Raw genomic sequence first — 115343 nt, 5'->3', positions numbered from 1 at the left:
GAGCGGCTGAACGCCGAGGGTGGCGGCGCCTGGGTGCTGGCCCGGGTCGACGTGCAGGAAAACCCCCGAATCGCCCAGATGTTCCGGGTGCAGGGCATTCCCATGGTCTACGCGGTCGTCGGTGGTCAGCCGGTCGACGCCTTCTCCGGAGTGGTGCCCGAGCCGCAGTTGCGGCAGTGGATCCAGGCCGTGCTCAAGGCCGGCGGCGTGACAGTCGCCGAGCCGGAGGACCCGCGCCTCGACGAGGCCGACGACGCGTTGATGAGCGGCGATCTGGACGCCGCCGAGCAGGCGTACCGCAAGATCCTCGCCGACGCCCCGGCGGACGCCGCCGCCACTGCGGGACTGGCCCAGGTCGGGGTGGCCCGGCGGGTGGCCGGCGCCGACCCGTCCGCCGCGCTGGCCGCCGCCGAGAGCGCCCCCGACGATGTCGCCGCCCAACTGCTGGCCGCCGATATCGAGGTGCTCAGCGGCCTGGCCGAGCAGGCGTACGCGCGGCTCGTCGCCCTGGTCCGGCGCACCGCCGGTGAGGATCGTGAGACGGCCCGCCAGCACCTGGTCTCGCTCTTCTCGATCGCCGGCCCGGACGATCCGGCGGTCGCCTCGGCGCGTCGGGCCCTCGCCAGCGCCCTGTTCTGAGTTCGTAGCACGCCAGCGCGGGCCGGCGTTCCGGCCGGCCCGCCCGACCACCGAGGACGGGAGCTCATGATGCGCCGGATCGCCGTCCTCGACGCGCCGACAAATCTCGGTCTACGGCCGCCGACGCCCACGTCGGTCCCGGGTTGCGCCAAGGCGCCCGGGGCGCTGCGCGACCACGACCTGCTGGCCCGGCTCCGGGCCCGCGACGCCGGCTGCGTCACCCCCGCCCGGTACGACCCGGGCGACTGGCGGCCCGGCGACGGGGTGTGTCACGCCCGCGAGATCGCCGACTACTCGCTGGCCCTCGCCGAACGCATCGGCTCGATCATCGACCGGGGCGAGTTCCCGGTGGTGCTGGGCGGCGACTGCTCCGTGCTGCTCGGCTCGGCCCTGGCCATGCACCGCCTCGGTGAGGCCGTCGGTGGGCGGATCGGGCTGGTCTTCGTCGACGGGCACTCCGACTTCCGGCACCCCGGCAACGCTTCCTACGTCGGTGCCGCCGCCGGTGAGGACCTGGCCCTGGTCACTGGGCGGGGGCAGGCGGACCTGGCCGCGCTGGAAGGTCGTCGGCCCTACTTCCGCGACATCGACGTGGTGGTGCTCGGCATCCGCGCCCAGGACGAGTACCGGCTCGACCTCCAGGCCGCCGGGATCACCACCCGACCGGTGCCGGCACTGCGGGCCGAAGGCGCCGCCCGGACGGCCCAGTGGGCGCACGAGCAGCTCGCCGACTGCGCGGGCTACTGGGTGCACATCGACGTGGACGTGCTCGACCCGGCGGTGATGCCCGCCGTGGACGCCCCCGACCCGGGTGGGATCGCCTTCGCCGAACTGGAGATCCTGCTCGCCGGCCTGGTCGACACCCCGCACTGCCTCGGCGTGGAGCTGACCGTCTTCGACCCGGACTACGACCCGGACGGCTCGTACGCGGCCGAGATCGTCAACACCGTCGTCGCCGGTCTGGCGCCGGTGACCGCCCCGGAAGCTGTGCCGCCCCGACTGCTGTCGGCCCGGCCGACGCCCAGCCCTCGGCGCACCAGCGACCAGGTGGAGCGGGTTGGCGGCATGGAGCGGCGGGACGGTGCCGAGCGGCTTGGCGGCGTGGCGCGGCTGGATGATGCCAAGCGGCTTGATGGCGTGGCGCGGCTGGATGGTGACGGACGGTCCGGTGCAGCGGGGCGGCTGGACGGTGCTGCGCGGCTGGACGGGCTTGACGCCGTGGATCTTGCCGGCGGCGATGGCCCCGGTGGGGGACTGGCTGATGCCGACCGCGACGGCGCTGTCGATTCGGCGCAACCTGGCCTGCTCGGGCACCCGAAGGCCGAGCCGTCGGGAGTAGTGCCGGCGATGATCCCGGCTGCGGTCGAGCGCGAGCCGGTCGGCCCGCCCGCATCGGCGGGTCCGGGCCTGCTCCGGCGACCCGCTCAGCCCGCCGAGGACGCTCCGCGTCCGAGCTCAGCTACCGAGAACAGCGCAGATCTGCACAAAGCCGATACTGCTTGACCCGAACGCGGGTCGTGGGCGGATGATCGACTCGGGTTTCTTGAAGTTGGGGCATCCGGCCGCGCCGGATAGCGCGCTTTCCTGAAACCCGAGTGGATCAAGGCTGGCGGGCCCGCCCGAAGGCGCGGTGTCCGGGCGCTTCGCCGCCCCGGGGCTTGGTCGGCTCTGCGTCGCGCCCGCAGGCGTGGTCGGCCTTGCGTCGCGCCCCGGGGCTTGGTCGGCTCTGCGCCGCGCCCGCAGGCGTGGTCGGCCTTGCGTCGCGCCCCGGGGCGTGGCGGTCCGGGTCAGCTGGTGGGCAGGGCGCGGAGGAAGCGCTCGGCGATCGGGACGGCCGAAGCGGTGCTGGCCCCGCCCTTCTCCACGAAGACGGCGAACGCCACGTCACCCCGCCAGCCGACGAACCAGGCGTGGGTGTGGGCCGGGTTGTCGTCGTACTCGGCGGTGCCGGTCTTGCCGTACACCTCGCCCGGCACATCCTTGAGCGCGCTGCCGGTGCCGGTGGTGACCACCTCGCGCATCATCGTGCGCAGCGCCGCGACGGACTCTGGCTTGAGTTGCTCACCCGCCGGAGCCAGCTTGGCCGGCGCCGGGTCGATCAGCAGCTTCGGCTGCTCGAAGTGGCCGCGGGCGACGGCGGCGGTGGCGCCGGCCATGGCCAGCGGGCTGACCAACGTGGTGCCCTGCCCGAACGACGCCGCGGCCTGCTCGGCCTGGCTGCCGCCCGTGGAGACCTTGCCGGTGAAGGCGTCCGTGCCGAGGTCCCACTGACCCTCCAGGCCCAGCGTGCGGCCGGCGGCGGCCAGCCCGTCGCCGCCGAGCTTCGGCGCCAGCGCGGCGAACGCCGTGTTGCAGGACTTGGCGAAGTCGGTGCGGAACGGCACCGAGCCCAGCTCGAAGTTGTCGGAGTTCTTGAAGGACCGACCGTCAACGGTGAAGGTCTTCGGGCAGGCCACCGCCCCGTCCAGGGTGACCGCGCCCCGGTCCAGCAGGCCCAGCGTGCTGACCATCTTGAACGTGGAACCCGGCGGCACCTGGGCGTTGAAGGCCAGGTTCTCCCCGGCCGGGCCGGGGCCGTTCGCCGCGGCGAGCACGGCACCGTCGCTGACCCGGAGCGCCACCAGGGCGGAGCGGCGTGCTTCGCCGCGCAGTGCCCCGTCGGCAGCGTTCTGGACGGCGACGTCCAACGTGGTCTTCAGCGCCTGCCCGGGCTGCGGCTCCCGGCGGAACAGTTCGGTGCCGGTGGGTTCGAGTTTGCCGCCCTCAGCCGGACGCTCGACCACCACTGTCAGCCCGGGGCCGCCGCGCAGTCGTTCGTCGTAGCGGCCCTGCAGCCCGCCGTGCCCCACCAGGTCGCCGACGACGTACCGGTCGGGGTGCGCGGCGATGTCGTCGGCCTGCGCCGGGTCGACGGTGCCGAGCAGCGCGCGGGCGAACTCGCGGGTGGGCGCCAGGTCGATCTTGTCGGAGATGAACTTGGTGCCGGGCAGGTCGTAGATCCGGGGCTTGATCTGCCGGTACGCCTCCTCGCGAAGCGACACCACCTCGACGAAGGCACCCGGCTCCGCCTCGGCCACCCGGTTGGGCAGGTCGGTCAGGTCGACGCCGGGGACCAGCGCCGGACGGATGGCCTTGAATGCCGCGTCGAGGTCCTTGACGAGCTTCTTGATGTCGGCGACCCCGTTGGGCTGCACACCCACCCGGACCACCGGGCGCGGGGTCACGAGCGGCTGCCCGGCGTTGTCCAGCACGGCGGCGCGGGCACCGGTGTCGCGGCGCAGCGCCAACCGGTCACCCTTGGCGAGCCGCTCGTGCACCACGGTCGGCTCCCAGATCACCTGCCACTGGTCGTCACCGCCGTGGGCGAGCCGCACCTCCCGGTCGTACGCCCAGCGGGTCTGGCCGGGCAGGGTCCACTCCACCTGCACCGTCGTGGTGGCGATGTCCTTCGTGATCTTCGGTTCGCCGCGTCGCGTCAGGGTGGGCGGGGTGGCCGCCAGCTCGCCGGAGAGGTCCTTGATCTCGCGAGCCACGTCGGCCGACGGCAGTTTCGAGCCCAGCGGGTCGATCATGCCGACCGACTGGAGGTCGCCGCTGCGCCAGCCCGCGAGGAAGGCGTCAACGGTGCGCTGCGGCCCGTCGTCACCCGAGCAACCGACCAGGACGCCCGCCGCGAGCAGCGCCGTGCTGACCGCAGTGGCCAGGCGGCGAGCGTGGTTCGGCCGGTGGGGCCGGGGGTACGACAAGGTCATGAAGCTGGTCCTTCCGATCTCGGACTGCCCTCGCACGGTAGTACGTGAACGACGTCCCCAACGTCCCCCAGGTGTTCGGCCGCGCTCAAAGATGGGCCGCACCCGTGTGATGAACATCGCGTGGCGGGGTATCCCGCAGCCGGCCAACCTCGGACCCGCAACGGGTGAAAGGACAAAGTCCCGATCCGGACGTCTGGCCAGTGGTCCGCCGACGAAGGCGCAGAACGGCAGGGCCTAGGCTGGGCGGCAGAGTGACCCACAACGCGGTGGGTCGAGGGGAGTGGCACCGATGGACCGGCGTCCGGCGATCAAACCGGAACCCGACCTCCGGCAGGATGACTCCGGCCGGGACGATGACAGCTTCGATTCGGCGACCGACGGGGACGGCTACGGCCGGCTCGACACGGGCGTCACCGGGCTGACCGGGTCGAGCATCGACACCATCTACGATCTGGGCCTGCCGACCGAGGCGTTGGCCGACGACGTGGAGGACGCGGAGCTCGACGAACCCGTTCCCAACGCGGAGCGCCTGGTGGCCCAGGCCGTCGCGCTCGCGGGGGACGATCACGACGCGGCGACACTTGTCGGCCGTTTCTGGCGGTTCGCCCCGGACGAGGAGCTGGTCGGCTTCACGGCGGAGGAAATGCTCGACGCGGCCCGGGCGCACCGGGACCTCGCCCAGCAACGGGTGCCCGGCGAGTTGAAGCTGCGGATCCACGAACCGCACGCGGACCAGCACCACACGGTCGTCGAGATCGTCACGGACGACATGCCGTTCCTGGTCGACTCGGTGACGGCGCTGCTCAACTCGTACCACCTCGACGTGCACCTGCTGGTGCACCCGCTGGTGGTGGTGCGGCGCGAGCCGCTCGGCCGGCTCACCGAGGTCTCCGCCGATGTGGAGCCGGACGACGCGATCGCCGGTGACATCATCGAGAGCTGGATGCGGATCGAGATCGACCCGGTCCGGGACGCGGCCGAGCGGGACCGGTTGCGCCGCGAGTTGCAGCGGGTGCTCACCGACGTGCGGGAGGCGGTGGAGGACTGGCCGAAGATGCGTCAGCGGGCCCTCGCGCTCGCCGACGAGCTGGCCTCGGCCCGTACCTCCGACAACCGCCCACCGGTGCCGGAGAAGGACATCACCGACTCGGTGGAGCTGCTGCGGTGGCTCGCCCACGACCACTTCACCTTCCTCGGCTACCGCGAGTACCGGCTGGTGGACGCCGACGGCGGCGATACCGACAGCAAGGCGTTGGAGGCGGTGCTCGGCACCGGTCTGGGCATCCTGCGCTCCGATTCGCCGGAGGCGCGGTCGCTGTCCTCGATGACGCCCGAGGCGCACGAGAAGGTGCTGGAAAAGCGCCTGCTCATCATCACCAAGGCCAACTCCCGGGCCACCGTGCACCGCTCGGCGTACCTGGACTACATCGGCTTCAAGATCTTCAACTCCGCCGGTGACGTGATCGGTGAGCGGCGTTTCCTGGGCCTGTTCTCGACCGCCGCCTACCGGACCAGCGTCCGTGAGCTGCCGGTGGTGCGCCGCAAGGTGGCCGAGGTGCTGGACCGCTCCGGCCTGAGCCAGCGCAGCCACTCGGGCAAGGATCTGATCCAGATCCTGGAGACGTACCCGCGCGACGAGCTGTTCCAGATCAAGACCGACGATCTGTACCACGCGGTGATCGGCGTGCTGCGGATGGCCGGTCGCCGGCAGCTGCGGGTGTTCCTGCGTCGCGACGCGTACGGGAGGTTCATCTCCTGCCTGATCTACCTGCCCCGGGACCGGTTCACCACCCAGAACCGGCTGCGCATGCAGGACATCCTGCTGCGCGAGCTGAACGGTGTCGGGGTGGACTACACCACCCGGGTCACCGAGTCGATGCTGGCGCGGGTGCACTTCATCGTCCGTACCGACCCGACGCGGCCGCCCGGCGACATCGACGCCGACCTGCTGGCCGAGGAGTTGGCCGACGCCACCCGACTGTGGGACGACGACTACCGGTTGGTGCTGGAGCGCAAGCTCGGCGACGAACAGGCCAAGCACCTGTTCACCCGGTACGCCGACGCGTTCCCCGAGGGCTACAAGGACGGGCACACGCCGTACGAGGCGATGAAGGACCTGGCGAAGCTGGAGCTGTTGGAGGAGCCCGGCCAGCTGGAGATGCACCTGTTCCGCAAGCAGTTGGCGCCCCGGCCGGGCACCCGGGTGCCGGGTGCCGACCTGGCCGAGGCGATGGACGTCCGGTTCAAGGTCTACCGGTACGGCGAGCCGATGATGCTCTCCGCCGTGCTCCCGGTGCTGCACTCGCTCGGTGTGCGGGTGGTCGACGAGCACCCGTACGAGGTGGACCGGATCGACGGTCGCGTCTACCTGTACGACTTCGGGCTCATGCTGCCCGAGGGGCATCAGGAACTGGCCGAGGTGCGCCCGCACGTGGAGAACGCCTTCGCAGCGGCCTGGCGCGGCGAGGCCGAGGTGGACCGGTTCAACGAGCTGGTGCTGCGCGGCGGGCTGACCTGGCGGCAGGTGGTGGTGCTACGGGCGTACGCGAAGTACCTGCGGCAGGCCGGCACGGTCTTCTCGCAGGACTACATGGAGCAGACCTTCATCGCGTACCCGAAGCTCGCCGCGTTGCTGGTGGAGCTCTTCGAGACCCGGTTCGCGCCGGGGGAGCAGACCACCGAGCAGCGCCGGCAGCGCAGCGGTGAGCTGGTGGAGACGATCCGGGGCGCGCTGGACGACGTGGCGAGCCTCGACCAGGATCGGATCCTGCGCTCGTACCTGACGCTGATCGAGGCGACCCTGCGGACCAGCTTCTACCAGAAGCGCGCCGACGGGCGGCCGAAGGCGTACGTGGCGTTCAAGCTCGACCCGCAGGCCATTCCGGACCTGCCCGCGCCGCGACCGAAGTTCGAGATCTTCGTCTACTCGCCGCGGTTCGAGGGTGTGCACCTGCGGTTCGGGCCGGTGGCCCGGGGCGGGTTGCGCTGGTCCGACCGTCGGGAGGACTTCCGGACCGAGGTGCTGGGCCTGGTCAAGGCGCAGATGGTGAAGAACACGGTGATCGTGCCGGTGGGCGCCAAGGGCGGCTTCGTGTTGAAGCAGAAGCCGGGTGACCGGGACGAGGCGGTCGCCTGCTACCAGGAGTTCGTCGGCGCGATGCTGGACGTCACCGACAACATCGTCAGCGGGCAGATCGTGCCGCCCGAGGACGTGGTCCGGCACGACGAGGACGACCCGTACCTGGTGGTGGCGGCCGACAAGGGCACCGCCACGTTCTCGGACATCGCCAACGAGATCTCCAAGAACCACAACTTCTGGATGGGCGACGCGTTCGCGTCCGGTGGTTCCGCCGGCTACGACCACAAGAAGATGGGCATCACCGCCCGGGGCGCCTGGGAGTCGGTCAAGCGGCACTTCCGGGAGCTGGGCCTGGACACTCAGACCCAGGACTTCACAGTGGTCGGCGTCGGCGACATGTCCGGTGACGTGTTCGGCAACGGGATGCTGCTCTCCGAGCACATCCGGCTGGTGGCCGCCTTCGACCACCGGCACATCTTCCTCGACCCGGCCCCGGACGCCGCCACCTCGTACGCGGAGCGTCGGCGGCTGTTCGACCTGCCCCGGTCGTCCTGGGAGGACTACAACACGGAGCTGATCTCGGAGGGTGGTGGCATCTTCCCGCGTACCGCGAAGTCCATCCCGATCACGCCGCAGGTCCGGGCGGTGATCGGCCTGGACGACGACGTCACGCAGATGTCGCCGCAGGACCTGATGAAGGCGATCCTCACCGCCCCGGTGGACCTGTTCTGGAACGGCGGCATCGGCACCTACGTCAAGGCCTCCAGCCAGACCAACGCCGAGGTGGGCGACAAGTCCAACGACGCGATCCGGGTGGACGGGCGCAACCTGCGCTGCCGGGTGGCGGGCGAGGGCGGCAACCTGGGCTGGACCCAGCTCGGCCGGATCGAGTACGCGTTGACCGGTGGCCGGATCTACACGGACTTCATCGACAACGCGGCCGGGGTGGACACCTCCGACCATGAGGTGAACATCAAGATCCTGCTCAACACGGCGGTGGCCGACGGCGAGCTGACCACTGCCGAGCGGGACGAGCTGCTGGCCGGGATGACCGACGAGGTTGCCGAGCTGGTGCTGCGGGACAACTACGACCAGGCGCGGGCGATCAACAACGCCCAGGCCCAGGCCGCCTCGCTGCTCCCGGTGCACCGTCGGATGATCAACGAGTTGGAGCGGTCGGGCGGGTTGGACCGGGCCCTGGAGGCGCTGCCGCCGGACGAGGAACTGGCGGTCCGCAGCGAGTCCGGGCTGACCGCGCCGGAGTTCGCGGTGCTGCTCGCGTACGTGAAGATCGTTTTGGAGCGGGAGATCCTCACCGAGGGTCTGGCCGACGAGGAGTGGACGACCGACGTCCTGGTCAACTACTTCCCGACGCCGATGCGCGAGCGGTTCGCCGACCGGATGGGCCGGCACCGGCTGCGCCGGGACATCGTCACCACAGTGCTGGTCAACGAGGCGATCAACCGGGGTGGCATCTCGTTCATCTTCCGGGTGGTCGAGGAGACGGCGGCCAGCGCGGCGGATGTGATCCGGGCGTACGTGGTGGTCAGCGAGGTGTTCGGCCTGCGCGACCTGTGGGACGCGGTCGAGGCGCTGGACAACAAGGTGGCGCCGGAGCTGCAGACCAGCGTCTACCTGGACACCCGCCGGCTGCTCGACCGGGCGGTACGGTGGCTGGTCTCCAACCGGCGCTCGCCGATCGACGTGCCGGCCGAGATCGCCCGACTGCGGGACGGGGTCACCCGGCTGCTGCCCGGGCTGGAGGAGCTGTTCTACGGCAACGAGCGCCAGGGCATCGCCGCCCACATGGACTCGATGACCGAGCGTGGGCTGCCCCGCGAACTGGCGGAGCGGGCGACCCGGCTGATGTACAGCTTCGGCCTGATGGACGTGGTGGAGACCGCGAACGCCAGCGGGCGGGACGTCAGCGAGGTGGCCTCGGTCTACTTCGTGCTGTCCGACCTGTTCCGGGTGGACTCGCTGCTGTCGAAGATCTCCCTGCTGCCGCGGGAGGACCGCTGGCAGACGCTGGCCCGGATGGCGCTGCGGTACGACCTGTACGCCGCGTTGGCCGCGCTCACCGCGGAGGTGCTCGACTCCACCCCGGGTGACCTGCCGCCGCACGAGCGGGTGCAGCAGTGGGAGCAGTCGAACGCCACGTCCATCCACCGGGCCCGACGGGCGATGGGAGAGTTCGACGAGTCGCGGGCGGATCTCGCCGCGCTGTCGGTGCTGCTGCGTCAGATCCGCACCCTGGTGCGGACCTCCGCCGCCGCCTGAGTCAGGTACGCCGGACGCGGTCCGGCCGGTCGGGAACCCCCGACCGGCCGGACCGCGTTTCGCTTCGTCGTTGGTCACGCCGCCAGGGTGGCGAAGACGACGATGTTGTCGGGGTAGCTCTTCGCGGCCTGGTCGAACTGGCCGCCGCAGGTGACCACCCGCAGGCCGGGCCGGTCGCTCGGTCCGTACACCAGCTCGGTGGGGAAGGCCGTCTTCGGGTACGACGTCACCGAGTCGACAGTGAAGCTGGCCGGAACGCCGTCGGCGCGGCGCACGGTGATGGTGTCGCCGGGGGTGAGAGCGCCGAGGTCGAAGAAGACGGCCGGGCCGAGCACCGCCGAGTCCACGTGCCCGACGATGACAGCGTTACCCGTCTCGCCCGGGCTCGCGCCCGGCTCGTACCACCCGGCCTGGTCGGCCTTGTCCAACGGCGGAACCTGGACGGTGCCGTCCGGGTTGGTGCCCAACGACATGATCGTCGCGTCGACACCGATCCGGGGGATCTCGATGCTGGTCGGCGCCGACCGGGCCAGCCCTGCCGGCGCGTCCCCGATCGGCTGCCCGTCGACCGGCGGGGCGTCGTCGGCGGTGCTCGCCGGCCCGGTGGTCTGCGGGGCGGCCTGGGCCAACGGCTGCGGCGGTCGGGGGGCGGGTGTGTCCTTCAGACTGGCGCCGATCATGCCGGCGCCGATCATGGCCATGGTGACGACGACGGCCGTGCCGGCGGCACGCCACGGTTTCCCGCGACGGCCGCCGGCCGGTGTCGTCGTCACGTCAGACGAGCGAACCATCGGTCCGCCGACGACGCATCAGCACGATCCCGCCCAGCGCGGCAGCGCCGAGCAGGCCCGCCCCACCAGTGGCCAGACCCCGGTCGGTGCCGGTGCTGACGCCGCCGTCACCGCCGTCGACACCGCCGTGCGGCAGCACGACCAGCTCGCCCTCGCCGCAGGAGCCCTTGAGCTCGTAGCGACCCGGCTTGGCGTCCTTGTCGACAGTGGCTTCGCCGTAGTAGACGAACTCGCGCTCCTTCTTCCAGTCACGCTCGTCCGAGCCGCGCTCGTCCTTGCCGTAACCGCCGCGCTCGTCCGAGCCGTACTCGGAGCCGTGCTCGTCCTTGGACTCCCAGCCCTTGTCCGAGCCGTACTCGGAGCCGTGCTCGTCCTTGGACTCCCAGCCCTTGTCCGAGCCGTACTCGGAGCCGTGCTCGTCCTTGGACTCCCAGCCCTTGTCCGAGCCGTACTCGGAGCCGTGCTCGTCCTTGGACTCCCAGCCCTTGTCCGAGCCGTACTCGGAGCCGTGCTCGTCCTTGGACTCCCAGCCCTTGTCCGAGCCGTATTCCGAGCCGTGCTCGTCCTTCGACTCCCAGTCCTTCTTGTCACGGCTGTCTTCGGCGTCCTGGCCGTGCTCCTCGCCCTTCCAGTCCTTGCCGTTCTCGTCGCCGTAGGCGTCGGCGGCAGCGCCGGCACCCTGGCCGCCCTTGTCGTCCTTGCCCTTGTCGTCCTTGCCGTGCTCGTCCTTGCCGTTCTCGTCCTTGCCCTCGTGGTCCTTGCCCTTGTCGTCCTTGCCGTGTTCGTCCTTGCCGTTCTCGTCCTTGCCCTCGTGGTCCTTGCCGTTCTCGTCCTTGCCGTGTTCGTCCTTGCCCTTGTCGTGGTCGGAGGAGTTCTCCCCCTCGCGCCAGTCGCGGTCCTCACCCCGGTCCTCACGCGCCGGCTTGAGCTTGACCTTGCCGGTGACCTTGGACCACACGTACGCGTGCTCCTGGCGATCCGGGCAGATCTCGAGGAGCTTGACCTCGTCGCCGGCCTTCACGACGTGCGGCTTGGCGTAGACCTTGCCATCGTCGTGGCCGTCGGCGAACGCGATCCCCGGTGCGAACACCAGGAGCGACGCGCCGCCGAGCGCGGCGCCCGCAACGACCTTCCCGAGCATCTTCTTAGCCATGACCTGCGTCACTCCATCCCTGTTGTCCTGAGCCCGGCGACAACCGAGCTAAGACCGACGTTAGACGGTTTCATGACTTATGAAGTGAAAGATTCGCGTTTTGACCTTTGTTCCGGTAAGAGGCGAAGGGGTGGTACGCGGCTTTCGGCGCGCTGAGTGTGGCGTCAGGCGGGCCGTGACCCGGTAGGCGCGCTCGCGGCGTTCGGAGCACGTCGTGCTCGCCCCGCCCAGTCATCCGGTACCGGCGGCTGCGGCCGCACCGTGCCGCTAAGGCGCGGTCGGGGGGTATCGTCCGGAACGGCTCCGGCGACGCATCGAGCCATTGCCATGGAAGCGCTCCCATGCAAGAATCGGCGAACGCGGTTCAGAGAGCCACACCGTGCAGGCAGGCAGTCGAGGGCACCCGTTTATCGGGCGACATGCCGCCGCCGATCGACCGGCCGCATCGGGTCGGGCACCACCACCATCGCCCGTCCGGGTCGGGCGCCCCCGAAGAATCCCGTTGGCGCCGACGGTCGTCCGTGCAGGACGCCCATCGGGCCGTCCCGCCGGGCCGTACCTGGGCCCGGTCTCGCCCAAGGAGATCAGTGGCATGAATGTGTGGAGAAGGCTAACCGGCCCACGCCGGGCCCTCGCGCTCGCCGGCGCGGGTGCCCTGGTCGCCGGTGGGCTCGTAACGATTCCGGTCACCGCGGCGCAGGCCGCGACGCAGTGCGATATCGCGTACACGAGCAACGACTGGCAGGGCGGCTTCACCGCGAACATCACCATCAAGAACGTCGGTGACCCGCTGAACGGCTGGACGCTGGGCTGGACCTTCCCCAACTCCAGCCAGCGGGTGCAGCAGGGCTGGTCGGCCACGTTCACCCAGTCCGGCAGCCAGGTCACCGCCCGGAGCCTGTCCTACAACGGCACCCTGGCCACCGGCGCGTCGACGAGCATCGGCTTCAACGGCGCGTGGAGCGGCAGCAACCCGAAGCCGACCTCGTTCACCCTGAACGGCGTGGTCTGCAACGGTGGCACCACCCCGCCGACCACGCCCCCGCCGACCGACCCGCCGCCCACTGACCCGCCGCCGACCGACCCGCCGCCCACCACCAACCCGCCACCCGGCACCAAGGTCGACAACCCCTACGTCGGGGTGCGCGGTTACGTGAACCCGGAGTGGAAGGCCAAGGCGGACGCCGAGCCCGGCGGAAGCCGGGTCTCCAACAACCCCACCGCCGTCTGGCTGGACCGGATCGCCGCGATCAACGGCACGCCGGACAGCAGCTCCAACGGTGCCTTCGGGGTGAAGGACCACCTGGACGAGGCGCTGCGCCAGGGCGCCGGCTACATCCAGTTCGTGATCTACAACCTGCCCGGCCGGGACTGCTCCGCGCTCGCCTCCAACGGTGAGCTGGGCCCGGACGAGCTGCCCAAGTACAAGGCCCAGTACATCGACCCGATCGCCGCGATCCAGGGCGACTCGAAGTACAGCAGCCTGCGGATCATCAACATCATCGAGATCGACTCGCTGCCGAACCTGGTGACCAACACCTCCGGCCAGCCTGGCGGCACGGTCATGTGTGACACGGTCAAGGCCAACGGTGCCTACGTCAACGGTGTCGGCTACGCCCTCGCCAAGCTGGGCTCGATCGGCAACGTTTACAACTACATCGACGCCGGTCACCACGGCTGGCTCGGCTGGGACTCCAACTTCGGCCCGAGCGCCGAGATCCTGAAGACCGCCGCGGTCGCCTCCGGCAGCACGGTCAACAACGTGCACGGGTTCATCACGAACACCGCGAACTACTCGGCGCTGCAGGAGCCGTACTTCAAGGTCACCGACAACGTGAACGGCCAGACGGTGCGGCAGTCCAAGTGGGTCGACTGGAACTTCTACGTCGACGAGCTGTCGTTCGCCCAGGCGTTCCGGACCAAGCTGGTCTCGCTGGGCTTCAACTCGAACATCGGCATGCTGATCGACACCTCCCGCAACGGATGGGGTGGCTCCGCGCGGCCCACCGGACCGGGTGCCATGACGAGCGTCGACACCTACGTCAACGGTGGCCGGGTCGACCGACGCCTGCACCTCGGCAACTGGTGCAACCAGGCCGGTGCCGGTCTTGGTGAGCGGCCGCGGGCCAACCCGGCGACGGGGATCGACGCCTACGTCTGGGTGAAGCCGCCGGGTGAGTCGGACGGCTCCAGCAAGGAGATCCCGAACAACGAGGGCAAGGGCTTCGACCGGATGTGCGACCCGACGTACGGCGGCAACGCCCGCAACGGCAACAACCCGTCCGGGGCGCTGGGCGACGCGCCGATCTCCGGTGCGTGGTTCTCCGCCCAGTTCCAGGAGCTCATGCGCAACGCCTACCCGGCGCTCTGATCGGGTAGCTCACGCACCAACCCGCTGCCAGTGGTTGGTGAGGCACTGTTGGCAGCAGGTTCCCCCCGGGTCCCCGGCCCGACCGTCACAGGTCGGGTCGGGGACCCCCCTCGCCCCGGTCAGGGCACCGTGCGTTCGATCGCCGCCCGACCCTGCTCAGCCAGGTCACGGCGGGCCCTGTCCAGGTTCTCCGGCGTCAGGTCCTGGCCGCGGGCCATCACCAGGTCCTCCGGCTCCCACTGCTGTTCGCCGCCGGTGCGGATGTTGTCCCCGCCAGCGCCGGTGCCCGTCCCGGTCGCCCCGGTGCCGGCAGCGTACGGATCGCCGATCAGATCGTCGGTGTCCGGTGCCAGATCGTCTGGTCGGTTGCGGGGTTCGGCGAAGCTCGGCGTGTCCCGGTCGGGGCCACCTCCGGTCCGCAGTTGCGGCACGGTGGCGTCATCATCCACCGCCGAGGCCACCTCGGGGCTGTCCTCCAACGGCGGTTGGCGATCGCGATCGGTCATCGTGCTGCCTCCTGTGTCCGACACGGTGCCTGATTTCCTCACGTACCCCTTCGTGTCGGGCTCATGCCGGGCGGCCCGGCCGTCAGGCGCCGGGCTGGTGCTCAGTGGGGGCGGCGGGTCAGGCCCCGGGCTGGTGCTCGTTGGGGGTCGGCGGCTCCGCCGGGCGCAACCACTGCCAGAGCAGCATGAGCAGGCCGAAGACGAGCATCGCCAGCCCGGCCCACAGGTTGATCCGGACGCCCTCTGCCTTGTCGATCTCGGCCCGGCTGTCGAAGATGCCGATCAGCGTCACGATGATCCCGTACGCGACGAAGAGACCACCGATCACCCGGCGGATGTCGAACAGCCGGGCCGCGGCGGAGCGCCGCTGCTCCTCCTGCGTCTCGTCGATCAGCGGGTCCTGTGCCGGCTGGCCGTCGTTGCTCATCTGCCGACCCCTTTCCTCAGAAGACCGGGATGTAGAAGAGGGCGGCCAGCGCGACCGCGATCAGACCGAGCAGCACCGGGGAGCGGTACCAGACGGCGTCCCCGGCGAGCACGTCGCCCTTCAGGTCGACGCCGCCCATGCCGTACACCAGCCCGCGCAGTTCCTCGTCGCGCTTGGGCGAGGTGAGCGGGGTGATGATCGCCGCGACCACCACCGCGGTGACGAACGCCAGACCGGCGCCCCAGAAGCTCTCCTCCAGGTCGGAGTTGAAATCGACCACACCGCCCTTGTAGAGCAGGTAGAGGCTCAGCGACACCAGGGTGCCCAGCAGCAGTGACCAGAAGCCGGCCAGGGCGGTCATCCGCTTCCAGAACATGCCGATGATGAAGGTGGCGAACAGCGGCGCGTTGAAGACGGAGAAGAGCGCCTGGATGTAGTTCATGATGTTGCTGAACCCGGCCGCGATGAACGCGGTGCCGATCCCGATCACCACGGCGGCGACCGTCGCCCACCGGCCGACCCGCAGGTAGTACTCGTCCGAGCGGTCCCGGCGGATGTACGCCTGCCAGATGTCGTAGGTGAAGACGGTGTTGAAGCCGCTCACGTTGGCCGCCATGCCCGCCATGAACGAGGCGAGCAGGCCGGTGACCGCCACCCCGAGCACGCCGTTGGGGAGCAGGTCGCGCATCAGCAGCGGGATGGCGTTGTTGTACTGCAGGTCGCCGCTCTCCGCGCCGAGGCCCTTCACGGTGACCAGGGCCACCAGGCCGGGGATGACCGTGACCAGGGGAATGAACAGCTTCGGGTACGCGGCGATGATCGGCGTACGCCGGGCGGCGCTCATGTTCTTCGCCGACAGGGCACGCTGCACCTCGGCGAAGTTCGTCGTCCAGTAGCCGAACGAGAGCACGAAGCCGAGGCCGAAGACGATGCCGATCCAGTGCGCGCCGAGCGGGTTGGCCGTGCTGCCGGTGTCCTGCCACGCGTGCAGGCCCGCCTCTCCGAGTTTGGTGTCGGCGACCGCGTCCATGAGGCCGTTCCACCCGCCGACCTTGACCAGGCCGATCACCGTGACCGGAATGAGGCCGGCGAGGATGACGAAGAACTGGAGCACCTCGTTGTAGATCGCCCCGGACAGGCCGCCGATGGTGATGTACGCCAGGACGATCGCCGCCCCGACCACGATCGCCGTCCAGAGCGGCCAGCCGAGCAGCGCCTGCATGACGAGGGCCAACGCGTAGAGGTTCACGCCGGCGATCAGCACCTGGGCGACGGCGAAGCTGAGCGCGTTGAGCAGGTGGGTGGGGCGGTTGAATCGCAGCCGCAGGTATTCCGGGACGCTGCGGACCTTGGAGCCGTAGTAGAAGGGCATCATCACGATGCCCAGGAAGACCATCGCCGGGACCGCGCCGATCCAGTAGTAGTGGACCGTCATCACGCCGTACTGGGCCCCGTTCGCGGCCATTCCGATGATCTCCAACGCGCCCAGGTTCGCCGAGACGAAGGCGAGACCGGTCACCCAGGCCGGCAGGGAGCGGCCGGAGAGGAAGAAGTCGACGCTGGTCCGGATGGCCCGTCGGGCGGCGAAGCCGACCCCGAGGACGGTGACGAAGTACAGCGCCAGAATCAGGTAGTCCAGGCCGTTCATGTTGAGCCGGAGACCGTCGCCGTCCATCCCGCCACCCCTCGTCCCGACGTCCGCGCTGGTTGCCGCGCGCCCTATTACCCCGCCTGCGCGGTTTCACGCCTGGAGGTGGGAACCGTCCTGTTCCACCCCGGTCGGGCGGTCTGGGGGCGCCCGGACGCCGACCAGCGCGCGCAAGAGGGCGCCCCGGCCGTCAGGGCCGGGGCGCCGCCTGTTTGCGGGGTGGGTCAGCGACCGAGGACGCGGTCCAGGAAGTCCCGGTAGTTGCGGACCGCCATGCGCAGCTGCTCGGTGTCGGCCGAGCCGGCGTCCTGCCACCCGCCCAGCGTGGTCTTCTGCGCGGCCAGTGCCGAGGAGAGGGCCTGGATGGCCTCCTCCACCAGCGACTGCGCCTCGCCGGCAGCCGCCTTCGGGTCGTCGACGAAACGCAGCTGCACGTCCCGCCAACGGTCCCGGAAGCTCTGCGCGGTGTCCGGTTCGAGGAGCGTGGCCGGCCCGGCCGCGACAGTCGACCCGGCGGGTCGGGATGTTCCGGCGGCCGCCAGCGTGGGGCTGGTGTCGTCGCCGGGGACCGGTTCGCCGTCCGCGTCCGGGTCGACCATCTCCGGTGTGGCGCTGCCGTAGCCGGCCGCGCCCGCCGCGGCGGCCTCCCGATCGCCGGTCAGATCGCCGCGTCGCTCGGGGTCGCCGTTCGTGCTCCCCGGCGGGACGACGGTCCGCGCTGACGTGTCCGCGTCGGCGCGGTCGTCGAAGTCGCTGCGGTTGTCGACGTCGGTGCTCTCGACGTCAGTGCTGTCGACGTCGACGTCCGAGTCGCGGCGGTGCAGCTCGGCGGTCGGGTCGGCGCGCAGACCCTCCCGCTCGCCATCCTCGGCGCCGTCGCCCGGCTGGGCGGTCCGCTCGGCCCGGGGGTCCGGCTGGTCCTGCGGGCGCGGGCTGGCCAGCGCGGAGGCGGCCACCGCGTCGGCGACAGTGGTGGCGCCGAACGTGGTCGGCAGCGGCCCCGGCTCGTGGAAACCGCCCTCGTCGGTGGAGCGGTCGTCGCGTCCGTGGCGTGGGTCGGAGTCGTCGGTCAGCTCGTCGTCGGCCGGGTCGTACGCGCCATCCCGGTCGGTGTCGTCGGCCCGGTCGGTGTCGTCGGTCCGGTCGTGGACGGTGCTTTGGTCGTCGAAGGTGCCCCGGTCGTCGAGGGCGTCCTCAGGGACGTCGGAGCGGCCGGACCGGTCGCCGGCCGGGGGTACCGGCACGGGCGCGGACCGCACGGCCTCCGGGTGGTCGTTGCTCACCTGCTGCTCTTCCTGGCGCATCGGTGGCCTCCTCAGCGGCTCGTGGTGTCGTGGTCCGGGTGGTGGCGCTGCTCGGGCGTCTGCTGGCCGACCGGCTCCTCGCCCAGCAGGTCGGCGAAGAGTGCGCGGTAGTGCACAACCGCCTGCCGCAGCTCCTCGGTGTTGGCCTCGCCCCGGGAGTTGCGCAGGTGGATCTCGTGCGCGTCCCGGTAGTTGGTGAGGGTGCGGGCGTGCTCGACGGAGAGGTGGGCGATCTGGTCGGAGAAGTCACCGGTCGGGTAGCCCTGCTCTTCGATGAGCCGCGTGACCAGTTCGTCCGCGTCGCCCACGGTCTCGCCGGGGGAGTCGATGAAGCGGACCTGAAGTTCCTCCCAGGCGGCGGCGTACCGGGCCCGGGACTCCGGGGTGAGTGGGGTGAGCGTGAGCTCGGCATGCCGGCGTTCCCGGTCGCGCAGTTCGCGCTCGGCGGCGGACCGGCTGTCCTGCTCCGCCACCACCCGGTCGTACTCCGGGCCGAACCGGTTGCGGAGCGCGCGACGGTTGGTGAGCGAGCGGGCGGCCACGGCCAGCACCGCGACGATCACCAGCACGACGAGCACGATGACGACTATCTGCGTGGACGACATGGGCTCCTCCTTCGTCATCTGGTATTCCCTCCGAGCAGTGATCGCCAATCCCGATCCGAGACACTTTCCTGACGAGGCTCCAACTGCCCCACCTGCCAGAATCTGACTCGTTCCAGAAAAGTGGGATTCGGACCACGCCCGCGCACATCCCGGAGCGTCGATGTCGGCGCGACAGGCGGTAGTGCAACAGCTCTCGATTACGTATCCTGCCCAAGGCGCCCGCGCCGGTGCCCGACGAACGGCCGGGCGCGCAGCCGGCCGGAGCGTTGCCCGGCGGTGCCGGCGCCCCTCCTGCCACCCTGTACGGGCGAGGTCTGATGAAAACCCGCGACTGGCCGATCCGCTCGAAGCTGACCGCGTTGGTCGTCGCGCCGGTGACCGCGCTCCTGGCGTTGTGGATCTTCGCGACCTCCCTGACCTTCGGTCCCGCCCTGAACCTGCTCTCCGCCCGCACCCTCCTGTACGACCTGGGTCGCCCCGGCGAGGCGGTGGTCACCGAGCTGCAACGGGAACGCCGGCTCTCGGTGGTGCAGCTCGCCGGCGACGCCGAGCTGCCCGCCCTCGCCGAGCAGCGCGGGCGCACCGACCGGGCGGTCGCCGAGCTGCGCCGCCGGGTGGACGGCGAACCCCTGCGCGACGCCGCTGACCACCTGCTGGAAACCCGGATCGACCAGCTCATCACCGCCCTGGCAGCGCTGCCCAGCGGGCGGACGTTCATCGACGACCGCAAGGTGGACCGGGCCGGCGCGCTCAACCTGTACAGCGGCATGGTCTCCGCGGCCTTTCAGGCGTTCGCCGGCATGGCGACCCTGACCGACCCGGGAATCAACCGGCAGGCCCTGGCGCTCACCGCGCTGGGCCGCTCCCGGGAGCTGCTCGGCCAGAGCGACGCGCTGCTGGCCGGCGCGCTGACCGCCGGACGGTTCGCCGAGGGGGAGCACACCCAGCTCGTCCAGGCCATCGGCAATCAACGGTGGCTCACCGAGAGCGCCGTGGCCGACCTGCCCGAGAGCAGCCGGGTCGCGTACCAACGACTGACCGAGGGCGAGGCGTTCACCCGGCTGCGCGCCATGCAGGACGCGCTGGTCGTACCCAGCCGGTCCGGCCGACCGGCGGTCGACGCGGCGGCCTGGCAGGCCAGCCAGGACGCGGTGCAGCAGCAGCTGCGGGACTTCGAGCTGTCCGAGGCGGACGCCCTCACCGACCGTTCGGTGCCGATGGCGGTCCGCATCCTGGTGCGGCTGGCCGCCGCCGGGGTGCTCGGGCTCGTCGCCGTGGTCGTCTCGGTGCTGGTGGCGCTGCGGGTCGGCCGCACCCTGGTCCGGCGGCTCAGCGGCGTCCGCACCGCCGCGCTGGAGCTGGCCGAGCACCGGCTGCCCGACGTGGTGACCCGGCTGCGCCGTGGCGAGCAGGTCGACGTCGCCCGGGAGGCACCACCGCTGGAGTACGGCCACGACGAGATCGGCGAGGTCGGGCGCGCCTTCACCGAGGTGCAGCGCACCGCCGTGCAGGCCGCTGTGGACGAGGTCACCCTGCGGCGCGGGCTCAACGAGGTCTTCCTCAACATCGCCCGACGCAGCCAGAGCCTGGTGCACCGTCAGCTGCACCTGCTGGACCGGATGGAGCGGCGCAGCGAGGACCCGGACGAGCTGGCCGAGTTGTTCCAGGTCGACCACCTGGCCACCCGGCTCCGCCGGCACGCCGAGGACCTGGTCATCCTCGCCGGCTCCGCCCCCGGCCGCGGTTGGCGCAACCCGGTCGCGATGGTCGACCTGATCCGTGGCGCGATCTCCGAGGTCGAGGCGTACGAACGGGTGGACATCACCAACGTGCAACCGGCCGGCGTGCTGGGGCGGGCCGTCGGCGATGTCATCCACCTCCTCGCCGAGCTGGTCGAGAACGCCACCGCCTTCTCCCCGCCGGACACCCGGGTCACCGTCACCGGGGCGCAGGTGGCCAACGGGTACGCCCTGGAGATCACCGACCAGGGGCTGGGCATGTCCGACACGGCGCTGGAGACCGCCAACACCCGGCTGGCCAGCTCGCCGGAGTTCGACCCGGCGCAGAGCGCCCGACTCGGCCTGTTCGTGGTGGCCCGGCTGGCGGCCCGGCACGGCGTACGGGTGCGGTTGCGGCCGTCGGGGGAGGGTGGCGTGACCGCCGTGGTGCTGCTCCCCGGCGACCTGGTCACCACCGAACCGCCGGCCGGCCCCGACCCGGCCACGCTCGGCGCCGCGTCGGCCGACCCGGGCCGGCGACTGGTGCGGACGGCACGCCGGGGCGCGGTGACCCGACCCCGTACCCGCCCACCGACGGCCCCGACCGGCAGCACGGCCCCGCCGGCCCCGCCCACCGGCGCGCCGACCTCGGTCACCGCGCCGGCCAGCACGCCCGACGAGGGGCCGGCGACCTCCGACGAGCCGGACGACGAGCTGGACGGGCTGCCCCGCCGGGTGCGCCGCCGGACCCCCGCCGCCCAACCCCGGTCGACAGTCGGCGACACGCCGTCACCCCGCTCGCCCGAGGAGGTCCGCCAGGTGATGGCGGCGCTGCAGGCCGGCACGGCGCGCGGCCGTGCCACCGCCGTCACCCCGACGGCACCGCCGTCAACGGGCCCGACGACGCCGACCGGCAGCGCGGTCCCGACGGCACCCACCGACCCGCCGACGAGCCCCGAACCACCGACCGCGACTGAGAGGGACGCCTAGTGCGGCATTCGACGAAGCAGAGCGCCGGCCTCGACTGGTTGCTCGACGAACTGGTGCAACGGGTACCGGCCGCCCGGGAGGCGGTGGTGCTCTCCGCCGACGGCCTGCTGCTCGGCTGCTCGGCCGAGTTGGAACGCTCCGACGCCGAGCACCTCTGTGCGCTCGCCGCCGGGTTCTCCAGCCTGGCCCGCGGCGCCAGCCGGCACGTGGACGGCGGCCCGGTGCGACAGACGGTGGTGGAGATGGAGGCCGCGTACCTCTTCGTCACCACCGCCGGGCAGGGCGCCTGCCTGGCCGTGGTGAGCGACGCCGACGCGGACATCGGGCTGGTCGCGTACGAGATGGCGATGCTGGTGATCCGGGTGGGGGAGAGCCTCGCCGCACCGGCCCGATCGGCAGCGGACGCCGGAGATGCGGACTGAGCCGCCCGGGCCGCAGCACGAGTGGCTGGACGGTGACGCCGGCCCGGTGATGCGCCCGTACACGCTCACCCGGGGCCGGGTACGCTCCGCCGTCGACAATTTCAACCTGGTCGCGTTCGTGGTGGCGGCGGACGTCGACCCGGCGGGTCATGCGCACCTGCTGCCCGAGCATCGACGGCTCGTCGCGTTGGCCAGCCGGCCGGTGTCGGTGGCCGAACTGGCGGCCGAGTTGGACCTCGCTGTCGGCGTGGTCCGGGTACTGCTCGGTGATCTCCTCGCCGAGGGCCTGGTCGCGGTGCACGAGCCGCCGAAAGCCGGCATCCTTCCCGACGACGACATCCTCAAGGCGGTGGTCAGTGGACTCCGTGCGCTGTGACCAGGTGGGCACCAGCACCACCATCCCGCTGGCACTGAAGATCCTCATCGCGGGAGGCTTCGGGGCCGGCAAGACGACCTTGGTGAGTGCCCTGAGCGAGGTCCGTCCGTTGCAGACCGAGGAGGTGCTGACCGGGGCCGGGATCGGCACCGACGACATCTCCGGCGTGGAGGGCAAGTCCACCACCACGGTGGCGATGGACTTCGGCCGGATCACCATCAACGACGACCTGCAGGTCTACCTGTTCGGCACGCCGGGTCAGGACCGGTTCTGGTTCCTCTGGGACGAGCTGGCCTTCGGCGCGCTCGGCGCGGTGGTGCTCGCCGACACCCGGCGACTGGCAGACTGCTTCCCCTCCATCGACTACTTCGAGCAGCGCGGCATCCCGTTCGTGGTGGGCGTGAACTGTTTCGACGGCTCCCGCCGGTTCAACCTGGAGACCGTACGCCGAGCGCTCGACCTGGACCCGGAGGTGCCGATGGTGCTCTGCGACGCCCGGGACCGGCAGTCCGGGAAGATGGTGTTGATCTCTCTGGTGGAGCACGTGGCCCGGCAGCGCGGTGAGCCAGTGCCGGCCGCCTGAGAACCGGGCCGGAAAGCGGGTTAACGGGCGGGCAACGCGGGCACGCTCTGGTTGGATCAACGGAGGATGCCGGCGGAGGAGTGGTACGTGAGCGGTCAGGGTGAGGTCGTCCACATCGGCTGTTACACCGCGCAGAGCGGTGGACGGGGCAGCGGCATCGTCGCCGCACGTCGCGACCCGACGACCGGGGCGCTGACCCCGCTCGGCACGGTGGCGGTCACCCCGTCCCCGTCCTTCCTGGCACGGCACCCCACCCAGCCGGTGCTCTACGCGGTCAACGAGCTGACCGACGGGGAGGTCAGCGCCTGGCAGGTCGGTGCGGACGGCGCGCTGGACCCGCTCGGCAGCCGGTCGACCGGCGGGGCCGAGCCCTGCCACCTGGCGGTGCTGCCCGGCGGCGATCACCTGCTGGCGGCCAACTACGGCAGCGGCAGCATCGCGGTCTTCCCACTCGACCCGCGGGGCGTGCCCGGCGACCGCACCGACCTGGTGGTGCACGAGGGGCACGGCCCCGACCCGGAGCGCCAGGACCACGCCCACGCCCACATGGTCTCGCCGGGACCGGGCCGGGGGCCGATCCTCGCCGTGGATCTCGGCACCGACTCCGTCTACCGGTACGACCTGGACGCGGCGACCGGACGACTGGTGCCGCGTGCGCCGCGGATGCGGACCGCGCCCGGAACCGGTCCCCGGCACCTGGCCCGGCACCCGGACGGACGGCGCTGCTACCTCGTCGGTGAGCTGGACGCCTCGGTCACCGCGTACGAGCTGACCGACGACGGCGCGTTGCACCAACGCGGGCGGGTCGAGGCGAGCGAGCGGGCCGGCCACGTCCAGCCGTCGGAGGTCGCTGTCACCCCGGACGGCCGTTTCCTCCACGTCGCCAACCGTGGGGCGGGGACCGTGGCGGTCTTCACCCTGGCCGGGGAGTTGCCCGAGCTGGTGGCCGAAGTGGACACCGGTGGCGAGTGGCCCCGGCACTTCGCCCTGATCGGGGAGCACCTCTACGTCGCCGACGAGCGGGCGGACATGGTGCGGGTGTTCCGGCGCGACGCCGAAACCGGCGTCCCGGAGGCGGTCGGCGAGCCGGTTCCGGTGCCGAGTCCGACGTGCGTTTTGCCCTGAACGATGGTTTAGAGACGTGAGCGCCGCACTCGTTTGGCAACGCCACGAGGCTGCTACGTCACTCTGTGTTGCAAAAGAGAGGTCAACTGTTTCTCCTGCGTAACTTTAGTCCGAACGGATGTGGCAGAGACGGCACCTAGTACGCAAGATGGTCACCGTGTCAGCAGGCCGCCATCGCATGCGTTCGAAACTCCACCTAGCCGCCGCCGCCGCAACGGTCGGGGTGCTCGTCGTCACGACGGGCGCGTGGTTCGGCTATCGGGAGTTGATCCAGCCCAGCTGCTCGGGGGAGATCCGGCTCGCCGTGGCGGTCGCCTCCGAACTCGCGCCAGCGGTGGACGCGGCGGCGTCCCAGTGGGTGAAGGACGGCGCGGCGGTAGGCCCGACCTGCATTCGGGTCGACGTTTCCGCGTCCGACCCGGTCGACGTCGCGGCCGTGGTGGCGGCCAAACACGGCGCGGTGCTCGCCGGCGTGGGGCAGGCCAGCGGCACCGCCGTCAGCCCCGACGTCTGGGTGCCCGACTCCTCGACCTGGCTGCTGCGGTTGAAGAAGGACGCGACGGCGTTCGCTCCGACCAACGGCGCGTCCATCGCGCGCAGCCCGATCGTCGTCGCGATGCCCGAGCCGATCGCCACCCGGCTCGGCTGGCCGGACAAGAAGTTCAACTGGACCGACCTGCTCAAGCAGGTCAACAGCAGCACGCCGCTGCGGACCGGGATCGTCGAGCCGACCCGCGACGCGGCGGGCCTGTCCGGACTGCTCTCGCTGACCGCCGCCGCCAGCGCGGCCGGCGGCGACGCCCAGCGCAACACCGTCGGCGCGCTGCGCGCACTGGCCACCGGCCGCTCCTCGCTCCGCAACGACCTGCTGGCCCGTTTCCCCACTGCCAACGACTCCACGTCCATCGCCAGTGGTCTCGGTGCGGCGGCGCTGTCCGAAGAAGACGTGATCGCGTACAACAGCAAGAAGCCGCCGGTGCCGCTCGCCGCGCTCTACATGGAGCCGGCGCCGATGCCGCTGGACTACCCGTACGCGGTGCTGCCCGGCATCGAACCGAGCAAGGCGTCGGCGGCCAAGGTGCTGTTCGAACTGCTCACCAGCCCGACCTTCCGTAACCGGCTCGCCGCGCAGTCGCTGCGTGCGCCGGACGGCAACTGGGGCGAGGGTTTCAAGGCGCCGCAGGGTGCGCCGAGCCCGTCCGGCGGCGCGCCCACCGCACCGGCGAACGGCGGCACCGCGGCGGGTGGCCTGGACCCGGCCGCCATCCAGCGGGTCGTCTCCAGCTGGTCGATCGCCACCCAGTCTGGTCGGATGCTCGCCGTCATCGACGTCTCCGGCTCGATGAAGGAGCCGGTGCCCTCCGCCAACAACCGCAGCCGGGAGGAGGTCACTGTCGACGCGGCCCGTCGTGGCCTCAGCCTCTTCGACGACTCCTGGTCGATCGGTCTGTGGACCTTCTCCACCCAGCTCGTCGGCAACCGGGACTACCGGGAGCTGGTCCCGATCGGCCCGCTCTCCGGCCAGCGCGGCCAGTTGGAGGGCGCGCTCGCGACCATCAAGCCCTCCAGCGGCGACACCGGCCTCTACGACACGATGTTTGCCGCGTACCAGGCGGTCCAGGAAAACTGGCAGCCCGGCCGGGTCAACTCGATCGTGCTGTTCACCGACGGCAAGAACGAGGACGACAACGGTCTCAACCAGCAGCAGCTGCTCGGCAAGCTCAAGCAGGCCGCCGACCCGGAGCGGCCGGTCCAGGTCATCATGATCGGTATCGGTGAGGGCGTCAGCAAGGCGGAGCTGGAGTCGATCACCAAGGTGACCGGTGGCGACGTCTTCGTCACGAAGGATCCGAGCGAGATCGGCAGCATCTTCCTCAGCGCCATCGCGCGGCGCCCGCCAGCACCGCGCTGATCCGACGCTCAGCGGTCGGGGAGCCTGCCACACCCGTCGATCCGGTGTGGCAGGCCCCTTTTCGGCCCGCCAGTTGTTGAAGAAAAGTGACGGCAATACGTCGGAAGCAATCGGCAGTCATAGTTGTCAGGGCAGGATGTCGACTGTTCCGGCATGGTCGGTCCGCCTCCGGTCCGACCCGTTGGCCGGGGCCATCCTGTACAGAGTGGGAGGGCCGGTGAGCGTGGCGACACTGTTGACCCCCGCCACGTCGGCGGAGCCCGATGGTCAACGCACCGGGCTGCTGGCACGAGCCGACGAACGGTCCTACGTCCGGGTGCTGGTGGTGCTGGACACCACCATCCTCATCATCGCGTTGCTGATCGGGTACGTCACCCGTTTCGGTGAGGGCGAGCCGACCGGCTCGGAGATCCCGTACGTGCTGGTCGCCCCCGGGTTGGTGCTGGCCTGGCTGATCTCGCTCAAGGCCCTCGGCTGCTACGACGACCGGGTGATCGGCTACGGGGCGGACGAGTACCGGCGGGTCAGCTCCGCCAGCCTGCGCCTGGCCGGGGCGATCGCCATCATCGGCTACATCGCCGACGTCGGAGTCTCCCGGGGCTTCCTGGGCATCTCCTTCGCGGTGGGCACGGTCGGGCTGGAGGTGGCCCGGTTCGCCGCCCGCAAGCGGCTGCACCGGGCCCGCTCGCTCGGCGCCGGCTGGTCCCGGAAGGTGCTGGTGGTCGGCGACACCGCCCACGTGTTGGAGTTGGTCCACACGTTGCGTCGCGAGCCGTACGCCGGTTACCAGGTGGTGGGCGCCTGCATCCCGGACGCGCTGCTCGCGCCGGTGGCGCAGCGGCTGGGTGACGTGCCGGTGGTGGGGTCGTTCCGGGGCATCCCGGAGGCCGCCACCGCGATCGGCGCGGACACTGTCGCGGTGACCGCCTCGGGTGAGCTGACCGCGACCCGGCTGCGTCGCCTCGGCTGGCAGTTGGAGGGGACCGGCGTCGACCTGGTCGTGGCACCCGCGCTGACCGACGTCGCCGGCCCGCGGATCCACACCCGCCCGGTCGCCGGACTGCCGCTGATCCACGTCGAGGCGCCCGAGTTCCGCGGCGTTCGCAAACTGGTGAAGGGTTTCGTCGACAGGTCCGTCTCGTCGCTGGCGCTGGCGGTGCTGCTGCCGCTCATCGCGTTCATCGCCCTGGCCATCAAACTGGACAGCCGGGGTCCGGTGCTGTTCCGGCAGGTCCGGGTTGGCCGGGGCGGGCAGGAGTTCGGCGTGTTCAAGTTCCGCACCATGGTGGTGAACGCGGACGCGCTGCTCGCCGAGTTGGCCGCCCGCAACGAGACCGACGGCCTGATGTTCAAGATGCGCCACGACCCCCGGGTGACCCGCGTCGGCCGGCTGCTGCGCAAATGGTCACTGGACGAGCTGCCGCAACTGGTCAACGTGCTGCTGGGGCAGATGAGCCTGGTCGGGCCGCGCCCGCCGCTGCCCTCGGAGGTGGCCCGCTACGACGGTGACGTGGCCCGGCGGCTGCTGGTCAAGCCCGGCATGACCGGCCTGTGGCAGGTCAGTGGCCGCTCCGACCTGAGCTGGGAGGACGGCATCCGGCTCGACCTCTACTACGTGGAGAACTGGTCCCTCACCGCCGACCTCACCATCCTCTGGAAGACCTTCGGCGCGGTGCTGAACGGCCGCGGAGCGTACTGACCACAGGTCACGGCTGCGGGCCGGTCCAGTCCAGGCAGACGACCACCGCGTCGTCGACCAGGTCACCGGCCACGAACGCGCGCAGATCACCGATCAGCGACCGGACCGCGTCCAGCGGTGCCATCGGCCCGGTCCGCCGTAGGAACCGGTCCAGTGCCGTCTCGCCGTAGCGCATGTGCTGACCGGTGGCCTCCACCACCCCGTCGCTGACCACGAAGACCCGGTCGCCGAGTTCCAGGGGGAACTTCTGCTCGTGGTAGTCGGTCGCCTCGAACATGCCCAGCGGAAACTGCGCCTCCAGCGGCTGCTCGCTGACCTCGCCGCCGCGGAGCAGGACCAGTCGGGGCGACCCGGCGTCCACCACTGTCATCATCCCGGAGCGCAGGTCCAGCTCCATCAGCAACGCCGACAGGTGCTGCTCGCCCCGGTACAGGTCGTAGATGGCCTGATCGGCGAGGGCGGCCTGGTCGGCCAGGCTCAGCCCGGCCCGTCGCGCGTTGCGCAGCGCGTGGGTGGCCAGGGAGGTGAGCAGGGAGGCGGCCACGCCCTCACCGGTGCCGTTGATGGTGGACAACCAGAGCCGCTCCCCGTCGTCAGACCAGTCGAAGCCGTCGCCGCGCACGGCGTACGCCGGCTCCAACTGCCCGGCCAGGCTGAACGAGGGACGGATCCGGCTGCGGCCGGGAAGCAGCTCCCACTGCATCTCGGCGGCCAGGGTGAGGCGTTGGGTGCGCCGAGCCGCCCGGTAGACGTCGGTGCCGGCGGAGACCGCCGCCACCTCGTGCGCGAGCGCGGTGGCGACCTCGGCCAGCGCGTTGACGACCTCCTGGTCGTCCGGCACGGGCGACAGGCGCAGCACCCCTCGGCGCTCGCCACGCATGGTGACCGGCATCCAGGCGACGCCGTCGGTCAGTAGCGGCGACTGGTGGTCGAAGGCGCGCCAGGCGGGGTGCCCGGGGCTCGTGATCGAGTCACCGTCGGTGAGTGGCAGCAACTCCGCGAGCCGGTAGTCGACCTGGTACAGCTCAACGTCGGTGATCCCGTACGACCCGGCGAGCACGTCCCCGATTCCACCGACGAGCCGGTCAGCTGGTGTCTCGTTCAGGGCACGTCGTGCCCGATCGACCGGTTTGCTCATCGTCACTCCCTCGCTGAAAGCTCGACCACCAGTGGGTTCGGAGTACTCTCGGGCCACCATGGCCGAACTGAACCGTCCGACGGACCCCGAGACGAGTATGGCTGCCGCGCTGGACGCGGCGGCCGCTGCCCTGCTCGGGATCTGGGAATCTGCCCGGGAGGGGACCGCCAGCCGGGTCTCCGGTGCCCAACTACGGGCAGTGATGGTGGTGGAGCAGGCCGACGGGATCAACCTGCGTCGGCTCGCCACCCGACTCGACATGCTGCTCAGCTCCGCCAGCCGCCTCTGCGACCGGCTGGTCGCCGCCGGCATGCTGGAGCGCGAGCCGGGCCGCTTCGACCGGCGGGAGATCTCGCTGCACCTCACCCCGGAGGCCCGCCGGCTCCTCGCCGAGCTACGGGCCAACCGCCGGGCCCAACTCGACGCCGTGCTGACCGGGATGAGCCGGGAGGGCCGCGACGCGCTGCTGCGCGGAATGCGGGAGTTCGACGAGACCGCGCGCCGCCAGCAGGAGCAGCGGCCGGCGACGCCCGGGGAGCCGCCGGGCCCGGGGGACTGGCCGGACGGCCCGGACCAGCCCGGTGGGCGGTCGGGGGACTGGTCGGTCGATTCGGCGCGGCAGACCCGTGGGTTGTGGGCGGGCGCCGCTGGCGGTCCGGATCCGACGGCCGGCAGCACCCGGGAGTGGCCGGCCGGCGACCCGCCGGTGGCACGTACCGCCTGACCAGGCCGGTCGGTCGCCGTCGGTCAGGCCGGCGTCGACGCGCCCACGGCCAGCATCGCGATGTCGTCGTGGGCCTGCCCGTCCAGCCAGTCGTCGACCTCCCGCAGCACCCGGTCGATCAGCGCGGCCGGTGGCTGCCCGGCCGCCGCCACGAGCGCGGCCCGCAGCCGGGCCTCACCGAACATCGCCGTGTCGCGCGGTCCGCGCGCCTCGGTCACCCCATCGGTGTACGCGAGCAACACGTCGCCCGGATCGAGGTGCACCCTCGCCTCGGCGAACCGGGCGGCGGTCAGCGCCCCCACCGGCATGCCACCGACCGGGACGGTGGTGACAGTGCCGTCGGCGGTGACCAGCAGTGGCGCCGGGTGCCCTCCGCCGGCGATCCGGATGTCCAGTCCGGTGGGCCCGCGGTCCAGGGAACCGAGCAGCACTGTGGTGAACTGGCTGCGACGCGCGGCGTCCGGCGCGTCGAACAGCGCCTGGTTGAGCAGGCGGATCAGCTCCAGGGGGCGTCGCTCGACGAGCCGCAGCGTCTGCAACGACTGGCGGACCCGGCCGGTCAGCACGGCGGCGCCCACGCCCTTGCCGCACACGTCGCCGAGCGCGAACAGGGCGCCCTCGGGGTGCGGGAACACCTCGTAGAAGTCCCCGCCGATGCGCAGGGTGTCGCCAGCTGCCCGGTAGCCGCCGGCCATCGTCACGCCGGGCACGGCGGGCAGCTCGGGCGGGAGCAGACTGCTCTGCAGCACCTGGGCCAGGTGGGCCTGCTCACTGTGCAGGTCGGCGGTGGCCAGCGCGGCACCCGCGCGGGCGGCGAACTCCCGGGCCAGCTCCACGTCGCGTGGTTCGAAACCGGCCCGCCCGGGCCGACGGATGAGCAGCAGGGCGCCGGTCGACTCGCTGGCGTTCAGCAGGGGGCTGGCCAGCACCGCCCCCGGGGGGCCGAACCCGGGCGGCAGCAGGTCGGCCAGGTCGGTGAGCGGGGCGTCCGGCCAGCGGCCCGGCTCGGCGCGGTCGCCGGCCAGCGCCTCGGCGAGACCGGGCACGGCGCTGGCCAGCGCGGGACCGGCCAGCCCGGTGACCGGGGCCGGATCACCGTCGGCGTACCGGATCCACCTGGCGTGTGGCTCGGCTGGCGCTGTCGGTCGGGGCAGTGCCACGGCGACGTCGGCCAGGTAGGGGACGGCGAGTGTGGTGGCGAACAGGAGGACCTGGTCCCGGTGCAGGGCCAGCGCCAGCCGGCTGCCGGCCCGGGCGAGGAACGCGGTGCGGGAGCGTTCGGCGAGCAGGGCGTCGGCGCGGGCGTGCTCCTCGGTGACGTCGCGGACATACCACGCCCACCGGGAGCCGGCGAGTTGGCGCCGGACGCCACGCAGTCGCCGGCCGTGGTGGTCGGCGTCGAAGCGGTCGGCGCCGGTGACGACCGCCCGGGCCAGGGCCGCCACCGGGCAGTCGGCCAGCCCGGTGCCGGCCTCGATCTCCGGGAGCAGCTCGGCCGCCATGGCGTTGACCAGGGTGACCAGGCCGGTCCGGTCCGTCGTCAGCACGGCCTCGGCGAGCCCGTCGAGCAGCTCGCGGGCCAACCGGTCGTCGGCCGGCAGCGGGGTGCCGCCGGGTTGCCGGGTCGTGGTCACCGCCGGACGCCAGCTCGCGTCTGGCGACGTGTGCGCATGCTGCTTCTCGACTCCTCACCGGGGATCGTTGCCTGAGTGCAAGGGTACCGATCCGTGCCGACGGGGGCGCGGGGGCGGCGATCAGCCGGAGCGGGCCAGCCAGCCGGCGGGCTGGGCGATGATCCGGCGGGCCACCGAGCCGGCGGCCCCCACCGCTGCGGCTTCCGCACCGAGCGTCGACGGCCGGACCGTTACCGGCGACCAGGCGGCGGTGAGCACCCGGGCGTCGATCTCGGCGAGGACCGGGGGGCACAACCAGGGTGCGAGCGCGGCGTAACCGCCACCGAGCACCACGGTGTCCAGGTCGAGCAGGTTGACGACGCCGGCCACCGCGACGCCGAGCGCCGTTCCGGCCTCGTGCAGCGCCCGCAGCGCGTCGCCGTCACCGGCCTCGGCCAACTCGGCCAACCGGGCGGTCGCGGTGTCCGCGGGAAGCTCCGCCCGGGCCAGCCCGGCGGCGGACACGATCGCCTCCTGGCCGGCGTACTGCTCCAGGCAGCCCTGCCCGCCGCAGCGGCACGGACGGCCCTCGGGGTGGACCGGGAGGTGCCCGATCTCACCGCTCCACCCGCGTACGCCGCGGAACAGCGCGCCGTCCAGCACGATGCCGGCGCCGATGCCCACCTCCCCGGAGATGTGCAGGAAGCTGGACGGGCCGGGTGGTTGCGAGTGCAGCTCGCCGAGCGCGGCGAGGTTGGCCTCGTTGTCCACCGTCAACGCGGGGACCCCGGGCACCTGCTCGACCAGCGGAGGGTGCTCGGCGAGCAGCGCGGGCACCGGCACGTCGGACCATCCGAGGTTCGGCGCGAGCCGGACCAGCCCGTCGTCGTCCACCAGGCCGGGCACCGCGAGCGCGGCCCCGACCAGGGTGAGGCCCTGGTGGGCGGCGTCGTCGCGGGCTGCCCCGGCCATCTCGACCAGATGGGCCAGGGCGTCGGCGGGGGCCACCGGACGCAGGTCGGCCCGGTGCACGGTGCGGTGCCGCACCTGGCCGGTGAGGTCCACCACGCAGACCGCCAGGTAGTCGACGTTGACCTCCAGGCCGAGCCCGGCCGGCCCCTGTTCGGCCAGGACCAGCCCGCGCGCCGGCCGGCCGGCGCCCGAGCGGGGCGCGGGGTCGGACTCACTGACCAGCCGACCGCCGAGCAGGTCCTCGACGACAGCGGAGACGGTGGCTCTGGTCAGGCCTGTGGCGGTCGCCAGGTCGGCTCGGGAGGGGGGTCGGTCGGCCGCGGCGATCCGACCGAGGACCAGGGCGAGGTTGAGCTCGCGCAGACTGCCCTGACGGACTGCGCCGGCCGGGGCGTGGGTGAGGCTCACCCCTTGACAGTGCCATAGGGTGGGCAAATAATTCAATCGCTGAACAAATACCTGACACCACCACCCCGGAGGTCGCTCATGGCACCCCGTCCCACCCCCGCCGACAAGTTCTCCTTCGGGCTCTGGACCGTGGGCTGGCAGGCCCGCGACCCGTTCGGTGACGCCACCCGCCCCGAGCTGGACGCGGTCGAGGCCGTGCACCGGCTCGCCGAGCTGGGCGCGTACGGCATCACCTTCCACGACGACGACCTGATCCCGTTCGGCGCCGACGCGGCTTCCCGTGACCAGCACATCGCCCGGTTCCGCAAGGCCCTCGACGAGACCGGCCTGGTGGTGCCGATGGTCACCACCAACCTCTTCACCCACCCGATCTTCAAGGACGGCGGCTTCACCAGCAACGACCGCGACGTCCGCCGCTTCGCGCTGCGCAAGGTGCTGCGCCAGGTCGACCTGGCCGCCGAGCTGGGTGCGGGCACCTTCGTCATGTGGGGTGGCCGCGAGGGCTCCGAGTACGACCTCGCCAAGGACGTCCAGGCCGCCCTGGACCGCTACCGCGAGGCCGTCAACCTGCTCACCCAGTACGTCATCGACAAGGGCTACAACCTGCGGTTCGCGCTGGAGCCCAAGCCCAACGAGCCGCGCGGCGACATCCTGCTGCCCACCATCGGGCACGCGCTCGGCTTCATCTCCCAGTTGGAGCACCCGGAGATGGTCGGCCTCAACCCGGAGGTCGGGCACGAGCAGATGGCCGGGCTCAACTACGCCCACGGCATCGCCCAGGCGCTCTGGCAGGGCAAGCTGTTCCACCTGGACCTGAACGGCCAGCGCGGCATCAAGTACGACCAGGACCTGGTCTTCGGCCACGGTGACCTGATGAACGCGTTCGCCCTGGTGGACCTCCTGGAGAACGGTGGCCCGAACGGTGGGCCGACCTACGACGGTCCCCGGCACTTCGACTACAAGCCGTCGCGTACCGAGGACATGGACGGGGTGTGGGCGTCCGCGGCGGCCAACATGAGCACGTACCTGCTGCTCAAGGAGCGCGCGGCGGCGTTCCGTGCCGACCCCGAGGTGATCGAGGCGCTCGCCGCCAGCAAGGTCGGCGAGCTGAGCACGCCGACGCTCGGCGACGGCGAGGGCTACGAGGAGTTCCTGGCCGACCGGTCCGCGTTCGAGGATGTCGACGTGGACGCTGTCGCCGCCCGGGGCTTCGCCTTCGTCCGGCTCAACCAGCTCGCCGTCGAGCACCTGCTCGGCGCCCGCTGAGGCCCCGCCATGCCGTTGGTCGCAGGCGTTGACTCGTCCACCCAGTCCTGCAAGGTGGTGATCCGGGACGCGGAGACCGGTGCCCTGCTCCGGCAGGGCCGGGCACCGCACCCGGACGGCACGGAGGTCGACCCGGAAGCCTGGTGGCAGGCGCTGCGCAGCGCCGCCGACCAGGCCGGCGGGTTCGCCGACGTGGCGGCGATCTCCGTCGCCGGCCAGCAGCACGGCATGGTGTGTCTCGACGAGGACGGCCGGGTGGTCCGCCCGGCGCTGCTGTGGAACGACACCCGATCCGCCGACGCCGCCGCCGATCTCATCGAGGAGGCCGGCGGCGGCGCGGCCGGGCGCCGGTTCTGGGCCGAGGCGACCGGCAGCGTTCCGGTGGCCAGCTTCACCCTGACCAAACTGCGGTGGTTGGCCAGGCACGAGCCGGAGCTGGCGGCCCGGGTGGCCGCCGTCTGCCTGCCGCACGACTGGTTGACCTGGCGGCTGGCCGGCGCACCGGGGTTGGGCGCGCTGCGTACCGACCGGGGCGACGCCAGCGGCACCAGCTACTGGTCGCCGGCCACCGATGACTACCGACTGGACCTGCTGGAGCAGGGCTTCGGTCGGCGGTTGGTGGTGCCCGAGGTGCTCGGTCCGGCGGAGTCGGCGGGAAAGCTCGCCGACGACCTGGGCGGGTCGGGTGGGGCGCTGCTCGGCGCGGGCACCGGGGACAACGCCGCTGCCGCGCTCGGCGTCGGTGCCGGGCCGGGTGACGTGATCGTCTCGATCGGCACCTCCGGCACCGTGTTCAGCGTCGCGGACGTGCCGGCGGGCGACGAGAGCGGCGCGGTGGCGGGCTTCGCCGACGCGTCAGGTCGTTTCCTGCCGCTGGTCGCCACGCTCAACGCCGCTCGGGTGCTGGACGCCGCCGCCGCGATGCTCGGCGTCAACCTCGACGAGCTGGCCCAGCTGGCGCTCTCCGCCCCCGCCGGGGCGGACGGGCTGGTCATGGTGCCGTACCTGGAAGGTGAGCGGACGCCGAACCGGCCGCTCGCCACCGGCGCGGTGCACGGCCTGACCCTGCGCACCTCGACCCCGGCGCACCTGGCGCGGGCCGCCGTGGAGGGCATGCTCTGCGCGCTCGCCGACGGCCTGGACGCGTTGACCGCGCAGGGTGCCGTCGCCCGCCGGGTCATCCTGATCGGCGGCGGAGCCCGGTCGGCCGCGGTCCGTCAGATCGCCCCGCAGGTCTTCGGCTGCCCGGTCGTCGTCCCGCCGGCCGGCGAGTACGTCGCCGACGGGGCCGCCCGACAGGCCGCCTGGGTCGCCCTGGGCGGTGCCGCGCCGCCGACCTGGGCGGTCGAGGGCACCGAGGAGTACGCGGCAGCGGCCGTTCCCGCCGTCCGCGACCAGTACGCCGCGGCCCGCGGGTTGGTGCTCGACCGACGCTGAGCGTCGCGATCTGTGCGGGTGGCCGCCGGTCGACGGTGACCGGCGGCCACCCGCGTGACGCGCGCCCGCACGGAGTCTGGTTGGCTGCCGGTCATGACGGTGACCAGTGGCGGGCCCGGCCTGCGCGCGCACGGTCGGGGCGGTGGGCCGGCGCACCGCTTGTACAGCGTCGTGGTGTTCGTGCTGCTCGCCTCGCTGGACAACGTGGCGATCGGGCTGGTCCCCCCGCTGTACGGCCCGATCTCCGACGCGTTCGACGTGTCCGGGCGGCTGCTCGGCGTGGTCACCGCGGTCAGCTTCCTGGTCAGCTCGGTCGCGGCCGTCGGCTGGGCGTACGTCGGGGACCGCACCAACCGCAAGCCGCTGCTCATGGTGGGCACGTTGCTCTGGGCGGCGGGCACCGGCGGTAGCGCGCTCGCCGGCGGTTACCTGACGTTCCTGTCCGCGCAGCTGGTCGCGGCGGTCGGCCTCGGCGCGGTCGGCTCGGTGGGCTTCTCCGTGGTCACCGACCTGATCTCGCCGACCCGGCGCGGGTTGGTGATGAGCTTCTGGGGCCTCTCCCAGGGCATCGGCACCCTCGCCGGCACGCTCGTCGGCGGGCTGCTCGGGGCGGCCGACTGGCGGCGGCCGTTCCTGCTGTTGACCGGCGTCGGCCTGGTCGCCACCCTCGCCTACTTCTTCACGTACGACATCCGACGGGGCCAGAGCGAGCCGGAACTGGCCGGCAGGCTCGACGCCGGTGCCGAGTACGACTACCGGATCAGCCGCGCCGACCTGCCGCGCATCCTGGCCCGGCGGACCAACCGGTGGCTGATCCTGCAGGGGCTGACCGCGCAGGCCGCGTTCGGCTCGTTGGTCTGGCTGCCGGTGCTCTTCGCCGAACGGGCCGAGGCCCAGGGCTACTCGACGTCCACGGCGGTGGTGGTGGGCAGCGTGTTCGCCACCCTGTTCCAGCTCGGCGGGGTGCTGTCCATCGTGGGTGGGTTGATCGGCGACGCGGTGCAGCGGCGGACACCGCGGGGGCGCGCACTCGTCGCCTCGGTCGGCATCCTCGCCGCGCTGCCGTTCTACCTGGTGTTGTTCTTCGTCCCGGTGACCATCGACGTGCCGGACGGCGCGAGCGGCGGCGCGGTGGTCGGCGCGGTGCTGGCCAGTGTGTTCACCGAGCCGTCGGTCGGGCTGAGCCTGCTCACCGCGATCGTGGCGCTCGCGTTGACCTCGGCCAACTCGCCGAACTGGTTCGCGTTGATCGCCGACGTCAACCCGCCGGAGCACCGGGGCACTGTCTACAGCCTGGGCAACCTCGTCAACGGTGTCGGTCGCGCGGCCGGCAACGGGCTGGTCGGGGTGGCCTTCCAGGCGCTGCGAACGGCATTCCCGCCACCGTTGAACTTCGCCGTCGGGTTGGCCGCGTTCCAGCTTTTCTTCATCCCGACCGGTGTCATGTACTGGCTCGCCTCGCGGACCTCACCGGCGGACATCGACAACGTGCACGACCTGCTCCACAACCGAGCCGACCGCCTCTGACACCCCCGAGCGCCCCGCCCCGCGCGCCTGACTCCGCGCTCCGCCCCGCGCACCTGACCCCGCGCGCCAACCTCGCGCGCGCGGCCCCGCGCGCCAACCTGAAGATCGCGTTACTTCCTGGTTTTAGTCGCCTCCTGGCGGACGGAGGCCACTAGATCGTGGAGGTAGCGCGATCTTGAGGTTGGCGAGGTGCAGGCGGGCGTGAATCGTTTACGACATCAGCTCCAAAGCGGGCCGTCGCGCACCGAGCGGCCCGCCCGCACCGCGCGGCCCGCCCGCACCGACCGGCCCGCCCGCACCGCGTGGCCGGGGCGGGCCGGTCGGCGCGAGATCAGCCGCGCAGCCAGACGGTCACGTCGGTCGGGACCGCGCCGTCGTCGTCCAGCGCCGCGCTGGCGACGAGCACCTCGGCGCCGGCCGGCACCGGTACCGGGGCGGCACCGAAGTTGGTCAGCACGGTCAGCTCACCGTTGCGGAAGCTCAGCACCTCGTCGCCGGAGGACAACCACTCCAGGGTGCCGCGGCCCAGCCCGTGGGCACGGCGCAACCGCAGCGCCGTGCGGTACAGCTCGTACGTCGAGCCGGGCACGTCGCGCTGGCGGTCCAGCGCGTACTCCGCCCAGAGCGCGGGCTGCGGCAACCAGCTGGCGTCGGTCGGCCCGAAGCCGTACGACGGGGCGTCGGCCTCCCACGGGATCGGCACCCGGCAGCCGTCCCGGCCGCGCTGGGTGTGCCCGCTGCGCGCCCAGGTCGGGTCCTGCCGGGCCTCGTCGGGCATCGTGGTGTGTTCGGGCAGCCCCAGCTCCTCGCCCTGGTAGAGGTACGCCGAGCCGGGCAGCGCGAGCATCAGCACGGTGGCCGCCCGGGCCCGGCGCAGACCGAGTGCGGCGTCGGGTTGCGGGTCACCGATACCGATGCCGTTGGGGCGTACGGTGCCGACCGGCAGGCCGAGCCGGGAGGCGTGCCGCACCACGTCGTGGTTGGACAGCACCCAGGTGGTCGGCGCGCCGACCGAGTCGGTCGCCTCGAGCGAGCGGGTGATCACCGCGTACTGGGCCGGTGCGGTCCACGCCGCGAGCAGGTATTCGAAGTTGAACGCCTGGTGCATCTCGTCCGGGCGGACGTAGCGGGCCAACCGCTCGGCCGGTTCCACCCAGGCCTCGGCGACCAGCACCCGCTCGCCGGGGTAGCTGTCCAGAACCTGCCGCCACTGCCGGTAGATCTCGTGCACACCGTCCTGGTCCCACATCGGCGGGCGGGGCTTGTCGATCTCGTTGCCGGAGAGGATCTCCTGGGGCTCCTGCCAGTCGGCCAGGTCGGCCTGCTTGATGAGGCCGTGCGCCACGTCGACGCGGAAGCCGTCCACCCCGCGGTCCAGCCAGAACCGCAGCACGTCGAGGAACTCCGCGTGCACCTCCGGGTTGTCCCAGTTGAGGTCCGGCTGCCCGGTGTCGAACAGGTGCAGGTACCACTGGCCGGGCTGCCCGTCAGCGTCGACAGTGCGGGTCCAGGCCGGACCACCGAAGACGCTCTGCCAGTCGTTCGGCGGCTGGTCGCCGTCCGGGCCTCGGCCGTCCCGGAAGATGTACCGGGACCGTTCCGGGCTGCCGGGCGCGGCCGGCAGCGCGGCCTGGAACCAGCGATGCGCCGACGAGGTGTGGTTCGGCACCAGGTCGACGATCACCCGCAGGTTGCGGGAACGGGCCTCGGCGATCAGCTTGTCCGCGTCGGCGAGGGTGCCGAACAGCGGGTCGATGTCGCGGTAGTCGGCCACGTCGTAGCCGGCGTCGGCCTGCGGCGACGGGTAGAAGGGAGAGAGCCACACCGCATCCACGCCCAGCTCGACCAGGTGGTCGAGGCGGGCGGTGATGCCGGGCAGGTCACCGATCCCGTCCCCGTCCGAGTCGGCGAACGAGCGGGGGTAGATCTGGTAGATGGCGGCCTCGGTCCACCAGCCGGTGGCCGGTTGGTCGGAGGAGGTCTGCTGCGTCGGGTCGGTGTTCAGGGTCGTCTCCCGTGTTGCGGTGTGTGGATTTCAGTGTGCCCGGGGCGGCGCTGTCGAATCCCGCACCACCAACCGGGTGGGCAGGACCACCGGAGTGTCGCAACCGGTGCCCCGTTGACTGACGACAGGGTTCGGCGGTCGGGCCCCGAGCGGGTCGAGCAGCATCTGTGCGGCGAGCCGGCCCTGCTCGGCGGCGGGCTGGGCGACGGTGCTGAGCCCGAGCACACCGGCCAGGTAGTGGTCGTCGATACCGACCACGCTGACGTCCTGCGGCACCCGCAGCCCGACGTCGCGCAGGGCGGTCATCGCGCCCATCGCCATCTCGTCGCAGGCGGCGACGATCGCTGTCGGCGGCTCGCCGCGGGCCAGCAGTTCGGCAGTGGCCCGGTTGCCGCCGTCGATGGTGAAGGTGGACTCGATGTCCAGGGTCGGGTCGGGTCGCAGGCCGGCGGAGCGCAGCGCCGCCTGGTAACCCCGCCGTCGGTCAAGGTGGGTGGTGAAGGCCAACTCGTCGTCCGGGTCGCCGGAGATGTGGGCGATCCGGTGGTGGCCGAGGTCGATCAGATGCTTGGTGGCGACCCGCGCGGCGGCCACGTCGTCGATGCGTACGCACGGCCAGTTGGGCACCCTGCTGCCCGAGCTGATGGTGACTCCGGGCAGGTCCAGCGTGGCGAGCGCGGTCAGGTCGGCCGGACGCAGGGGCGTGGCGACCAGCATGATGGCGTCCACCCGCTTGTGCAGGTTGGCCGTCCGCAGGACCCGCTGGCGGACCTGTTCCCGGCCGCCCAGGTTGTAGAGCAGCAGGTCGTAGCCGGACTGGTGGAGGTATTCCTCGACCGCTTCGACGACGGTGCTGAAGAACCACCGGGTGATGCGGGGAACGACCACCGCGACAGTGCCGGTGCGACCACCGGCGAGCCGGGACGCGCTCGGTGAGACCTCGTAGTCGAGCTGTTCGGCGGCGGCCAGTACCCGGCGCCGGGTGGCGGCCGAGACCGTCGGCAGCCCTCGCAGGGCCCGTGAGACGGTGGCCGTGGAGACCCCGGCCAGTCGGGCCACATCATCGATCCTCGTCACGGTTACCCCCGCTCGGTGCCCGGTGCCCGCCGCCGCCCGAGGGGTCAGGCGACGGCGGGCGCGCGGTCAGCCCTTGACGCTGCCGGCGAGCAGACCTCGCACGAAGAAGCGCTGCAGGGACAGGAACACGATGAGCGGTACGACGATCGACACGAACGCACCGGCGGTCAGCCGCTGCCACTCGTTGCCCCGGGTGCCGGCCATCTCGGCGAGCTTGACGGTGAGCGGGGCGGTCTCGTTGCCGCCACCGGCGAAGATCAGCGCGACCAGCAGGTCGTTCCAGACCCAGAGGAACTGGAAGATCCCGATCGCGGCCAACGCCGGGGTGATCAGCGGCAGCACGATGGTGCGGAAGATCTTCGGGTGGGTGGCCCCGTCGACCCGGGCCGCCTCCATCAGGTCCCCGGGCAGCTGCGAGATGAAGTTGTGCAGCAGGAAGACGGCGAACGGCAGCGCGAAGCAGGTATGCGCGAACCACACCTGGGCGAACTTCTGTTCGTCGACCAGGTCCCACGCCGGCATCAGGGTGACGCCGCCGAGGCTGACGCCGGTGGAGAAGAACTTCAGCAACGGCACCAGGGCCATCTGCAACGGCACGATCTGCAACGCGAAGATCGCGATGTAGACCCAGTCCCGGCCGCGGAAGTTGATCCACGCGAGCGCGTACGCGGCGAGGCACGCGAAGGCGAGCGGGAAGAGCACCGACGGGATGGTGATCGCCAGCGAGTTGATGAAGGAACCGGCGAGCTGGCCGGAGGACGCTGACCGCCCGAACAGGACCTGCTCGTAGTTCTCGAAGGTGAACTGCGGGTTGGTGAAGGCCGTCCACCAGCCGGTGGTCTTGATCTCGTCCTCCGGGCGGAGGGAGGAGACGAGCAGGCCGAAGGTCGGGATGGTCCAGAGCACCGCGATGACGATCGAGACGAGCGTCGCGGTGCGGCTGTTCAACCGCTTGCGGACCCGGGCGGCCGTGGTGGTCGGGGTGCCGTCGGTCTTCTGGGTGCCGACGGCGACGGTGGGCGTTGCGGTGGTCATCTCAGCCCTCCCGCTGCTGACGGAGGTTGCGGATCTGGTAGATCACGACCGGGATGACCAGGATGAAGAGGAAGACCGCGAGCGCGGAGCCCTGCCCGTTCTGGCCGTACCGGAACGCCTGGTTGTACATCTCGCTGGCGATCACGCTGGTGTCGTAGTTGCCGTTGGTCGAGGTCCGGACGATGTCGAAGACCTTGAGCGTGGCGATCGTGAGCGTCACGACCACGACGATCAGCGCCGGCCGGATGCTCGGCATGGTGATCCGCCAGAACATCTGCCACGGGCTGACGCCGTCGAGCCGGGCGGCCTCCACGATGTCACCGGGGATCGCCTTGATCGCGGCGGAGAGCACCACCATGGCGAAGCCGGCCTGGATCCAGACCATGATGACGATCAGCAGCAGCGTGTTCAGCGGCGATTCCAGCAACCACTGCTTCGGCTCGCCGCCGAGGCTGACGACGATCTGGTTGAGCAGACCGATCTGGTCGCCCTCGCCCCGATAGGCGTAGACGAACTTCCAGATGATGCTGGCGCCGACGAAGGAGATGGCCATCGGCAGGAAGATCAGTGACTTGGCGACCGCCTCGAACCGGGCCTTGTCGACAAGTACGGCGTAGATCAGGCCGAACCCGGTCGCCACCAACGGGACCAGGACCACCCAGACCAGGGTGTTGATCAGAACCCGGACGATCGAGTCGTCGGAGAACATCCAGCTGTAGTTGCGCAGTCCGACCCAGTTGGTGCTGCTTCCATCCATCAGGGAGAGCAGCGTGGTGCGAATGGCCGGCACGACCAACCCGACCGTGAGCAGTAGCAGCGTCGGCAGCAGGAAGAAGAGCGCGAAGAGTCCCTCCCCCTGCTTGCGTCGGCGGGGGAGCGGGGCGCCGCTGGCGGACGCGGCGACGAGCTGCGCCTCCCGACGGCGGGCGAACCAGGCCGGCACCACGTCGAGAAGCAGGAGCAGACCGCCCACCACCGCGACGAAAGCGATCAGCCCGTACATCAGCATGAGGAACTTCGGCTGCTCCTCAGCGAAGTCGAACTCCATCGACCCTCCCAGGTCCAGATCCGTCGGTGGGCCGGCCCGCGGGTGCGGACCGGCCCACCGCTCAGATCACTTCCAGCTGCTCTCGATGCCCTGGAGCACCGACGCGGTGTCCTTGCCGTTGATCCACTCGACCATGCCCTTCCAGAACGTCCCCGCGCCGACCGCGGCCGGCATCAGGTCGGATCCGTCGAAGCGGAAGACGCCGGTCTTGTCCTGCAGGATCTGGACGGAGAGCTTGTCGATCGGGCTGGCGACGTTGGCGATGTCCAGCTTGTTGTTCGCCGTGACCCAGTTGCCGAGCTTCGCGCGGCTGTTGACGTACTCGGCCGAGGCGAGGTAGGTCTGCACCGCCTGCACCTCGGGGCGGTCGGCGAAGCCGACGACGAACTCGCCCGCGCCGAGCACCGGCTTGCCCTTGGCAGTGTCGATGGCCGGGAAGTAGAACGCGAACGCGTCGCCGTCCTCGGCCACCTTGGTGCCCTCGGGGAACTGGTTGGCGTAGAACGACGCCTGGCGGTGCATGGCGCACTTGCCGGTGGTGACCGGCAGGCCGGCCTCACCGAAGGCGGTGGTGCCGATGCTCTTCACCCCGCCGAAGCCGCCGTTCATGTACTTCTCGTTCTTCAGGATCGTGCCGGCCCGGTTGACGGCGTCGACGATCCGCGGGTCGTTGAACGGGATGGCGTGGGTGGTCCACTGGTCGTAGACCTCGGGGCCCTGCGTACGCAGGATGACGTCCTCGATCCAGTCGGTGGCCGGCCAGCCGGTGGCGTCACCGGACTCGATGCCGGCGCACCACGGCTTGATGCCGCTCGCCGCGATCGTGTCGCTGAGCTTGATCATGTCGTCCCAGCTGGTGGGGACGGTCCAGCCCTTCTCCTTGAAGAGCTTCGGCGAGTACCACACGAAGGACTTCACGTTGGCGCCGAGCGGCACACCGTAGAGGGTGCCGTTGACGGTGCCGTACTTCAGCCAGTCGGCCGGCATGTTCTGCTCGGCCATCGTCTTGGTGTCGGCACCGAGGGACTTCAGCTTGCTGGCGTCGGCGAACCGCTTGACCAGGCCCGGCTGGGGCACGAAGGCCAGGTCGGGCGCGTTGCCGCCGTCGACCCGGACCGGGAGCTGCGCCTCGAACTCGGCGTTGCCCTCGTAGTCAATCTCGATGCCGGTGCAGTCCTCGAACGTCTTCCAGGAGTTCCTGAGCAGATCGGCCTCGGCGTCACGGATGGACGCGTAGATGGAGACCTTCTTGCCGTCGTGGCCGTCGTACTTGTCGTATGCGGCGCACTCCGCGGAGCCCGCGTTGCTGCTCTTCTTGTCGTCGCCGGTACCGCAGGCGGTGGCGCTGAGCGCCAGCCCGAGTACGCCGGCGATCACGAAGGCCTGGCGTGGTCTGGTGAAGACCGCCATGCCGTCCTCCTTCCTAGCCGGCGCGGTCTCGCTGGTGACCCGTCGCCGGTCCGATTGGGCGTGCACACATGTAAGCGCTTGCATCCGGCTGGGTCCACCCCCTGCCAGACACGACCGAGTAACAATCCGGAAACCTGCCGGCTGCCTGGTGGGCGCGCTCCCGGGGCACGCTTCCGACTCTTTCGAAGAGTGACGATATCTGTCAGGCTGATGCCTACGCATCGAAGGTTTTCGACATAGGAGGAGCTGTATGCGAAAGCGGTGGATCAGCCTGCTGGTGACGGGTCTCTTGGTCGGGGGAGCGCTGGCGCCGGCGACGCCCGCGCTGGCCGCGCCGACCTTCAGGGTGCCCTTCCCGTGCGGGCAGACCTGGTCCGGGCAGACCCGGTCGGATCACAGCCCGGCGTACGCCATCGACTTCAACCGCACCGACGACGCCGGCGACCCGGTGGTCGCCAGCGCCCCCGGCACCGTCGACCGGGTCACCGACCTCGGCGGCACCAGCTACGGCAAATACGTCCGAATCAACCACGGGGGCGGTTACAGCACCTACTACGCGCACCTCAGCGGCTTCAACGTCTCGGTCGGGCAGACAGTCGGGTACGGCAAGGTCATCGGCTGGGTCGGCAGCACCGGGGGATCGACCGGCCCGCACCTGCACTACGAGCAGCGCCTCAACGGTGCCGACATCCAGGTCCGCTTCAACGGCAGCCTCGCGCTCTACTGGGGCACCAAGAGCTACACCAGTGGCAACGGGTGCTCGTCGGGCAGCGGCAACGGCACCGTCGACACCAGCGGCACGCCGCTGACCGTCCGCTCCGGTCCCGGCACCGGGTACGCCTCGGTGGGCACCGTCGCCGACGGCACCCGGGTGACCATCGCCTGCCAGACCAGTGGCACGAGCGTCACCGGCACCTACGGCACCAGCACGATCTGGGACCGCATCGGCGCCGGGCGGTTCATCGCCGACGCGTACGTCTACACCGGTTACGACGGTTACATCCCGAACGTCCCTCGCTGCTGAGGCAGCGGACGGCCGGTCTCCGGCGGGCGAGCGCCCGCCGGAGATCCGCCGGTCAGGCGTTCAGCCGCCAGATCGACAGGTTCAACGCGGCGGCGAAGGTGACCCACGCCCAGTAGGGCAGCATCAGCGCGGTGGCGACCCGGGAGACCCGGGTGAACAGCAGCACGGTGAGGCCGATCGCCAACCACATCAGCACGATCTCGGCGAACGCCAGTCCGTACTGCCCCGCGCCGAAGAACAGTGGGGTCCAGATGGCGTTGAGGACCAGTTGGGCGGTCCAGGCCCAGAGTGCGGGGGAGAAGCCGACCCGTCGCCACACCAGCCAGCCGGCCACCGCGATCAGTGCGTACAGCAGCGACCAGACCGGGCCGAACAGCCACGAGGGCGGCGCCCAGTCGGGCTGCCGCAGGCTCGCGTACTCGTCGGTGGTGCCCTGCACGCCCAGCCCGCCGATGGCGGCGGCGATGAAGACCGCCACCCCGAAGCCGACGAGGGCCCACCACTGGCGGCGACCGGAGGTCCTCGGGGCGTTCTGAGATGTCTCCATAGTCAAGATGTTTCCGCGGATCGGCGGTGGCAAACCGCCGGACACGAAAGCGCCGGGATCGCTGCGACCGGTGCCTCTGTCGGGAGGACGAAGCTCCGGTCGCGGCGACCCCGGCGGGTCCCGGTGTTACCGATGATGAGCGCTAATTGAAGATGCTGACACCACCCGGGCCGACCAACAGCCCGACGACGATGAGGACGATGCCCCACAGGATCTGCCGGCGGAACAGCGCGAGGATGCCGGCGACCACGAGTACGACTGCGAGAATCCAGAGAATCAGCTCCATGACCTCTGACTACCCGACTGGCCGATCGGGGAAACCTGGTCGGTGTCGAGTTGATCGCCAACGTGGAAGACGCTGTACGCCTGCTTGATCACCGGGTGTGCGACGTTGCGGACGCGTACCCCACCGGGGGTCGTGCCGCGCTCGGTCCCGGCGTGCGCGTGCCCGTGCACGGCCAGTGCCGTGGGCGCCGAGTCGATCGCCTGCCCCAGCTGGTACGACCCGAGGAACGGGTAGATCTCCAACGGTTCACCGGCCAGTGTGTCCGGCACCGGCGAGTAGTGGGTGAGCGCCACCAGCATGTCGCAGTCCAACGAGCGCAGCGCCGCACCGAGCCGGTCCGCGCTGTCGGTGGTGGTGCGGACGAACGCCTTCATCTCCGGCTCGCCGAAGTCACTCGCGCACCGGCCGGCGAACCCGCCGCCGAAGCCCTTCACGCCGGCGATGCCGAGACGACCACCAGCGCAGTCCAGCACGACGCCGTTGCCCTCCAGCACGGTGATGCCCGCGTCCTCCAGTACCTTGACCACCTGCGGCACCTGGTCACACTGGTGGTCGTGGTTACCCAGCACGGTCACCACCGGCACTGCCAACCCACCGAACTCCGTTGCCACGCAGCGCGCCTCGGCCTCGGTGCCGTGCCGGGTCAGGTCCCCGGCCAGCAGCAGCACGTCGGCACACTCCGGCAGCTCCTCCAACGCCGGTCGGAACCGACCGACGACGTCCTCGTCCAGATGCACGTCGCCCACGGCGGCGATCCGGATCACCATGGAACCTCCCTCAGGGCAGTTGCTCGATCTCCGTGGGCGCCTGCGCGCGGATCACCCCGATGTCGCTGGTGACCGGCACGTCCGGAAAGCGCTCCGACACCAGACGCAGGATCTCCTCCCGCCGGTGCGGGCTCTCCACCTCGCCGTAGAGCACGAGGGCGCGTTCCCGCCGGATCACGGTGATCCCCTGTTCGGCGACGGCGGGGTCCTCGACGAGCAACCGTTGGATCTCCGCTTCGACGTACTCGTCCGGTGGCCCGGTGTCGATGTCGCGATGGTGGGTCACGATGTCCCCTCTCCTGGTTGGGTGCCGGCGGCCGGCACCACCTCCAGCCGGTCCAGCAGCACCAGGAACGCCTCGGCGTACGGCGAGTGCTGCGTCTCCTTGCGTACCCGTTCCCAGTCGATCTGCTCCCGCAGCGAGCGGGCCAGCGGCAGGCCGCGGGCGAAGTCGCAGTAGTGCTGGGAGAAGCTGAGCAGTTTGTGCACCATCAGCTGGGTGGCGGACAGCACCGGCATGTGAATCGCGTCCACCGGCCGGATGACGGTGTCGGCGAACGTCTCCTCGGTCACCGGCGTCTCGATCGGCCGGTGGATCAGGTCCACCATCCGGCCGTCGTCGAAGACCTTGACCAGCCAGTCCTCCGGTGGGCGCTCGGCGACGAAACCGGCGGCCACCAGGGCCTGCAGCGCCTGTTCCACGTCCACTTCCCGGATCAGGAAGTCGACGTCGTGATCGCTGGAGTGGCCTCCGTGGGCGTAGACGGCGAAGCTGCCGCCCAGGGCGAACGGAATCTCGGACTGCTTGAGCACGGCGGCGACCTTCTTGAGGGTGTGCACAAGACTCTCGTCCCCGCGCTCAGCCATCTGGTTCCTCCGTCGTCGTGTTGGTGGACCGGCGGTTGGATTTCAAAGTCCGGTACCCGGCATTCCGGTCGGCCACACCTGCCGGTGTCGCGGTCGGGTGTCAACAGGGATGAAGCATGACAAACCTCGCGGGGCGGGTGCGTCGGTCGGATAATCTGTGGAGAGTGGCCAGATCATCGGGGATGCGACGACGCAAGGCCCGGTTGCGCACTGTCGCCCTGATCGGCATCGACGGTTCCGGCAAGACCACCCAGGCGCACCGGCTGGCCGACGCGCTGACCGCCGCCGGGCGACCCGCCAGGTACCGGCGCAACGCCAGTGGCCGGCGCTGGCTCGCCCGGCTCGCCCACCGACTCGGCCGGCCCGACGCGCAACGGCTCGTCGGGCGCGACGGCGTGCTGGCCGTGGAGTCGGTGCTGCGCTGGCTCGCCATCGCGATCGCCCTGATCAGCTGTCTGCTCACCGGCCGGACGGCGGTGATGGACCGCTACTCGGCCTGCCAGTACGCGAGCATCCGGGCGCACGGCGGGCAGCGCTGGGAGCGGCTCGCCCGGGCCGGCTACCGGTTGTTCCCGACGCCGCAGGTGACCTTCCTGCTCTCCGTCGACCCGGCGGAGGCATACCGGCGCATCGAGGAACGCGGCACCGATCACGAGACGATGGGGTGGCTGACCGCCGCCGACACCGCCTACCGGGCGCTGCCCGAGTACCCCACCTTCGTGGTGGTGGACGCGGGCCGCCCGGCCGAGGAGGTGACCGAGCAGATCCAGGCGCACCTGGAGACCTGGCTGCCGTCGTCCGCGCCGGCCGGGGACGACCTGGGGTCGGTGGCGGCTCAGGCCCGCCCGTAGACCGGAACGGTGGCGCCGCTGGTCGGGGCGGACTCGTCCGACGCGAGGAACCGGATCACCGGCGCGATCTCGGCCGGGGTCACCCAGCGGGAATGGTCGGCGTTGGGCTGCGCGGCCCGGTTCGCCGGGGTGTCGATGACGCTGGGCAGCACGGTGTTGCACCGCACGTGCTGCGACCGGTACTCCACCGCCACCGCGTTGGCGAAGGCCAGCACCGCCGCCTTGGCCGTCGAGTAGCCGGCCGCGCCCCGGAACGGGGCGATCGCCGCGCGGGCCGAGACGCAGACCACCGCGCCGCCGCCGGACGCCACCAGGTGCGGCAGCGCGGCCCGGGTGACCAGGTAGGTCGGCCGCAGGTTGACGGTGAGCATCCGTTCGAACTCCTCGACCGGGGTCTCGTGCACCAGCCCGCCGCTGGCGTACCCCCCGACCAGGTTGACCACCGCGCGCAGCGGCGCCGCCGGTTCGCCGAGCGCGGCCTCGACCGCCCGCGCCGCACCCGCCGGGTCGGCCAGGTCCGCGACCACCGGGACCACCCCCGCTGCCGCCGGCTCCGATCCGGGCCGGGCTTCCCGCTGCGGTACGACCACCCGCCAGCCCGCCTCGACGAACGCGGTGACGACCGCCCCGCCGAGCCCGCCGGTACCTCCGGTCACCACCACGCTGCGCTCCGCCATACCCCCCACGCTAGCCCCCATCCACCCCCACCCCACGCTCCCGCCCCCGCCCTCGCCACCCCTGCGTCGATCATCAAGGTGTTGCCGTGACACGCCGGGCCTGAGTGGCAACAACTTCACGATCACCGTCTGCCGTGGGCAGAGGGGTTGGGCTGGTCGGGTGTTGGGGGCGCAGGATCGCTGCATGCGGATCCTCATCCTGGGTGGCACCCAGTTCCTCGGCCGGGCGACGGCCCGGCTCGCCGTCGAGCAGGGCCACGAGGTGACCTGCGCGGCAAGGGGAGTGTCCGGTGTCGTGCCGGCCGGGGCGCGGTTCGTCCCGGTCGACCGCGATGATCCGCAGGCGCTCGCCCCGCTGGCCGACGCGGGCTTCGACGCCGTGATCGACGTGACCCGCCAGATCAGTCACGCCCGGCACGCGCTCGCCGCGCTCGCCGACCACGTCGGCCACTGGTCGTTCGTGTCCACGATCTCGGTGTACGCGGACAACACCACCCCGGGCCAGAGCGTCGCGGACGCGCCCGTGCTGCCGGCCGCCCCGGCGGACGTGGACGGTCCGGTCGGCCCGGATCACCGCTGGTACGGCGAGTGCAAGGTGAGCATCGAGGAGCTGGTCCGGCGGCGGATGGGGGTGGACCGTTCGTTCATCTGCCGGCCCGGGTTGATCGTCGGCGCCGAGGACCCGAGCGACCGTTTCCCGTACTGGGTGCGGCGGCTGTCGGCCGGTGGTGAGGTGCTGGCCCCCGGAGCGCCGACCGACCGGGTGCAGTTCGTGGACGTCGCCGACCTGGCGGGTTGGTTGCTGCACGCCGCCGGCACCCGCCTCGGTGGCACGTACGACGGCATCGGACCGGCGATGACCCGGGCGGACCTGCTGGCCGGGGTCGCGGCCGGGCTGGACCTGGCAGAACCCGCCCTGACCTGGGTCGATCAGGAGTTCCTGATCTCCCACGACGTCCGCGAGTGGTCGGGGGAGCGGGCGCTGCCGCTGTGGGTGCGACTGCCGGAGTACGGCGGCCTGATGGACCGCGACGCCCGACCCTCTCTGCACGCCGGGCTGGCGGTCCGTCCGCTGCCGGACACCGTTCGGGCGACCGCGTCCTGGATGGCAGCGCATCCGGCCGCCGTACGGCAGGGTGGTCTCGACCCGGCGGATGAGGCGGTGGTCCTGGGGGAGTGGCAGGCTGTGCGGGACCGGTGATCCCGGCTGCCGACACTTTTCCCTACCGGACAGTCATAGTTGACGCTCACGCCTGGTGAAAGTAAGTTTCACCCGTGGCGAAGAGTCCGAAGATTTCTGCGAGTCACGAGCCCGGTGGACTGATCGTCCACATCAGTGGGTTGCTGCCATCGCTGTCGCCCGCCGAGCAGCGGGTCGCCCGGCTGGTCGTCTCCGACCCGGCGGCCGCCGCCCGGCGGACAATCACCGACCTCGCCACCGCAGCCGAGACGTCGGAGGCGACCGTCATCCGGTTCTGCCGTTCGGTGGGCATGGACGGTTACCCCCAGCTGCGCATCCGCCTCGCCGCCGAGGCCGCCCGGCGGATCGAGCCACCGGACGCCCGAGTGGTCGGCGGTGACATCCCGCCCGGCGCCGACCTCGCCCAGATCATCGCCACCATCGCGTTCAACGACGCCCGCGCCGTCGAGGAGACCGCCGAGCAACTCGACCCTGCCGTCTGCGAGCAGGTGGTCGAGGCGATCAGCGGCGCCGGTCGGATCGACATCTACGGCGCCGGCGCCAGCGGCTTCGTCGCCTCGGACTTCCAGCAGAAGCTGCACCGCATCGGGCGGATCGCCTTCTACTTCCCGGACGTGCACACCGCGCTGACCTCGGCCGCCCTCCTGGGCCGGGGCGACGTGGCGATCGGCATCTCGCACACCGGCACCACCTCCGACGTGATCGAGGTGCTGGAGCAGGCCCGCACGCGCGGTGCCGCGACAGTGGCCCTGACCAACTTCCCGCGCTCGCCGATCGCCGACGTGGCGGACTTCGTGTTGACCACGGCGGCCCGGGAGACCACCTACCGCTCCGGCGCGACGGCCAGCCGGCTGGCCCAGCTCACCGTGGTCGACTGCCTCTTCGTCGGGGTGGCCGCCCGCAACCGTGCCCGGGCCCGCAAGGCCCTGGAGGCGACCGCCGAGGCGGTCCAGTCGCACCGGGTGGGTGCCAACCGGAGGCGGGCATGACGGCCGGTGCGGAGATGCCCGCACCGCCCGCTCGCCCGACGGTCCGGGTGGGTGCTCCGACCGAACGGCGTAACCCGCTCAGCGTCGACCTGGACCTGATGTCGACCCGGGACGTGCTCACCGTGATCAACGACGCGGACCGGCGGGTGCCCGCCGCTGTCGCCGCGGTGCTCGACGAGATCGCCACCACCGTCGACCTGGCGGTCGAGGCGCTTCGCGGCGGTCACCGGGTGCACTACTTCGGTGCCGGCACCTCCGGCCGACTGGGCGTGATCGACGCGGCCGAGCTGGCCCCCACCTTCAACTCGCCCCGGCACTGGTTCTGCGCACACCTCGCGGGCGGCCCGGACGCCATGTGGCGGGCTGTGGAGGACGCCGAGGACGATGACCGGGGCGGCGCGGTCGAAGCGGCCAGTTGTGTCCGTGCCGGGGACCTGGTGGTTGGTCTGGCGGCCAGCGGACGCACCCCGTACGTCCTCGGGGCGCTCGCCGCAGCCGGCGCCATCGACGCCTCCACGGTGCTGCTCTGCGCCAATCCGGAGGCGGAGGCCGCCCGGTCGGTCGACGTGTTCATCGGGGTGGACACCGGACCCGAGGTGGTCACCGGGTCGACCCGGATGAAGGCGGGCACCGCGCAGAAGTTGGTGCTCAACACGTTCTCGACCGCCGTCATGGTGCGCCTGGGGCGGGTCTACTCGAACCTCATGATCGACATGGTGGCCACCAACGCGAAACTCCGCGGACGAATGATCTCAATTCTGGTCGAGGCCACCGGCTGCTCGGAGGAGATCTCCCGGCGGGCCCTCACCGAGGCCGACGGTGACCTGAAGACGGCGCTCGTCTCCCTCGTGTCCGGCGCCGAGATCGACGCCGCCCGGGCCGCGTTGGCCCGCTCGGCGGACCAGGTGCGCGGCGCCCTCGCCCTGCTCGCCTCCTAACGCCGCCCACCCCCGGGAAGCGAACGGGGCTTCGGATTGTTCATCTGGCCCGGGGGTAATAACACCCCCGTGGATGAACCGACCGGTTCACCGGTGCGTATCTGGCAGTGAGCAGGATCGCATCGTGGTGGTGACCCGGGTCGCTGTCCCCCGCGGCGGGCGGTGTTGCCATGGTGCGGTAACCCGTACGTGGTGCCCAATGGTGAGCCCACCCGATGGGGTGCTGACAGCAAACATGGACCGTGCTCTCAGCTACTACTCAGGCATTCGTGACACTTTCGACTCACGGCGAGGAATCCCCGACACGTCTCATCTGTTGTGTAGGTGTCAGCACCGATGGGCACAGCAGAAGTTACCAGGGGCTGACAGGCGTGGGAAATGGCAAGGAACCGGGCAACCGGCGCGAGCGAGGGGACCGTGGGCAACGTGGACAAGAACATCGGCATGCGAACCGACGAGGTTGCCGAGGAGCGCGACCTGGTCGGCGTCTACCTGCACGAGATCTCCCGGACGCCACTGCTGGACGCCGCCAAGGAGGTCGATCTCTCCAAGGCGATCGAGGCCGGCCTCTACGCCGAGCACCTGCTCGGTGAGGAAGCCGTTCCCGCCGGTGTCGACCGGGCTGACCTGGAGTGGCTGGTCGTCGAGGGGGAGCGGGCGAAGGACCTCTTCATCCGCGCCAACCTCCGGCTGGTCGTGTCGATCGCCCGGCGCTACGTACGCTCCGGGATGCCCATGCTGGACCTGATCCAGGAGGGCAACACCGGCCTCGTCCGGGCGGTCGAGAAGTTCGACTACGAGCGTGGATACAAGTTCTCCACCTACGCCACCTGGTGGATTCGGCAGGCGATCAGCCGGGCGATCGCCCAGCAGGAGCGCACCGTCCGACTCCCGGTGCACCTGGTGGAGGACGTCAACCGGATGCGCAACGTGGCGCGGCAGCTGACCCGCGAGTTGGGCAGCGACCCGGAGCCGGAGCAGATCGCCGCCTCCCTCGGCGTCACCGTCGAGCGGGTGAACGAGTTGCGCCGCTGGTCGCAGGACACCGTTTCGTTGGACACCCCGGTGGGTGACGACGGCGACACGAACCTCGGCGACCTGGTCGCCGACAGTGACGCGCCGTCGCCCGAGGACATCGTGCTCAGCGGCCTGGAGCGGCAGCGCATCGAAGGGCTGCTCAACCACCTCGACGACCGGTCCGCCGGCATCATGCGGGCCCGCTACGGGCTGGAGGACGGCCGGGAGCACTCGCTCACCGAGGTCGCGTCCCGGTTCTCGCTGTCCCGCGAGCGGATCCGGCAGTTGGAGATCCAGGCCCTCGGCCGGCTCCGTGAGCTGGCCCGGGCAGAGGGGCTGCAGGCAGCCTGACCTGGTAGTAATGACGGCGAACGGCCGGCGTCCGATAGGGGGACGCCGGCCGTTCGCCGTTTGCCGAGCGTGGTCAGCGAACCCGACCGTAGCCCTGGATGGGCATCATGTTCATGCCGCGCTTGAGCACGTTGCGACCGGCGCTGGGCGCGTCGATCACCTGGCCGCCGCCCACGTAGAGGGCGACGTGCCCGAGCCCGCTGTAGAAGACCAGGTCGCCGGGGCTCAGGTCGCTTCGCCCGATGTGGGTGACCGCGCTCCACTGCATCCGGGTGTTGTGCGGCAGGGACTTCCCGGCCGCCCGCCAGGCCGCCGAGGTCAGCCCGGAACAGTCGTACCCGTTCGGCCCGTCGCCTGCCCACACGTACGGCTTGCCGATCGCGCCGAACGCGTAGCGCACCGCTGTGCCGGCGGCGCCGGACACGGCGGGCACGTTCTTCGCCTCGTTCTTCGCCGCCGTGGGCTCGGGTCGCTCGGTGGCGGCCCCGTACGCCTGCCGGCGCAGCTCGTACAGCCTGGCCAGGTCCTGCTCGATCTGCTTCTTACCCGCGGCGAGCTGGCGAGCCTGCGCGGCCTGCCGGGCCAGCGTGGCGTCCAGGCTGGCCTTCTCGTCGAGCAGTCGCTGCTGACTGGCGGTGAAGCCGGAGATGCTCGCCTGCCGTTGGCGGGTCAACTGTTCGACGGTGCCGAGCCGGTCCAGCAGCGTGGCCGAACCCCCGGGACGCAGCAGCGCGTCAGCGGTGCGCAGGCTGCCGCTCTTGTACGCGGTGGAGGCGATCTTGGCGACGTCGGCCCGGCTCTGCTCGACCTGCTGTTCGAGCGGGCCGATGCGGGCCTGTAATCGGGCCACTGCGGCCTCGTTCGTCTTGATCTCCTCACGCAGCTTGTTGTACGACTCGACGACCCGCTCCAGCTCCGCCGAGGACGTCTCGATCCGGCGGGTCAGCTCGGCGGGGGACGGCTCGGCCTGGGCCACCGCCGTCGGGGCGATCAGCGCGGCGGACATGCCGACCAGCGCCACGGTGCGCAGCAGATTTCTCAGGGATGACAAGAGCGAAAGGCCCCTCTCCCACGGTCGCCGGGGCTGCTGTTGCCCGCGACGACACCGGCCGGGGCCATCCGGGCGGACGGCACTGGGCCGGACCGGCTCGCCCAACCTAACCCGGGACGGATGTCACTCGCAGTTGAAGCAGTGGCGAAAGTTGGCGGAGTTGCCGGTCGTTGCCGGTGTGTTGGGTGGCGTCATCGTGGCTGATGACGACTCAGAAGGGGCGGACATAGCCCTTTTCGAGGGCCACTGACGGATATGCGACTTTCGTCGTTCCCGGCGCATGACGCCGGTTTCCTGGTCGCCATAACCGATAAAACCCGAAATGGATGCTGTTTCTCGGCGATGTCACCCGTCGGGGCGAGCTGTCGGGAGCCCGCAAATGCCCAGGTCGACTGGCAATGCCGAAACACAATGAAGTCCGGAGCCGGGAATCCCGTCGGCAGGTGGCGATGACTGTCACTGGCGGTCCACCCGGCCCACCGTCCCCTGCGGGAGGAACCGTGAATCGTGAAGGCGCAAAGACGCGACCGCCGCGAACGGTGCCGGGCGCCCGGTCGACCCTGCTGTACGCACGGCCCGGCATCATCGTGACCGTCGACCGGTTCACCGTCGGTCGCAACAGCTACCGGGTCGCCGACCTGACCCATCTGCGTACCACCCGAGGCCCGCACGACCGGATCGCCGTCCGGGCCGTCGTCCTCACCGCCAGCATGCTCGGCGGGGTGGGGGTGCTCCTCGGCTTCACCGGCGGTCTGCAACGTCTCACCGCCGAGGCGTACCTGATCCTCGGTGCGGTGTTCCTGCTCCCGGCCGCGCTCGCAGTGGTCGGTGACCGCTGGCGGCCGCCGCCCCACGAGCTGTGGGGGTGGTATCGGGGGACGGAGGTGCTGCTGTTCAGCGCCGACGACGAACGGCAGTTCGGCCAGGTCACCCGGTCGCTGCTGCGGGCCCGGGAGGTCAACCGCTACGGCGGCTGGGTCGATCCGCTCGCCGCAGCGGACCCGTGGCGGCCCAACCGCTGACGCGCCCCGATCCGCCCAGATGATCCTCCGGCGGGCTGACCAGTCTGGGCGGTGCGGACCCTTACGCCCCAGCAGGCCGTGTTTCGGCGCTTGACGCATCAGGCGTGAACTCACTGATCTTGAATATTGAAAACTGAAGATCCGCTCAGTATGTTGAGCGCGCCGCACCGGCGGATCGATCAACACGGGGGCTGTTCATGGTCGTTCATGGTGGGCGTCGCACGCCCTTTTGGGGCATTCGTCGTCGTGGTTCCGCTCTGTTGGTCATGGCGCTCCTGCCGGCCTCGGTGCTCGTCCCACCTGCGGCTCCGGCCCGCGCGGCCGCGCCCACGCCCGCCGCTGCCTGCGTCGACGTCCAACCGGACGCCAAGAGCGCACGCGCGATGCTCGCCACCTGCGACCGGCAGGTGGAGATCCTGTCGGAGCGCACCGAATACGCGCAGACATTCCTCAACCCCGACGGATCGCTCACCCTGGAGCAGAGCATCGAGCCCGTACGGGTGCGCAAGGGCGACTCGTGGGTGCCGGTGGACACCGCCCTCAAGGCGACCCCGGAGGGGCTCACCCCCAGGGCGTCGGTGCTCCCGATGGTCTTCTCCCCAGGGGGCGAGAACGCACCGCTGGCTCGCCTGCGTGACGGTGCGCGCGAGTTGACGATGTCCTGGCCCGGTCGACTGCCCGCGCCGGTGCTCGACGGTTCCACCGCCGTCTACCGCAACGTGCTGCCCGAGGTCGACCTGCGCGTGACGGCCGGCGCTCTCGGCTTCTCCGAGGTGTTGGTGGTGCACACCCGCAAGGCGGCGGCCAACCCGAAGCTCCGGTCCCTGCGCTTCGGCCTGGCCGGCAAGGGGGTGACTGTCAGTCCGGCGGCCGGCGGTGGTCTGGCGGCCCGCGACGGGAGCGGCCGGGACGTCTTCAGTGCGCCCGCCCCGCTGATGTGGGACGCCACCGTCGCCGGCGCGGAGCCGGACCTCGCCGGCCAGGGCGCCCGATCGAGCGACGCACCAGCCGGCACCGCCGGGGTGACCCGGCGCGCGGTGATGCCGGTGACGGTCGGCCGCGACTCCCTGACCATCGTGCCGGACCGGGCGATGCTGGACGACCCGCGCACCAAGCTGCCCATCTACATCGACCCGTCGTGGACCGGGGGGATTGCCAGCAACGCCTGGACGTCGGTGTGGAGCAAGCACAAGTCCAGCTCGTTCTGGCAGAACACCACCGCCCTTCAGCGGGCGTCGACCTACGGCGCCGCCGGAGCGGGTCGGACCGAGGACTGTGACGGCTGCGCGGACCACATCATCCGATCCCTGTTCCGGATGAACACCAGCGCGGTCAAGGGCAAGATCATTAGCAAGGCGCAGTTCAGGATCGAGCAGCTCCACTCCTGGACCTGCAACCCGAAGTCCAACGCGAAGCTCTGGCTCACCGGGAAGATCTCGTCCTCCACGACCTGGAACAACCAGCCGAGCTGGGACAGCAGCTACACCGCTCAGACCGCGGCCAACCGCAAGCTTGGCGGCGCACACGGCTGTCTGGGCAGCGGGACGATCGAGTTCGACGTCACCCGCATGGTCGACCGGGCGGCAAAGAGCGGCTGGGCGGACCTGACAGTCGGGCTGCGGGCGGTCGACGAGGGCACCAAGAACCAGTGGAAGCGGTTCAAGCACTCGACGCCGAAGCTGGCGATCACCTACAACACCAAGCCCAGCCCGCCGTCGGGACACAAGTCGGACGGTAAGCCGTGCGCCGTCGGCAGCTCCCGACCGTACGTGTTGAGCGCCACCCCGTACCTGTCGGTCAAGCAGGCCGACCCGGACAGCTCGCAGCAGTCCCTGACGACGTGGTTCTACTGGTGGCCGCTCGGCGGCTCGCGCAACGAGACCAACAAGATCTCCCAGGCGTCGGGCAACCCGTCCGCGGTGTCGAAGCAGATCCCGTCCGGCAGGTTGGTGGACGGCACCACCTACGTGTGGCAGGCGATCACGTCGGACGGCTCGGTCAACAGCGACTGGTCCGGCACCTGTGAGTTCACAGTGGACGCCACGCCGCCGAAGGAACCCGGGGGCCTCAGCTCCACCACCTACAGCAACGACGGTACGCCGCGCGGCGGGGTCGGCGTGACGGGCGTGTTCACCGTGGCGCCGCCGACGCAGCGCCCGTACGAGGTGAAGGAGTACGCCTGGACCCTCGACTCGGGCGTGCTCACCGATGCGGTGAACGTGCCGGCCCAGTCGAATTTCGGTGCCTCGATCAGCGTCATTCCGTTGCACGACGGGGTGAACACCCTGCGCGTCTGGTCCCGGGACCACTCCGGTCGGTACTCGCTCGTCCCGGCGACCTACACGTTCAGCGTGCGGGCCGGGTCCGGTCCGGCCGCCCGTTGGACATTCGACGAGACCGGGAACACGGCTGTCGACGCCACCGGCCACGGCAACACGCTCACCCTGACGCCGTCGGGAACCCGGACGCCGGGTCGGGCCGGTGTCGGCACCGCGCTCAGCCTCAACGGCAGCACGACGGGTTCACTGACCGGAACGGTGATGACCCCGAACCCGGACACCGGCGCGGCCACCCCGGTCCGTACCGACGGAAGTTTCACCGTGGCTGCCTGGGTTCGGCTGCCGACCGTGCCGACCAGCGGCTACCAGGCCGTGCTCAGTGCCAACGGCACCCAGTCGCACGCCTACAGTCTGGGCTACTCCGGCGCGAGCCAGCGGTGGCGGTTCACCATGTCCGCCTCGGACACCATCAACACCACGCTGTACCACGTGCTGTCCAACTCGGCGGCCACCGCCGGCAAGTGGACTCACATCGCGGCGACCTACGACGGTGCCACGAAGAAGATGACTCTCTACGTGAACGGGGTGGCCCAGACCGCGACGACGACGCTGGTCGGCGGCTTCCACGCGACCGGCTCGATAACAGTCGGCAAGCGCAGGTGGGACGGCGCCGACGACGGGCTCTTCTCCGGTGCCGTCGATGACATCCGGGTCTACAACCTCGTCGAGACCGCGGCCAAGCTCGCCGCGTTGGCAGTGCCCCTGCAGCCGGCGGTCTCCTTCCCCAACGGCGCCGAGGTGACCGCCGGAGGGCAGCTCCGAGTCACCTTCAACGCCGGCGGCGACACCAACATCACGAAGTTCCGGTACAGCGTGGGCGACACCGCGCTGGGCAGCACGGCGAACGCGACGGCCGCCGGTGGGACCGCCACCGTCGACGTCGGCGTCGGTACCGTCACGGGAGAACGCCTGATCTACGTGGCGGCCCAGGACGACGGTGGCCGAACCGGCGCAATGACCCAGGCGTCGTTCACCGTCAAGGTGACGGCATTCGTCTACGGCACCGTCTACGACGACAACTGGCTGCCGCTGGCCGGTGCCACGGTGCGACTGGAACCAGGTGGCCCGCAGACGACCACCGGCCCCGAAGGGGCGTTCAACCTCGGCAACTTCGCGCCCGGGGCCTACACCCTCGTCGGGTCCTTCGGTGGCCGTTGCGGGCTGACCGGCACCAGCGGCCCGTGGGAGATCGACGGCCAGGGGCTCGGTGTCGACATCTTCATGCAGCGGTATCGCGACGACGAGGGGCACACCTGCGCCACCTCGGCGAAGCAGTTCATCGCCGCCGACACCGCGCTCGCGCTGACCGGTGACGACGCGGTCGGCGAGGTGGCACTGCCCTTCGCGTTCCCGTTCTACGGCCACGCGTACCGCAGCGCCTGGGTGGACACCAACGGTCTCGTCTCCTTCACCGACCCGGGTGGATCCCACCCGTACACCGGTGGGGCGCTGCCCGCCCCGGCCGATCCGAACGGCCTGCTCGCCCCGTTCTGGGACGACCTGGTTGTCGACGCCTCGGCGAGCGTGCGTACGGGGACGGTGGGAACCGGCCCCGACGAACAGTTCGTCATCGAATGGCGAAACGTGCATCGCAAGTCGTCGACCGCGCAGCGGCTCTCCTTCCAGGTCCTGCTGGCCGCCGACGGCACCGTCACCACCAACTACGACCAGCTCGACAACGACGCTGAGCGTGGGGCCAACGCGGTGGTGGGGATGGAGGCACCCGGTGGCGACGACGGCCTGGTGTATTCGACGGCGACTCCGGCACTGGCCACCGGTCAGGCGATCACCTTCGCGGTTCCGGTGACGGCCGAGCCGTTGGAGAAGCACGATCTCTCCGGCACCCTCGTCGACCCGGCGGGCAACCCGGTGGTCGGCGCGACCGTCACCCTCGACCCGACCGGTCTGGCCACCACCACCGGCGCCGGCGGTGCCTGGAGCTTCGCCGACGTGGTCGCCGACAGCTACACCATCTCGTCGTCGCAACACAACAGGTGCGGCCCGTCGGCGGAGAGCCAGGTCGACCTGACCGAGGACACGGTGCGGGCGCTGCAACTCGCCGTCGACTACGGCAGCCTCGGCTACAGCTGCGTCGTCGGCGCGTCCGGCTATGTCACCGCTGACACGCCGCTGACCCTGACCAACGGCACCGCGCAGGTGAACCTGCCGTTCCCCTTCACCCTGCACGGCAAGACCTACACCACCGGCTGGGTGGACACGAACGGACTGATCAGCTTCGACGCCGCTCCGATCACGGTCATCAACCCCGACATGCCGCGGGTCGACGCGCCGAACTCCGTCATCGCCCCGTTCTGGGACGACCAGCTCGGTATCGGATCCGGCAGCGTGATCCGTACCAAGACCATCGGCGCCGCGCCGAACCGCACCTACGTGGTCGAGTGGTCCAACATGTCGCTGCAGACGTTCACCGCGAGCTACAACGTCAGCTTCGAGGCGACGCTGCACGAGGACGGACGGATCGGCTTCCACTACGGCACTCTCACCAACATCGTCCAGAAGGGCTCCAGCGCCACCATCGGCATCGAGAGCGCCTCCGGCTCGGTCGCGGAGGTCTACTCCTTCATGGAGCCGGCGGCCGTCAGCAACGGGTCCATCACCTTCACCCCGGCGCCGCCGGGTTCGATCAGCGGCACCCTGACGACGGCCGGAACGGGGGAGCCGATCGCCGGCGCCACCGTCACCCTCGACCCGGGCGGGCGCACGACGGTCACCGCGGCCGACGGTGGTTACCAGTTCGCCAACGTGCCCATCGGCGAGCAGGTGGTGGCCGCGGTCGGCACCGACAACCGGTGCGTCGGGCAGTACGCCCGTCAGTTCGTCAACCATCCCGGTGGTGGCACCCAGGACCTCGATCTCTCGGTGATGTCCAACGGTGACGAGTTCGGCTACTCCTGCACCACCGGACCGGTCACCTTCATCCCGGGCGACGTGGTGGAGACGTGGCGCGGTGACGACAAGGTCTGGCAGAAGACCGCGCCCTTCCCGATCGCCCTCTACGGGGAGACGCACACCTCCGCCTGGATCAGCGCCAACGGCCTGATCAGTTTCAGCAGCCTCGACGGCATCGACACCGACAAGCCGATGCCAACCCCCCTGCCGTACGACGAGCCGGGCGGGACGATCGACAACGCCGTGTACGCGTTCTACGACGACTGGGGAGTCGACGCATCCAGCGCGATCGCCACGAAGGTCAGCGGCACGGCCCCCAACCGGCAGTGGGTGGTCGAATGGCGCAACGTGTACCGCTCCGGCAACAAGGCGTACCGCGCGTCGTTCGAGGTCATCTTCAACGAGAACGGCGACATCTCGCTGGCCTACGCGGACATCGACCCCGCTGACGCCCGGGAGCGCGGCGGTCAGGCGACCATCGGCATCGAGAACGCCGCCGGCAACACGGCTTTCCAGTACCTGCACCGGGAGGCCCGGCTCACCAGCGGCCAGGGCGTCACCTTCCGGCCCAGCCCACCCGGGCAGGGCACGGTGTCCGGCACGGTCAGCTGTCAGGGAACTCCGGTGGCCGGCGTGACAGTGGCGGTCGCCGGAAAGACCGCCGTCACCTCGGCGACGGGCAGCTACCAGGTCACGAGCGTCCCCAGCGGCTCGTACGCGGTGATCGCCACCAGCGCCACCGGTACCTGCAACGGTTCCTCGGTGCAGCACGCCACGGTGAGCGCCGGTGCCGATCGGGTCGTCAACTTCCCGACGGCGGCGACTCCGGCCGGCGCCGGCTACACCATCGCCGAACAACCGATCACCTACACCCCGGCGGACGGCACGGTGCTGTCCCTGAGCGGTGACGACCGGGACACCCGGGTCGACCTGCCCTTCCCCGTCACGCTGTACGGGCAGTCGGTCAGCTCGGCCTGGGTGGACACCAACGGGCTGGTCAGCTTCGCCAACCCGGACGAGCCGTTCCCGTACCCCTATCCGATCCCGTCGGCGGGTAGCCCACAAAGCGGCATCTACCCGTTCTGGCATGACTGGGTGGTCGACTCCTCGGCCAGCGTCCGGACCGCGCTGCGCGGTGCGGCACCCAACCGGCAGTTCGTCATCGAGTGGCGCAACGTGCACTCCTACGAGGACCCCAACAGTCGGGTCACCTTCCAGCTGATCTTCGACGAGGCGGGCGGATACAGCTTCGCGTACGCCGACCTCGACGGGACGTTCCTGGAGCGCGGTGGCGCGGCGACGATCGGCATCGAGGGTGCCGACGGCACAGCAGCTCTTCAGTACACCCACCGGCAACCGGTACTCCGTGCCGGCCTTGGCCTACGGATCAACCCACCCGCTTCCTGACCACAGCCGGTTCCCGCAACTGCCGTAGCTCCTCGGACCCTTCCGGAGGTAACCCGGTGCAGTCGAGCCTGCCCACACACGGGCCCGTGTCGTCGTCCACAACCAGCCGAACCTGGGCATTCTTCGTGATGCTTCTGGTGGCGGCGCTAACTGCCACGACGTTGTTCGTCCCACCGGCCCGGGCAGCGGCACCGGAACCCTTCGCCGCACCGAAGGCGGCGAAGGTCAAGGCGGTACCGGTGCGTAGCGCACCCGCCGGCAAGGCGCCGGCCACGGCGGCGGTGCCTGAGGCGTCCGCGCAACCGGCCCCCCGGTGGCCGTCGGCGGGCACCGCCGAGGTCGACCTGCCCGCGGCACCGGCGCAGGGCCGGATGGCCTCGCCAGCCCGAGCCGGCACGCTGCCGGTGCGGGTGAACCGTCCCGAGGCCACCGCGCGCGGTGCCAGCTCGGTGCCGAGCCGGGTCCGGGTCAGCGTGCTCGACCAGCGGGCCGCCGAGCAGGCCCGGATCCGCGGGGTCCTGATCCGGGTCGCCCGGGCCGACGGCGCCACCGGTCGGGGCACCGTCGAACTCGGCGTCGACTACCGGGCATTCGCCACCGCGTACGGTGCCGACTGGGCGAGCAGACTTCGCCTGGTCTCCCTGCCCGCCTGTGCGCTCGGCAGCCCGGAGCGCCCGGAGTGCGCCGGCACAGTTCTGCCGACTCGCAACGACCTCGCCGCGCGGACAGCGACGGCCACCGTGCCGGTCGAGCCTCGGCTGACCGAGAAGGGCGGCCTCGACCTGGCCGCGCAGGGAAGTCTGTTCGCCCTGACCGCCGGTCCCTCCGGTGCGGCCGGCGACTACGGTGCCACGAGTCTGTCCCCGTCGGCGACCTGGTCGGCAGGTAGCAGTTCCGGTGACTTCACCTGGTCGTACCCGATGCGCAACCCCCCGGGCCTGAACGGCCCGACGCCGGAGATGAAGCTGTCCTACTCCGCGCAGAGCGTCGACGGCCGGCACGCCGCCTCCAACAACCAGCCGTCCTGGGTGGGCGAGGGGTTCGAGTTCGTGCCCGGTGACTTCATCGAACGGCGCTACCGTTCCTGCGGTCAGGACATGGACGGCGACAGCAACAACAACGCCACCAAGACCGGTGACCTGTGCTGGGAGACCAACAACGCGACGCTGTCGTTGGGCGGCTCCGGCGGTGAGCTGATCTACAACGCCACCGACGGGTACTGGCACCCGCGCCGCGACGACGGCACCCGGGCCGAGCGCATCGTCGGTGGAACGTCGTACGGCAACGGTGACAACGACGGTGAGTACTGGAAGGTCACCACCACCAACGGCACCCAGTACTGGTTCGGTCGGCACAAGCTGGCCGGCTGGACCAGCGACAAGGCGGTGACCAACTCCACCTGGACGGTCCCGGTCTTCGGTAACGACCCCAACGAGCCCTGCCGGGGCTCCAGCTTCGCCGCCTCGGACTGCATGCAGGCGTGGCGGTGGAACCTCGACTACGTCGTCGATCCGCACGGCAACAGCATGTCGCTCTGGTACGCGAAGGAGTCCAACGGCTACGCCCGCAACAACAGCGCTGACGACGTCGCCTCCTACACCCGGGGCGGCTACCTGACCCGGATCGAGTACGGCACCGACAACCGCACCGAGGTCGGCGGTGTCCGCACCGATTCGCTCTACCGTGGCGTGGCCGCGCCGATGCGGGTGGAGTTCACCACGGCGGACCGCTGCCTGAACGACTGCTCCCAGCACGACGCCGCCCACTGGCCCGACACTCCCTGGGACCAGGAGTGCACCGGCGACTCCTGCCTGATCGGCGCGCCCACCTTCTGGTCGAAGAAGCGACTGTCGGCGGTGACCACCCAGGTCCGCGATGGCAGCGCCTACCGCAACGTGGAGCGATGGACGCTCACCCACACCTTCCCGGACCCCGGTGACGGCACCAGGGCGGGCCTGTTCCTGAAGAAGATCTCCCATCAGGGACTGGTCGGCACCACCACCTCAATACCGGACATCGAATTCACCGAGACGCAGCTCAGCAACCGGGTGGACACCATCGACCACTCGGCCGCGATGAACTGGATGCGTCTCGCGGCGATCCGCAGTGAGAGCGGTGGCACTGTGAACGTCACGTACTCCGATCCGGACTGCGTCATCGGATCCCGGATGCCCAGTGCCGCGCACAACAACACGTTGCGCTGCTACCCGGTCCGCTGGACACCGGAGGGGTACCCCAACCCGGTCACCGACTGGTTCCACAAGTACGTGGTGACCACCATCTACGAGATCGACCACACCGGTGGCGTACCACCGAACGGCAGCCCGCGAACCGCCTACAAGTACAGCTACCTCGGCGATCCGGCGTGGCACTACGCCGATGACGACGGACTGATCGGGAAGAAGGACAAGACCTGGTCGGTGTGGCGGGGCTACGAGAAGGTCGGTGTCACCGTCGGTGACCCGGGCGAGCAGACCTACGTCGAGACGAAGTACTTCCGCGGCATGCACGGCGACAAGCAGCCGTCCGGGACCCGCAACGTGCCGGTGACCGGAACAGGCGTGCCGACGGTGAACGACGAGGACGCCTACGCCGGCATGGAGCGGGAGAAGACCACGCACGACGGCCCCGGCGGCCCGGTGATCTCCCGGGAGGTCAGCGAGCCGTGGCAGTCCGCCGCCACCGCCTCCCGAACCATCAACGGCGACCTTGTCGAGGCGCGATTCGTCGACGTCTCCGGGAAGCACAACCGGGTGACCCTGGACGCCGGACGCGGCGAGCGGGTCACCTCGCAGTACACCACCTTCGACGGCGACGGCCTGCCCACCCGGGTGGACGACCGGGGTGACACCGCCAAGACCGGCGACGAGCAGTGTGTGAAGACCGAGTACGCGAACAACACCACGAACTGGCTGATCGGTCAGCCGCACACCCGGTCCACCTACGCGGTCAGCTGCGCCGACGCCACCAACCCGACCACCCTCACCGCGGACAAGGTCATCTCGGTTGATCGGATCTCGTACGACGGCAACGCCCACGGAGTCGCGCCGACGCGGGGTGAGGTCAGCCGGAACGAGGAGATGTCGGCCTGGACCGCTGGCGTCCCGTCATTCGTGACGGTGTCCCGGGCGGCGTTCGACGCGTACGGCCGGGTCACCGAGACCTGGGACGCGATGGACTTCCGGTCCACCACCACCTACACCCCGGCGAGCGGTGGTCCGCTGACCAAGACGGTGGTGACCAACCCGCTCAGTCACACCACGACCAGCGAACAGGAGCCGGGGTGGGGGCTGGCCACCAGAATCACCGACGCGAACGGCAAGGTGACCCAACTCGCTTACGACGGACTCGGTCGTCTCACCGGCGTCTGGAAGCCGGGCCGGGACAAGGCGACGCAGTCGGCGAACACCAGCTACGAGTACCTGATCCGGGCCGATGCCCCGTCCGTGATCACGACCCGTGCGCTCAACCCCGCCGGTAACCAGGTCACCGCCTACGAGCTGTACGACGGGCTGTTGCGCAAACGACAGACCCAGGCGGCCTCGCCGTCTGGGGGGCGGCTGCTGACCGACACGTTCTACGACACCGCCGGCAGGGAGGCGACGTCGTACAGCGCCTACCACGCGTCGGGCACACCGGGCACCACCCTGGTCACCGCCACCGAGAAGGCGTTCGTGCCGAGTCAGATGCGCACCGAGTACGACGGCGCCGGCCGACCTACCGCATCGATCTTCCAGCCGTACGGTGTCGAGCGCTACCGCACCCGCACCTACTACGCCGGTGACCGCGTCGACGTCACCCCGCCGTCCGGCGGAACGGTCACCTCCAAGGTCGGCGACGCGTTGGGCCGCACCGTGGAGCTGCGGCAGTTCCACGGCGCCACGCCCACCGGCAGTTACGAGTCGACGTGGTACCGGTACGACGCCAAGGGTCAGTTGGACCGGGTGACCGACCCGGCCGGCAACCACTGGACGTTCGGGTACGACGCACGCGGTCGCCAGGTGAGTCGGAACGACCCGGACAAGGGCTCGACGACCATGACCTACGACAACGCCGACCGGGTCACCTCCAGCACCGACGCCCGCAGCAAGAAGCTCGTGCACGTCTACGACCCGCTGGGTCGTAAGCGGGCCACCTACGAGGACCAGGTCGGTGGGCCGCAGCGGGCGGCGTGGGTCTACGACACCCTCGCCAAGGGGCAGCTCTCCCAGAGCACGCGGATGGTCGGTTCCGCGCCGTACCAGGTGAAGATCACCGGTTACACGGACGCGTACCAACCCACCGGAACGCAAGTGATCATCCCCAGTTCGGAGACGGGGCTCGACGGCACCTACAACTTCGCCTACACCTACAACGTGGACGGCAGCGTCGCGTCCTCGGCCTACCCGCAGACCGGCGACCTTCCAATCGAGACGGTGTTCAACCACTACGACCCGGTCAACGGTCTGCCGAAGCAGATGACCACGCTCTACGGCGCGCAACCGCAGTCCAGCTACGTGGCGGACACGGACTACAACGCTCTCGGCAAGGTCGACCAGTACGAGATGTACACCGGCCTCTACTCGGAGACCGGGTCGCGGTTCTTCCGTTCCTTCTCCTACGAACTCGAGACCGGCCGGCTGACCGGTAGTCGCACTGACCGGGACTCGGTCGCGCCGCACACCATCACCGACGTCCGTTACAGCTACGACGAGGTCGGCAACATCAAGAAGATGTCCGACCTCGCCGCGGTCGGCGGGGCGGACAACCAGTGCTTCAGCCACGACTTCCGGGGGCAGTTGACTGAGGCGTGGACCCCGTCGAACGGCGACTGCGACGCGGCACCGACAGTGGCCACGCTGGGTGGCCCCGCGAAGTACTGGCTGAAGTGGGACATCGACCCGGCGGGGCGTCGCATGACGGAGATCGACCGTGCCGCGCCCTCCGGTGAGCGGACGACCAGCTACACGTACGGGTATCCGGCGGGCGGATCGTCGCTGCCGCACGCGCTGAACGGCACCAGCACCACTGTCAACGGTGTCGTCACCGAGACGGCCGCGTACACGTACGACGAGGCGGGCAACACCCTGACGCGGCCGACGCCGACCGCGGGAAAACAGACCCTGACCTGGGACCCGGAGGGGATGCTCGCCACCAGCACCGACAGCACCGGAACCACCAGCTACATCTACGACGCGGACGGCAACAGACTGATCCGCAAGGACCCGACCGGCAAGACGTTGTACCTCGCCGGCCAGGAGTTGCGGTACCGGAACTCCGACCAGAGCAAGACCTGCACCCGCTACTACACCTTCGCCGGCCAGGCGGTCGCCTCCCGTACCACTGCCGGCCTGGTGTGGCTGGCGAGCGACCACCAGGGCACCGCCCAGGTCTCGGTGCGAGAGAGCGACCAGCAGGTCACCGTACGCCGGCAGACCCCCTACGGCACTCCGCGCGGCGGCCAACCGGCCTGGCCGAACAGCAAGGGTTTCGTGGGTGGGACGGTCGACAACACCGGCCTCGTCCACCTGGGCGCGCGCGAGTACGACCCGGTGATCGGCCGCTTCGTCAGCATCGACCCGGTGTTCAACGAGGACGCTCCGGAGCAGATGAACGGCTACGCCTATTCGGGCAACAGCCCCATCACCCACTCCGACCCGAGCGGACGGGAGCCCGGCGGCAGTTGGATGTACGTCGGCAGTGACCGGTGGACCAGCACCAAGGGTGGCTACCGCTACCACTTCCGGGCCGACTACTACCTGTTCTGCCGATATGGCGGGTCGCAGTGCCTGGGCGGGGTCGGCGGCACGGCGTACTGGATCCCGATGCAGTACGCCGGCCTGCCCGGCGTATGGCTGGTGGCCCGCGTGGTGGTGCACGTCTGGCGGGTGGCGCTCAACTTCTCCGGACCGGTGGCTGGCCCGGCCAGCAGCCCGAAACCCCGGGTGCAGATCCCGACGACGCCGGCCTGCCCGACAGTGCCGGTGCCGGCGAAGCCCGAGGGTGAGCTGGACGGCCCGACGTGCAAGTTCCGCGACTTCAAGTGCCTGTTCAGCGGCGGTGAGGGCGCCAAGAAGTGGTGGCGCGGTAACCGCGACTGGGTCACCGGCACCGTCGGAACGCTCGGCGTGGGTGTCTGCATCGTCGCCACCGCCGGGGTCTGCGCGGTCGCCGGTGCCGTCGGCCTCGGGGTCGCCCTCGGCGGCCGGATGCTCGACGTCCAGTCCTCGAAGAGCGGTTGGACCCAGGACAACGTCGAACGGATGTTCACCGGTATGGCGATCGACTATGCCTCGTCCAAGATCCCAGGCGTGCGGCTGTTCAAGACAACCCGTTCCGGGGCGACAGTCCATGCTCCACGCAGCGCCCGCAACCCGACCCAGGACTACAGCCTGACCTGGCGGCAGCAGTTCAAACCGGGCGGCACCTGGGACGGCGGAGCGATGCTGGCGGGCGGAGGCCGCACTGCCGGACAACTCGGTTGGTGGGGGGTGTCGGCACCCGGCGGCATCGCACCCTGGCAACAGGACATTCCGTTCACCGATCCGCTGAAATGGTGAACCGCGGTCAGTAGCTGGCAACCGGTCGGGGTCGTGGCGGCCCCGACCGGGCTATCGTGAGTCCCTCGATGGGGAGGCGTGGATGGGAAAGCAGCGGGTCGGCGTTGGCGCGCGCGGCAGCGGCGCCGGGCGCGTCCGATTCAAGGTCGGCCTGATGGCCGCCGCCTTCTTGCTGGCAGGCGTCGCCCTGCTCGGCGGTTCGCTCGGTTATCGGTGGCACGTCTCGGCCGAGGCTGACCGGTTGCAGAGCGATGGCGTGCCGATCACTGCCACCATCTCTGACCGCTCCGGTGGCGGCGGCCGAGGCAGCGGCATCGACCGCATCGAGATCAACTATCTGTTCGACGGGGTGCAGTACGAGAAGTGGATCCCGTGCGCCGGTCTGACGGGTTGTCACAGCACGCCGGGGCCGCAGGTGACGATCCGGGTCGACCCCGCCGATCCGGAACTGTTCGTGGCCGAGAACGGCCACACGAACGGTTCGCTGTCGTTCCTGATGTCGTGGACGCTGATCCCGATCGGCGCGGTGCTGACCATCATCGGCGCCGGTCTGCTGTTCGTGGTGGTGAAGGACAAGGACAGCTGGGCCTGAGCCAGGTTCGGGGATCGCCGAGAGAGGACACACCAATGGCGCGAAAGACCAGGCAGGGCGGCTGGCGACCGCCAGCCGCCCGCAACCCCGCGGCGTTCGCCGTGTCTGTCGGCGGGGCGGTGCTGATCCTGGTGGGTCTGCTGACCGACGCGATCGCCCTGGCCGTCATCGGCGCTGCCCTGGCGGTGGCGGGGTGGCTGATCGCCCGGCGCGCCCGCTGACCGACGGTGCGTCAGTCGCCGACCGTCTGCGTCAGCTGGCGACCGTCTCCGGGGTGCGCTGCACCGGTCGGGCCAGCCACCCGCTGACCCGGCGCTCGGCGTAGAACGAGACGAACGGCACGGTGCCGGCCAGCATCACCAGGAGCATCCGCTTCAACGGCCAGTCGGCCCGCCGGCTCAGGTCGAACGCGGCCACCAGGTAGATCATGTAGAGGAAGCCGTGCGCCGGCCCCACCGTCTCCACGACGACCGGGTTGTCGAACGCGTACTTCAGCGGCATGCCGATCACGACCAGCAGGATCAGCACCACGCCCACGATCCAGGCGATCACGCGGTACCGGGTAAGGGCAGCGCCCACCTTTGTCCGTCCTTCCGAGCCCGGCTCAGCCGGGATAGTCACCGGGCCGGGCGCCCGGATTGGCGTTCAACCATGACAGGTAGTGGTTGTAGGCGGCCAGGTCGGTGTCCTCGCCGACGTCACCGGTGGCCGGCACCCGGGACACCCGCACCGGTCGGCGTACCGCCGGTCGGGACCCGGTGGTGACCGCCGGCGCCGGCTCGACGGCCGGGTCCGCGGGCGGTGCGTCGGCCTCCGCCATCCTGCGGCGGGCCAACTTCACCTCACGCCACCAGACGTAGACCACGAAACCGGCGAAGATCGGCCACTCGACCGCGTACCCCCAGCTCAGGCTGTTGCCGGCGGCGGCCCGGCTGATCTGCCACCAACCCAGCCCGAGGAAGCCCACGACCAGCACGACCATGGCCACGTGGCGCGCGATCCACGCCGGAGTCCAGAGCCGCCTCATGGCATCGAGGGTACCGGGGACGCCGCCGGTCTCCGACACCGTGTCGTAGTTGTCGCCTCGTCGGCGTGGTTTGGCATCACCACGCCTGGGCAATCGTCTAGACGCCAGCCCAAACGAGATCAAGGGGGGCGATCATGACCGGATCGGTACGTGAGGACGGCTTCGCGTCCAGTGATGGCGCGGATGTGAGCCCGGAGCAGCGGGTGCCCGAGTGGGGCGGCGATGAGCTGGCCGACCCGGCCGGCGCTCCCGGTCTCGACGGCGAGCTGCTCGGCATCGACCCGACGGAGCTGACCGACGAGGACCTGATCCGCGAGATGCACAGTCTGCACCGCACCCGCCTGGACACCCTGCGGCACGCTGCCGACTCCGCACTCGCCAACCACCTGCGACGCACGGCGGAGCTGGAGACCGAGTACCTGGCCCGCCACCCGGGTCGCGAGGTCGATCCCAGCCGCCTGCGGGACGCCTGATGCCGGCGCGCGCCGTACGCGGCATGTCCGCGCCACCCGAGGTGGTCTTCAGCACGGCCACCGACCCCGACCGTGCCTCGGCCTGGCTGCCGGAGCCACTGCGCGGCGACGGCAGCCCTGCCGCGGAAATCAACGGCGACGAGCTGCGTGCCCGGTGGGGCGACACCGACGACTGGTCCGCCGAGATCCGGGTCGAGCCGGCGGATTCCGGTGGCGCCCGGATCGAGCTGGACCTGGCCGACGGGTCGGGCGGGCCCGGGCCGGACCAACTGGCCGACCAGGCGCTCACCAACCTGGCACGCGAGGTCGCCGACAACCTCCAGGCCGGCTGAGCCGGCCACAGCGGGACGCCGCTCCCGCCACCACCACGACACGTGAGGAGATCGGGTGAGCGACACTGGCCTGCGACAGAAGGCGGCCCGGCTGCGCCGGGCGTACGCGCCGCACGAACACCGGCCGCTCGGCGGCTACCTGGTGGCGATGGGCGCCTACGCCGGGGTGACCGGTGCGCTCGCCGGCCTGGTCAAGGCGACCGGTCGGCCGGTGCCGGAGCGCCCCGCGCCGTCCGACGTGGTGCTGCTCTCCATCGCCACGCACAAGCTGAGCCGGCTGCTGTCCAAGGACGCGGTGACGAGCCCGCTGCGGGCGCCGTTCACCCGCTATGACCGCCCGATCGGCAGCGGCGAGGTGATGGAACAGGTCCGCGACTCGGGCAGCCCGACCCGGCACGCCATCGGCGAGTTGCTGAGCTGCCCGTTCTGCCTGGCCGTCTGGGTGGCCACCGGGCTGACCGGTGGCCTGGTCCTCGCGCCCCGGCTCACCCGCCTGGTGGCCACCGCGCTGACCGCGGTCGCCGCGTCCGACTTCCTCCAGATGGCGTACGCGACGGCCCAGCAGGCCGCCGAGGGCGGGCACGACGACGACTGATCAGCACGCACGAGAAAGGGGGCCGGCGGAAACCGGCCCCCTTTCTCGTACCCCTCAGCGCTGCATGCCGGACCAACCGTGCGGCGACTCCGGCTCCCGTTCGTGCTCGTCCGCCCCGGTGATGATGTCCCGGTCCACCGCCGTGCGGTCGTGCTCGTTGGCGAAGTCCGGCTCGGGCGTGGTGTCAGTGCCCTTCGGCGGCTGACCCAGCGCCGGCACCTTCTCGTCGTGGTCCTCGTCGTGGTGCGTCATGTGGTGTCCCTTCTGCTGTCGCTCACGCGGCGGAGCTGGCACAGGCGCTCAGCCGATGGAACCACCCAGCAGGTCGCTGGCCTCGTCCACCGCGTACTCGCCCTCGGGCAGCGCGTCGATCCGGGCGAGCAGGTCCGGCGGGAGTTCGGCGGCCACCGCCTTGCGGTAGATGTCCGCCTGGGTGACCCGTTCCTGCCCCCGGTAGAGGTCGTCGAGCAGGTCGTCGAGGGCCCGGGTGTCCGGCTCGCCGGCCACTGATGCGTCGTCGGTCACGTCGATCAGCTACCCCGGGCGGAATCGGTCAAACGTCACGCCACCGGGCCGGCCGTCGCCCCCGGACGGGTTCGAGGGGCAACCGACAGCGCCGCCCCCGGCCTTGTGGGCCGGGGGCGGCGCTGGTGTCGGTGTGCAGGTCGCCTCTCGGCGAGTGGCGCTACGCGGCTCCAGCCGGACGGTATTCCGCGAAGGCTATTTAGGTGAGGCCCGGGGACACTGGGCACACCGACACCCCAGTCAACGAGCCGACCCCCGCTCGTGTTCCGTGCGGCCCGGTGTCGGCGGTCACACCGTCGTCGGCACTGTGGCCCGCCGGGCCCGCACGGCCGAGGCGAGGTGGTCGAGCACCTCGGCGGTGTCGTCCCAGCCGAGGCAGGCGTCGGTGACCGACCGGCCGTACTCCAGCTGCCGGGTCGGGTCGAGCTCCTGTCGGCCGGGCAGCAGGAACGACTCCAGCATCACGCCGGTGATCCCACGCTGGCCGGCGGCGAGTTGCGCTGCCACGTCCGCGGCCACCAGCGGCTGGTTGCGGTGATCCTTGCCGCTGTTGGCGTGACTGGCGTCGATCACCAGCCGCTCCGGCAGGTCGGCGGCGCGGAGCAGATCGAGCGCCCCGGCGACCGACGCGGCGTCGTAGTTCGGCCGGCCGCCCCCGCCGCGCAGCACCAGGTGCCCGTCGGTGTTGCCCCGGGTGTGCATGATCGCCGGGGTGCCGGAGAAGTCGATGCCGGGGAAGACGTGCGGAACCCCGGCGGCGCGGATCGCGTCCACCGCCGTGCCGATGCTGCCGTCCGGGCGGTTCTTCATGCCGATCGGCATGGACAGACCGGAAGCCAGCTGCCGGTGCACCTGGCTCTCCACGGTACGGGCGCCGATCGCGCCCCAGGCCACCGTGTCCGCGATGTACTGCGGGGTGATCGGGTCGAGGAACTCGCAACCCACCGGCAGGCCGAGACGCAGCACGTCGAGCAGGAGCGCCCGCGCCAACCGCAGCCCGGTGTTGACGTCCCCGCTGCCGTCCAGCCCCGGGTCGTTGATCAGGCCCTTCCAGCCGACCGTGGAGCGTGGCTTCTCGAAGTAGACCCGCATGACGATCAGCAGGTCGTCGGCCAGCCGGTCGGCCGCCGTCCGCAGCCGCTGCGCGTAGTCGAGGGCGGCGGCCGGGTCATGCACCGAGCAGGGACCGACCACCACCAGCAGGCGGTCGTCCTCGCGGTCCAGCACGCGCCCCACCGCACGGCGGCCGTTCAGTACGGCCGACGCGAGCGGGGGATCAAGGGGTAACTCGTGGTGCAGCAGGGCGGGCGTGGTCAGCGGCACGACACGGTCGATCCGCTGATCGCTGACCCGATCGGTCTCCGGGGTCGTCACGGTGGGCATCCTTCCGCCGACCGTGCCCGGGGCCGGTGCCCGGGACGAGCCGGCTGCTCGTACGCAAAAGGGCAGGAACGACAGCTCCTGCCCAGCCGGCTCGGTCCGTGGTGACGTCAGTTCATGGTGAAGTCACCGGCGTGCGAGCCGGCTGCCTAAACCATCGATAGGAACGCGTCACCGGGCCAGCGTACCCGACCGGACGCGGTCACCCGGCCCGTCGTCCCAAGATGCGGAGCGAACATCGCGTGCCAGGGATGCGGTCGGGGTAACAGGGGTCCCATGACACACGAACAGAGCGATCAGGACCGGGTGGAGTCCCGGGCACACCACCTCCTCCCCGAGGAGACGGCGGTGGGCAGCGACGACCCGGAGGCGCAGGCGGAGGCCATCCTCACCGAGTCGGACATCCGCACGGCGGACCAGAACGCCGCCCCGGACACGGTGCTGGAACGTCGTACCTCGGATCAGACCGTTGTCGCTGTCGAACCGCCGGACTGAGCGGTAGCCCCGCGCGCCCGGCGCGACCCCCGGTAGGTCTGGTCGCGCAGCCAGGCCAGCGGACCTGCCAGCCGCAGTTCGGCTGGCAGGTTGCGCGTCGGGTCGAACGCGAGCGCCGCGTCCTGCTCGGCGCTGAGCTGGGCACCGAGGCTGACCTGCCCGACCAGCCGCCACGGCCCCACCGCCGACGCGACCGCGAGCACCAGGCGCGGGGTGTCCGTCCGCGTCGCGGCGGCCACCGGGGCCAGGCTGCGGCCCAGGTCGGCCGCGTCCGGGTCGGCCAACGCGGCCAGCCAGAGGCGGCGTCGACCCGCGCGGAACCACGTGATCGTGCTGTACGTGCCGGTGAAGCGGCGGCGGGGCAGCGGCAGGTTCCGCAGCACCGGGGCCGCGCCGCTGGAGCTGACCAACAGGTCGAACGGCGGGCCGTCGTCGCGGTGCAGGCGCACCGCGAGGCCCAGCACGTCGGGCCAACTGCCCGGCGTGGGCGTGCCCTTGGAGAGCCGGACGGTGGTCCGGTACCGGCCGGGGTCGTCGAGCAGAGCGACCCCGGTGGGGGGTCCCGGCGTACCCCAGATCACCGTCTCGCCGACGAACGAGCGACCGGCCGGATGCAGCAGCCGGCCGCGGCGCAGCCGGCCGAGTGCGGTGCTGGCGCGTTCGACGGCGGTGGCGGCCCGGGACGGGGGCGGGGTGACGGTCATTCCCCTCCGGTACCCCGCGCGGCCGCACCGATGCCGCCCCGGTCGGCTCGCCGACCGACAGCGCGTCACCTTTCCGCCCCCGAGATCGGATAGCGTCGGGGCATGCCCGACAGCGGTTACCCCTGGCCCATTCAGACGTCCCGACTGGACAACGGCCTGCGCGTGGTGGTGAGTGAGGATCGCACCGCGCCCGCCGTGGCCGTCAACCTCTGGTACGACGTCGGCTCCCGGCACGAGCCGGCCGGGCAGACCGGTTTCGCCCACCTCTTCGAGCACCTGATGTTCGAAGGCTCGGTGAACGTGGCGAAGACCGAGCACATGAAGCTGATCCAGGGCTCCGGCGGCTCACTCAACGCCACCACCAACCCGGACCGGACCAACTACTTCGAGACGGTCCCGGCCGAGCACCTGGAGCTGGCGCTCTGGTTGGAAGCCGACCGGATGGGCGGGCTGGTCCCCGCCCTCACCCAGGAGACGCTGGACAACCAGCGGGACGTGGTGAAGAACGAGCGCCGGCAGCGCTACGAGAACGTGCCGTACGGGGACGCCTGGTTGCGACTGCTGCCGATGCTCTACCCGCCGGGGCACCCCTACCACCACGCGACGATCGGCTCGATGGCCGACCTGAACGCCGCCGACCTCGCCACCTTCCAGGCGTTCCATCAGACTTACTACGCGCCGAACAACGCGGTGCTCACCGTGGTCGGCGACGCCACCGCCACCGACGTGTTCGCGCTCGCCGACAAGTACTTCGGCGCGCTGCCCGCCCGCGACGACATCCCGCCCGCACCGGACGGCCGCAGCGTCCCCGCCACCGGGCAGACGGCCGTCGAGTCGGTCAGCGCCGACGTGCCGGCGCCGCGGGTGTACATCGCCCACCGCAGCTACCCGTTCGGCAGCCCGGGGTACGACGTGATCACCGTGCTCGCCACGGTCCTCGGCAGCGGCCGGGGCAGCCGGCTCTACCAGCGCCTCGCCGACGGCGAGCGGATCGCGCAGCCGGACCTGGTCGGGGCGTACGGGGTGGACCTCGCGCACGGCCCGGCACCACTGATCGCCACCGCCACCGCCCGTCCCGGAGTGAGCGCCGAGCGGCTGGCCGAAGGGCTGGCCGAGGTCGTCGACGAGCTGGCCACCGTGCCGGTCACGGCCGCCGAACTGGACCGGGCCAAGGCGTTGCTCAGCACCGGCTGGTGGCGTCAGCTGTCCACCGTCGACGGCCGCGCCGACCTGCTCGGCCGGTACGCCACGCAGTTCGGTGACCCGGCCCGCGTCGCCGACCACCTGCCGGCGCTGCTCGCGGTCACCGCCGAGCAGATCGCCGAGGCCGCCGCCGACGTGCTCGCCACCGACCGGGTGACCTTGACCTACCTGCCCGAGGAGACCTCATGACGCTGATCGCCGACCGTCCCGGCCCGGGTGCCGCCCGCCCGTACCGGTTCCCGCCGGTGGTCCGCCGCGCCGTGGCCGGTGGTCAGGTCGTCGCCGCGCACCTGCCGGGGCAGAACCTCGCCGTGGCCCTGCTGCTGCTCGACGTGGGCGCGGGCCAGGAGCCGGTCGGCAAGGAGGGCCTGTCCGGTGTGCTGGCCAAGGCGTTGGAGGAGGGGACCGCGCAGCGGGACGCCGCCGCGTACGCCCTCGCCGTCGAAGGGCTCGGCACCGCCTTGTCGACCGGCCTGGACTGGGACTCGTTCCAGGCCAGCGTGGTGATCCCGGTGGACCGGCTGAACGCGGCAGTGGAGTTGCTGGCCGAGGCGGTCCGCACGCCCAGGCTGGACCCCGCCGACGTACGCCGGGTCCGCGACGACGAGGCGACAGCACTCCGCATGGACTGGGCCAACCCCGGCCCGCGCGCCGACGCCGCGCTGCGGGCCGACCTGTTCGGCGCGCAGAACCGCTGGGGGCGGCCGATGCACGGCGACCCGGAGTCGGTCGCCGGGTTGGACGTGGAGGACGTCACTGTCTTCCACTCCGAGTGGTTCCTGCGCCCCGGCACCCTGATCGTCGCCGGTGACCTGGACCGGATCGACCTGGACGCGCTGGCCGCCGCGGCGTTCGCCGGCACCGGTGGTGGCCCCGCCGAGCGCGGCGGCCCCCTTGAGGTGCCGACGCACAACGGTCGGCGGATCATCCTGGTGGACCGACCCGGGTCGGTGCAGTCGACGCTGCGGCTGGGCCACCCGGCACCACACCGGGCGCACCCCGACCACGTGCCGATGACGCTCGCCGGCACGGTGCTCGGCGGTGCGTTCACGTCCCGGCTCAACCACCTGCTGCGTGAGGTCCGCGGCTACACCTACGGCATCCGGGCTGACTTCGCCGCGTCGCGCCGGTTCGGTCGGTTCGCGGTCAGCTCCGGGGTGCAGACGGCGGTCACCGCGCCGGCAGTGGTCGAGGCGGTGGGCGAGATCACCCGTACCCAGGCCAGCGGGGTGACGGAGGACGAGCTGGAGGTGGCCCGCTCGTGGCGGGCCGGGCAGCTCTCGGTCGAGTTGCAGAGCCCTCGGGCGATCGCCTCCGCGCTGACCACCCTGGTGGTGCACGACCTGCCGGACGACTACCACGCGCGGTTGCGGGAGGCGCTGCTCTCCGCCGACGTGGAGCAGGTCTCCGCGGCGGCGGCCACCCACCTGCACCCGGAGGCCCTGACCCTGGTCATCGAGGGCGACGCCGCAGCCATCCGCGACGACCTCCAGGCCACCGCCCTGGGCGACCTCCTCCCCTAACCCCACCCACCCCTGCTCCCGGCCTCCGGCCCCTCCGCTCCTGTTGATCATGAAGTTGTTGCCACCTCCGACGGCGTGTCGCGGCAACAACTTCATGGTCGACGGGGGTGAGGGTGCGGGTTGGGGGAGTGGGTGGGTGGGTGTGATGCGGGACCCGGGGGGTGGGAAAGGGGTCCCGGTTCCGGGGGTCGGGTCGGTAGCCTCGCGGGCATGAGGATCGGCATTGTGGGAGCCACCGGCCAGGTCGGTGGCGTGATGCGGCAGGTGCTGGCGGAGCGGGAGTTCCCGGCGGAGCAGGTGCGGTTGTTCGCCTCGGCGCGGTCAGCCGGGCGTACGCTGCCGTGGCGCGACGGCGAGGTGATCGTCGAGGACGCGGCCAGCGCCGACTACTCCGGGCTGGACATCGTGCTCTTCTCGGCCGGTAAGGGCACCGCCCGGGAGTTGGCCCCCCGGGTCGCCGAGGCCGGCGCCGTCGTGATCGACAACTCCTCGGCGTTCCGGATGGACCCGCAGGTGCCGCTGGTGGTCGCCGAGGTCAACCCGCACGCCGCCCTGGACCGGCCGAAGGGCATCATCGCCAACCCCAACTGCACCACGATGGCCGCGATGCCGGTGCTGCGCCCGCTGCACGCCGAAGCCGGCCTGGTCGGCCTGGTCGTGTCGACGTACCAGGCGGTCTCCGGTGCCGGGCTGGCCGGCGTCGCCGAGCTGGACGAGCAGGTCCGCAAGGTGGCCGAGCACGCCACCGGGCTGGCCTTCGACGGGTCGGCCGTGGAGTTCCCCGCGCCGCGTTCGTTCGCCCAGCCGATCGCCTTCAACGTGCTCCCGCTCGCCGGCTCGATCGTCGACGACGGCTCGTTCGAGACCGACGAGGAGCAGAAGCTCCGCAACGAGAGCCGCAAGATCCTGGAGATCCCCGACCTGAGGGTCTCCGGCACCTGCGTCCGGGTCCCCGTCTTCACCGGGCACTCGCTCCAGATCAACGCCCGGTTCGCCCGGCCGCTCACCCCGCAGCGCGCCCACGAGCTGCTGGCCGACGCGCCGGGGGTGGCGTTGACCGACGTCCCGACGCCGTTGCAGGCCGCCGGCCAGGACCCGACCTACGTGGGCCGGATCCGCGCCGACGAGACGGTGGAGCACGGGCTGGCCCTGTTCTGCTCCAACGACAACCTGCGCAAGGGCGCCGCGCTCAACGCGGTGCAGCTCGCCGAGCTGGTCGCCGCCGAGCGCCGCTGACCGGCACCGGTCGCCACACCACAGGCCCTCGACATCCAACAAGCACCGAGCCCTCGCCGCCCGTCGGCGAGGGCTCGCTGCCGTTCCGGGTGGTCGCACTGTCGGTGCGTGCGCTCGACCTCGGTCGCTCTGGACGAGGGCCAGCACCGGGTGGTCGCCCGCGAGGGCCGGCGGGTCGTGCTTGGATGGGTCGGAGACGATCGTCCAACCTGGAGGACACCATGCCCGACGACCGCACCCAGCAGGCGTTGACCGACCTGGTGGCCGGCCACTCGATGGGCGTGCTCGCCACCATCAAGCGGGACGGTCGCCCGCAGCTGTCCACGGTGCTCTACTCCTTCGACCGGGACGCCGGCCTGATCCGGGTCTCGGTCACCGACTCTCGGGCGAAGACCGCCAACCTGCGCCGCGACCCCCGGGCCAGCCTCCACGTCAGCAGTCAGGACGGCTGGGCGTACGCGGTGGTCGAGGGTCGCGCCGAGCTGACCCCGCCGTCCGCCGAGCTTGGCGACGACACGGTCGAGGAGTTGGTGGTGCTCTACCGGGCGCTGAGCGGCGAACACCCCGATTGGGACGAATACCGCCAGGCCATGGTCGACGAGGGGCGGATCGTGCTGCGGCTGCACGTGGAGCGGCTCTACGGGATGCCGCCGAGGGGCTGACCCCGACCGGTCAGCCCGGTTCGATCACGGTCACGCCGGGCCAACGCTGCGCCGGTCGGTGCCGGGCCAGCCGTCGCCGGGACAATGCCACACCCACCCGGGCCGGGTTGTGTCGCCACACCCCACGCAAGAGGTCCGCGAGGCCGTACGGCGCGCAGACCTCCAGCCGGTCGGCCGAGTCCAGGCGGACGGCCACCGCTGTCGCGTACTCCGGCCAGGTGGCGACCGCCTCGGTGACATCGCGGTACGGGGTGATCGGTTCGCCGCCGAACTTCGCCGCGTACCAGGTGTGCACCGCCGCCTGGTTGCGCGCCTCCCACGGCGGTTGCGGCCACGCCGCCGTCAGCCGGGCGGTGGCCCGGTCGTCGTCCTCGCGGGTCAGCCGGGTCGGGTCGAAGAAGACCACGTCCACGTCCCGGACCGTCGCCGGGTCGAACCCGTGTCCGTACCGCTCGCCCCAGACCAGGTCGCGCAGGACGCCCGCGCCGATCCAGGCGTCCGGCAGCCCCGAGTCGCGCACCACTGTCAGCGCCCGGGTCAACCACCGGTTGCCGGCCACCAGCTCCCGCAGCTCCGACTCGTCCGCCGCCATCAGCCCACCGTAGGCGGCCACCCCGGGGTGCGCTGCCCCCCGGGCGGGTCGGCGGGTGGCGGGTCCGAGGTGCGGCGTGTGCGGCAGCGCCGGTAGCCACCGGCGGCCGGGCGTTACCCGGTGCCGGACGGCGGGTAGACGGGCCGTGCCGACACCGAGAGGGGAGCACCATGACAACGGTCGGAGAGTTCATGACGACCCGGTTGGTGACGATGGACGGCAACGACACGCTCATCGCGGCCGCGCAGGAGATGCGTGACAGCGCGATCGGAGACGTGGTGGTGACCGACGGCGACAGTGTGGTCGGCATCGTCACGGACCGGGACATCACGGTCCGAGGTGTCGCGGAGAACATGGATCCGGGCTCGACCCGGTTGAATCAGATCACCACTCGCGACGTGATCACGGTGAGTCAGTACGACGATGCCGTGGCCGCCGCTGACCTGATGCGGACGTACGCCGTACGCCGGTTGCCGGTGATTGACGACGGACGCCTGGTTGGCCTGGTCTCGATGGGTGACCTCGCGGTCGAGCGTGAACCGCAGTCGGTCCTGGCCGACATCAGCGCCGACGACCCGAACAACTGACCGTCCGCCGCGCCAGACGCGCGCCGGCTCTCCCCCAAGGGGAGAGCCGGCGCGCGCTCTGTCCCCCACCCCTCCCCGCGTGATCAAGAGCTTTGCGTCACGACCCGCCCACTGTGGTGACGCAAACCTCTTGATCACCGAGAGCAAGGAGCAAGGGGGTGGGGGTCACCTGAATTGGGTGAGGTTGGGCGTGGGGGAGGGCGGGGACCCGTGCGGGGACGTGCAACGCCGGCCGTCCGCGCGACGCGAGCGCGGTGGGTGGGATCCCCGGCCCGGCAACTGGGAGGAGTGGACCCGATGGTGGACGCGACCACGAGGTTCTTCGAGGACCTGGACCGGCGGGGGTACGAACCCCTGCTGGCCAAGACCTCCGGGACGCTGCGGATCGACCTGCACGAGGGGGCGCAGACCCGGCACTGGCTGCTGAGGATCGATCACGGCCGGCTGAACGTCAGCCAGGAGGACCAGGAGGCCGACACGGTGATCGGCGCTAGCCCGATCCTCTTCGACGACATCGCCTCGGGGCGCGAGCACGGCCTGGCCGCGCTGCTGCGCGGCGACATGACGGCGTCGGGCGACCTTCGGCTGGTCGTACAGGTGGAGCGGATCTTCCCGGGGTCACCGGACGCCCGTGGGCCACGTCGACGTTTCGCCGGGGAGGTGCACTGATGGGGCAGAGCAACACGATCCGGATCCTGGACGGCAACACGTTCGTCGTCTGCGAGGACACCGGTGACATCGAGGCGACGCCGAGCGAGCCCACCGGGCTCTTCTCCATCGACACCCGGTTCCTGTCGACCTGGGTGCTGACCGTCAACGGTGAGCGACTCAACTCGCTCTCCTTCGACGACCTGCAGTATTTCGAGTCGCGCTTCTTCCTGGTCCCCGGGATGGCCACGCACTACGTGGACGCGAAGTTGTCGATCATCCGGGAGCGGGCGGTGGGCGGCAGCTTCCGGGAGCAACTGACCATTCTCAACCACGACGAGAAGCCGGTCGACCTGGAAGTCCGGATGGACGCGGCGTCGGACTTCGCCGACCTGTTCCAGGTCAAGGACGAGATCCTGAACAAGAAGGGCGAGATCTACACCGAGGTGGAGCCGGATCGGCTGCGGCTGGGCTACCGGCGGGGGAACTTCCGGCGGGAGACGGTGATCTCGTCGTCGATGTCGGCCCGGTACGACAGCAAGGGTTTCGCGTACACCGTGCACCTGGAGCCGAACGAGCAGTGGGAAGCCTCGATCGACGTCGAGACCAACGCGGTCGGGCCCACCGGCCGGGACCTTCGTCTGGGGCTGCGCAAGCATGGCACCGAGCGGCTCGCCCTCCAGCACGACCTGGAGCAGTGGATCGCCGACGCGCCCAAGGTCAACAGTGAGCACGGCCGGGTGGCCAGCACGTACCGGCGCAGCCTGATCGACCTGGCCGCGCTGCGTTTCCCGCCGTTGTCACTGGGCGGCGCCACCCTGCCGGCCGCCGGTCTGCCCTGGTTCATGACCATGTTCGGCCGGGACAGCATCCTCACCTGCCTGCAGACGCTGCCGTTCACCCCGCAGCTGTCGAAGACGACGCTACGCATCCTGGCGTCCCTGCAGGGCAGCCGGTTCGACGACTTCCGGGACGAGGACCCGGGGCGCATCCTGCACGAGATGCGCTACGGCGAAACCGCCGCCTTCGAGGAGCAGCCCCACTCTCCGTACTACGGCTCGGTGGACGCGACGCCGCTGTTCATCGTGCTGCTCGACGAGTACGAGCGGTGGAGCGGGGACGTCGAGCTGGTCAAGGAGCTGGAGCAGGAGTCCCGGGCGGCGCTGAGGTGGATCGACAACTACGCCGACCTCGTCGGCAACGGCTACATCTGGTACGAGCGCCGCAACACCGACACCGGCCTGGAGAACCAGTGCTGGAAGGACTCCTGGGACTCGATCTCCTACTCCGACGGCACGCTGCCGCCGTTCCCACGGGCAACCTGCGAGGTGCAGGGGTACGCGTACGACGCGAAGGTCCGGGCGGCCCGGTTGGCTCGCGAATTCTGGGGTGACCCGGAGTTCGCCGACCAGCTGGAGCGGGAGGCGGCGCAGCTCAAGGAGCGGTTCAACCGGGACTGGTGGGTCGACGACGGCGAGTACTTCGCCCTGGCCCTGGACCCGGACGGCCGCCAGTGCGACATCCTCAGCTCCAACATCGGCCACCTGCTGTGGAGTGGGATTGTCGAGCCCGAGCGGGCGGAGAAGCTCGCCGCACACCTGGTCGGGCCGCGGCTGTTCTCCGGCTGGGGGGTGCGGACGCTCGCCGAAGGGGAGGCGCGGTACAACCCCATCGGCTACCACAACGGCACGATCTGGCCGTTCGACAACTCGTTCATCGCCTGGGGTCTGCGCCGCTACGGCTTCGCCGAGGAGGCCGCGACCATCGCCAACGGCATCCTGGACGCGGCAACGTACTTCGACGGCCGGTTGCCGGAGGCGTTCGGCGGCTACCCGCGGGAGCTGACCAAGTTCCCGGTGGAGTACCCGACGGCGTGCAGCCCGCAGGCGTGGTCGACGGGCGCACCGCTGTTGTTGCTGCGCACCATGCTCGGTCTGGAGCCGCACGAGGGTCACCTGGCGGTCGCGCCCCGGCTGCCGGTCGGAATGGGCCGCATCGAGGTGTTGGACATCCCGGGTCGGTGGGGTCGGGTGGACGCGTTCGCCCGGGGTCGACTGGACCTGAACGCCCTCACCGACTGACCGGCTCGACAGCCGAACCGGCGGTGGCGCGCACCACCCGTGCCGCCGCCGGTTCGCCACCCAGCCGATCTCCAGCCGGTCAGGGTAGATTCTGCGAATGCCGGAGCTCGTGTACCCGCCCGTTATCGCCGCCGCCAAGACGCTGTTCCGGGTCCTCGACCTGAAGATCACCATCGAGGGCGCCCACCACGTACCCCGCACTGGTGGGGCGGTGCTGGCCAGCAACCACGTGAGCTACCTCGACTTCATCTTCGCCGGTCTGGGCGCTAACGCGTCGGGTCGGCTGGTTCGGTTCATGGCCAAGGAGTCGGTTTTCAACCACCGGATCTCCGGCCCGCTCATGCGCGGCATGCGGCACATCCCGGTGGACCGGCAGGCCGGCGCGGCCTCGTTCCGCGCCGCCGTGAGCGCGCTCAAGCAGGGCGAGGTCGTTGGTGTCTTCCCCGAGGCGACGATCAGCCGGTCGTTCACCGTCAAGGAACTCAAGAGCGGCACGGTCCGGATGGCCCGCTCGGCGAAGGTGCCGGTGCTGCCCGTCGCGTTGTGGGGCACCCAGCGCCTCTGGACCAAGGGCCGCCCGCGCACCCTGACCCGCCGGCACACGCCGATCACCATCCTGATCGGCGAGCCGATCAACCCGGCGGACTTCCCGGACCCGAACGTGCTGGCCGCCGAGCTGACCACCCGGCTCAGCGCCCTCGTCGACCGGGCGCAGCGGGACTACCCGGACACTCCGGCCGGCCCGGATGACACCTGGTGGCAGCCCGCGCACCTGGGCGGCAGCGCGCCCACGCCGGAGGAGGCCGCCGCGCTGGACGCCGCCGCCGAAGAGCGCACCCCCAGCGTCTGACGCCAGGTTGGCCGGATCGTTCCGCACCCGGGCAGGATGGTGTCTGCCGGTGTGAACGCCGTCGGACCAGTATCGAGGTCATGAACAGAGCAGCACTCGTCGTGATCGACGTACAGGAGTCCTTCCGTCAGCGCCCGATCTGGGCGTACGGCTCCAACCCCGACATGATCCGCCAGGTCGACCGGCTGGTGGCTGCCGCCCGGCAGCGCGGCGACCTGGTGGTCTGGGTCCTGCACTCGGAACCCGGCACGGGCGGGTTGTTCGACCCCGCCCTCGGGTACGTGCGGCTGATCGACGGGCTGGTCCCCGCCGAGGGTGAGCCGACACTGGTCAAGACGGCGCACAACGCGTTCACCACCACGAACCTCCAGCAGCTGCTCACCCAGGCGGGCATCACCGACATCACCGTCTGCGGCATCCGCACCGAGCAGTGCGTGGAGACCACCACCCGGGTCGGCGCCGACCTCGGCTACCGGATGACCTTCGTCACCGACGCCACGCTGACCTTCCCCATCCCGCACCGGGCCCTGCCGGACACCGCCACCGTCGCGGAGATCCTCGCCGACCCACGCACCCTGACCAACGAGGAGATCGTGACCCGCACCGAGTACGCGCTCGCCGGCCGCTTCGCGACCATCCGAACCGTTGACGAACTGGTCGGCGCGACGGTCGTCGGCAGCGGGGGCTGACGCGGTGACCCGGGTCGTCTTCCTGCTGGTCCCACAGCTGCACCTGCTGGACCTCGCCGGGCCGGCCCAGGTCTTCTCCAGCGCCGCCGACCTGGGGTACGACTACCAGCTGCACTACGTCGCGGAACGCGAACAGGTGCCGACTGTGCAGGGCGTACCGCTGGTCGCCGACACCCGGTGGCCCGAACTGGCCCCGGACGACCTGGTGATAGTGCCGGGCTGGCGGCCGGCGGCGCACGGGCCGCAGGGGCCGGTGTCTCCCGGCGACCTGCGGCGGCTCGCCGCGCACCACGCGGCCGGCGGCACGGTGGCCAGCGTCTGCGCCGGGGCGTACGCGCTCGGCCGGGCCGGGCTGCTCGACGGCCGCCGCTGCACCACCCACCACGAGGTGCAGGACGACCTGGCGCGCCGGCACCCGGCGGCCCAGGTCGTCCGCGACGTGCTGTACGTGGTGGACGACCGGGTGGTCACCTCGGCGGGCATCGCCAGTGGCATCGACGTGGCGCTGCACCTGGTGGCGACCCGGCACGGCCCGGCGACCGCCGCGAAGATCGCCCGCACGCTGGTCGTCTACGCCCGCCGCAACGGGCACGAGCCACAGGCCAGCGCCCTGATGCGGCACCGTTCCCACCTGTCCGACTCGGTGCACCGGGTGCAGGATCTGATCGACAGTCGGTACGCCGAGCCCCTGCCGCTGGCCGAGCTTGCCGCCGCCGGCGGCGTTGCCGAACGAACACTGACCCGGCTGTTCCGGGCGAGCACCGGCCTCACCCCGCTGGGCTATCAGCAGCTGCTCCGGGTGGAACGGGCCGAGCACCTGATCGGGCACGGCAGCACCGTGGAAGCCGCCGCGCGGGCCGTCGGCTTCACCGATGCCCGGATGCTGCGCCGCCTGCGAGCCCGCCCCACGAGGTCGGCTCCGGTCTTGACCGGTAGTAGTCGTCCCGGGAGTGGAACTCCACCGGCAACGAGCCGGGCAGCGTGATCCGGGTGTCGCCGGCGAGCAGACCGGGGCCGGCCCGCAGGAGCAGCACGTCGCGTTCCTGGGCCGAGAGGTCGACCAGCTGCGGACGGTTGAGCCGGAACAGGGCCACCGCCCGGCGGACCTGCCGGGCCAGCGCCACGACCTCGGCGGCGGCTCCGCTGAGCGCCAACGCCGGTTGCTGGATGGTGCGCAGCGCGTCGCAGACGATCAGCAGTTGCAGCGGTGCGTCAGGGGTGGTCGCCGACAACTCCAACCGGGACGGCCACTGCCAACGGATCTGCCCGCTCATCAGGCCGTTGAGCCGAGCGGGCGGCCGGGCGCGGTGCGTGCCGTCGGCGACGAGCGACAGCTGCGAGCCGCTGCCCACCCAGCAGATCCGCTGGTCGGTGACGGTCACCTCGACCGGCTCGGGAAGCTCCCAGCGGCGTCGCATCTCGCTCGGCCCGAGCAGGTAGCCCGCGACCAGCAGCCGATGTCGCCCGAGCAATCGTTCACCGGGCCTCGGTCGCAGGTGGTAGCGGCGGTCCAGGGTCGGGCCCACGTCGTCGTCCGGGGCGTCGAACCGGTGGGGACCGATGAAGAACGGGGACGCATCGGAGTGCATCGTCACGACCTTCCGGTCAGCTGGCTGTGAAGAGAAGCCTCGCGGACAACAGCGCCCCTGTCATGACGCCTGTTAGGGGGTCGGCCGGTCGTGCGTCGCCTGTGACCGGTAGATGCCGATCTCCTCCGGGCGGACGAGACCGTCCTCGATCGCACGGGCGAGTAGTGCCGCCTTTGTGGCGGCTGGCCGCCCCGCCCGGGTGTACTTGATCCGCGCACGGTCGACGTACTGCTTCACTGTGTGCTCGCTGATCTGCATCCGCCGAGCCACCGACGCCTTGGACATCGACTGGAACCAGAGCAGCAGCGCCTCACGCTCCTTGTCGGACAGCATCGGCCGGTCCGGTCGCGGGTCGCCGACCATCGCACCGGCCAGCGCCGGCGGCACGTACGGGCGGTCGCTCGCGGCGGCCAGCACCGTCTCCACGCAGTGTTCCCGGCCCTCGTGCTTGGCCAGGAACGCCACCGCCCCGGCGTCCAGCGCGGCCAGCATCGTCTGCGGGTCGGTGTGCTCCGAATAGACCACCACCCGCCGCCCGGCGGCGCTCAGCTCGGCCAACTTGTCCAACGCCATCCGCCCGTGCAACCGCAGGTCGAGCAGGACGACGGCGGCGTCCGGGGCGGACCGCAGCACCTCGTCCGGGTCGTCGCCGGTGGCGAGCACCGTGAGGCGCGGCTCGGTGGCGAGCCAGGCGCGGACTCCCTCGACCACCACCGGGTGGTCGTCGACGATCGCCACCCCGACCGGCTGATCGCCGCTCACCGCCGCCATCGGGTCTGCGCCCATCTGATGTTCCCGTCCCGTTCGTAGAGGTACTGCACCGGCCCGTCGTCACGCTCCCCGGGCGGTGGGCCGGTCGCCTCCGGGCCTTCCCGGTCCGGCGTGACCAGGCTGACCACCACCTCGTCCGGGCCGGAGACCACTGTCAGTCGCGCCCATCCCCGGGCGTCGGCGAGGGTGCCGGTGAGCGGGTCGGCCAGCCGGCGGCGGATCTCCACCGGCAGCGGCGGCGGGGTGCCGATGGTGACCAGGTCGATCGGCAGGCCGCTGCGTTCCGCCAGGTCGGCGGCGGCGCGCAACTCGTGCAGCAACGGGTCGGGCACATCGTCGGACTCGGCGATCAGCCGGCGTAGCCGTGCGGCGGCCAACATGCACCGGCGCTGCACCTCCGGGTCGCCCGGGTCGGCCTGCCCGGCGGCGAGGTCACCGAGGACCCGCCCGGCCGCCGAGCTGACCAGGGTGAGCCGGTCGCGGCGTTCCTGGCGGCCACGCTCGGCGGCATCCCGCTCGGCGGCCATCGCGTGACCGGCGGCCGAGACGCCGGCCCGCTCCCGAGCCAGGCCGACGATGACGGCGCTGCCCACGAAGACCGCCACCGGCAGCGAGAACGTGCCGTAGACGTACATCACGTAGCGGGCCACGTCGGCCGGGTCGGCGCCGTGCCCCAGCACGGCCACCAGGGCGATCAGGGCGTGCGTGCTCAGCAGCGCGATCAGCCCCACCACGCGCTGGCCCCACACCGCCAGCACGAAGAACCAGCCGAGCGTGCCCCACACCCAGTTGGCGGCCGTGAACAACTGCCGATCCCCGGCCGCGGCGAAGACGGCCGCGTCGACGACCAGCAGCAACACGGCCAGCGGCCACGGCGGCAGCGGCGAGCCCAGCAGCAGCCGTACCCCGGCGACCGCGCCGGTCACGGCGACCAGTATCCAGGCGCCGAGCACCACTGCTGGCGCGGCGAACTCCGCGCGGGCGGCCAGCACCGCCGGCAGCGCGATCGCGACGTGCCAGGCCAGTGCGATGACGACGGCGGCGATCCGGGCGCCCCGGTCGGAGGCGTGCGCGACGGCGGCCGGCGCGGCGAGCGCCTCGGGGGAGACCGGCTCCCGGGGCGTCGGAACGCCGGCCCAGATCGGTGCCTCGGGAGCGTCGGTGAGGTGCGCAGGGGCGTTCAGGTCAGCCGACACCGGGCCACTCCAGTCGAATCCGGGTGCCCATCCCGACCGCCGAGTGCACCTCGGCACGCCCACCGACGGTGGCCATCCGGCCGCGGATGGACTCGCGCAGCCCGTACCGGTGCGGTGGGACGGTGGCCAGGTCGAAGCCGGGACCGTCGTCGGCGACCTCGACCACGACGCCGATCGCGTCGCGGACCAGACGCAGCGTGGCCTCGGCGCCGGGGGCGTGGCGGACCACGTTGGACAGCGCCGCGTAGGCGCTCTCGCTGATCGCGTCGGCCACCCCGACCGGGACGGCGCAGGACGTCAGGTCCAGCCGTACCGCGAGCTCGGGCAGCCGTTCGACCACCGACCGCAGCCGTCCGTCGAGCGGGACCGGGCCGTCGCCGGCCACCGGGCCGACGTCGCTGAGCGAGACGAGGGTACGCAGGTCGGCCGCGCACCGGCCCCGGAAGACGGTCGAGGGACCGGCCACCGCGCCCAGCCCCACCATGGTCAACGTTCCCAGCACGGTGTCGTGCAGGTCGCGGTTCTGCTGGCGTTCGGCCTCGCGGGCGGCGCGGGCGACCAACGCCTCCCGGGTCAGCCGCTGGTGTTCGGCGAAGGCACGGTCCGCCCGGCCGATGCGTCGCCGCATGACCCCCGCCATCATCGCCGTGCAGGCGGTCTGCGCCAGCAGCGTGGCCGCGTGCGCCCGCGCCTCGGTGGGGTTGCCGGCCGCCTGCGCGCCGGTCACGTAGGTGACGATCACGAGCAGCCCGGCGGGGATCGACCAGCGCGCCAGGGCGGTGGCCTGTGTGTTGATCACCGTGGTGCTGGCCAGCACGGCGATCCAACTGCCCTCGCCGGGCAACACCTCGGGTGCCACCAGCACAGGCATGAGGAGGCAGGCCGACGCGGTGACCGCGACGTCACCGGCGACGAGAGCGGGACCGATGCCGTGGCGCAACGCGCGGTGGGCGTACCAGAGGGACCAGCCGGTCAGCACGCCCACAGCGGGCAGCAACACGGCCTGCTCGACCGGCGGGGTCTGCACGGACACGGCCACCGCCGCGCCGAACAGCCCGCAGGTCAGCCGCAGCAACGCCGGCAACGTGGTGAAGATGAGGCCCAGGGCCCCGCCGGCCGGATTGTCCAACGTGGGCGGCGGCACGGCTGGAGTGGCAACGGCCGGCATCGGGAAGTGCCCTTCCGACAACGACCCGGTCCGGGTCCACACGAAGCAGATAGACATTGGACAATAGCATGTCGGCTGACATCTGATGACCCCTAGTGTACGGAGTGTCGCTAATGTGTCACTCTGTGCCCGCGCGGCTGGGGGTGGTCGCACGGGTGCCGCGACCGGTCGGAACCGAGCACACCTGCCGTCCGTCTCATCCTCGGGTGAAAGGATGGTGAGCCGGATGCGCTCGTCCCGGACGGTACTGGCGGTGGCACTGCTCGGCATGGCACTGAGCGGCTGCGGTGGCACGGAGAACGGGCCGGGCGAGGCTGCCGAGCCCGCCCCGGCCCAGATCGTCGACAAGTGGACCTCCTGCGCCAAGGATGCCCCCCGAGCCGGCGAGACAATCACGTTGCCGGGCACGCAGACGTCGCCACCAGCCTCCAAACAACCGACGACCGGTCGGATCGACCCCACGTTCACTCCGGTAGCGGCCGTGATCTGCGGGCGGGAGACCCGGCCGGGCCGCCGGGGCGGCCAGCAGCAGATGGCCACCGAGCGGCGCGCCGAGGAGATCGGACCGCTGCTCGCCGCGCTGCGCCTGCCCAGCGAGCCGACCGGCGGGAAGGTCGCCTGCACCCTCGACATGGTCGTCCCGCCGTGGCTGGCCCTGCTGGACGACCGGGGGCGTTGGCTGCGCCCCCAGATCCCGACCGACGCCTGCGGCAAGCCGCGCCGCGAGGTCATCGCGGCCCTGGCCGGGCCGCAGTGGAGCACTGTGGACACCCGTACCATCGGGCAGGTCGAATCCGCGGCGGCCGAGGCCGCCGGATGCGCCCAGCAGTGGACGGACATGGTGTGGGTGGAAACCAGGAGCCGTCGCCCCGGGCCGGCCGGGCCGGTCGCCCGACCGGCCGCCGGGCCGCTGCGCCTCTGCGTCTACCAGGTGCCCGAGTCGCTCCAGGAGGGCGAAAAGCCGGCCGGCGATTTCGTGTACGGAGGGCCACTGCCAACCGAGCGCCAGGCGGGTGTGCTCCGGGCGCTGAACAACCGCCGGGCGGTGGTCGACTGCGCCACCCCGGCGACCCGCTTCGCGGTGCTGCGACCGCTCGACGGAGAACGCCCCGACTGGTACGTGGAACTCGACGGCTGCCGACGGTTCCTCGTCACGCCACCGATCGGTGCAGCCCAGCTCGGCCAGGGCGACGACACGCTGGTCAACCTGCTGGGGCCGATCTGATCCGGCCGCCCGGTCACCAGGTATCCGGGCGGTCGGGGTCGGCGGCCGGCCGGTACCCGCCGAGGATCGTCAAGCCCTCCGCCTCGGTGTAGCCGTCCCCCCACCCCTTGCGGAACGCCTCCACGACGAACGGCTCGACGGTCATCTCCAACACGTCACTGCCCTGCTGGCGGGCCCGGTAGGGGCCGGCGGTGAGATCCCCGGCCCGGGCCCCGCCGGCCGGGGCGGGTTGCGCCCGAACGGTCAGCCAGCGACCGGATGCGTCACCGACCACGAGAGCGCCCTCGACGAACGTCCCCCGCGCCGAGCGGCCGAACGTGACCGAGCATTCGAGCAGCCGTCCGCCGGGTGGCACCGACTCCAGGCGGAACGGCACCACACAACGGTGCGCGCCATCGAACCGGACCCGGCCCGCCGTGCCCGTCGCCTCGTCCCGGGTGGTCGCGTACGTGTCCAGTTGGGCCCAGAGCCCGTCGACGGGTTGCCAGCGAACGAACCACAACTGCCGGTCACCGGACGGGTCGAACCAGGCGACACCCGGGCGGTCACCGACTCGTACATCGGAACGTGGCTGCGGTCGTCCCGCCGACGACAACGTCTGCTGAAGCTCGTCCAGCAACACTTCGGTGCGGGCCAACACGAACCGGGCCTGCCCACTGCGGCCCCGGAACTCGACGCTCTCGATGCCGCGCCCGGCACGCCACGTCGCGTACTCCGCACCGCTCACCAGGGCGCCGGGCGAGAAGTGCACGGTCGCGGGATCGGCACCCACCTCCTCCGGCCGTACGGTCGCAGCGCCTCGTGCCGCCGGCAACATCAGTGCCGAGGCCGGCACGATCGGGTCGTCGGTGGTCCGGCCGCCCGGGAGCACCAGAACCACCGAGGTGAGAGCAGCGCACGCCGCCGCCACGCCGCCGGCGATCAGTGCCCGTCGCCGCAGCCTCAACCGCCGGCCGCGAATCCGGGCGTGCTGCACGAATGGTGTCGGGTCGACATCGCCACCGGCACGATGCTTCAGCGTGCTGGCGAGCTGCTCATCGAGGTCGCTGAACATCAGAACTCTCCTGCCCGTGCGGGGGATGCCGCAGCCTGTCGTTGACGCAGCGCCGTCAGCGCCCGCTTCGCGTGGGTGCGTACCGTCCCGGTCGAACAGTCGAGGATCTCCGCGATCGACGCGTCGTCAAGATCCTCGTAGTAGCGCAGGACGATCACCGTGCGCTGACGCGCCGGCAGCGCACAGACCAACCGCCACAGCGCGTCGCGCTCAGCGACCCCGGCCGCCTCGTCCACGTCACCGGCCTGATCGAGTACGGCGGCGACGGTGATCTCCCGGCTGCTGCGCCGACGCCACCAGGATCTGTGGGCGTTGACCAGCATCCGGCGGACGTAGGCGTCAGGACGATCCGTCCGGCCGATCCGCCCCCACCTCGCGTACGCCTGGGCCAGGACCTCCTGCACCAGGTCCTCGGCCCGGTACTCGTCACCGGTCAGCAACCGGGCGAGCCGCACCAGGGCCGACGTGCGGGCGAACGCGTACTCCTCGAACGTCACGCCCTATTAACGCCGTGGACCGGTCAACCCGTAGACACCTGCCGGGCACCGAACCTGAGGTGCGGCGGCGGTCGGCTCAGGGCGGGGATCCTCCCGTCGGTACCGCTTGCCCACCGCGCTTCCCGTATACGTCGTCCTATCTCCGCCCTCGGAGAAAATCTATGCTCGAAACGCTAGACATCCTTGCCGGTGCCGACTAACGTTCCTGAGGTCGAAGACGGAGTAAACAAAGACGCTGACGTTGCCGCCCCCCACGAGGGCGAAGGAGTCGGGACAGGGAACGTGCAAGTCCTGCTCAGCTCGGCGGCAGACATTTGCCGTAGTTCGGTAGTACGTGTGTGACAGCGGGTGAGGCCGACGCTTGTTCAGGGCTTCACCCGAGGCAAGGAGAGTTCGTCGTATGTGTCGGGGCCATGAAGTCGCGTGGGGCTCGGGCACTGACGAGACAGCACGGAGTAAGGCAGAGGAATCAGAGGCAAGGGAGGGCATTACACCGTTGGATCGCCCGCTACCAGTTGCATCTGTGGGCTGGGCGCGGACACCGCAGTTTCCCTCGAACGAGAGGTGGTCTCCGGTCACGCTTATGCGATCCTCGCACCCGAAGCCGTCCCTGACGGCCGGTGCGGACAAGACAAGCCGACGTTCTGTCGGTAGATGGTGTTCCTGACCCACAACCCTTGGGCCCCGGTGCTTCCGAGCACCGGGGCCCTCGTGATGGAGGTTTCATGGCTCAACCCGACGACATGCTCGACGATGAGGACTACCCCGCCTACACGATGGGCCGTGCCGCCGAGATCATCGGCTGCTCGCAGGACTTCCTACGCCGACTGGGCGACGCGAAACTGATCGACCCGCAGCGCTCCGGTGGCGGGCATCGCCGCTACTCTCGCTACCAAATACGCCTCGCCGCGCGCGCCCGCGAGATGTGCGACCAGGGCACCGACATCGCCTCGGCCTGTCGGATCATTATTCTTGAGGACCAACTCGAAGAGGCCCTTCGACGCAACGAGCGCCACCAGCAGGGCTGAGCACACCCGTTCGTGCTGGCCTGCCGCAAGGTGAAGCCGAACGCCATACGGTCCCTCCCCTCAGGGCAGGGACCGTCTGCCGTCTGTAGAAGGGCTTCGTTGGGGAGCGGAAGCCCCTTGACCTGCGGTGAGGTAGGTGCGCCCGGCAGGATTCGAACCTGCGGCCTTGGGATTAGAAGTCCCCTGCTCTATCCGCTGAGCTACGGGCGCGTGTGGCGTGGATGTCGCGCCCAGAGGGTACCGCCGTCCCACTGCCCGACGGCGGAAAGGGTGCCCGCGTCCACGTTGCCGAGCAGAGTCTCACGTCCGGCTCGGAGCGGGCATCCGGGTTACCGCGGACCGGCCCGGCCCCGGACCGTACCTTTGGCTGGTGTTGCTGGATTCCGACGCCGAAAGCGACGTCGCCTACGAGCTGTGCCAGGTCGTCGGTCGCGCCATCCTGCCGTACCGGTCATCGGGCGGTTTCGGTACCGCGTTCTTCTTTCGCAGCGGCGACGACCCGGTGGGGGAGTCGTTGTTGACGGCGGCCGACCTGGTGGGCGCTTCCGGGGGTGAGTTGGGCCTGCGGTCGAGCGTCACCGAACCGGCGGGGGTGGCCCCGGAGGTCGTGTCCGAGGCGGAGATGGTGCCTGGCTGGGCCCGCTTCGGGGGCGACGGGGTGGCGGTGTTGCCGACCGCCGGCCTGCACCGGTACGCCGGTGACGGCGGCTGGCGGTGGCGCGTCCAGCCGGTGCCGGCGGGGATCGCCGCCGGGCCCGAGGTGGTCGCCCGCCTCGGCGCCGACGCCGGTTCCGCTTTCGTGCTGGCCCATGGGGTACGCGAAGACGGGTCGCGCCCGCTGGAGGTCGCGATCGAGCGGGTGGTCCGCGACGGGGACGCCGTGCTGATCACCACGGAGCTGCCGCCGGGGTACGTCGGGGCGCCGGTCTTCATCGTCCAGGCCGGCGACACCGGCGACGTCGCACCGTACTGCCTGGGTCTGGTCCTGCCTGGCGTCGGCGCACACCCGGTGGCGACCTTCGACCGGATCCGTGCCGTCCTCCCGGCGACGCCCGGCGACGTCTGAGCCGGGGCGCCGTCCGGCGATGTCGGACTGCCCCCGCTGTCCGGTGACGTCTGAGCGGCGACGCCATCCCGGCCTGTCAACTGCCGGGCGTTGTCGCCGTCGCCGCGTCGGCTGTCGGTGAACTGGTCGGGTCAGCGTCGGCCGGGGCGGTGGGGCCGGCGGCGAGGAACGCCTCGGCCCAGCGGCCCACCTCGTCGAAGACCTTCTTCCGTACGGCGGGGCCGGAGAGCGTGAGGTCGTGCAGTCCGCCGTCGAAGCGGGCCAGTGTGACGTGGCGACCGAGGCGGGGCGCGTAACGGACCATGTGGTCGACGTCCAGTACGGCGTCGGCCATTGTCGCGTTGGCGTGCCACTTGGTGCCCCGGAAGGACCGGGTCGAACAGGCCAGCAGCACCGGCACCTGAATGTCCAGCCCGGCACGGAGTCGACGCTGCCCGGTGCGGATCGCGTTCAGCCAGCCGGCCCGGACCGGGAACCCGGCCAGCGGCTTCCACGCCAGGTCGTAGGTCCACTCGCCGCGGTGGTCGGAGTGGATGCTCTCGCCGTACACCGTGCCCAGCCCGAACGGCAGGATGCGGTGCGGCGCTCTGCGGCCCAGCCGGGACGCGGCGGCCGCGAGGGGTCGACGGACCGCCCAGGGGGCGTTGAGGTCGAAGAAGGGACTGTTGAGCACCAGGCCGTCGACGATGCCGGTGTCGCGGCGGGAGTCCGCCCACAACGAGATGATCAGGCCGCCGGTGGAGTGGCCCATCGCCAGCAGGGTCTCGTGCCCGTCGTCCTTGCGGATGATCTCAGCGGCGGCATCCAGCTCGGGGAAGTAGTCGCTGATGTCGTGGCAGAAGTTCGGGGTCTGGCCCGGGAGCAGACTGCGACCGTATTTGCGCAGGTCGAGGGCGTAGAAGTCCCACCCTCGCTCGGCGAAGAAGTCGGCCAGGTGGGTCTGGAAGAAGTAGTCGACGAAGCCGTGCACGTAGAGCACGGCCCGCCCGGTGGGGCGTTCGGCCCGCCTCCGGACCAGCGTCGCGACAACGGGGCCTTCGTCGTCGGCGCCCAGGTCGATCGTCTGCCGCTCGTACGGCGGCCCCAACACGTCCGGTTCCACGAACGCGACGCTACGCCGCCGACCTACCCAGCGGTAGCCCACGCCCGCTCGGTCCGCCCGCGCGGCGGATTCGTCCCCGCGATCTTGCACTTTCTGTCCCGACATATGGGGGACATAGCCGCTATTCGGGCGACGAAAGTGCAAGATCGCGGGGGTGAGGCGTGGGTCAGGCCGTTTCCGCGTCGGCGCGGGGGGCCTCGTCGTCGGACTCGGCCTGCGGCTGGGGGAGGTCGCGCAGGTGCTTGTTGTGCCGGGGCTCCTGGCGGGTCTTGGCGTCGTTGAGACGGCGGCGCAGGTCATCGCGGACGTCGTTGAGGGCGGCGTGCAGGTCCTCCTCCGCGGAGGTGGTGACGATCTTCTGCCGGCCGGCGATCCAGCACTCGAGCGTGACCTTCTGCCCGCGTGCCTCCCGGTCCTTCACCGACACCTCCAGCTCGGTGGCGTCGGCGTGGAAGCTGGCGAGCCGGGCGTCGAGGGTGGCGAACTGCTCGGCGATCCAGTTGCGGTCGCCCTGCGAGAACCCGGCGCCCACCCGCAGGCACTCAGCCACGGTGGCCGGGTTCGCCACGGCGCTCATCGCCGCGCCTCGGAAGCGTTCGCGGAACCGATGGTAGTGATCGTCATGGCGCTGACCTCTCGTCGACGTGCAACTGTCGGTGGTGCGTTGATCAAGTCCTTACCCAGTTCGAGCGGCCCGGGAAACCGTTGACGGCGGGTCGGGCGGGTCGGGCGTACCACACCCGGGCGTGATCAGGGCGTTGTCCACAGGTGGGTTCGTCATCCACAGGCCGGCGGTGGGCGGTGGCGGTGGGCGGCCTCGGTGTCGAGGCTCGGTGGCGAGTCGACTCGCGTTGGCAGGCCCCGATCCCCCTGGAGGGACGATGTTCGACACTTACGTGACAATCGTCGGCAACGTGCTGACCACGCCCGAGTGGCGGCGTACGACCCAGAGCAACACCCTGGTGGCCAACTTCAAGGTCGCCTCCACCGCCCGCCGGCTCGACCGGGACAGTGGCCGGTGGGTGGACGGCAATTCGCTCCGCGTCCGCGTCAACTGTTGGCGCAAGCTCGCCGAGGGGGTGGCGGCCTCTGTCATGGTCGGCGATCCGGTGGTGGTCTGCGGGCGGCTCTACACCCGCGACTGGACCGACGACGCCGGCAACCACCGCACGCTCTACGAGTTGGAGGCGGTCGCCGTCGGCCACGATCTGTCCCGCGGCCGGGCCCGGTTCCTGCGCAACCGGCCGAGCGTGACGACCAGCACCGTGGAGGACACGGAGGCCGAGAGCCGGGTGCACGGCGAGCCCACCGAGTCGGTGCCGGCCGGGCAGGCCCCCGCACTGCCCGACGACCGGCCGCTGGACGACGACTTCGAGCTGCCTGACTACGCCGAGCTGCGCACCAGCCCGTTCGGAGGCAGTCCGTTCGGCACCAGCCCGTTCGGCAGCGACCCGGAGGACGATTCCCCGAGCGGCGGGCAGGTCGAGCAGGTCGATGCCGCACTGGGCATCGACGAGCTGACAGCTCCGCCCGAGGCGAACGACGACAACGCCGACGGTGACCTGGACCTCGAGTTGGGGGCGGTGCCCGACGAGGGGCAGCCCGAGCCGACGCAACCCGGTCGCGGGCGGCGCGGTCGGGGCCGGATCCCGCAGCCGGCCTGACCGATCCGGGCGGCACGAACGGGGGCGGGGTGGCGGCGCGGGCAGCGTCGTCACCCCGCGTGACGGGCGTCGGCGGGGCGGCCCGACTGTTCGCTCCAGGGGTTCTCGTCGCGGCTGCGGCACCGTGTGTTGGGCTGGTTCCCGGGGTGCTCGTCTAGGCTGGCCGGCCGGAGGTGGTGCGGGTGCGACGGACAGCGCCGATGGCGAACGCGGTGGGGCTGCTGGCCGGTTACGCGCTGGACAGGCTGCTCGGCGACCCCCGCCGGTGGCACCCGGTGGCCGGCTTCGGGCAGGCCGCCGGGGCGCTGGAGCGCCGCCTCTACCGCCCGGACCGAACGGCGGGTACGGCCTTCACCGCGCTGGCCGTCGGAGGGCCGGTGCTGCTCGGAGCGGCCGCCGCGGCGGCTACCCGGCACCGGCCGGTGACCCGGGCGGTGCTCGTGGCGGCCGGCACGTGGAGCGTGCTGGGCGGCCGCACGTTACGGCACGAGGCGACTGTCATGGGCCGGACGCTGCGTGACGGCGACCTGCCCGCTGCCCGGCGACGCCTCGGCAACCTCTGCGGGCGGGACCCGTCGACGCTTGGCGAGTCGGAGCTGGCCCGTGCCACAGTCGAGTCGGTCGCCGAGAACACCTCCGACGCGGTCGTCGCTCCGCTGCTCTGGGGTGCGGTCGCCGGCCTGCCCGGGCTGCTGGGCTACCGCGCGGCGAACACCCTCGACGCGATGGTCGGGCACCGGTCGGCGCGCTACGCGCGGTTCGGCACCCCGGCCGCTCGGCTGGACGACGCGCTCAACCTCGTACCGTCCCGGCTGACCGGGCTGCTCACCGTCGCCGTCGCGCCGGTCGCGCACGGGGACCGGCAGCGCGCCTGGCAGGTGTGGCTGCGCGACCGCAACGACCACCCGAGCCCCAACGCCGGCCAGTGCGAGGCGGCGATGGCCGGTGCGCTCGGGGTCCGCCTCGGCGGCCGCAACGTCTACTTCGGGCGCTCCGAGGTGCGGCCGTTCCTCGGCGACGGTCCCCGCCCGGAGGCGCGGCACCTCAAGCGGGCCGCCCGGATCTCCGGCGCGGTGGGGCTGGCCGCGGTGGGGCTGGCCGCCGCGTACCCGGTGACCCTCGGCCGGCTGATCGGCGCCGTGGGCCGGCGCGGGTTGGCCGTCGGGGCCGGAGGGCGCGGGCGGGCCGGCGGAGTGGACGCGGGTGTCGGGGTGCGGCGGGGGAACGGGCGGTGAGTGGCGGGCTGCTGGTGGCCGGCACGACGTCCGACGCGGGCAAGAGCGTGCTCACCGCCGGCATCTGTCGCTGGCTGCACCGCCAGGGCGTGAAGGTGGCGCCGTACAAGGCGCAGAACATGTCGAACAACTCGGCCGTGGTCGTCGGGCCGGACGGGCGCGGCGGCGAGATCGGGCGCGCCCAGGCCATGCAGGCCGCCGCGTGCGGGCTCGCACCCGACCTGCGGTTCAACCCGGTGCTGCTCAAGCCGGGCAGTGACCTGGCCAGTCAGGTGGTGCTGCTGGGCGAGGCGGTCGACACGATCACCGCCGGCACCTTCCGGCAGTTGCGCCCCCGGCTCGCCGAGACCGCGTACACCGCGCTCGCCGAGCTGCGCGAGACGTACGACGTGGTGATCTGCGAGGGCGCCGGCAGCCCCGCCGAGATCAACCTGCGGGCCGGTGACTACGTCAACATGGGGCTGGCCCGGCACGCCAACCTGCCCACCATCGTCGTCGGCGACATCGACCGGGGCGGTGTGTTCGCCTCGATGTTCGGCACCGTGGCCCTGCTCGACCCGGCCGACCAGGCGCTGATCGCCGGCTTCGTGATCAACAAGTTCCGGGGTGACCGCGGACTGCTCCAGCCGGGTCTGGACATGCTGCGTCAGGTCACCGGCCGTCCCACGTACGGGGTGCTGCCCTGGGCGCTGGACCTGTGGCTCGACGCGGAGGACTCTCTCGCCTACGGCCGGGTGCTCGGGCGCCCCGCCGCCCCGCACGGCACCGAATGGCTGGACGTGGCCGTCGTTCGCCTGCCCCGGGTCAGCAATGCCACCGACGTGGAGGCGCTCGCCACCGAGCCGGGTGTCCGGGTACGCCTCACCATCGAACCGGCCGAGCTGGCCGCCGCCGACCTGGTCGTCCTGCCCGGCTCCAAGTCCACCGTCGCCGACCTCGCCTGGCTGCGCGAGACCGGCCTCGCCGACGCGGTCGCCACCCATGTGGCGGCCGGCAAACCTCTGCTCGGCCTCTGCGGCGGCTTCCAGATGCTCGGCCGCGCCATCCACGACCCGGTGGAGAGTCGGCAGGGCAGCGTGCCGGGGCTCGGTCTGCTGCCCATCGAGATCACCTTCGATCCGCGCAAGACCGTGCGGCAGTCGGTGGGCACCGGCCACGGTGGCCTTCCGGTGCACGGCTACGAGATCCACCACGGGTACGTGTCCCAGGCCGACCCCGGCCTGCCGCCGCTGCTGACCGGCGACGACGGTGTCGGAGAGGGGGCCGCGCTCGGCGCGGTACACGGCACGCACTGGCACGGGGCGTTCGAGTCCGACGGCTTCCGCCGGTGGTTCCTCACCGAGGCGGCTCGCCTGGCCGGCCGCAGCGGGTTCCGGGTCGCACCGGCCACCAGCTTCGCCGCCGCCCGGGAACGCTCGCTTGATCTGCTCGGCGACCTGGTCGAGGAACACCTGGACACCGATGCCCTCTGGCGTCTCATCGAAGCCGGCCCACCCGCCGGCCTCCCCTTCATCCCACCCGGCGCGCCACCCTCCTGACTGGGACACCGTCCCCTGGGGACTGTGCAGGTGGGGACCGCCCATGATCGTGCTCGATCGTTGTTCCAGGGGCCTCTCCGCGCGAGGAGGGGCCTGTTTCGTGGATCGAGCGCGATCGTGAGCCGGGCTGCCCGCCGGTGGTGGGCGCCCGGTGGTGGGAGTCAGGGGCGGACGTCGGCGGGGCGGTCGGTGGTGGGCAGGCCCGCGGCGAGCCAGGCGTCCACACCGCCGATCATGTCGGTGGCCCGGCGCAGCCCGAGGGTCTGCAAACTGGCGGCGGCCAGGCTGGAGCTGTAGCCCTGCCGGCACACCAGCACGATCTCCCGGTCGTACCCGGTGGCCTCCGGGATCCGCCAGGCGCTGGCCGGATCGAGGCGCCACTCCAGTACGGTCCGGTCGATGACGACCGCGCCCGGCAGGTCGCCCTGTTCGCGGCGTTGCAGGTCGGTACGGGTGTCGACCAGCAGCGCGCCGCCGCGGACCGCCTCGACGGTCTGCTGCGGAGTCAGTCGGTGCAGCCCGGCGCGGGCCTGTTCGAGCAGGGCGTCTATGCCGGGGCTCATCACGTCTCGGAGCACCACCCGATCATCCCGATTCGGTGGCACCCCGGGCGGCGAACGGGCCGCCCGTCACCCGTCGTCGCCCCAATTCCCCCGGACGTGACGGTGGCCGGCCAGGGCGACCAGCCGGACGGGGCACGGTGGCCCACCCTGGCCCCTCAGCCAGCATGATCGACACGGCCGCGCGGTGCCCCTTCGGCAGGGACACCGCGACCGCACCGAACCGGAGTCGGTCGCCCTGCCCGCCGACGGCGACGGCATACTTCGGTCATGCACCACGCGAGGTTGTGCTGAACCCGGAGACTGCCGGCCCGACCGTGGCGGTTGTCGAGGCGTACGCCGAACTGGCTCGTCGGGTGCTCGCGGGCCCGGCGCGGTTGGGGCGGACCCGGCTGGTCGCCGTCGACGGGCCGAGCGGCGCGGGCAAGAGCCGGTTCGCCGCGCAGCTCGCGGATGCCCTGGCGGGGCCGCTCGGCGGCCGACCGCCGGTGGTGCACACCGACGACCTGCTCGACGGGTGGGACGACCAGGTCACCTTCTGGCCCCGGCTCGACGAGTGGGTGCTCGCCCCGCTGCGCGCCGGGACGCCGGGTGCCTACCGGCGGTACAGCTGGGTCCGGCACCGTTTCCTGCCCCGCCCGGTGCCGGTGCCGGCGGCCCCGGTGCTGCTGGTCGAGGGGGTCAGCGCCGCCCGCGCGGTCGTCCGGCCGGAGCTGACGCTGGCCGTGTTCGTCACCGCACCCGCGTCGCTGCGACTGGCACGCGCGGTCGCCCGGGACGGGCCGGAGATCCTGCCCGAGCTGCGCCGCTGGCACGACGGGGAGCGGGCGCACTTCGCCGTCGACGAGACCGCGACCCACGCCGACCTGGTGGTCGACGGCGCGCCCAGCCTGCCGCACGACGCGGACCGGTACTACGTGCGGCTGCGCTGAGCGGGGCATGGACGTCGGCCACCGACTACGGCACGATGCGGGGAGCTACGGCGAACGGGGAGCCACCATGACGGCAGCGGACGCGCCAGCGCGGCGTCGGATCACCCTCACCGGCATCAGCTCACGGGCCTGGGAGCATCCCGCCGACCGGGGTGCCCTGGTCGCGCTGCGGGAGCTGCGCGGTTTCGACGACGTGGTGCGGTCGTTCTTCGGCATGTGGAACGAGCGGGGTTTCCGGCTGTCCGTGCTGGCCTCCGGCATCCGGGTCGACCACCGGCAGTACCCGGCGGTGTGGCAGCGCTACACCGAGGCCGCGGCGGCGCTCGACGTGGCCGAGCTGCCCGAGCTGTACGTGACCCAGTCGCCCTGGTTGGGCGCCGAGGCGGTCGGGCTGGAGCGGCCGTTCATCGTGGTGAACTCCGCCTGCGTGCAACAACTCGACGAGGACGAGCTGCGCTGTCTGCTCGGCCACGAGTTGGGGCATGTGGGCAGCGGGCACGCGGTCTACAAGACGATGCTCATGATCCTCACCCGCTGGGCTGCCAACCTGAGCTGGTTGCCGGTCGGCGCGATCGCGCTGCGGGCCATCATCGCGGCGATGCTGGAGTGGTGGCGCAAGGCGGAGCTGTCCGCCGACCGGGCGGGCCTGCTCGCCGGGCAGGACCCGGCCGCCGCGTTGCGGCTGTTGATGAAGCTGGCCGGTGGCGGTGACCTGTCCCAGGTCGACACCACCGCCTTCCTGGAGCAGGCCGCCGAGTACGCCGGCGGCGGCGACCTGCGCGACAGCCTGCACAAGATCCGGATGACCGCGTGGAGCACCCACCCGGTGCCGGTGGCGCGGGCGGCGCAGCTGCGCCAGTGGATCGACTCCGGGGCGTACGGGCGGGTGCTGGCCGGGGACTACCCACGCCGCGAGGACGACAGCTCGACCAGCGTCACGGAGGAGATCAAGGCGGCTGCCGAGTCGTACCGGGAGGAGTTCAGCAGGTCCAGCGACCCGCTGGTCGGGTTGCTGCGCCGGCTCGGCGACGGTGCGAGCGACGTCGGCGAGTGGGTGGGCGGCACCGCCGGTCGGGCCCGTTCCTGGATGGACGCGGCCACCGAGGCGGCGGGCCGCGCCCACCGCGCCGGGCGGGCCGCCCCCGGCGCGCGGGCCGGCGCCGGCCCCACGGACAGCGGTGACGGTACGGGCTCCGCCGGCACGCCCAGGTAAGGCCGGCATACGATGCCGGTCATGACCTCACCGATCATGTCCGAGTCCGAGGTGCGAGCCGCCGTCGAGCGGGAGATGCCCGGCGTCCGGGCCGACCTGGAGCGCCTCGTCCGCATCCCCGGCATCGCCTTCGAGGGCTTCGACCACTCGCACGTGGAACGCTCCGCCGAGGCGGTGGCCGAGCTGCTGCGCGGTTGCGGCCTGGACGTCGAGATCGTGCGATCCGGCGGCCAGCCGGCGGTGATCGGCCGTCGGGCCGCGCCGCCCGGCGCACCCACCGTGCTGCTCTACGCCCACCACGACGTCCAGCCGGTCGGCGACCTGTCGCTGTGGGAGTCCGACCCGTTCGAGCCGGTGGAGCGGGACGGCCGGCTCTACGCCCGGGGCGCGGCCGACGACAAGGCCGGCATCATGGCGCACGTCGCGGCGCTGCGCGCGTACGGTGACGCGCTGCCGGTCGGCGTGGTCCTGTTCATCGAGGGCGAGGAGGAGTACGGCTCCGACTCGCTGGAGCAGTTGCTGGTCGAGCACCGCGACAAGCTCGCCTCCGACGTCATCGTGATCGCCGACTCCGGTAACTGGGACATCGGCGTACCGGCGTTGACCACCTCGCTGAGGGGCATCGTCAACTGCTTCGTCGAGGTGCGCACCCTCGACCAGGCGGTGCACAGCGGCATGTTCGGCGGCGCCGTGCCGGACGCGCTCACCGCGCTGGTCCGGTTGTTGGCGACGCTGCACGACGACGCCGGTGACGTGGCGGTGGAAGGGCTGGTCGGCCGGGAGGGCGCCACCGTCGACTACCCGGAGGACCGGATCCGGGCCGAGGCGGGGCTGGCCGACGGCGTGGGGTTCATCGGCACCGGCCGGATCACCGACCGGCTCTGGACCAAGCCGGCGCTGGCCATCCTCGGTGTCGACGCGCCGTCCACGGGCGAGGCGCCGAACGCCCTGGTCCCGTCCGCGAAGGCGAAGCTCAGCATCCGGCTCGCCCCGGGCGACGACAGCAAGCGGGCGTACGCGGCGGTGCGCGCGCACCTGGAGCGGCACGCCCCGTGGGGTGCGCAGGTGACCGTCACCTTCGAACACGACGGTGACCCGTGCGTGATCGACGCGTCCGGGCCGATGTTCGACGCCGCCCGGTCGGCTTTCCGGGCCGCCTGGGACGGCACCGACCCGGTGGACATCGGCGTCGGCGGCTCGATTCCGTTCATCGCCACCTTCCAGGAGATGTTCCCGAAGGCGGCGATCCTGGTGACCGGTGTGGAGGACCCGCACGCCCGTGCGCACGGCCCGAACGAGAGCCTGCACCTGGGGGAGTTCGCCCGGGTGTGCCTCGCCGAGGCGCTCCTGCTGGGCAAGGTGGCGGCAGCGGGCGGGTAGGCCTCCGGCACGGCGCGGGAACTTTGGGTCTGATCTGGGGGTTTACGGCGTGTCGGCCCGCTGTCTGTTATAGCCTTTCGTACATGAGTACGAACGAGGTGATGGCCCGGTTGGGGGCCGCTGTCAGCGCGCTGGGAGATGTCGACGTCTCCGCGTGGTCCGAGGACACGCTCAACGAACAGCTCGGTGAGCTTTCCGCCGCACTGGTCGCCCTCGACTCGGTGCTCTCCCGCGTGGCCGGCGAGGTCCGGGCCCGGGGGCTACGCATCGAGGAGCCCGTCTCGGCCTAGGGCTGCCCGCCCGTCGTCCGCGTGAGCGGGCGGCACCTCCCACACCGCCCGGGCACGGCAATGCCCGGGCGGTGTGGGAGGTGCCTGGCAGGATGAGCTGCGTGCGGTTCCTCGATCTGGCAGCCACCTCCGCCGCCGTCGGTGCCACCAGCGGCCGACGCGCCAAGGTGGAGCTGCTCGCTGACGCGCTGCGCCGACTGGATCCCGACGAGGTCGAGCCCGGCGCCGGCTATCTCGCCGGTGAGCTGCGCCAACGGCAGACCGGGGTTGGCTACGCGAGCCTGCGTGACCTGCCGCCCCCGGCCGCCGAGCCGACGTTGACGGTGGCCGCCGTGGACGCCGCCATCGCGCAGATCGCCGCCGTGCACGGCTCGGGCTCGCAGGCTCGACGTCGGGCACTGCTCGGCGCCCTCTACGCGGCGGCGACGGCCGACGAGCAGCGCCTGCTCACCGGTCTGTTCAGCGGCGAGCTCCGTCAGGGCGCCCAGGCCGGGCTCCTCGCGGACGCGGTGGCCCGGGCCGCCGAGGTGCCGGTGGCAGCGGTCCGTCGGGCGCTGCTGCTCGCCGGTGATCTGCGGGCCGTGGCGGTGGCCGCGCTGGCCGGCGGGGCCGCCGCGCTGGCCGGGTTCGGTCTGCGGGTCGGCCGACCGCTGGCGCCGATGCTCGCGCAGAGCGCCCCCTCGGTCGACGAAGCGCTCGCCGCGACCGGCACGCCGGCGGTGGTCGACGTGAAGCTCGACGGCATCCGCATCCAGGTGCACCGCTCCGGCACCGACATCGCGGTGTTCACCCGCAGCCTCGACGAGATCACCACCCGGGTGCCCGAGGTGGTCGCCGCGGTCCGCGCCCTGCCCGGCCGGGAGATGGTCCTCGACGGCGAAGCGATCGGCCTGGACGAGACCGGCCGCCCGCTGCCGTTCCAACAGACGTCGAGCCGGGCCGCCCGGCGCACCACCCCCAGCACCACCGGGCGCACCCCGGTCGCCCCGGCGGTGCTCGCGGCGGCTGCCAGCACGGGTGCGACGGTGCTCACCCCGTACTTCTTCGACCTGCTGCACCTCGACGGCGAGGATCTGATCGACCTCCCCGGCCGGGAGCGGTGGGCCGCCCTCGCCGGTGCTGTGGATTCGTCGCTGCTGGTCGGCCGCATGGAGGTCGACGATCCGGAGCAGGCCGCCAGCGCGTTCGCCGCAGCGCTCGACGCCGGGCAGGAGGGCGTGGTGGTGAAGGCCCCGGACGCCCCCTACGACGCCGGCCGGCGCGGTTCCGCCTGGGTCAAGGTGAAACCGCGACACACGCTCGACCTGGTGGTCCTCGCCGTCGAGTGGGGCAGCGGCCGACGCAAGGGCTGGCTGTCCAACCTGCATCTGGGTGCGCGTGACGCGCGCACCGGCGACTTCGTCATGCTCGGCAAGACGTTCAAGGGGCTCACCGACGAGCTGCTGCGCTGGCAGACCGAGCGGTTCCTCGACCTCGCTGTCGAGCGCGGCGACTGGGTCGTCCGGGTCCGGCCCGAGCAGGTGGTGGAGATCGCCTTCGACGGGGTGCAGACGAGTTCGCGCTATCCCGGCGGGATGGCGCTGCGGTTCGCCCGGGTGGTGCGTTACCGCGACGACAAGTCCGCCGCCGAGGCGGACACCATCGACGCGGTCCGCGCCATCCACGCCGGCCGGGTGAGCGGCTGACGGGGAGTGCTCAGGCGGACGCGGTCGGGGCAGGCTCGGCGGCCCGGTCCAGGGGAGCCTCGGTGACGCCGATGCCGGCGGCCCGGCGGGCCTCACGACGGGCCACCCAGCCGTAGCCGAACAGGGCCATCACCGCGAACAGCCACCACTGCACGACGTAGCCGAAGTTCTGCCAGTTGTTGGCGTGCCCCACCGGCACCGCCTTGAACACCGGGTCGGCTGCCGGGGTCTGCTCGTCGAGCAGCAGGTAGGCGCCGTAGACCGGGTAGGGAAGTTCGCCGGCCAGCCGTGACACCCCGATCCGCCGGATCTCCAGCAGCCCGTCACGTCGGGCCACCGCGCCGGCGCCGCTCTCGGTCTCGTGCACCCGTCCGACCACCGTCACGTCGCCGGTCGGCGCGGCCGGCACCGACGGCTGGGCGGTCGCCCCACCGGCTGCCGGCGGGATCCAGCCCCGGTCCACCAGCAGCGCCGTGCCGTCGGTGAGCACCAGCGGGGTGAGCACCTCGAAGCCGACGCGGCTGTCCACCGTGCGGCCGCGGACCAGCACGGTGTTCGCGGGGTCGTACCGGCCGGTGACGGTGACCCGGGTCCAGACCTTGTCCTCGGCGGGGGCCGGACCCACCGTCCCGGGGCCGCCGCTGGGGGCGCGCAGCGTGTCGGCGAGCGGCGCGGGGGCCATCCGCTGGCCCGCGTCGATCCGCTCGTTGACCTCGGTGCGCCCCCGGTAGCGGTCCAGCTGCCAGTTGCCCAGGAACACCATGACGGCGGCGGCGACCAGGGTCAGCGCGAGAGCGCCCAGCCAGCGTGGGCTCAGCAGGAACCGGTACACGGCACCGAGGCTACTCGTATGACCGGCGCCACTGACCTGGACCGGGCCGGACCGGGCCGGGATCGTCGTCCGGGGCCCCTGCCAGGGCCGGACCGTCCGCCCCGGTTGGCGGTGCTCGCGCCTGCGGCCGGGCGGGTATCGTCACGCCGACGGATCGGCCCCGGTCGTCCCGTCGCGTACCCGCCGCCGCTCGCGAGGAGTCGATGATGACCGTCGTGCCGCGCCTGGTGCTCAGCGCGCCGTCCTCCGGGCACGGTAAGAACGCGCTGGCGATCGGGCTGCTCGCCGCCCTGGCCGAGCGCGGGGTCGACGTCGCCGGGTTCAAGCTCGGGCCGGATCACGTCGACGCCGCCTACCTCGGTCTCGCCTCCGGTCGGCCGGGCCGGGTGATCGACCCCCGGCTGGTCGGCGTCGACCGGCTCGCCCCGCTGGTGGCGCACGGCGCCACCGGTGCCGGGCTCGCCGTGGTGCAGGGCAGCATGGGGTTGTACGACTCGGTCGGTGGCCGTCCCGAGCAGGAGTCCACCGCCGCCGCGGCCGCCGCGCTGCGCAGCCCGGTGGTGCTCGTTGTCGACGTGGCCGCGATGGGTCAGTCGGTGGCCGCCCTGGTGCACGGGTTCCGCTCGTACGACGAGCAGTTGTGGCTCGGCGGGGTGATCCTCAACCGGGTGGCGTCGTCGCGGCACGAGGGGATGCTGCGCGAGGCGTTGGACGACGTGGGGGTGCCGGTCTACGGCGCGCTGCGGCGCCAGGACCTGCCGGCGGTGCTGCCGTCGCGGCGGCACGGGGTGGCGCCGGTGGTCGACGACTCGGCCGACGCCGTCCGGGCGGTCCGCCGGCTGGGCGAGGCCGTCGCCGCCACCGTCGACCTGGAACGGCTGCTCGGGCTGGCCCGCTCCGCCCCGCCGCTACCGGCACCCGCCTGGTCTCCCGAGGAGGCCATCGGCGCGTTCACGCCCCCGGCGAACCGTCCGCTGGTGGCGGTGGCCGGTGGGCCGGGCGGCAGCTTCAGCCACCCGGAGACGGCGGAGTTGCTCCGGGCCGCCGGCGCCGAGGTCGTCGTCCTGGACCCGCTGCGCGACGAGGCGCTGCCGGTCGGCACCCGCGCGCTGGTCGTCGGCGGCGCGCTGCCCGAGGCGTACGCCGAGCAGTTGTCGGCCAACCGGCGGCTCTGCATCGCGGTGGCCGAGTTGGCGCGGACCGGGCGTCCGGTGATCGCCGAGGGCGCCGGGCTGCTGTGGCTGGCCCGGGAGTTGGACGGGTTGCCGATGTGCGGTGTCCTGGACGCGGTCGGCGTCAGCCGGGACGGGGTGGTGGCCGGCTACCGGGAGGCGACCGCCCAGACCGACAGCGTGGTCGCGGCCAGCGGCACGGTGCTGGTAGGGCACAAGGCGCACCGTGCGGTGCTCACCCCGCGCGCCGGTCAGCGCCCGGCCTGGAGCTGGGAGGGCGGCGCGCCGGAGGGCTTCGTCTGGCGTAACGTGCACGCCTCGCAGCTCACCGTGCACTGGGCCAGCCATCCGGCGACGGCCACCCGGCTGGTCGCCGCGGCGGCGGCCGACCCGACGGGCGAGGTGGTAGCCGCGCAGGCCGGCGGGGTGTCGGTGTGATCGGTCAGGTGGCGGTGCGCCGATTCCCGGCGTTGACCGTGTCCACCCCGCGTACCGAGGTGCGTCAGCTCACGGCTGCCGACGCGGCGGCGGCGGGGGAGATCTTCGCCGACAAGCTGACCCGGCGTTGGCTGCCGCTGCCCGACGACTCCGGCCCGATCGACGGGCTGGCCTGGTGCACCGATCTGGCCCGGCAGCGGCGCGACAGCGGGGAGGGCGACCACTACGCGGTGGTGCGGCGCGAGGACGACCAGGTGGTGGGGTCGCTGTGGACCCGGCGTACCGACTGGGGTGCCCGCCTCACCGAGATCTCCTACGCGATGGCGGCATCCGCGCGGGGCTTCGGCTTCGCCGCCGAGGCGGTCGACGCGGTGGCCATCGCGCTGATCCTGGAGCACGGTTTCCAACGGGTCGAGCTGCGGGTGGCGCCCGGCAACCTGGCCTCGCGCCGGGTCGCCGAGAAGGCCGGGTTCAGCTACGAGGGCCTGCTGCGTAACGCCGGGTTCGTCAGCGGCGGCCGGGTGGATCTGGAGCTGTGGTCGTTCGTGGCCGCCGACCTGCGCTGAGTCGCCGTTGACCCGCGCCGACCTGCGCTGACCCGCCCGCCGGTCAGCCGACGATGGCGTCGGATGGTGGGGTGAACTGGCGGGTCGGGCTGCCCTTCAGGCCGTCGCGCAGGGTCTCCGAGACCGCCTTGATGGGGATCTGGGACTGCCCGTCACCGACCGCGTTGAACGGATTGTCCGGGTCGGAGATGAAGCTCGCCGCCGCCAACTCCGGGGTGTAGCCCACGAACCAGGCCGATCTGGTGCTGTCGGTCGTACCCGTCTTGCCGGCCACCGGGCGTCCGACGGTGCCCCGCACGCTGTCGGCGGTGGACCAGCCGCCGCAGCTGCCGCGCGCCGGGGTGTCGCCGGTGGGGCAGCGGGCCGCGTCGGTGGCTGCCCGCGCGGCGTCCGCGCTGACGACCTGCCGGCACCGTGGCTTGGCCACCTCGCGGTGGAGGCCGCCCGGGGTGGCGTACGTGGCGGGCGTGCCGTCCCGGTTCATGATCGCTTGCACCGGGATGGCCTCGCAGTAGCGGCCGTCGGCGGCGATGGCGGCGTAGGCGTTCGCCATCTCCAGTGGGGTGGCGTCGGAGACGCCCAGGGTGAACGCGCCCCACTTCTTCGCCTTGGCCGGGGACGCCTGTTCCCGGTCGACGTCGGTGCGCCAGCGCAGCCCGAGCTGTTCGGCCAACCGGACCGCCCGGTCCGCGCCGACCTTCTCCTCCAGCCACACGAAGTACGTGTTGACCGATTTGCCGAAGCCGGACCACATGGTCTGCTGACCGGTCATGGCCCCGCTGGCGTTGGAGGGCGCCCAGCCGTCGTACACGGACGACTTGTAGCGGTAGGGCGCGTTGAACGAGGTGGAGAGGGTCATCCCCGAGTCCAGCGCGGCCAACATCGGGAACATCTTGAACGTCGACCCGGCCTGGTAGCCAGCCAGGTCACCGCCGCCGAGCAGCGGCGCGACAGTGTTCGGGTAGTTGGCCTTCACCTTCGGCCCGGCCTCGGGGTTGGAGCTCTGCGGGTTCTCGGCCAGGTCCAGCGAGTACGTCCGGTTGACAGCCATCGCCTTCACCCGCCCGGTGCCCGGCTCGGAGACCACGATCCCGTTGGCGAACGGGCTGCCGGTGGCGTCCTTGGCGCCGACGCTCTTCTCCGCCGCCTCCTGGATCTTCGGGTCGAGGCTGAGCACGATCCGGTAGCCGCCCCGGCGCAGGTTGTCCATCCGTTCCAGCCGGTTCGCGCCGAACGCGGGCTGCGCGCTCCACCAGTTCTTCAGGTAGTCGCAGGCGAAGCCCCAGCTGTTGTACTTCTCCGTCACCGCGGCGCAGTCGTGCGGTGGGGTGGTCAGCTTGAGCCGGATCGGCTCGGACTTGGCGGCGGCGGCCGAGTCGGGGGAGAGGTAGCCGAGTTGGCTCATCCGGTCCAGCACGTAGTTGCGCCGGCCGGTGGCCTCCTTCTGGTCGGAGTCGGCCGGGTCGTACTCGGACGGGGACTTGACCAGTCCGGCGAGGGTGGCGGCCTCGACCGGTGTGAGGTCCTTGGGGGTCTTGGAGAAGAAGATCTCGCTGGCCGCGTAGATGCCGTACGCGCGGTGCCCGAAGTACGCCGAGTTCAGGTAGCGCTCCATGATCTGTTCCTTGCTCAGCTCCTTCTCCAGGTCCAGCGCCATCCGCATCTCCTTGACCTTGCGCAGGCTGGTCTGCTGGGTGGCCTGCTGGACCTCCTTGGGCGTGGTCGCGCTGTCCCGCAGGGCCATCCGGACGTACTGCATGGTCAGCGTCGAGGCGCCCTGGGAGCCGCCGGAGCGGGCGTTGGAGACGAAGGCCCGGGCCACGCCCTTCGGGTCGACGCCGTGGTGCTGGTAGAAGCGGGAGTCCTCGGCCGCGACGATCGCCTGCTGGATGTTCGGCGACATGTCCGACAGCTTGGTGTACTGCCGGTACTCCTCGTAGAACATGGTCAGCACGGTCTTGCCGTCGGGGGCGTAGAGGTACGAGGTCTCGGCGGGCAGGGCGGTCTTCAGCACCCGGGTCTTCTGGTCCACGGCGTGCGCGGTGGCCTTCGCGCCGAGCCCGGTGAGGGCGACCAGTGGGTACGCGGCGGCGGCGATCACGATTCCGGCGATCAGCCCGGCACGCAGGAGAGGGACGAGACGACCAGCGGCGGCAAGGGGTCGATTGCTCACCTGGTCAAGTTATGACATTTCCGATTCGTACATGAGAAGAACTCTTAAACCGGCGAGTGGTGACGCGGCTTACGTCGAGATCGGCTGTCCCACCGGCCACCTTCCCGGCAGGATCGCGGACATGTCTGATCAGCCGAGCACGCTCGCCCCACCTACCGGGTTCGAGCCGGACCTCGGGCACCACGGCGACGCGGAGGCCACCGCCGGCCTGATCGACCTCGCCGTCAATGTCCGTCGGGCCCGGCCTCCCGCCTGGCTCGCCGACCCGATCGCCGCGACCCTCACCGACCTGGCCCGCTATCCGGACCCGGCGCCGGCCCGCGCGGCGGTCGCCGCCCGACACCACCGTCACCCGAACGAGGTGCTGCTCACCGCCGGGGCCGCCGAAGGCTTCGTGCTGATCGCCCAGGCGCTGCGCGGCGTCCGCCGCCCGGTGGTGGTGCACCCGCAGTTCACCGAGCCGGAGGCCGCGTTGCGGGCCGCCGGACACCAGGTCGAGCGGGTGCTGCTCGACGCCGCCGACGACTTCCGGCTCGACCCGTCCCGGGTGCCCGCCGACGCCGACCTCGTGATGATCGGCAACCCGACGAACCCGACCTCGGTGCTGCACTCCGCCGGGACGGTGGCCGCGCTGGCCCGCCCCGGCCGGGTGCTGGTGGTCGACGAGGCGTTCGCCGACACCACCACCGCCCCCGGGCACCCCGGCGAGCCGGAGTCGCTGGCCGAACGCCGCGACCTGCCCGGGTTGCTCGTGGTGCGCAGCCTCACCAAGACGTGGGGTCTGGCCGGCCTCCGGATCGGCTACCTGCTCGGCGAAGCGGAACTGCTGTCCCGCCTGGCCGCCGTCCAGCCGCTCTGGGCCGTCTCCACGCCCGCGCTGGCGGCCGCGTCGGCCTGCGCCAGCGTCGTCGCGGTCCAGGCCGAACGCGCCATCGCCGCCGACCTCGCCGCCGACCGCGACCACCTGGTCGCGCGACTGGCCGACCTGCCCGGTGTACGCGTCGTCGGCCGTCCCGCCAGCGCCTTCGTGCTGCTGCACCTGCCGGGCGCCACCCGGATCCGGGCGGCCCTGCGCGAGCGCGGCTGGGCGGTGCGTCGGGGCGACACGTTCCCCGGCCTCGGCCCGGACTGGCTGCGGGTGGCGGTACGTGACCGAAACACCACCGACGCGTTCATCGACGTGCTGCGCGAGACCATGGAGGCATGATGCTGGAGACCACGATCGCGGCGATCCGTCCGGCGGACGAGGCGGCCATGGCCGCCGCCCGGGAGCTGCACGGACGACTGACCAAGCCGGTGGGCTCGCTGGGCGCGCTGGAGGAGCTTTCGGTACGCCTCGCCGGTCTGGCCGGGGCGTGCCCACCGCCGCTGCCCGAGCCGGCCGCGGTGGCGATCTTCGCCGGCGACCACGGGGTGCACGCCCAGGGGGTCAGCCCCTGGCCGCAGGAGGTCACCGCGCAGATGATCGGCAACTTCCTGGCCGGCGGTGCGGTGGTCAACGCGTTCGCCCGGCAGGCCGGTGCCTCGGTCACCGTCGTCGACGTCGGCGTGGCCACCCCGCTGGCCACCGACCCGGCCGCCGCGCCGGCCGGTTCCGACCCGGCGGTGCTCGACCCAGCGGTCACCGGTCCGGCAGTGCTCGACCCGGCAGTGCCCCGGCTGGTCGTCGCGTCGGTCCGCCGGGGCACCAGCGATTTCACTGTGACCACCGCGCTGACCCGGGACGAGGCGCTGGCGGCGGTACAGACCGGCATCCGCATCGCCGACGAGCTGATCGACGCCGGTGCCGGCATCCTGCTCACCGGAGACATGGGCATCGGCAACACCACCCCTGCCGCCGCGCTGATCGCCGCGTTCACCGGCGTCGACGCGCTCGACGCCACCGGTCGGGGCACCGGCGTCGACGACCCGACGTACGCCCACAAGGTGGCGGTGGTGCGGGCCGCGCTGGCCCGGCACACCCCCGACCCGGCCGACCCGCTGGGGGTGCTGGCCGCCGTCGGTGGCCTGGAGCACGCCGCCCTGGCCGGGCTGATCCTGGGTGCCGCGGCGCGCCGCACGCCGGTGCTGCTGGACGGCGTGATCGGGGTCTCGGCCGCCCTCGCCGCCGCCGCGTTCGCCCCGGCTGCGGTCTGCGCGATGGTCGCCGGCCACCGCTCGGCCGAGCCCGGTGCCACAGTGGCGCTGCGCCACCTCGGGCTCGACCCGCTGATCGACCTGGGGCTGCGCCTCGGCGAGGGCACCGGCGCGCTGCTGGCGCTGCCAGTGGTCACCGGCGCGGTCCGGGTGCTGCACGAGGTGGCCACCTTCGACTCCGCCGGGGTGGCCGAGAAGTGACAGCGCGCGACGAACGAGCCGTCCGCCCCGGCGGTGCGGCATGACCGCCAACCCGTACCCGCTCGGGCTGCGCCTGCACGGGCGACGGGTGGTGGTGGTGGGCGGCGGCACGGTCGCCACCCGGCGGGTGCCCGCGCTGCTGGACGCCGGTGCGGATGTCCTGCTGGTGGCCCCGGAACTGACCCCGGCGCTGCGCGCCCAGGTCGACGCGGGGCGACTGCACTGGGTGCCGCGCCGGTTCGAACCGGAGGACCTGGACGGCGCCTGGCTGGTCCAGGTCGCCATCGACGACCCGATGGCGGCGGCCTCGGTGAGCGCCGTCGCCGCCGAGCGGCGGATCTTCTGCGTCCGGGCCGACGACCGCACGGCCGCCACCGCCTGGACCCCGGCGGTGACCCGGCACGGCCCGGTCACCGTGGCGGTGCTCGGCGGCGGCGACCCCCGACGGGCGATGACCGTCCGTGACGCGATCCGCGACCTGCTCGCGGTCCGCCTGGGATCGGACGGGACCGCTTCGACGCGGGGCCGGCCCGGCTCTTCGGCCGGTGCGACAGGTGGGACCGACGTGGTCGGCGCGGGCGGCACAGCCGGCGCGGGCGGCGCGACCGGTGCGGCCAGCGCGACCGGTGCGGGCGGTGGGCGGCGGGCCGGGCGGGTGGCGCTGGTCGGGGCGGGGCCTGGTGATCCCGAGCTGATCACGGTCAAGGGCTGGCGGCTGCTCACCGAGGCGGACGTGGTGGTCGCCGACCGGCTGGTGCCCGGCCTCCTCCTGGACGAGCTGCGCCCGGACGTCGAGCTGGTGGACGCCTCGAAGATCCCCTACGGCCCGTCCCGGGCCCAGGAGGAGATCAACCAGATCCTGGTCGACCGGGCCCTGGCCGGCGCCGTCGTGGTCCGGCTCAAGGGCGGCGACCCGTACGTCTTCGGGCGCGGTGGTGAGGAGTTGCTGGCCTGCACGGCGGCCGGTGTGCCGGTGACAGTGGTCCCCGGGGTGACCAGTTCGATCGCCGCCCCGGCGGCGGCCGGGATTCCGGTCACCCATCGGGGGGTGGCGCACGAGTTCACAGTGGTCTCCGGGCACCTGGCACCCGACTCGCCGGCCTCGCTGGTGCGCTGGGACGCCCTCGCCGGTCTGCACGGCACCCTGGTGATCCTGATGGGGCTGAAGAACCTCGCTGCCATCACTGCCACCCTGATCGCCCACGGTCGGCCGCCGCAGACGCCGGCCGCCGTCGTCCAGGAAGCCACCACCGGCACCCAACGGATCCTGCGGTCCACGCTGGGCGAGGTGGCCGCCGACCTGCTCGCCGCCGACCTTCGCCCGCCCGCCGTCGTCGTGGTGGGAGACGTGGTGGGCACGCTCGACGGCTGAGGGTCCGTTCCGACCGCGCCGGCGACACCGGTCGGGCGTGCCAGGGTGCTCACGGACGAGATCTTGGACAGTTTCCGTCACGTGCTGACGGAAACTGTCCAAGATTGCCAGCGATGGCCGGTGCGGCGAGGGTCAGGACAGCGGGCCGGCGACGTGGCGGTGCCGGCACAGACGACGGGCCGGAGCAGCGCTGCTCCGGCCCGTCGTGGTCTGTCGGTCGACTACTGCTTGAGCATGTTGTCCAGCAGCAGGGCGCAGCGGATCAGCCCGAGGTGGCTGTACGCCTGCGGGTGGTTGCCCAGGCCGCGCTCGGCCAGCGGGTCGTACTGCTCGGGGAGCAGGCCGGTCGGGCCGGCGGTCAGCACCATCTGCGCGAACAGCTCCTCGGCGTCGGTGCGCCGACCGGTGCGCAGGTACGCCTCGATCAGCCACGCCGTGCAGATGTGGAAACCGCCCTCGCGGCCGGGCAGGCCGTCGTCCCAGTGGTAGCGGTAGACGACCGGGCCGCTGCGCAGGTCCGCCTCGATCCGCAGGACTGTGGACAGGAAGCGCGGGTCGTCGCCCGGGAGCAGGCCGGAGAGGCCGATCCAGAGCGACGAGGCGTCCATGTCCTCGTCCCCGTAGGCGACGCTGTACGCCTCGACGTCGGAGTGCCAGCCGTGCTCCAGCACGTTGGCGCCGATCCGGTCCCGCAGGTCCTTCCACTCGGGCCGGTCCTCGCCGCCGTGCTGGCGCATCACGTGCAGCGCCCGGTCGACCGTCATCCAGCACATCACCTTGGAGAACACGTGGTGCCGGGGTGGCAGCCGGGCCTCCCAGATGCCGTGGTCGGGCTCGTGCCAGCGGCGGCGGACCGCCTCGACCATGTTCTCCAGGACGCGCCACTCGTCGTCGCGGACCGAGCCGCGGGCGTCGGCGACGGCCGCGATCAGGTCGGCGATCGGGCCGAAGACGTCCAGCTGCAACTGGTGGTTGGCGAGGTTGCCGACCCGGACCGGCCGGGAGCCGGCGTACCCGGGCAGCGTGTCGATGACCGCCTCGGCGCCCAGCTCGTAACCGTCGATGGTGTAGAGCGGGTGCAGCCGCTCCGGGTGCCCGCCGGTGCGCTCGATGCAGCCGTCCACCCAGCGCAGCAGCGCCTCGGCCTCCTCGACGGAGCCCAGGTCGACCAGGGCGCGGGCGGTCAGCGCGGCGTCGCGCAGCCAGCAGTAGCGGTAGTCCCAGTTGCGGACGCCGCCCAGCT

The 115343-nt window shown here is 71.6% G+C and carries 97 protein-coding genes, 1 tRNA gene and 1 pseudogene (2 of these 99 only partly in view); 56 read left to right on the top strand and 43 right to left on the bottom strand.

Annotation, left to right across the window (positions count from 1 at the left end):
* Together ACX27O_RS24400 and ACX27O_RS24395 are read left to right on the top strand one after the other, a co-directional pair.
* On the top strand, nt 1-639 hold the 3' portion of the coding sequence (locus ACX27O_RS24400) for a tetratricopeptide repeat protein (RefSeq protein WP_210857628.1). Its footprint begins 285 nt before the window's first position; only the last 639 of its 924 coding nucleotides appear in the window; its start codon lies beyond the left edge, outside the window; its stop codon occupies nt 637-639.
* A gap of 66 nt (nt 640-705) precedes the next feature.
* Nucleotides 706-1731 (top strand): annotated as a pseudogene (locus tag ACX27O_RS24395) (arginase family protein); the annotation flags it as partial.
* A 695-nt stretch (nt 1732-2426) separates the two neighbouring features.
* Here the strand turns inward: ACX27O_RS24395 and ACX27O_RS24390 are convergent.
* The gene (locus tag ACX27O_RS24390) at nt 2427-4391 is read right to left on the bottom strand and encodes a penicillin-binding transpeptidase domain-containing protein (protein WP_458940102.1); all 1965 of its coding nucleotides are present in this window, start codon (nt 4389-4391) and stop codon (nt 2427-2429) included.
* A 289-nt stretch (nt 4392-4680) separates the two neighbouring features.
* Between ACX27O_RS24390 and ACX27O_RS24385 the strand changes: the two genes are divergently transcribed.
* Nucleotides 4681-9750 carry an NAD-glutamate dehydrogenase gene (locus ACX27O_RS24385; protein WP_030333254.1) on the top strand — a complete coding sequence of 1690 codons (5070 nt, stop codon included), beginning with the start codon at nt 4681-4683 and terminating at the stop codon, nt 9748-9750.
* 74 nt (nt 9751-9824) lie between these two features.
* On the opposite strand, the gene ACX27O_RS24380 is transcribed toward ACX27O_RS24385, so the two are convergent.
* Both ACX27O_RS24380 and ACX27O_RS24375 read right to left on the bottom strand, forming a co-directional pair.
* Nucleotides 9825-10523, bottom strand: a complete 699-nt coding sequence (locus ACX27O_RS24380) for a class F sortase (RefSeq protein ID WP_210865983.1) — start codon at nt 10521-10523, stop codon at nt 9825-9827.
* Nucleotide 10524: 1 nt separating this feature from the next.
* A complete protein-coding gene (locus tag ACX27O_RS24375; RefSeq protein ID WP_387221384.1) occupies nt 10525-11694 on the bottom strand; it encodes a putative sodium/potassium/calcium exchanger in 1170 nt (389 codons plus the stop codon).
* 592 nt (nt 11695-12286) lie between these two features.
* On the opposite strand from ACX27O_RS24375, the gene ACX27O_RS24370 reads away from it, so the two are divergent.
* Nucleotides 12287-14065, top strand: a complete 1779-nt coding sequence (locus ACX27O_RS24370) for a glycoside hydrolase family 6 protein (RefSeq protein ID WP_210865985.1) — start codon at nt 12287-12289, stop codon at nt 14063-14065.
* Nucleotides 14066-14184: 119 nt separating this feature from the next.
* Here the strand turns inward: ACX27O_RS24370 and ACX27O_RS24365 are convergent, their stop codons facing one another.
* The 5 genes from ACX27O_RS24365 to ACX27O_RS24345 form a co-directional block, all read right to left on the bottom strand.
* Nucleotides 14185-14571: a hypothetical protein gene (locus tag ACX27O_RS24365; protein WP_030333260.1), complete on the bottom strand. Its 387-nt coding sequence runs from the start codon at nt 14569-14571 to the stop codon at nt 14185-14187.
* Nucleotides 14572-14689: 118 nt separating this feature from the next.
* Nucleotides 14690-14998 carry a hypothetical protein gene (locus ACX27O_RS24360; protein ID WP_030333261.1) on the bottom strand — a complete coding sequence of 103 codons (309 nt, stop codon included), beginning with the start codon at nt 14996-14998 and terminating at the stop codon, nt 14690-14692.
* A 16-nt stretch (nt 14999-15014) separates the two neighbouring features.
* On the bottom strand, nt 15015-16673 hold the full coding sequence (locus tag ACX27O_RS24355) for a sodium:solute symporter family protein (RefSeq protein WP_210862199.1): 1659 nt from the start codon (nt 16671-16673) through the stop codon (nt 15015-15017).
* A gap of 197 nt (nt 16674-16870) precedes the next feature.
* Entirely contained in the window at nt 16871-17950 is a 1080-nt protein-coding gene (locus tag ACX27O_RS24350) for a hypothetical protein (protein ID WP_458940101.1), read from the bottom strand.
* An 11-nt stretch (nt 17951-17961) separates the two neighbouring features.
* Nucleotides 17962-18555 (bottom strand): hypothetical protein, encoded by a 594-nt coding sequence (locus ACX27O_RS24345; protein ID WP_030333264.1) that lies wholly within the window; start codon nt 18553-18555, stop codon nt 17962-17964.
* 317 nt (nt 18556-18872) lie between these two features.
* Between ACX27O_RS24345 and ACX27O_RS24340 the strand changes: the two genes are divergently transcribed.
* From ACX27O_RS24340 to ACX27O_RS24310, 7 genes are all read left to right on the top strand, one after another.
* Nucleotides 18873-21263, top strand: a complete 2391-nt coding sequence (locus ACX27O_RS24340; RefSeq protein ID WP_458940100.1) for a sensor histidine kinase — start codon at nt 18873-18875, stop codon at nt 21261-21263.
* Nucleotides 21263-21685 carry a roadblock/LC7 domain-containing protein gene (locus ACX27O_RS24335; RefSeq protein ID WP_030333266.1) on the top strand — a complete coding sequence of 141 codons (423 nt, stop codon included), beginning with the start codon at nt 21263-21265 and terminating at the stop codon, nt 21683-21685. Before ACX27O_RS24340 ends, ACX27O_RS24335 begins: the two co-directional genes overlap by 1 nt.
* The gene (locus ACX27O_RS24330) at nt 21675-22061 is read left to right on the top strand and encodes a DUF742 domain-containing protein (protein WP_279519282.1); all 387 of its coding nucleotides are present in this window, start codon (nt 21675-21677) and stop codon (nt 22059-22061) included. The genes ACX27O_RS24335 and ACX27O_RS24330 overlap by 11 nt, the downstream gene beginning before the upstream one ends.
* Nucleotides 22042-22644: a GTP-binding protein gene (locus ACX27O_RS24325; RefSeq protein WP_030333268.1), complete on the top strand. Its 603-nt coding sequence runs from the start codon at nt 22042-22044 to the stop codon at nt 22642-22644. Before ACX27O_RS24330 ends, ACX27O_RS24325 begins: the two co-directional genes overlap by 20 nt.
* An 87-nt stretch (nt 22645-22731) precedes the next feature.
* Complete coding sequence (locus ACX27O_RS24320) at nt 22732-23769, top strand: lactonase family protein (RefSeq protein WP_357638782.1); 1038 nt, start codon at nt 22732-22734, stop codon at nt 23767-23769.
* 157 nt (nt 23770-23926) lie between these two features.
* Entirely contained in the window at nt 23927-25681 is a 1755-nt protein-coding gene (locus tag ACX27O_RS24315; protein WP_030333272.1) for a substrate-binding domain-containing protein, read from the top strand.
* Nucleotides 25682-25898: 217 nt separating this feature from the next.
* The gene (locus ACX27O_RS24310; protein ID WP_030333273.1) at nt 25899-27380 is read left to right on the top strand and encodes a sugar transferase; all 1482 of its coding nucleotides are present in this window, start codon (nt 25899-25901) and stop codon (nt 27378-27380) included.
* 7 nt (nt 27381-27387) lie between these two features.
* Here ACX27O_RS24310 and ACX27O_RS24305 read toward each other — a convergent pair whose 3' ends face one another.
* Nucleotides 27388-28518: a PP2C family protein-serine/threonine phosphatase gene (locus ACX27O_RS24305; RefSeq protein ID WP_030333275.1), complete on the bottom strand. Its 1131-nt coding sequence runs from the start codon at nt 28516-28518 to the stop codon at nt 27388-27390.
* 58 nt (nt 28519-28576) lie between these two features.
* Here ACX27O_RS24305 and ACX27O_RS24300 point away from each other — a divergent pair, with 58 nt between their 5' ends.
* Nucleotides 28577-29242: a MarR family winged helix-turn-helix transcriptional regulator gene (locus ACX27O_RS24300; RefSeq protein ID WP_458940099.1), complete on the top strand. Its 666-nt coding sequence runs from the start codon at nt 28577-28579 to the stop codon at nt 29240-29242.
* Between the two features lie 23 nt (nt 29243-29265).
* Here ACX27O_RS24300 and ACX27O_RS24295 read toward each other — a convergent pair whose 3' ends face one another.
* Together ACX27O_RS24295 and ACX27O_RS24290 are read right to left on the bottom strand one after the other, a co-directional pair.
* A complete protein-coding gene (locus ACX27O_RS24295; protein ID WP_307857849.1) occupies nt 29266-30876 on the bottom strand; it encodes a PP2C family protein-serine/threonine phosphatase in 1611 nt (536 codons plus the stop codon).
* Between the two features lie 120 nt (nt 30877-30996).
* The gene (locus tag ACX27O_RS24290) at nt 30997-32235 is read right to left on the bottom strand and encodes an ROK family transcriptional regulator (protein WP_210865990.1); all 1239 of its coding nucleotides are present in this window, start codon (nt 32233-32235) and stop codon (nt 30997-30999) included.
* A 78-nt stretch (nt 32236-32313) separates the two neighbouring features.
* Here ACX27O_RS24290 and xylA point away from each other — a divergent pair, with 78 nt between their 5' ends.
* The 3 genes from xylA (at nt 32314) to ACX27O_RS24275 (ending at nt 36465) form a co-directional block, all read left to right on the top strand.
* Entirely contained in the window at nt 32314-33501 is a 1188-nt protein-coding gene (gene xylA / locus ACX27O_RS24285) for a xylose isomerase (protein ID WP_030333283.1), read from the top strand.
* A 9-nt stretch (nt 33502-33510) separates the two neighbouring features.
* A complete protein-coding gene (gene xylB / locus ACX27O_RS24280) occupies nt 33511-34938 on the top strand; it encodes a xylulokinase (protein ID WP_458940098.1) in 1428 nt (475 codons plus the stop codon).
* 93 nt (nt 34939-35031) lie between these two features.
* Nucleotides 35032-36465 carry an MFS transporter gene (locus ACX27O_RS24275; protein WP_030333287.1) on the top strand — a complete coding sequence of 478 codons (1434 nt, stop codon included), beginning with the start codon at nt 35032-35034 and terminating at the stop codon, nt 36463-36465.
* 331 nt (nt 36466-36796) lie between these two features.
* Here ACX27O_RS24275 and ACX27O_RS24270 read toward each other — a convergent pair whose 3' ends face one another.
* The 5 genes from ACX27O_RS24270 to ACX27O_RS24250 form a co-directional block, all read right to left on the bottom strand.
* Nucleotides 36797-38470 carry a glycoside hydrolase family 13 protein gene (locus tag ACX27O_RS24270; protein WP_030333289.1) on the bottom strand — a complete coding sequence of 558 codons (1674 nt, stop codon included), beginning with the start codon at nt 38468-38470 and terminating at the stop codon, nt 36797-36799.
* A gap of 30 nt (nt 38471-38500) precedes the next feature.
* Nucleotides 38501-39547: a LacI family DNA-binding transcriptional regulator gene (locus ACX27O_RS24265; RefSeq protein WP_030333290.1), complete on the bottom strand. Its 1047-nt coding sequence runs from the start codon at nt 39545-39547 to the stop codon at nt 38501-38503.
* A gap of 66 nt (nt 39548-39613) precedes the next feature.
* The gene (locus ACX27O_RS24260; protein WP_458940097.1) at nt 39614-40582 is read right to left on the bottom strand and encodes a carbohydrate ABC transporter permease; all 969 of its coding nucleotides are present in this window, start codon (nt 40580-40582) and stop codon (nt 39614-39616) included.
* A gap of 1 nt (nt 40583) precedes the next feature.
* The gene (locus tag ACX27O_RS24255; RefSeq protein WP_030333294.1) at nt 40584-41630 is read right to left on the bottom strand and encodes a carbohydrate ABC transporter permease; all 1047 of its coding nucleotides are present in this window, start codon (nt 41628-41630) and stop codon (nt 40584-40586) included.
* Nucleotides 41631-41696: 66 nt separating this feature from the next.
* The gene (locus ACX27O_RS24250; RefSeq protein ID WP_030333296.1) at nt 41697-43040 is read right to left on the bottom strand and encodes an ABC transporter substrate-binding protein; all 1344 of its coding nucleotides are present in this window, start codon (nt 43038-43040) and stop codon (nt 41697-41699) included.
* A 250-nt stretch (nt 43041-43290) separates the two neighbouring features.
* Here ACX27O_RS24250 and ACX27O_RS24245 point away from each other — a divergent pair, with 250 nt between their 5' ends.
* Nucleotides 43291-44064, top strand: a complete 774-nt coding sequence (locus ACX27O_RS24245; protein WP_030333297.1) for a M23 family metallopeptidase — start codon at nt 43291-43293, stop codon at nt 44062-44064.
* Between the two features lie 52 nt (nt 44065-44116).
* Here ACX27O_RS24245 and ACX27O_RS24240 read toward each other — a convergent pair whose 3' ends face one another.
* From ACX27O_RS24240 to ACX27O_RS24220, 5 genes are all read right to left on the bottom strand, one after another.
* Nucleotides 44117-44611, bottom strand: coding sequence for a TspO/MBR family protein (locus ACX27O_RS24240; RefSeq protein ID WP_210858890.1), 495 nt, complete (start codon nt 44609-44611; stop codon nt 44117-44119).
* Between the two features lie 142 nt (nt 44612-44753).
* A complete protein-coding gene (locus ACX27O_RS24235; RefSeq protein WP_007464364.1) occupies nt 44754-44897 on the bottom strand; it encodes a GPGG-motif small membrane protein in 144 nt (47 codons plus the stop codon).
* Nucleotides 44888-45664 carry a metallophosphoesterase family protein gene (locus ACX27O_RS24230; protein WP_030333302.1) on the bottom strand — a complete coding sequence of 259 codons (777 nt, stop codon included), beginning with the start codon at nt 45662-45664 and terminating at the stop codon, nt 44888-44890. Before ACX27O_RS24230 ends, ACX27O_RS24235 begins: the two co-directional genes overlap by 10 nt.
* Nucleotides 45665-45674: 10 nt before the next feature.
* A complete protein-coding gene (locus ACX27O_RS24225; protein WP_030333304.1) occupies nt 45675-45950 on the bottom strand; it encodes a hypothetical protein in 276 nt (91 codons plus the stop codon).
* The gene (locus ACX27O_RS24220; protein WP_030333306.1) at nt 45947-46531 is read right to left on the bottom strand and encodes a nucleotidyltransferase family protein; all 585 of its coding nucleotides are present in this window, start codon (nt 46529-46531) and stop codon (nt 45947-45949) included. The genes ACX27O_RS24225 and ACX27O_RS24220 overlap by 4 nt, the downstream gene beginning before the upstream one ends.
* 182 nt (nt 46532-46713) lie before the next feature.
* Between ACX27O_RS24220 and ACX27O_RS24215 the strand changes: the two genes are divergently transcribed.
* Complete coding sequence (locus ACX27O_RS24215) at nt 46714-47382, top strand: nucleoside/nucleotide kinase family protein (protein ID WP_156057602.1); 669 nt, start codon at nt 46714-46716, stop codon at nt 47380-47382.
* Here ACX27O_RS24215 and ACX27O_RS24210 read toward each other — a convergent pair.
* On the bottom strand, nt 47367-48059 hold the full coding sequence (locus tag ACX27O_RS24210; protein ID WP_357638773.1) for an SDR family NAD(P)-dependent oxidoreductase: 693 nt from the start codon (nt 48057-48059) through the stop codon (nt 47367-47369). The two genes, ACX27O_RS24215 and ACX27O_RS24210, sit on opposite strands and share 16 nt — an antisense overlap.
* A gap of 184 nt (nt 48060-48243) precedes the next feature.
* On the opposite strand from ACX27O_RS24210, the gene ACX27O_RS24205 reads away from it, so the two are divergent.
* The 4 genes from ACX27O_RS24205 (at nt 48244) to ACX27O_RS24190 (ending at nt 52555) form a co-directional block, all read left to right on the top strand.
* Entirely contained in the window at nt 48244-49260 is a 1017-nt protein-coding gene (locus ACX27O_RS24205; protein ID WP_030333312.1) for an NAD-dependent epimerase/dehydratase family protein, read from the top strand.
* Nucleotides 49261-49334: 74 nt separating this feature from the next.
* Complete coding sequence (locus ACX27O_RS24200) at nt 49335-50249, top strand: MurR/RpiR family transcriptional regulator (RefSeq protein ID WP_030333314.1); 915 nt, start codon at nt 49335-49337, stop codon at nt 50247-50249.
* Complete coding sequence (locus ACX27O_RS24195) at nt 50246-51187, top strand: N-acetylmuramic acid 6-phosphate etherase (protein WP_081883877.1); 942 nt, start codon at nt 50246-50248, stop codon at nt 51185-51187. Before ACX27O_RS24200 ends, ACX27O_RS24195 begins: the two co-directional genes overlap by 4 nt.
* 378 nt (nt 51188-51565) lie before the next feature.
* Nucleotides 51566-52555: a sigma-70 family RNA polymerase sigma factor gene (locus tag ACX27O_RS24190; RefSeq protein ID WP_030333318.1), complete on the top strand. Its 990-nt coding sequence runs from the start codon at nt 51566-51568 to the stop codon at nt 52553-52555.
* 73 nt (nt 52556-52628) lie between these two features.
* Here the strand turns inward: ACX27O_RS24190 and ACX27O_RS24185 are convergent, their stop codons facing one another.
* The gene (locus tag ACX27O_RS24185) at nt 52629-53606 is read right to left on the bottom strand and encodes a C40 family peptidase (protein ID WP_030333320.1); all 978 of its coding nucleotides are present in this window, start codon (nt 53604-53606) and stop codon (nt 52629-52631) included.
* Nucleotides 53607-54106: 500 nt separating this feature from the next.
* Here ACX27O_RS24185 and ACX27O_RS24180 point away from each other — a divergent pair, with 500 nt between their 5' ends.
* The 5 genes from ACX27O_RS24180 (at nt 54107) to ACX27O_RS24160 (ending at nt 68636) form a co-directional block, all read left to right on the top strand.
* On the top strand, nt 54107-54628 hold the full coding sequence (locus ACX27O_RS24180; protein ID WP_210859425.1) for a DUF6232 family protein: 522 nt from the start codon (nt 54107-54109) through the stop codon (nt 54626-54628).
* A gap of 266 nt (nt 54629-54894) precedes the next feature.
* Nucleotides 54895-61284, top strand: coding sequence for a carboxypeptidase regulatory-like domain-containing protein (locus ACX27O_RS24175; protein WP_458940096.1), 6390 nt, complete (start codon nt 54895-54897; stop codon nt 61282-61284).
* 128 nt (nt 61285-61412) lie between these two features.
* On the top strand, nt 61413-67823 hold the full coding sequence (locus ACX27O_RS24170) for an RHS repeat domain-containing protein (protein ID WP_458940167.1): 6411 nt from the start codon (nt 61413-61415) through the stop codon (nt 67821-67823).
* Nucleotides 67824-67905: 82 nt separating this feature from the next.
* Nucleotides 67906-68415, top strand: coding sequence for a DUF3592 domain-containing protein (locus ACX27O_RS24165; protein WP_030333328.1), 510 nt, complete (start codon nt 67906-67908; stop codon nt 68413-68415).
* 35 nt (nt 68416-68450) lie between these two features.
* Nucleotides 68451-68636, top strand: a complete 186-nt coding sequence (locus ACX27O_RS24160) for a hypothetical protein (RefSeq protein WP_030333329.1) — start codon at nt 68451-68453, stop codon at nt 68634-68636.
* A 31-nt stretch (nt 68637-68667) separates the two neighbouring features.
* Here ACX27O_RS24160 and ACX27O_RS24155 read toward each other — a convergent pair whose 3' ends face one another.
* Both ACX27O_RS24155 and ACX27O_RS24150 read right to left on the bottom strand, forming a co-directional pair.
* Nucleotides 68668-68994, bottom strand: coding sequence for a DUF3817 domain-containing protein (locus ACX27O_RS24155; protein WP_030333332.1), 327 nt, complete (start codon nt 68992-68994; stop codon nt 68668-68670).
* A 25-nt stretch (nt 68995-69019) separates the two neighbouring features.
* A complete protein-coding gene (locus ACX27O_RS24150) occupies nt 69020-69442 on the bottom strand; it encodes a hypothetical protein (RefSeq protein WP_210865994.1) in 423 nt (140 codons plus the stop codon).
* A 131-nt stretch (nt 69443-69573) separates the two neighbouring features.
* Between ACX27O_RS24150 and ACX27O_RS24145 the strand changes: the two genes are divergently transcribed.
* The 3 genes from ACX27O_RS24145 to ACX27O_RS24135 are packed head-to-tail and all read left to right on the top strand — an operon-like array spanning nt 69574 to nt 70842.
* The gene (locus ACX27O_RS24145; RefSeq protein WP_030333336.1) at nt 69574-69915 is read left to right on the top strand and encodes a DUF6158 family protein; all 342 of its coding nucleotides are present in this window, start codon (nt 69574-69576) and stop codon (nt 69913-69915) included.
* On the top strand, nt 69915-70247 hold the full coding sequence (locus tag ACX27O_RS24140; protein WP_030333338.1) for an SRPBCC family protein: 333 nt from the start codon (nt 69915-69917) through the stop codon (nt 70245-70247). Before ACX27O_RS24145 ends, ACX27O_RS24140 begins: the two co-directional genes overlap by 1 nt.
* Nucleotides 70248-70302: 55 nt before the next feature.
* Nucleotides 70303-70842: a DUF1360 domain-containing protein gene (locus tag ACX27O_RS24135; RefSeq protein ID WP_030333340.1), complete on the top strand. Its 540-nt coding sequence runs from the start codon at nt 70303-70305 to the stop codon at nt 70840-70842.
* Between the two features lie 54 nt (nt 70843-70896).
* Here the strand turns inward: ACX27O_RS24135 and ACX27O_RS24130 are convergent, their stop codons facing one another.
* The 3 genes from ACX27O_RS24130 to ACX27O_RS24120 form a co-directional block, all read right to left on the bottom strand.
* The gene (locus ACX27O_RS24130) at nt 70897-71094 is read right to left on the bottom strand and encodes a hypothetical protein (protein ID WP_030333341.1); all 198 of its coding nucleotides are present in this window, start codon (nt 71092-71094) and stop codon (nt 70897-70899) included.
* A gap of 48 nt (nt 71095-71142) precedes the next feature.
* Nucleotides 71143-71376 (bottom strand): hypothetical protein, encoded by a 234-nt coding sequence (locus ACX27O_RS24125; protein WP_247680815.1) that lies wholly within the window; start codon nt 71374-71376, stop codon nt 71143-71145.
* A gap of 279 nt (nt 71377-71655) precedes the next feature.
* Nucleotides 71656-72750: a 3-deoxy-7-phosphoheptulonate synthase gene (locus tag ACX27O_RS24120; RefSeq protein WP_279519314.1), complete on the bottom strand. Its 1095-nt coding sequence runs from the start codon at nt 72748-72750 to the stop codon at nt 71656-71658.
* Between the two features lie 273 nt (nt 72751-73023).
* Between ACX27O_RS24120 and ACX27O_RS24115 the strand changes: the two genes are divergently transcribed.
* Nucleotides 73024-73242, top strand: coding sequence for a hypothetical protein (locus ACX27O_RS24115; RefSeq protein WP_030333347.1), 219 nt, complete (start codon nt 73024-73026; stop codon nt 73240-73242).
* On the opposite strand, the gene ACX27O_RS24110 is transcribed toward ACX27O_RS24115, so the two are convergent.
* Entirely contained in the window at nt 73209-73946 is a 738-nt protein-coding gene (locus tag ACX27O_RS24110) for a phosphodiesterase (protein WP_458940095.1), read from the bottom strand. The genes ACX27O_RS24115 and ACX27O_RS24110 overlap by 34 nt on opposite strands.
* Nucleotides 73947-74048: 102 nt before the next feature.
* Here ACX27O_RS24110 and ACX27O_RS24105 point away from each other — a divergent pair, with 102 nt between their 5' ends.
* From ACX27O_RS24105 to ACX27O_RS24090, 4 genes are all read left to right on the top strand, one after another.
* On the top strand, nt 74049-75338 hold the full coding sequence (locus ACX27O_RS24105; protein ID WP_030333351.1) for a M16 family metallopeptidase: 1290 nt from the start codon (nt 74049-74051) through the stop codon (nt 75336-75338).
* Complete coding sequence (locus tag ACX27O_RS24100; protein WP_210865995.1) at nt 75335-76672, top strand: M16 family metallopeptidase; 1338 nt, start codon at nt 75335-75337, stop codon at nt 76670-76672. Before ACX27O_RS24105 ends, ACX27O_RS24100 begins: the two co-directional genes overlap by 4 nt.
* Before the next feature lie 210 nt (nt 76673-76882).
* Nucleotides 76883-77908 (top strand): aspartate-semialdehyde dehydrogenase, encoded by a 1026-nt coding sequence (locus tag ACX27O_RS24095; RefSeq protein ID WP_030333356.1) that lies wholly within the window; start codon nt 76883-76885, stop codon nt 77906-77908.
* A 221-nt stretch (nt 77909-78129) separates the two neighbouring features.
* Nucleotides 78130-78570, top strand: coding sequence for a PPOX class F420-dependent oxidoreductase (locus ACX27O_RS24090; RefSeq protein WP_030333358.1), 441 nt, complete (start codon nt 78130-78132; stop codon nt 78568-78570).
* Nucleotides 78571-78580: 10 nt separating this feature from the next.
* Here ACX27O_RS24090 and ACX27O_RS24085 read toward each other — a convergent pair whose 3' ends face one another.
* Complete coding sequence (locus ACX27O_RS24085) at nt 78581-79162, bottom strand: nucleotidyltransferase family protein (protein WP_458940094.1); 582 nt, start codon at nt 79160-79162, stop codon at nt 78581-78583.
* A 170-nt stretch (nt 79163-79332) separates the two neighbouring features.
* Here ACX27O_RS24085 and ACX27O_RS24080 point away from each other — a divergent pair, with 170 nt between their 5' ends.
* The 6 genes from ACX27O_RS24080 (at nt 79333) to ACX27O_RS24055 (ending at nt 85002) form a co-directional block, all read left to right on the top strand.
* The gene (locus tag ACX27O_RS24080) at nt 79333-79749 is read left to right on the top strand and encodes a CBS domain-containing protein (protein WP_030333361.1); all 417 of its coding nucleotides are present in this window, start codon (nt 79333-79335) and stop codon (nt 79747-79749) included.
* A 297-nt stretch (nt 79750-80046) separates the two neighbouring features.
* Nucleotides 80047-80418, top strand: a complete 372-nt coding sequence (locus tag ACX27O_RS24075) for an SCP2 sterol-binding domain-containing protein (RefSeq protein ID WP_210858850.1) — start codon at nt 80047-80049, stop codon at nt 80416-80418.
* Nucleotides 80418-82478 (top strand): amylo-alpha-1,6-glucosidase, encoded by a 2061-nt coding sequence (locus ACX27O_RS24070; RefSeq protein ID WP_357638755.1) that lies wholly within the window; start codon nt 80418-80420, stop codon nt 82476-82478. The genes ACX27O_RS24075 and ACX27O_RS24070 overlap by 1 nt, the downstream gene beginning before the upstream one ends.
* A 97-nt stretch (nt 82479-82575) precedes the next feature.
* Nucleotides 82576-83328, top strand: a complete 753-nt coding sequence (locus ACX27O_RS24065) for a lysophospholipid acyltransferase family protein (RefSeq protein WP_030333368.1) — start codon at nt 82576-82578, stop codon at nt 83326-83328.
* Between the two features lie 80 nt (nt 83329-83408).
* Complete coding sequence (locus ACX27O_RS24060) at nt 83409-84017, top strand: isochorismatase family protein (protein ID WP_458940093.1); 609 nt, start codon at nt 83409-83411, stop codon at nt 84015-84017.
* A 4-nt stretch (nt 84018-84021) separates the two neighbouring features.
* Complete coding sequence (locus ACX27O_RS24055) at nt 84022-85002, top strand: GlxA family transcriptional regulator (protein ID WP_081883878.1); 981 nt, start codon at nt 84022-84024, stop codon at nt 85000-85002.
* On the opposite strand, the gene ACX27O_RS24050 is transcribed toward ACX27O_RS24055, so the two are convergent.
* The 4 genes from ACX27O_RS24050 to ACX27O_RS24035 form a co-directional block, all read right to left on the bottom strand.
* On the bottom strand, nt 84884-85606 hold the full coding sequence (locus ACX27O_RS24050; protein WP_210858845.1) for a hypothetical protein: 723 nt from the start codon (nt 85604-85606) through the stop codon (nt 84884-84886). The genes ACX27O_RS24055 and ACX27O_RS24050 overlap by 119 nt on opposite strands.
* Before the next feature lie 72 nt (nt 85607-85678).
* Nucleotides 85679-86392 carry a response regulator transcription factor gene (locus tag ACX27O_RS24045; protein WP_030333375.1) on the bottom strand — a complete coding sequence of 238 codons (714 nt, stop codon included), beginning with the start codon at nt 86390-86392 and terminating at the stop codon, nt 85679-85681.
* Nucleotides 86365-87519, bottom strand: coding sequence for a hypothetical protein (locus ACX27O_RS24040; RefSeq protein ID WP_030333378.1), 1155 nt, complete (start codon nt 87517-87519; stop codon nt 86365-86367). Before ACX27O_RS24040 ends, ACX27O_RS24045 begins: the two co-directional genes overlap by 28 nt.
* A gap of 43 nt (nt 87520-87562) precedes the next feature.
* Entirely contained in the window at nt 87563-88741 is a 1179-nt protein-coding gene (locus ACX27O_RS24035) for a sensor histidine kinase (RefSeq protein ID WP_458940166.1), read from the bottom strand.
* A 226-nt stretch (nt 88742-88967) separates the two neighbouring features.
* Between ACX27O_RS24035 and ACX27O_RS24030 the strand changes: the two genes are divergently transcribed.
* Nucleotides 88968-89966 (top strand): hypothetical protein, encoded by a 999-nt coding sequence (locus ACX27O_RS24030; RefSeq protein WP_458940092.1) that lies wholly within the window; start codon nt 88968-88970, stop codon nt 89964-89966.
* Between the two features lie 13 nt (nt 89967-89979).
* On the opposite strand, the gene ACX27O_RS24025 is transcribed toward ACX27O_RS24030, so the two are convergent.
* On the bottom strand, nt 89980-91020 hold the full coding sequence (locus ACX27O_RS24025) for a hypothetical protein (RefSeq protein ID WP_458940091.1): 1041 nt from the start codon (nt 91018-91020) through the stop codon (nt 89980-89982).
* Nucleotides 91020-91517 (bottom strand): SigE family RNA polymerase sigma factor, encoded by a 498-nt coding sequence (locus tag ACX27O_RS24020; protein WP_458940090.1) that lies wholly within the window; start codon nt 91515-91517, stop codon nt 91020-91022. Before ACX27O_RS24020 ends, ACX27O_RS24025 begins: the two co-directional genes overlap by 1 nt.
* A gap of 725 nt (nt 91518-92242) precedes the next feature.
* Between ACX27O_RS24020 and ACX27O_RS24015 the strand changes: the two genes are divergently transcribed.
* Nucleotides 92243-92545 (top strand): MerR family transcriptional regulator, encoded by a 303-nt coding sequence (locus ACX27O_RS24015; protein ID WP_030333387.1) that lies wholly within the window; start codon nt 92243-92245, stop codon nt 92543-92545.
* A 137-nt stretch (nt 92546-92682) separates the two neighbouring features.
* Here ACX27O_RS24015 and ACX27O_RS24010 read toward each other — a convergent pair.
* Nucleotides 92683-92755, bottom strand: a tRNA-Arg gene (locus ACX27O_RS24010).
* Nucleotides 92756-92915: 160 nt separating this feature from the next.
* Between ACX27O_RS24010 and ACX27O_RS24005 the strand changes: the two genes are divergently transcribed.
* The gene (locus ACX27O_RS24005) at nt 92916-93611 is read left to right on the top strand and encodes a hypothetical protein (protein ID WP_030333411.1); all 696 of its coding nucleotides are present in this window, start codon (nt 92916-92918) and stop codon (nt 93609-93611) included.
* 76 nt (nt 93612-93687) lie between these two features.
* Here the strand turns inward: ACX27O_RS24005 and ACX27O_RS24000 are convergent, their stop codons facing one another.
* Both ACX27O_RS24000 and ACX27O_RS23995 read right to left on the bottom strand, forming a co-directional pair.
* On the bottom strand, nt 93688-94713 hold the full coding sequence (locus tag ACX27O_RS24000) for an alpha/beta hydrolase (RefSeq protein WP_358132988.1): 1026 nt from the start codon (nt 94711-94713) through the stop codon (nt 93688-93690).
* Nucleotides 94714-94879: 166 nt separating this feature from the next.
* On the bottom strand, nt 94880-95290 hold the full coding sequence (locus ACX27O_RS23995; RefSeq protein ID WP_030333415.1) for an HPF/RaiA family ribosome-associated protein: 411 nt from the start codon (nt 95288-95290) through the stop codon (nt 94880-94882).
* Nucleotides 95291-95594: 304 nt separating this feature from the next.
* Between ACX27O_RS23995 and ACX27O_RS23990 the strand changes: the two genes are divergently transcribed.
* The 3 genes from ACX27O_RS23990 to ACX27O_RS23980 all read left to right on the top strand — a co-directional run bounded on the left by ACX27O_RS23990 (nt 95595) and on the right by ACX27O_RS23980 (nt 99150).
* Entirely contained in the window at nt 95595-96377 is a 783-nt protein-coding gene (locus ACX27O_RS23990; RefSeq protein ID WP_458940089.1) for a single-stranded DNA-binding protein, read from the top strand.
* A 200-nt stretch (nt 96378-96577) separates the two neighbouring features.
* Nucleotides 96578-97612, top strand: coding sequence for a cobalamin biosynthesis protein (locus ACX27O_RS23985; RefSeq protein WP_458940165.1), 1035 nt, complete (start codon nt 96578-96580; stop codon nt 97610-97612).
* Nucleotides 97609-99150 carry a cobyric acid synthase gene (locus tag ACX27O_RS23980; protein ID WP_458940088.1) on the top strand — a complete coding sequence of 514 codons (1542 nt, stop codon included), beginning with the start codon at nt 97609-97611 and terminating at the stop codon, nt 99148-99150. Before ACX27O_RS23985 ends, ACX27O_RS23980 begins: the two co-directional genes overlap by 4 nt.
* A gap of 161 nt (nt 99151-99311) precedes the next feature.
* On the opposite strand, the gene ACX27O_RS23975 is transcribed toward ACX27O_RS23980, so the two are convergent.
* Nucleotides 99312-99713 carry a rhodanese-like domain-containing protein gene (locus tag ACX27O_RS23975; protein WP_030333422.1) on the bottom strand — a complete coding sequence of 134 codons (402 nt, stop codon included), beginning with the start codon at nt 99711-99713 and terminating at the stop codon, nt 99312-99314.
* A 164-nt stretch (nt 99714-99877) separates the two neighbouring features.
* Here ACX27O_RS23975 and ACX27O_RS23970 point away from each other — a divergent pair, with 164 nt between their 5' ends.
* The 5 genes from ACX27O_RS23970 to ACX27O_RS23950 all read left to right on the top strand — a co-directional run bounded on the left by ACX27O_RS23970 (nt 99878) and on the right by ACX27O_RS23950 (nt 105210).
* On the top strand, nt 99878-100642 hold the full coding sequence (locus ACX27O_RS23970) for a uridine kinase family protein (RefSeq protein WP_458940087.1): 765 nt from the start codon (nt 99878-99880) through the stop codon (nt 100640-100642).
* A gap of 67 nt (nt 100643-100709) precedes the next feature.
* Nucleotides 100710-101855: a M48 family metallopeptidase gene (locus tag ACX27O_RS23965; RefSeq protein ID WP_030333426.1), complete on the top strand. Its 1146-nt coding sequence runs from the start codon at nt 100710-100712 to the stop codon at nt 101853-101855.
* A gap of 36 nt (nt 101856-101891) precedes the next feature.
* Complete coding sequence (locus ACX27O_RS23960; protein WP_030333427.1) at nt 101892-103235, top strand: dipeptidase; 1344 nt, start codon at nt 101892-101894, stop codon at nt 103233-103235.
* Between the two features lie 83 nt (nt 103236-103318).
* Nucleotides 103319-103525: a hypothetical protein gene (locus ACX27O_RS23955; RefSeq protein WP_030333429.1), complete on the top strand. Its 207-nt coding sequence runs from the start codon at nt 103319-103321 to the stop codon at nt 103523-103525.
* A 92-nt stretch (nt 103526-103617) separates the two neighbouring features.
* Nucleotides 103618-105210, top strand: a complete 1593-nt coding sequence (locus ACX27O_RS23950) for an ATP-dependent DNA ligase (protein ID WP_357638735.1) — start codon at nt 103618-103620, stop codon at nt 105208-105210.
* A gap of 10 nt (nt 105211-105220) precedes the next feature.
* On the opposite strand, the gene ACX27O_RS23945 is transcribed toward ACX27O_RS23950, so the two are convergent.
* Nucleotides 105221-106042 (bottom strand): SURF1 family cytochrome oxidase biogenesis protein, encoded by an 822-nt coding sequence (locus ACX27O_RS23945; RefSeq protein WP_210863244.1) that lies wholly within the window; start codon nt 106040-106042, stop codon nt 105221-105223.
* Between the two features lie 206 nt (nt 106043-106248).
* Between ACX27O_RS23945 and ACX27O_RS23940 the strand changes: the two genes are divergently transcribed.
* On the top strand, nt 106249-107652 hold the full coding sequence (locus ACX27O_RS23940) for a cobyrinate a,c-diamide synthase (RefSeq protein ID WP_357638733.1): 1404 nt from the start codon (nt 106249-106251) through the stop codon (nt 107650-107652).
* Entirely contained in the window at nt 107649-108218 is a 570-nt protein-coding gene (locus ACX27O_RS23935; RefSeq protein WP_030333437.1) for a GNAT family N-acetyltransferase, read from the top strand. Before ACX27O_RS23940 ends, ACX27O_RS23935 begins: the two co-directional genes overlap by 4 nt.
* 43 nt (nt 108219-108261) lie before the next feature.
* On the opposite strand, the gene ACX27O_RS23930 is transcribed toward ACX27O_RS23935, so the two are convergent.
* Nucleotides 108262-110391, bottom strand: coding sequence for a transglycosylase domain-containing protein (locus ACX27O_RS23930; RefSeq protein ID WP_030333439.1), 2130 nt, complete (start codon nt 110389-110391; stop codon nt 108262-108264).
* Nucleotides 110392-110512: 121 nt separating this feature from the next.
* On the opposite strand from ACX27O_RS23930, the gene cobC reads away from it, so the two are divergent.
* From cobC to cobA, 3 genes are read left to right on the top strand one after another with little or no spacing between them, the layout of a single operon-like run.
* Nucleotides 110513-111598, top strand: coding sequence for an Rv2231c family pyridoxal phosphate-dependent protein CobC (gene cobC, locus ACX27O_RS23925; RefSeq protein ID WP_210866016.1), 1086 nt, complete (start codon nt 110513-110515; stop codon nt 111596-111598).
* Nucleotides 111598-112728 (top strand): nicotinate-nucleotide--dimethylbenzimidazole phosphoribosyltransferase, encoded by a 1131-nt coding sequence (gene cobT, locus ACX27O_RS23920; protein ID WP_030333444.1) that lies wholly within the window; start codon nt 111598-111600, stop codon nt 112726-112728. The genes cobC and cobT overlap by 1 nt, the downstream gene beginning before the upstream one ends.
* Nucleotides 112729-112768: 40 nt before the next feature.
* Nucleotides 112769-114100, top strand: coding sequence for a uroporphyrinogen-III C-methyltransferase (cobA, locus tag ACX27O_RS23915; RefSeq protein WP_358132974.1), 1332 nt, complete (start codon nt 112769-112771; stop codon nt 114098-114100).
* 221 nt (nt 114101-114321) lie between these two features.
* Here the strand turns inward: cobA and otsB are convergent, their stop codons facing one another.
* Nucleotides 114322-115343: the final stretch of a trehalose-phosphatase gene (gene otsB, locus ACX27O_RS23910; RefSeq protein WP_051708603.1), read on the bottom strand. The gene runs 1540 nt beyond the window's last position; only the last 1022 of its 2562 coding nucleotides appear in the window; the start codon falls outside the window, past its right edge; its stop codon occupies nt 114322-114324.

The sequence above is a fragment of the Micromonospora sp. SD19 genome, assembly GCF_054462275.1.
This window is presented reverse-complemented; position numbering and strand designations above follow the sequence as displayed.

Coding starts and splice junctions, on each gene's coding strand:
- ACX27O_RS24205 (WP_030333312.1), top strand. CDS start 48,244: ATGCGGATCCTCATCCTGGGTGGCACCCAGTTCCTCGGCCGGGCGACG.
- ACX27O_RS24210 (WP_357638773.1), bottom strand. CDS start 48,059: ATGGCGGAGCGCAGCGTGGTGGTGACCGGAGGTACCGGCGGGCTCGGC.
- ACX27O_RS24045 (WP_030333375.1), bottom strand. CDS start 86,392: ATGGGCGCAGACCCGATGGCGGCGGTGAGCGGCGATCAGCCGGTCGGG.
- ACX27O_RS24115 (WP_030333347.1), top strand. CDS start 73,024: ATGACACACGAACAGAGCGATCAGGACCGGGTGGAGTCCCGGGCACAC.
- ACX27O_RS24230 (WP_030333302.1), bottom strand. CDS start 45,664: ATGGTGATCCGGATCGCCGCCGTGGGCGACGTGCATCTGGACGAGGAC.
- ACX27O_RS24350 (WP_458940101.1), bottom strand. CDS start 17,950: ATGCGCCAGGAAGAGCAGCAGGTGAGCAACGACCACCCGGAGGCCGTG.
- ACX27O_RS23940 (WP_357638733.1), top strand. CDS start 106,249: ATGACCGTCGTGCCGCGCCTGGTGCTCAGCGCGCCGTCCTCCGGGCAC.
- ACX27O_RS24305 (WP_030333275.1), bottom strand. CDS start 28,518: ATGAGCAAACCGGTCGATCGGGCACGACGTGCCCTGAACGAGACACCA.
- ACX27O_RS24360 (WP_030333261.1), bottom strand. CDS start 14,998: ATGAGCAACGACGGCCAGCCGGCACAGGACCCGCTGATCGACGAGACG.
- ACX27O_RS24065 (WP_030333368.1), top strand. CDS start 82,576: ATGCCGGAGCTCGTGTACCCGCCCGTTATCGCCGCCGCCAAGACGCTG.
- ACX27O_RS24275 (WP_030333287.1), top strand. CDS start 35,032: ATGACGGTGACCAGTGGCGGGCCCGGCCTGCGCGCGCACGGTCGGGGC.
- ACX27O_RS24150 (WP_210865994.1), bottom strand. CDS start 69,442: ATGAGGCGGCTCTGGACTCCGGCGTGGATCGCGCGCCACGTGGCCATG.
- ACX27O_RS24025 (WP_458940091.1), bottom strand. CDS start 91,020: ATGTTCAGCGACCTCGATGAGCAGCTCGCCAGCACGCTGAAGCATCGT.
- ACX27O_RS24375 (WP_387221384.1), bottom strand. CDS start 11,694: ATGGCTAAGAAGATGCTCGGGAAGGTCGTTGCGGGCGCCGCGCTCGGC.
- ACX27O_RS24175 (WP_458940096.1), top strand. CDS start 54,895: ATGGCGCTCCTGCCGGCCTCGGTGCTCGTCCCACCTGCGGCTCCGGCC.
- ACX27O_RS24130 (WP_030333341.1), bottom strand. CDS start 71,094: ATGACGCACCACGACGAGGACCACGACGAGAAGGTGCCGGCGCTGGGT.
- ACX27O_RS23955 (WP_030333429.1), top strand. CDS start 103,319: ATGAGTACGAACGAGGTGATGGCCCGGTTGGGGGCCGCTGTCAGCGCG.
- ACX27O_RS24095 (WP_030333356.1), top strand. CDS start 76,883: ATGAGGATCGGCATTGTGGGAGCCACCGGCCAGGTCGGTGGCGTGATG.
- ACX27O_RS24015 (WP_030333387.1), top strand. CDS start 92,243: ATGGCTCAACCCGACGACATGCTCGACGATGAGGACTACCCCGCCTAC.
- ACX27O_RS24220 (WP_030333306.1), bottom strand. CDS start 46,531: ATGGCTGAGCGCGGGGACGAGAGTCTTGTGCACACCCTCAAGAAGGTC.
- ACX27O_RS24245 (WP_030333297.1), top strand. CDS start 43,291: ATGCGAAAGCGGTGGATCAGCCTGCTGGTGACGGGTCTCTTGGTCGGG.
- ACX27O_RS23975 (WP_030333422.1), bottom strand. CDS start 99,713: ATGAGCCCCGGCATAGACGCCCTGCTCGAACAGGCCCGCGCCGGGCTG.
- ACX27O_RS24215 (WP_156057602.1), top strand. CDS start 46,714: ATGCGACGACGCAAGGCCCGGTTGCGCACTGTCGCCCTGATCGGCATC.
- ACX27O_RS24100 (WP_210865995.1), top strand. CDS start 75,335: ATGACGCTGATCGCCGACCGTCCCGGCCCGGGTGCCGCCCGCCCGTAC.
- ACX27O_RS23960 (WP_030333427.1), top strand. CDS start 101,892: ATGTCCGAGTCCGAGGTGCGAGCCGCCGTCGAGCGGGAGATGCCCGGC.
- ACX27O_RS24240 (WP_210858890.1), bottom strand. CDS start 44,611: ATGGAGACATCTCAGAACGCCCCGAGGACCTCCGGTCGCCGCCAGTGG.
- ACX27O_RS23985 (WP_458940165.1), top strand. CDS start 96,578: ATGGCGAACGCGGTGGGGCTGCTGGCCGGTTACGCGCTGGACAGGCTG.
- xylA (WP_030333283.1), top strand. CDS start 32,314: ATGGCACCCCGTCCCACCCCCGCCGACAAGTTCTCCTTCGGGCTCTGG.
- ACX27O_RS24030 (WP_458940092.1), top strand. CDS start 88,968: ATGCGCTCGTCCCGGACGGTACTGGCGGTGGCACTGCTCGGCATGGCA.
- ACX27O_RS23990 (WP_458940089.1), top strand. CDS start 95,595: ATGTTCGACACTTACGTGACAATCGTCGGCAACGTGCTGACCACGCCC.
- ACX27O_RS24060 (WP_458940093.1), top strand. CDS start 83,409: ATGAACAGAGCAGCACTCGTCGTGATCGACGTACAGGAGTCCTTCCGT.
- ACX27O_RS24110 (WP_458940095.1), bottom strand. CDS start 73,946: ATGACCGTCACCCCGCCCCCGTCCCGGGCCGCCACCGCCGTCGAACGC.
- ACX27O_RS24300 (WP_458940099.1), top strand. CDS start 28,577: ATGGCCGAACTGAACCGTCCGACGGACCCCGAGACGAGTATGGCTGCC.
- ACX27O_RS24165 (WP_030333328.1), top strand. CDS start 67,906: ATGGGAAAGCAGCGGGTCGGCGTTGGCGCGCGCGGCAGCGGCGCCGGG.
- ACX27O_RS24385 (WP_030333254.1), top strand. CDS start 4,681: ATGGACCGGCGTCCGGCGATCAAACCGGAACCCGACCTCCGGCAGGAT.
- ACX27O_RS24345 (WP_030333264.1), bottom strand. CDS start 18,555: ATGTCGTCCACGCAGATAGTCGTCATCGTGCTCGTCGTGCTGGTGATC.
- ACX27O_RS24140 (WP_030333338.1), top strand. CDS start 69,915: ATGCCGGCGCGCGCCGTACGCGGCATGTCCGCGCCACCCGAGGTGGTC.
- ACX27O_RS24340 (WP_458940100.1), top strand. CDS start 18,873: ATGAAAACCCGCGACTGGCCGATCCGCTCGAAGCTGACCGCGTTGGTC.
- ACX27O_RS24195 (WP_081883877.1), top strand. CDS start 50,246: ATGACGGCCGGTGCGGAGATGCCCGCACCGCCCGCTCGCCCGACGGTC.
- ACX27O_RS23950 (WP_357638735.1), top strand. CDS start 103,618: ATGAGCTGCGTGCGGTTCCTCGATCTGGCAGCCACCTCCGCCGCCGTC.
- ACX27O_RS24120 (WP_279519314.1), bottom strand. CDS start 72,750: ATGCCCACCGTGACGACCCCGGAGACCGATCGGGTCAGCGATCAGCGG.
- cobT (WP_030333444.1), top strand. CDS start 111,598: ATGCTGGAGACCACGATCGCGGCGATCCGTCCGGCGGACGAGGCGGCC.
- ACX27O_RS24050 (WP_210858845.1), bottom strand. CDS start 85,606: ATGCACTCCGATGCGTCCCCGTTCTTCATCGGTCCCCACCGGTTCGAC.
- ACX27O_RS24085 (WP_458940094.1), bottom strand. CDS start 79,162: ATGGCGGCGGACGAGTCGGAGCTGCGGGAGCTGGTGGCCGGCAACCGG.
- ACX27O_RS24250 (WP_030333296.1), bottom strand. CDS start 43,040: ATGGCGGTCTTCACCAGACCACGCCAGGCCTTCGTGATCGCCGGCGTA.
- ACX27O_RS23970 (WP_458940087.1), top strand. CDS start 99,878: ATGATCGACACGGCCGCGCGGTGCCCCTTCGGCAGGGACACCGCGACC.
- ACX27O_RS24090 (WP_030333358.1), top strand. CDS start 78,130: ATGCCCGACGACCGCACCCAGCAGGCGTTGACCGACCTGGTGGCCGGC.
- ACX27O_RS24235 (WP_007464364.1), bottom strand. CDS start 44,897: ATGGAGCTGATTCTCTGGATTCTCGCAGTCGTACTCGTGGTCGCCGGC.
- ACX27O_RS24255 (WP_030333294.1), bottom strand. CDS start 41,630: ATGGAGTTCGACTTCGCTGAGGAGCAGCCGAAGTTCCTCATGCTGATG.
- ACX27O_RS23995 (WP_030333415.1), bottom strand. CDS start 95,290: ATGAGCGCCGTGGCGAACCCGGCCACCGTGGCTGAGTGCCTGCGGGTG.
- ACX27O_RS24035 (WP_458940166.1), bottom strand. CDS start 88,741: ATGCCGGCCGTTGCCACTCCAGCCGTGCCGCCGCCCACGTTGGACAAT.
- ACX27O_RS24390 (WP_458940102.1), bottom strand. CDS start 4,391: ATGACCTTGTCGTACCCCCGGCCCCACCGGCCGAACCACGCTCGCCGC.
- xylB (WP_458940098.1), top strand. CDS start 33,511: ATGCCGTTGGTCGCAGGCGTTGACTCGTCCACCCAGTCCTGCAAGGTG.
- cobA (WP_358132974.1), top strand. CDS start 112,769: ATGACCGCCAACCCGTACCCGCTCGGGCTGCGCCTGCACGGGCGACGG.
- ACX27O_RS24190 (WP_030333318.1), top strand. CDS start 51,566: ATGGCAAGGAACCGGGCAACCGGCGCGAGCGAGGGGACCGTGGGCAAC.
- ACX27O_RS24260 (WP_458940097.1), bottom strand. CDS start 40,582: ATGACCACCGCAACGCCCACCGTCGCCGTCGGCACCCAGAAGACCGAC.
- ACX27O_RS24070 (WP_357638755.1), top strand. CDS start 80,418: ATGGGGCAGAGCAACACGATCCGGATCCTGGACGGCAACACGTTCGTC.
- ACX27O_RS24075 (WP_210858850.1), top strand. CDS start 80,047: ATGGTGGACGCGACCACGAGGTTCTTCGAGGACCTGGACCGGCGGGGG.
- ACX27O_RS24330 (WP_279519282.1), top strand. CDS start 21,675: ATGCGGACTGAGCCGCCCGGGCCGCAGCACGAGTGGCTGGACGGTGAC.
- ACX27O_RS24365 (WP_030333260.1), bottom strand. CDS start 14,571: ATGACCGATCGCGATCGCCAACCGCCGTTGGAGGACAGCCCCGAGGTG.
- cobC (WP_210866016.1), top strand. CDS start 110,513: ATGTCTGATCAGCCGAGCACGCTCGCCCCACCTACCGGGTTCGAGCCG.
- ACX27O_RS24170 (WP_458940167.1), top strand. CDS start 61,413: ATGCTTCTGGTGGCGGCGCTAACTGCCACGACGTTGTTCGTCCCACCG.
- ACX27O_RS24160 (WP_030333329.1), top strand. CDS start 68,451: ATGGCGCGAAAGACCAGGCAGGGCGGCTGGCGACCGCCAGCCGCCCGC.
- ACX27O_RS24355 (WP_210862199.1), bottom strand. CDS start 16,673: ATGGACGGCGACGGTCTCCGGCTCAACATGAACGGCCTGGACTACCTG.
- ACX27O_RS24080 (WP_030333361.1), top strand. CDS start 79,333: ATGACAACGGTCGGAGAGTTCATGACGACCCGGTTGGTGACGATGGAC.
- ACX27O_RS24370 (WP_210865985.1), top strand. CDS start 12,287: ATGAATGTGTGGAGAAGGCTAACCGGCCCACGCCGGGCCCTCGCGCTC.
- ACX27O_RS23965 (WP_030333426.1), top strand. CDS start 100,710: ATGACGGCAGCGGACGCGCCAGCGCGGCGTCGGATCACCCTCACCGGC.
- ACX27O_RS24105 (WP_030333351.1), top strand. CDS start 74,049: ATGCCCGACAGCGGTTACCCCTGGCCCATTCAGACGTCCCGACTGGAC.